Source organism: Noviherbaspirillum saxi (assembly GCF_003591035.1).
Taxonomy (GTDB): domain Bacteria; phylum Pseudomonadota; class Gammaproteobacteria; order Burkholderiales; family Burkholderiaceae_D; genus Noviherbaspirillum; species Noviherbaspirillum saxi.
On sequence record NZ_QYUO01000001.1, the window covers coordinates 1599333 to 1714675 of the forward strand.

At 56.6% G+C, this 115343-nt stretch carries 104 protein-coding genes, 7 tRNA genes and 1 pseudogene (2 of these 112 cut by a window edge); 83 read left to right on the forward strand and 29 right to left on the reverse strand.

Annotated elements, in window-relative coordinates; translation table 11 throughout:
• Together D3871_RS07530 and D3871_RS07535 are read left to right on the forward strand one after the other, a co-directional pair.
• Positions 1-1010, forward strand: partial view of a DNA recombination protein RmuC gene (locus tag D3871_RS07530; protein ID WP_119768328.1) — the 3' portion only. It extends 445 nt beyond the left edge of the window; 1010 of the gene's 1455 nt are visible here — the last part of the coding sequence; its start codon lies beyond the left edge, outside the window; the stop codon is at positions 1008-1010.
• A gap of 153 nt (positions 1011-1163) precedes the next feature.
• Positions 1164-2474 carry a hemolysin family protein gene (locus D3871_RS07535; RefSeq protein WP_119768329.1) on the forward strand — a complete coding sequence of 437 codons (1311 nt, stop codon included), beginning with the start codon at positions 1164-1166 and terminating at the stop codon, positions 2472-2474.
• Between the two features lie 162 nt (positions 2475-2636).
• Here the strand turns inward: D3871_RS07535 and D3871_RS30170 are convergent, their stop codons facing one another.
• Complete coding sequence (locus tag D3871_RS30170; RefSeq protein WP_158597884.1) at positions 2637-2804, reverse strand: hypothetical protein; 168 nt, start codon at positions 2802-2804, stop codon at positions 2637-2639.
• Between D3871_RS30170 and D3871_RS07540 the strand changes: the two genes are divergently transcribed.
• The gene (locus D3871_RS07540; protein WP_119768330.1) at positions 2796-4799 is read left to right on the forward strand and encodes an acyl CoA:acetate/3-ketoacid CoA transferase; all 2004 of its coding nucleotides are present in this window, start codon (positions 2796-2798) and stop codon (positions 4797-4799) included. The genes D3871_RS30170 and D3871_RS07540 overlap by 9 nt on opposite strands.
• Before the next feature lie 12 nt (positions 4800-4811).
• On the opposite strand, the gene moaA is transcribed toward D3871_RS07540, so the two are convergent.
• The 3 genes from moaA to D3871_RS07555 all read right to left on the reverse strand — a co-directional run bounded on the left by moaA (position 4812) and on the right by D3871_RS07555 (position 10421).
• Positions 4812-5924 (reverse strand): GTP 3',8-cyclase MoaA, encoded by a 1113-nt coding sequence (moaA, locus tag D3871_RS07545; protein ID WP_119768331.1) that lies wholly within the window; start codon positions 5922-5924, stop codon positions 4812-4814.
• A 23-nt stretch (positions 5925-5947) separates the two neighbouring features.
• The gene (chrA, locus tag D3871_RS07550; protein WP_119768332.1) at positions 5948-7291 is read right to left on the reverse strand and encodes a chromate efflux transporter; all 1344 of its coding nucleotides are present in this window, start codon (positions 7289-7291) and stop codon (positions 5948-5950) included.
• A 220-nt stretch (positions 7292-7511) separates the two neighbouring features.
• The gene (locus tag D3871_RS07555) at positions 7512-10421 is read right to left on the reverse strand and encodes an Rne/Rng family ribonuclease (protein WP_119768333.1); all 2910 of its coding nucleotides are present in this window, start codon (positions 10419-10421) and stop codon (positions 7512-7514) included.
• Between the two features lie 697 nt (positions 10422-11118).
• Between D3871_RS07555 and D3871_RS07560 the strand changes: the two genes are divergently transcribed.
• The 4 genes from D3871_RS07560 to D3871_RS07575 are packed head-to-tail and all read left to right on the forward strand — an operon-like array spanning position 11119 to position 14236.
• Positions 11119-12126 carry an RluA family pseudouridine synthase gene (locus D3871_RS07560; RefSeq protein ID WP_119768334.1) on the forward strand — a complete coding sequence of 336 codons (1008 nt, stop codon included), beginning with the start codon at positions 11119-11121 and terminating at the stop codon, positions 12124-12126.
• A gap of 52 nt (positions 12127-12178) precedes the next feature.
• The gene (locus tag D3871_RS07565) at positions 12179-12838 is read left to right on the forward strand and encodes an HAD-IIIA family hydrolase (RefSeq protein WP_119768335.1); all 660 of its coding nucleotides are present in this window, start codon (positions 12179-12181) and stop codon (positions 12836-12838) included.
• Positions 12839-12845: 7 nt separating this feature from the next.
• The gene (locus D3871_RS07570; protein WP_119768336.1) at positions 12846-13217 is read left to right on the forward strand and encodes a Rieske (2Fe-2S) protein; all 372 of its coding nucleotides are present in this window, start codon (positions 12846-12848) and stop codon (positions 13215-13217) included.
• Between the two features lie 20 nt (positions 13218-13237).
• A complete protein-coding gene (locus D3871_RS07575; protein ID WP_119768337.1) occupies positions 13238-14236 on the forward strand; it encodes a S49 family peptidase in 999 nt (332 codons plus the stop codon).
• A 305-nt stretch (positions 14237-14541) separates the two neighbouring features.
• On the opposite strand, the gene D3871_RS07580 is transcribed toward D3871_RS07575, so the two are convergent.
• Together D3871_RS07580 and D3871_RS07585 are read right to left on the reverse strand one after the other, a co-directional pair.
• Positions 14542-15294, reverse strand: a complete 753-nt coding sequence (locus D3871_RS07580; RefSeq protein ID WP_119768338.1) for an SAM-dependent methyltransferase — start codon at positions 15292-15294, stop codon at positions 14542-14544.
• A 3-nt stretch (positions 15295-15297) separates the two neighbouring features.
• Positions 15298-15909, reverse strand: coding sequence for a Maf-like protein (locus D3871_RS07585; protein WP_119768339.1), 612 nt, complete (start codon positions 15907-15909; stop codon positions 15298-15300).
• Between the two features lie 111 nt (positions 15910-16020).
• Between D3871_RS07585 and D3871_RS07590 the strand changes: the two genes are divergently transcribed.
• From D3871_RS07590 to D3871_RS07730, 29 genes are all read left to right on the forward strand, one after another.
• Complete coding sequence (locus D3871_RS07590) at positions 16021-16524, forward strand: YceD family protein (protein ID WP_119768340.1); 504 nt, start codon at positions 16021-16023, stop codon at positions 16522-16524.
• A 117-nt stretch (positions 16525-16641) separates the two neighbouring features.
• The gene (rpmF, locus tag D3871_RS07595) at positions 16642-16824 is read left to right on the forward strand and encodes a 50S ribosomal protein L32 (RefSeq protein ID WP_057293158.1); all 183 of its coding nucleotides are present in this window, start codon (positions 16642-16644) and stop codon (positions 16822-16824) included.
• A gap of 145 nt (positions 16825-16969) precedes the next feature.
• Positions 16970-18058: a phosphate acyltransferase PlsX gene (gene plsX / locus D3871_RS07600; RefSeq protein ID WP_119768341.1), complete on the forward strand. Its 1089-nt coding sequence runs from the start codon at positions 16970-16972 to the stop codon at positions 18056-18058.
• Complete coding sequence (locus tag D3871_RS07605; protein ID WP_119768342.1) at positions 18055-19041, forward strand: beta-ketoacyl-ACP synthase III; 987 nt, start codon at positions 18055-18057, stop codon at positions 19039-19041. Before plsX ends, D3871_RS07605 begins: the two co-directional genes overlap by 4 nt.
• Before the next feature lie 20 nt (positions 19042-19061).
• Positions 19062-19994 carry an ACP S-malonyltransferase gene (fabD, locus tag D3871_RS07610; protein WP_119768343.1) on the forward strand — a complete coding sequence of 311 codons (933 nt, stop codon included), beginning with the start codon at positions 19062-19064 and terminating at the stop codon, positions 19992-19994.
• The gene (fabG, locus tag D3871_RS07615; protein WP_119768344.1) at positions 19991-20737 is read left to right on the forward strand and encodes a 3-oxoacyl-ACP reductase FabG; all 747 of its coding nucleotides are present in this window, start codon (positions 19991-19993) and stop codon (positions 20735-20737) included. Before fabD ends, fabG begins: the two co-directional genes overlap by 4 nt.
• 122 nt (positions 20738-20859) lie before the next feature.
• The gene (acpP, locus tag D3871_RS07620) at positions 20860-21099 is read left to right on the forward strand and encodes an acyl carrier protein (RefSeq protein ID WP_040041346.1); all 240 of its coding nucleotides are present in this window, start codon (positions 20860-20862) and stop codon (positions 21097-21099) included.
• 30 nt (positions 21100-21129) lie between these two features.
• Positions 21130-22377 carry a beta-ketoacyl-ACP synthase II gene (fabF, locus tag D3871_RS07625; protein WP_119768345.1) on the forward strand — a complete coding sequence of 416 codons (1248 nt, stop codon included), beginning with the start codon at positions 21130-21132 and terminating at the stop codon, positions 22375-22377.
• Between the two features lie 106 nt (positions 22378-22483).
• On the forward strand, positions 22484-22939 hold the full coding sequence (locus D3871_RS07630) for a protein YgfX (RefSeq protein WP_420799658.1): 456 nt from the start codon (positions 22484-22486) through the stop codon (positions 22937-22939).
• Positions 22940-23030: 91 nt separating this feature from the next.
• The gene (gene rpoE, locus D3871_RS07635; protein ID WP_119768347.1) at positions 23031-23633 is read left to right on the forward strand and encodes an RNA polymerase sigma factor RpoE; all 603 of its coding nucleotides are present in this window, start codon (positions 23031-23033) and stop codon (positions 23631-23633) included.
• Between the two features lie 85 nt (positions 23634-23718).
• Positions 23719-24354: a sigma-E factor negative regulatory protein gene (locus tag D3871_RS07640; RefSeq protein WP_274381748.1), complete on the forward strand. Its 636-nt coding sequence runs from the start codon at positions 23719-23721 to the stop codon at positions 24352-24354.
• Positions 24355-24359: 5 nt separating this feature from the next.
• Positions 24360-25364, forward strand: a complete 1005-nt coding sequence (locus D3871_RS07645) for a MucB/RseB C-terminal domain-containing protein (protein WP_119769962.1) — start codon at positions 24360-24362, stop codon at positions 25362-25364.
• Between the two features lie 20 nt (positions 25365-25384).
• On the forward strand, positions 25385-26863 hold the full coding sequence (locus D3871_RS07650; protein WP_119768349.1) for a DegQ family serine endoprotease: 1479 nt from the start codon (positions 25385-25387) through the stop codon (positions 26861-26863).
• Positions 26864-27030: 167 nt separating this feature from the next.
• Complete coding sequence (locus D3871_RS07655; RefSeq protein ID WP_119768350.1) at positions 27031-27291, forward strand: glutaredoxin family protein; 261 nt, start codon at positions 27031-27033, stop codon at positions 27289-27291.
• Between the two features lie 169 nt (positions 27292-27460).
• Positions 27461-29254, forward strand: a complete 1794-nt coding sequence (lepA, locus tag D3871_RS07660) for a translation elongation factor 4 (protein WP_119768351.1) — start codon at positions 27461-27463, stop codon at positions 29252-29254.
• Positions 29251-30162 (forward strand): signal peptidase I, encoded by a 912-nt coding sequence (gene lepB / locus D3871_RS07665; RefSeq protein ID WP_119768352.1) that lies wholly within the window; start codon positions 29251-29253, stop codon positions 30160-30162. The genes lepA and lepB overlap by 4 nt, the downstream gene beginning before the upstream one ends.
• 25 nt (positions 30163-30187) lie before the next feature.
• Entirely contained in the window at positions 30188-30565 is a 378-nt protein-coding gene (locus D3871_RS07670) for a DUF4845 domain-containing protein (protein WP_119768353.1), read from the forward strand.
• 23 nt (positions 30566-30588) lie between these two features.
• Positions 30589-31581 (forward strand): ribonuclease III, encoded by a 993-nt coding sequence (rnc, locus tag D3871_RS07675; protein WP_119768354.1) that lies wholly within the window; start codon positions 30589-30591, stop codon positions 31579-31581.
• Positions 31578-32480 carry a GTPase Era gene (era, locus tag D3871_RS07680; RefSeq protein WP_119768355.1) on the forward strand — a complete coding sequence of 301 codons (903 nt, stop codon included), beginning with the start codon at positions 31578-31580 and terminating at the stop codon, positions 32478-32480. The genes rnc and era overlap by 4 nt, the downstream gene beginning before the upstream one ends.
• Positions 32481-32593: 113 nt before the next feature.
• Entirely contained in the window at positions 32594-33394 is an 801-nt protein-coding gene (recO, locus tag D3871_RS07685) for a DNA repair protein RecO (RefSeq protein WP_233575551.1), read from the forward strand.
• A gap of 14 nt (positions 33395-33408) precedes the next feature.
• Positions 33409-34176: a pyridoxine 5'-phosphate synthase gene (gene pdxJ, locus D3871_RS07690; RefSeq protein ID WP_119768357.1), complete on the forward strand. Its 768-nt coding sequence runs from the start codon at positions 33409-33411 to the stop codon at positions 34174-34176.
• Positions 34173-34565, forward strand: a complete 393-nt coding sequence (gene acpS / locus D3871_RS07695) for a holo-ACP synthase (protein ID WP_119768358.1) — start codon at positions 34173-34175, stop codon at positions 34563-34565. The genes pdxJ and acpS overlap by 4 nt, the downstream gene beginning before the upstream one ends.
• Positions 34562-35614 (forward strand): beta-N-acetylhexosaminidase, encoded by a 1053-nt coding sequence (nagZ, locus tag D3871_RS07700; RefSeq protein ID WP_233575552.1) that lies wholly within the window; start codon positions 34562-34564, stop codon positions 35612-35614. The genes acpS and nagZ overlap by 4 nt, the downstream gene beginning before the upstream one ends.
• Before the next feature lie 15 nt (positions 35615-35629).
• Complete coding sequence (uvrC, locus tag D3871_RS07705; RefSeq protein WP_119768359.1) at positions 35630-37486, forward strand: excinuclease ABC subunit UvrC; 1857 nt, start codon at positions 35630-35632, stop codon at positions 37484-37486.
• Between the two features lie 92 nt (positions 37487-37578).
• Entirely contained in the window at positions 37579-38163 is a 585-nt protein-coding gene (gene pgsA, locus D3871_RS07710) for a CDP-diacylglycerol--glycerol-3-phosphate 3-phosphatidyltransferase (RefSeq protein WP_119769964.1), read from the forward strand.
• A gap of 107 nt (positions 38164-38270) precedes the next feature.
• A tRNA-Gly gene (locus D3871_RS07715) sits at positions 38271-38346 on the forward strand.
• 92 nt (positions 38347-38438) lie between these two features.
• A tRNA-Gly gene (locus D3871_RS07720) sits at positions 38439-38514 on the forward strand.
• Positions 38515-38625: 111 nt separating this feature from the next.
• A tRNA-Cys gene (locus D3871_RS07725) sits at positions 38626-38699 on the forward strand.
• A gap of 60 nt (positions 38700-38759) precedes the next feature.
• A tRNA-Leu gene (locus tag D3871_RS07730) sits at positions 38760-38852 on the forward strand.
• A 65-nt stretch (positions 38853-38917) separates the two neighbouring features.
• On the opposite strand, the pseudogene D3871_RS07735 reads toward D3871_RS07730, so the two are convergent.
• Positions 38918-39867 (reverse strand): annotated as a pseudogene (locus D3871_RS07735) (transposase).
• 465 nt (positions 39868-40332) lie between these two features.
• Complete coding sequence (locus D3871_RS07740; protein WP_119768360.1) at positions 40333-40629, reverse strand: hypothetical protein; 297 nt, start codon at positions 40627-40629, stop codon at positions 40333-40335.
• A gap of 785 nt (positions 40630-41414) precedes the next feature.
• Between D3871_RS07740 and gcvH the strand changes: the two genes are divergently transcribed.
• The 11 genes from gcvH to D3871_RS07795 all read left to right on the forward strand — a co-directional run bounded on the left by gcvH (position 41415) and on the right by D3871_RS07795 (position 53299).
• Entirely contained in the window at positions 41415-41795 is a 381-nt protein-coding gene (gcvH, locus tag D3871_RS07745) for a glycine cleavage system protein GcvH (RefSeq protein WP_119768361.1), read from the forward strand.
• A gap of 106 nt (positions 41796-41901) precedes the next feature.
• On the forward strand, positions 41902-44763 hold the full coding sequence (gene gcvP, locus D3871_RS07750; protein ID WP_119768362.1) for an aminomethyl-transferring glycine dehydrogenase: 2862 nt from the start codon (positions 41902-41904) through the stop codon (positions 44761-44763).
• 61 nt (positions 44764-44824) lie between these two features.
• Entirely contained in the window at positions 44825-46204 is a 1380-nt protein-coding gene (locus tag D3871_RS07755; RefSeq protein WP_119768363.1) for an L-serine ammonia-lyase, read from the forward strand.
• Positions 46205-46236: 32 nt separating this feature from the next.
• Positions 46237-47361 carry a glycine cleavage system aminomethyltransferase GcvT gene (gene gcvT / locus D3871_RS07760; RefSeq protein WP_119769965.1) on the forward strand — a complete coding sequence of 375 codons (1125 nt, stop codon included), beginning with the start codon at positions 46237-46239 and terminating at the stop codon, positions 47359-47361.
• Between the two features lie 9 nt (positions 47362-47370).
• Positions 47371-48390, forward strand: coding sequence for a lipoyl synthase (lipA, locus tag D3871_RS07765; RefSeq protein WP_119768364.1), 1020 nt, complete (start codon positions 47371-47373; stop codon positions 48388-48390).
• Between the two features lie 330 nt (positions 48391-48720).
• Positions 48721-49005 (forward strand): hypothetical protein, encoded by a 285-nt coding sequence (locus tag D3871_RS07770; RefSeq protein ID WP_119768365.1) that lies wholly within the window; start codon positions 48721-48723, stop codon positions 49003-49005.
• A 114-nt stretch (positions 49006-49119) separates the two neighbouring features.
• The gene (locus tag D3871_RS07775) at positions 49120-49545 is read left to right on the forward strand and encodes a DUF1178 family protein (protein WP_119769966.1); all 426 of its coding nucleotides are present in this window, start codon (positions 49120-49122) and stop codon (positions 49543-49545) included.
• A gap of 407 nt (positions 49546-49952) precedes the next feature.
• Complete coding sequence (locus D3871_RS07780; RefSeq protein WP_119768366.1) at positions 49953-51149, forward strand: acyl-CoA dehydrogenase family protein; 1197 nt, start codon at positions 49953-49955, stop codon at positions 51147-51149.
• 7 nt (positions 51150-51156) lie between these two features.
• Positions 51157-52296: an acyl-CoA dehydrogenase family protein gene (locus tag D3871_RS07785; protein WP_119768367.1), complete on the forward strand. Its 1140-nt coding sequence runs from the start codon at positions 51157-51159 to the stop codon at positions 52294-52296.
• 34 nt (positions 52297-52330) lie between these two features.
• Positions 52331-52786 (forward strand): MaoC family dehydratase, encoded by a 456-nt coding sequence (locus D3871_RS07790; RefSeq protein ID WP_119768368.1) that lies wholly within the window; start codon positions 52331-52333, stop codon positions 52784-52786.
• 57 nt (positions 52787-52843) lie between these two features.
• Positions 52844-53299 carry a MaoC family dehydratase gene (locus D3871_RS07795; protein ID WP_119768369.1) on the forward strand — a complete coding sequence of 152 codons (456 nt, stop codon included), beginning with the start codon at positions 52844-52846 and terminating at the stop codon, positions 53297-53299.
• A 53-nt stretch (positions 53300-53352) separates the two neighbouring features.
• Here the strand turns inward: D3871_RS07795 and D3871_RS07800 are convergent, their stop codons facing one another.
• Positions 53353-55746: a bifunctional diguanylate cyclase/phosphodiesterase gene (locus D3871_RS07800; protein WP_119768370.1), complete on the reverse strand. Its 2394-nt coding sequence runs from the start codon at positions 55744-55746 to the stop codon at positions 53353-53355.
• A 306-nt stretch (positions 55747-56052) separates the two neighbouring features.
• Here D3871_RS07800 and D3871_RS31850 point away from each other — a divergent pair, with 306 nt between their 5' ends.
• From D3871_RS31850 to D3871_RS07840, 8 genes are all read left to right on the forward strand, one after another.
• Positions 56053-57471 carry a sigma-54-dependent transcriptional regulator gene (locus D3871_RS31850; protein WP_476638920.1) on the forward strand — a complete coding sequence of 473 codons (1419 nt, stop codon included), beginning with the start codon at positions 56053-56055 and terminating at the stop codon, positions 57469-57471.
• Positions 57472-57856: 385 nt separating this feature from the next.
• Positions 57857-58543, forward strand: a complete 687-nt coding sequence (locus tag D3871_RS07810; RefSeq protein ID WP_119768371.1) for an energy transducer TonB — start codon at positions 57857-57859, stop codon at positions 58541-58543.
• 21 nt (positions 58544-58564) lie between these two features.
• Complete coding sequence (locus tag D3871_RS07815; RefSeq protein WP_119768372.1) at positions 58565-59284, forward strand: MotA/TolQ/ExbB proton channel family protein; 720 nt, start codon at positions 58565-58567, stop codon at positions 59282-59284.
• A 2-nt stretch (positions 59285-59286) separates the two neighbouring features.
• Entirely contained in the window at positions 59287-59703 is a 417-nt protein-coding gene (locus D3871_RS07820) for an ExbD/TolR family protein (protein WP_119768373.1), read from the forward strand.
• Positions 59704-59780: 77 nt separating this feature from the next.
• Positions 59781-60824 (forward strand): extracellular solute-binding protein, encoded by a 1044-nt coding sequence (locus D3871_RS07825; RefSeq protein WP_119768374.1) that lies wholly within the window; start codon positions 59781-59783, stop codon positions 60822-60824.
• A gap of 98 nt (positions 60825-60922) precedes the next feature.
• A complete protein-coding gene (locus D3871_RS07830) occupies positions 60923-63169 on the forward strand; it encodes a TonB-dependent receptor (RefSeq protein WP_420799630.1) in 2247 nt (748 codons plus the stop codon).
• A gap of 8 nt (positions 63170-63177) precedes the next feature.
• Positions 63178-63867, forward strand: coding sequence for a Fe2+-dependent dioxygenase (locus tag D3871_RS07835; protein WP_119768375.1), 690 nt, complete (start codon positions 63178-63180; stop codon positions 63865-63867).
• The gene (locus tag D3871_RS07840; protein ID WP_119768376.1) at positions 63864-64979 is read left to right on the forward strand and encodes an alpha-hydroxy acid oxidase; all 1116 of its coding nucleotides are present in this window, start codon (positions 63864-63866) and stop codon (positions 64977-64979) included. The genes D3871_RS07835 and D3871_RS07840 overlap by 4 nt, the downstream gene beginning before the upstream one ends.
• Positions 64980-65175: 196 nt before the next feature.
• Here D3871_RS07840 and D3871_RS07850 read toward each other — a convergent pair whose 3' ends face one another.
• From D3871_RS07850 to imuA, 4 genes are all read right to left on the reverse strand, one after another.
• Positions 65176-65826: a HugZ family pyridoxamine 5'-phosphate oxidase gene (locus tag D3871_RS07850; RefSeq protein WP_119768378.1), complete on the reverse strand. Its 651-nt coding sequence runs from the start codon at positions 65824-65826 to the stop codon at positions 65176-65178.
• A gap of 111 nt (positions 65827-65937) precedes the next feature.
• Positions 65938-69090 carry an error-prone DNA polymerase gene (locus tag D3871_RS07855; protein WP_119768379.1) on the reverse strand — a complete coding sequence of 1051 codons (3153 nt, stop codon included), beginning with the start codon at positions 69088-69090 and terminating at the stop codon, positions 65938-65940.
• Between the two features lie 202 nt (positions 69091-69292).
• Positions 69293-70762, reverse strand: a complete 1470-nt coding sequence (locus tag D3871_RS07860; RefSeq protein WP_119768380.1) for a Y-family DNA polymerase — start codon at positions 70760-70762, stop codon at positions 69293-69295.
• Between the two features lie 18 nt (positions 70763-70780).
• The gene (imuA, locus tag D3871_RS07865) at positions 70781-71560 is read right to left on the reverse strand and encodes a translesion DNA synthesis-associated protein ImuA (protein ID WP_119768381.1); all 780 of its coding nucleotides are present in this window, start codon (positions 71558-71560) and stop codon (positions 70781-70783) included.
• Between the two features lie 143 nt (positions 71561-71703).
• Here imuA and D3871_RS07870 point away from each other — a divergent pair, with 143 nt between their 5' ends.
• The 4 genes from D3871_RS07870 to D3871_RS31620 all read left to right on the forward strand — a co-directional run bounded on the left by D3871_RS07870 (position 71704) and on the right by D3871_RS31620 (position 73967).
• Positions 71704-72588 (forward strand): endonuclease, encoded by an 885-nt coding sequence (locus D3871_RS07870; protein WP_119768382.1) that lies wholly within the window; start codon positions 71704-71706, stop codon positions 72586-72588.
• Between the two features lie 87 nt (positions 72589-72675).
• Positions 72676-73206 carry a hypothetical protein gene (locus D3871_RS07875; protein WP_119768383.1) on the forward strand — a complete coding sequence of 177 codons (531 nt, stop codon included), beginning with the start codon at positions 72676-72678 and terminating at the stop codon, positions 73204-73206.
• A 232-nt stretch (positions 73207-73438) separates the two neighbouring features.
• Complete coding sequence (locus D3871_RS07880; RefSeq protein ID WP_158597885.1) at positions 73439-73741, forward strand: HAMP domain-containing protein; 303 nt, start codon at positions 73439-73441, stop codon at positions 73739-73741.
• Positions 73713-73967, forward strand: a complete 255-nt coding sequence (locus D3871_RS31620) for a GGDEF domain-containing protein (protein WP_420799631.1) — start codon at positions 73713-73715, stop codon at positions 73965-73967. The genes D3871_RS07880 and D3871_RS31620 overlap by 29 nt, the downstream gene beginning before the upstream one ends.
• On the opposite strand, the gene D3871_RS07890 is transcribed toward D3871_RS31620, so the two are convergent.
• On the reverse strand, positions 73906-75642 hold the full coding sequence (locus tag D3871_RS07890) for a RecQ family ATP-dependent DNA helicase (protein WP_119769968.1): 1737 nt from the start codon (positions 75640-75642) through the stop codon (positions 73906-73908). The two genes, D3871_RS31620 and D3871_RS07890, sit on opposite strands and share 62 nt — an antisense overlap.
• Positions 75643-75940: 298 nt before the next feature.
• On the opposite strand from D3871_RS07890, the gene D3871_RS07895 reads away from it, so the two are divergent.
• Positions 75941-76144 (forward strand): cold-shock protein, encoded by a 204-nt coding sequence (locus D3871_RS07895; protein WP_119768386.1) that lies wholly within the window; start codon positions 75941-75943, stop codon positions 76142-76144.
• A gap of 83 nt (positions 76145-76227) precedes the next feature.
• On the opposite strand, the gene D3871_RS07900 is transcribed toward D3871_RS07895, so the two are convergent.
• Positions 76228-77133: a LysR family transcriptional regulator gene (locus D3871_RS07900; protein ID WP_119768387.1), complete on the reverse strand. Its 906-nt coding sequence runs from the start codon at positions 77131-77133 to the stop codon at positions 76228-76230.
• Between the two features lie 109 nt (positions 77134-77242).
• On the opposite strand from D3871_RS07900, the gene D3871_RS07905 reads away from it, so the two are divergent.
• Genes D3871_RS07905 through D3871_RS07915 form a run of 3 tightly spaced genes read left to right on the forward strand, consistent with a single transcriptional unit; the run spans position 77243 to position 79076 of the window.
• Positions 77243-77932: a haloacid dehalogenase type II gene (locus D3871_RS07905; RefSeq protein WP_119768388.1), complete on the forward strand. Its 690-nt coding sequence runs from the start codon at positions 77243-77245 to the stop codon at positions 77930-77932.
• Positions 77929-78687: a sulfite exporter TauE/SafE family protein gene (locus tag D3871_RS07910; RefSeq protein ID WP_119768389.1), complete on the forward strand. Its 759-nt coding sequence runs from the start codon at positions 77929-77931 to the stop codon at positions 78685-78687. Before D3871_RS07905 ends, D3871_RS07910 begins: the two co-directional genes overlap by 4 nt.
• 26 nt (positions 78688-78713) lie before the next feature.
• Complete coding sequence (locus D3871_RS07915) at positions 78714-79076, forward strand: hypothetical protein (protein ID WP_119768390.1); 363 nt, start codon at positions 78714-78716, stop codon at positions 79074-79076.
• A gap of 76 nt (positions 79077-79152) precedes the next feature.
• On the opposite strand, the gene D3871_RS07920 is transcribed toward D3871_RS07915, so the two are convergent.
• Positions 79153-79752 carry a MarC family protein gene (locus D3871_RS07920; protein ID WP_119768391.1) on the reverse strand — a complete coding sequence of 200 codons (600 nt, stop codon included), beginning with the start codon at positions 79750-79752 and terminating at the stop codon, positions 79153-79155.
• Between the two features lie 103 nt (positions 79753-79855).
• On the opposite strand from D3871_RS07920, the gene D3871_RS07925 reads away from it, so the two are divergent.
• A complete protein-coding gene (locus D3871_RS07925) occupies positions 79856-82111 on the forward strand; it encodes a xanthine dehydrogenase family protein molybdopterin-binding subunit (protein ID WP_119768392.1) in 2256 nt (751 codons plus the stop codon).
• Here D3871_RS07925 and D3871_RS07930 read toward each other — a convergent pair whose 3' ends face one another.
• Together D3871_RS07930 and D3871_RS07935 are read right to left on the reverse strand one after the other, a co-directional pair.
• The gene (locus D3871_RS07930) at positions 82112-82546 is read right to left on the reverse strand and encodes a thioredoxin family protein (RefSeq protein ID WP_119768393.1); all 435 of its coding nucleotides are present in this window, start codon (positions 82544-82546) and stop codon (positions 82112-82114) included.
• An 86-nt stretch (positions 82547-82632) separates the two neighbouring features.
• Entirely contained in the window at positions 82633-82830 is a 198-nt protein-coding gene (locus D3871_RS07935) for a YjfB family protein (RefSeq protein ID WP_119769969.1), read from the reverse strand.
• 79 nt (positions 82831-82909) lie between these two features.
• Between D3871_RS07935 and tsaB the strand changes: the two genes are divergently transcribed.
• From tsaB to D3871_RS07955, 4 genes are read left to right on the forward strand one after another with little or no spacing between them, the layout of a single operon-like run.
• The gene (tsaB, locus tag D3871_RS07940; RefSeq protein ID WP_119768394.1) at positions 82910-83599 is read left to right on the forward strand and encodes a tRNA (adenosine(37)-N6)-threonylcarbamoyltransferase complex dimerization subunit type 1 TsaB; all 690 of its coding nucleotides are present in this window, start codon (positions 82910-82912) and stop codon (positions 83597-83599) included.
• The gene (gene rimI / locus D3871_RS07945; RefSeq protein WP_233575553.1) at positions 83596-84087 is read left to right on the forward strand and encodes a ribosomal protein S18-alanine N-acetyltransferase; all 492 of its coding nucleotides are present in this window, start codon (positions 83596-83598) and stop codon (positions 84085-84087) included. Before tsaB ends, rimI begins: the two co-directional genes overlap by 4 nt.
• Positions 84084-84902: a uracil-DNA glycosylase gene (locus D3871_RS07950; protein WP_119768395.1), complete on the forward strand. Its 819-nt coding sequence runs from the start codon at positions 84084-84086 to the stop codon at positions 84900-84902. The genes rimI and D3871_RS07950 overlap by 4 nt, the downstream gene beginning before the upstream one ends.
• Positions 84886-85860, forward strand: coding sequence for a DUF1853 family protein (locus tag D3871_RS07955; protein ID WP_119768396.1), 975 nt, complete (start codon positions 84886-84888; stop codon positions 85858-85860). Before D3871_RS07950 ends, D3871_RS07955 begins: the two co-directional genes overlap by 17 nt.
• Before the next feature lie 15 nt (positions 85861-85875).
• Here D3871_RS07955 and lplT read toward each other — a convergent pair whose 3' ends face one another.
• Positions 85876-87138 (reverse strand): lysophospholipid transporter LplT, encoded by a 1263-nt coding sequence (gene lplT / locus D3871_RS07960; protein ID WP_119768397.1) that lies wholly within the window; start codon positions 87136-87138, stop codon positions 85876-85878.
• A 156-nt stretch (positions 87139-87294) separates the two neighbouring features.
• On the opposite strand from lplT, the gene alr reads away from it, so the two are divergent.
• Complete coding sequence (alr, locus tag D3871_RS07965; protein WP_119768398.1) at positions 87295-88374, forward strand: alanine racemase; 1080 nt, start codon at positions 87295-87297, stop codon at positions 88372-88374.
• Positions 88375-88391: 17 nt separating this feature from the next.
• The gene (gene radA / locus D3871_RS07970; protein WP_119768399.1) at positions 88392-89762 is read left to right on the forward strand and encodes a DNA repair protein RadA; all 1371 of its coding nucleotides are present in this window, start codon (positions 88392-88394) and stop codon (positions 89760-89762) included.
• Between the two features lie 21 nt (positions 89763-89783).
• Here the strand turns inward: radA and hpnE are convergent, their stop codons facing one another.
• Genes hpnE through hpnC form a run of 3 tightly spaced genes read right to left on the reverse strand, consistent with a single transcriptional unit; the run spans position 89784 to position 92797 of the window.
• Positions 89784-91085 carry a hydroxysqualene dehydroxylase HpnE gene (hpnE, locus tag D3871_RS07975; RefSeq protein WP_119768400.1) on the reverse strand — a complete coding sequence of 434 codons (1302 nt, stop codon included), beginning with the start codon at positions 91083-91085 and terminating at the stop codon, positions 89784-89786.
• Entirely contained in the window at positions 91085-91918 is an 834-nt protein-coding gene (hpnD, locus tag D3871_RS07980) for a presqualene diphosphate synthase HpnD (protein ID WP_119768401.1), read from the reverse strand. Before hpnD ends, hpnE begins: the two co-directional genes overlap by 1 nt.
• 36 nt (positions 91919-91954) lie before the next feature.
• On the reverse strand, positions 91955-92797 hold the full coding sequence (hpnC, locus tag D3871_RS07985; protein ID WP_119768402.1) for a squalene synthase HpnC: 843 nt from the start codon (positions 92795-92797) through the stop codon (positions 91955-91957).
• A 139-nt stretch (positions 92798-92936) separates the two neighbouring features.
• On the opposite strand from hpnC, the gene D3871_RS07990 reads away from it, so the two are divergent.
• The 11 genes from D3871_RS07990 to D3871_RS08040 all read left to right on the forward strand — a co-directional run bounded on the left by D3871_RS07990 (position 92937) and on the right by D3871_RS08040 (position 106823).
• Positions 92937-94142, forward strand: coding sequence for an efflux RND transporter periplasmic adaptor subunit (locus tag D3871_RS07990; RefSeq protein WP_233575554.1), 1206 nt, complete (start codon positions 92937-92939; stop codon positions 94140-94142).
• Positions 94139-97243 carry an efflux RND transporter permease subunit gene (locus tag D3871_RS07995; RefSeq protein ID WP_119768404.1) on the forward strand — a complete coding sequence of 1035 codons (3105 nt, stop codon included), beginning with the start codon at positions 94139-94141 and terminating at the stop codon, positions 97241-97243. The genes D3871_RS07990 and D3871_RS07995 overlap by 4 nt, the downstream gene beginning before the upstream one ends.
• Positions 97244-97449: 206 nt before the next feature.
• Positions 97450-97536 (forward strand) — tRNA-Leu (locus D3871_RS08000).
• A 29-nt stretch (positions 97537-97565) separates the two neighbouring features.
• Entirely contained in the window at positions 97566-98915 is a 1350-nt protein-coding gene (gene tig, locus D3871_RS08005; protein WP_119768405.1) for a trigger factor, read from the forward strand.
• 76 nt (positions 98916-98991) lie between these two features.
• Entirely contained in the window at positions 98992-99618 is a 627-nt protein-coding gene (gene clpP, locus D3871_RS08010) for an ATP-dependent Clp endopeptidase proteolytic subunit ClpP (RefSeq protein WP_119768406.1), read from the forward strand.
• Between the two features lie 163 nt (positions 99619-99781).
• Positions 99782-101050 (forward strand): ATP-dependent Clp protease ATP-binding subunit ClpX, encoded by a 1269-nt coding sequence (gene clpX, locus D3871_RS08015; RefSeq protein ID WP_119768407.1) that lies wholly within the window; start codon positions 99782-99784, stop codon positions 101048-101050.
• Between the two features lie 245 nt (positions 101051-101295).
• Positions 101296-103710, forward strand: coding sequence for an endopeptidase La (gene lon / locus D3871_RS08020; protein WP_119768408.1), 2415 nt, complete (start codon positions 101296-101298; stop codon positions 103708-103710).
• 441 nt (positions 103711-104151) lie between these two features.
• Positions 104152-104424, forward strand: coding sequence for an HU family DNA-binding protein (locus D3871_RS08025; RefSeq protein ID WP_119769971.1), 273 nt, complete (start codon positions 104152-104154; stop codon positions 104422-104424).
• Positions 104425-104569: 145 nt separating this feature from the next.
• Positions 104570-104645 (forward strand) — tRNA-Val (locus D3871_RS08030).
• A 26-nt stretch (positions 104646-104671) separates the two neighbouring features.
• Positions 104672-104748 (forward strand) — tRNA-Asp (locus D3871_RS08035).
• Positions 104749-104891: 143 nt separating this feature from the next.
• Complete coding sequence (locus D3871_RS08040; RefSeq protein WP_119768409.1) at positions 104892-106823, forward strand: SurA N-terminal domain-containing protein; 1932 nt, start codon at positions 104892-104894, stop codon at positions 106821-106823.
• A gap of 89 nt (positions 106824-106912) precedes the next feature.
• On the opposite strand, the gene D3871_RS08045 is transcribed toward D3871_RS08040, so the two are convergent.
• Complete coding sequence (locus D3871_RS08045; protein ID WP_119768410.1) at positions 106913-107563, reverse strand: arylesterase; 651 nt, start codon at positions 107561-107563, stop codon at positions 106913-106915.
• On the opposite strand from D3871_RS08045, the gene D3871_RS08050 reads away from it, so the two are divergent.
• Positions 107562-108242, forward strand: a complete 681-nt coding sequence (locus tag D3871_RS08050) for an ABC transporter ATP-binding protein (RefSeq protein WP_119768411.1) — start codon at positions 107562-107564, stop codon at positions 108240-108242. The two genes, D3871_RS08045 and D3871_RS08050, sit on opposite strands and share 2 nt — an antisense overlap.
• 25 nt (positions 108243-108267) lie before the next feature.
• Here the strand turns inward: D3871_RS08050 and D3871_RS08055 are convergent, their stop codons facing one another.
• From D3871_RS08055 to D3871_RS08075, 5 genes are all read right to left on the reverse strand, one after another.
• Entirely contained in the window at positions 108268-109179 is a 912-nt protein-coding gene (locus tag D3871_RS08055) for a DMT family transporter (protein ID WP_119768412.1), read from the reverse strand.
• Positions 109154-110689, reverse strand: a complete 1536-nt coding sequence (locus D3871_RS08060; protein WP_119768413.1) for an NAD(P)H-hydrate dehydratase — start codon at positions 110687-110689, stop codon at positions 109154-109156. Before D3871_RS08060 ends, D3871_RS08055 begins: the two co-directional genes overlap by 26 nt.
• An 89-nt stretch (positions 110690-110778) precedes the next feature.
• Complete coding sequence (locus tag D3871_RS08065; protein ID WP_119768414.1) at positions 110779-111912, reverse strand: NAD(P)/FAD-dependent oxidoreductase; 1134 nt, start codon at positions 111910-111912, stop codon at positions 110779-110781.
• Positions 111905-113158 carry a D-amino acid dehydrogenase gene (locus D3871_RS08070; RefSeq protein ID WP_119768415.1) on the reverse strand — a complete coding sequence of 418 codons (1254 nt, stop codon included), beginning with the start codon at positions 113156-113158 and terminating at the stop codon, positions 111905-111907. Before D3871_RS08070 ends, D3871_RS08065 begins: the two co-directional genes overlap by 8 nt.
• A 176-nt stretch (positions 113159-113334) precedes the next feature.
• Positions 113335-113940: a ParB-like protein gene (locus D3871_RS08075; RefSeq protein WP_233575648.1), complete on the reverse strand. Its 606-nt coding sequence runs from the start codon at positions 113938-113940 to the stop codon at positions 113335-113337.
• Here D3871_RS08075 and D3871_RS30760 point away from each other — a divergent pair.
• Complete coding sequence (locus D3871_RS30760; protein ID WP_233575673.1) at positions 113837-114304, forward strand: hypothetical protein; 468 nt, start codon at positions 113837-113839, stop codon at positions 114302-114304. The genes D3871_RS08075 and D3871_RS30760 overlap by 104 nt on opposite strands.
• Here the strand turns inward: D3871_RS30760 and D3871_RS08080 are convergent.
• Positions 114298-115343, reverse strand: the 3' portion of a protein-coding gene (locus D3871_RS08080; RefSeq protein ID WP_119768417.1) for an amidase. The gene runs 277 nt beyond the window's last position; the window shows 1046 of its 1323 coding nt (coding positions 278-1323); the start codon falls outside the window, past its right edge; the stop codon is at positions 114298-114300. The two genes, D3871_RS30760 and D3871_RS08080, sit on opposite strands and share 7 nt — an antisense overlap.

Here is a 115343-nt window from a genome sequence, read left to right on the forward strand (position 1 = left end):
TGGCTCAACTGACCGAATCGAATGCGCAGCGCATGGCCGAGGTGCGTGCAACTCTAGAAGCCAAAATGCGCGAGCTGCAAACGGACAACGGCGCGCGCCTTGAAGAAATGCGCAGGACAGTGGACGAGAAATTGCACGCCACGCTGGAACAACGGCTCGGCGACTCGTTCAAGATCGTGTCGGACCGGCTCGAAAAAGTGCATCAGGGCCTGGGCGAAATGCAGCAGCTTGCCATTGGCGTCGGCGACCTGAAACGCGTGCTGACCAATGTAAAGACGCGCGGCACCTGGGGTGAAGTGCAGCTTGAAATGCTGCTGGAACAGGTGCTCACTCCTGACCAGTATGGAAAGAACGTGGAAACCATCCCCGGCACAGGAGAGCGGGTGGAGTTTGCGATTCGCCTTCCAGGGCAGCAAGACGCGGCGCATCCGGTATGGATGCCGATCGATGCCAAATTTCCCAAGGAGCAGTACGAACGCCTGGCCGAAGCAGCCGAGCATGCCGATGCCGAAGGCGTGGCCATCGCCGGGCGCGAACTGGAGCGCACGATCCGGGTCGAGGCAAAAACCATTGCCGAGAAATACCTGTCGCCGCCGCTGACGACGGATTTTGCGATTCTTTTCCTGCCGACCGAAGGTCTGTATGCCGAAGTGATGCGCCGTCCCGGTCTGGCCGATGAGTTGCAGCGTGTGTGCCGGATCACGATTGCCGGGCCATCCACGCTGTCGGCTTTGCTGAACAGCCTGCAGATGGGATTCAGGACGCTGGCGCTGGAAAAACGGTCGTCCGAAGTGTGGCAGGTACTGGGCGCGGTCAAGACCGAATTCGGCAAGTTCGGCGATGTGCTGGCAGCGACCAAGACAACGCTGGAGCGAGCCGCCAAAAACATCGAGCAGGCAGAAACCCGGACCCGCCAGATGTCGCGCAAGCTCAAATCCGTCGAAGCGCTGCCTTCCGACGCCGCGCATATACTGCTCGGCACAACGGCACACGACTTGGCGGAAGAATAGATATCCAAAGCCTGGCAGAGGAGCGCTTTCGCGAAGGCAGCGCTAAACAGCAAGATTGCGGAACAATCTGTATTTTGTGATAAGTTCTTTGCAATGCGCGATTTCGCCCACGGCGCCTTGCACCCTCACTCTTGTGTTTCATCTACCGCATCCATGGAAATTGCACTCTTATTTGGGCTCATCCTTATCAACGGCATCTTTGCGATGTCCGAAATTGCGCTGGTGACGGCAAGAAGGACCAGACTGCAACGCCTCGCCGAAGCGGGCGATACTTCTGCCGCTGCGGCAATCCGTCTGGGTGACGATCCGAATCGTTTCCTGTCCACGGTACAGATCGGGATTACCTCGATCGGCGTGTTGAACGGTATCGTTGGCGAGGCAACCCTCGCGCAACCTTTCAGCATTTGGTTAAGCAGAATGGGGGTGGAAGCGCCGCTCTCGGGATATCTGGCCACGGGACTGGTGGTGGTCAGCATTACCTACTTTTCCATCGTGCTGGGCGAACTGGTGCCCAAGCGCCTGGGACAGATGAGCCCGGAACCGATCGCGCGCCTGGTAGCGCGTCCGATGCTGTGGCTTGCGGCAATCACCAAACCTTTCGTCAAGCTGCTTTCCGGCTCGACGCAGCTGGTGCTGCGTTTCGTCGGCGTACGTGAAAGCAGCGAACCCAGCGTGACCCAGGAAGAGATCAATCTGATGCTGGCGGAAGGCTCCAGCGCCGGTGTGATCGAACATCATGAACATCAGATGGTGCGCAACGTATTCCGTCTCGACGACAGGCAGATTGCCTCACTCATGGTACCGCGCAGCGATATCGTGTATTTCGACGTGAACGAGCCGCTGGAAGAAAACCTGAAGCGTTTCGAACGTAGCGATCACTCCCGTTATCCGGTGGTACGCGGCGGCTGGAATGAAGTCCTGGGTGTGGCTAATGCCCGCCAGCTGCTCGCGCAAACCCTGCGCGGCGAACAGCCCAGCCTGATGACCAGCCTGCAACCTGCTGTCTTCGTACCCGAATCGCTGACTGGGATGGAATTGCTGGAAAACTTCAAGAACTCCGGCGTGCAGCTTGCGTTCATTGTCGATGAATATGGCGAAGTGCAAGGCATCGTGACCTTGCAGGACGTGATGGAAGCCATTACCGGCGAGTTCAAGACGCATCGCGCCGAAGATGCCTGGGCCGTCCAGCGCGAAGATGGGTCCTGGCTGCTCGATGGACTAATTCCCGTGCCGGAACTCAAGGACAGGCTCAGTCTGAAAGGTGTACCGGAAGAAGAACGGGGGCGTTATAACACCTTGAGCGGCATGATGATGCTGCTGCTGGGTCGCATACCGCAGACCGCCGACCGCTGCGAGTGGGAAGAGTGGACATTCGAAATCATGGACCTCGACGGCAAGCGAATCGATAAGGTGCTGGCGGTTCCGAAACCATCTGAAGGAACGATGGCAGTGCCATCGATGTGATCCGCGTCGGCTGAAGTTGTCAAAAGCATAATCGTCCGATGCTGTCAACCGTCTTGATTGCTATCGTAGTCGTTCCGGGCTGAAAAAGCGCCTGATTGCGGCATAATCCTCCGCATATCTATAGAGCGTTCTCAGCCTGACCGTACCGTCGATCCCGGCCGATTAGCCTACGGTACGGCGTTGCAGGGGGCCGCCGAGGCATCCTTGCCATGGCGTGGCCATGTCGCGTCGCCGCGCCTTGTTCCGCAGGCTAATCGCCTCGGCCTCGTCCGATACAGTCAGGCTGAAAACGCTCTTGCAGTCCGCCACAAAGGAAGACTCATGGTTCATCGCATCTCCGACCCGATGTCGGGAGGTTCCCGGCCATCCAACCGACACAAGATTGTCAGCGCCGCCGAAGCGGTGCGACTGATCCACGACGGCGATACCATAGCAACCGGAGGCTTCGTTGGTATCGGATTTGCGGAAAACATCGCCGTGGCGCTGGAAAAGCGCTTCCTGGAAAGCGAGGAAGAGTTGCTCGGCAAAGGCACTCCTTCCAACCTGACCCTGGTCTACGCCGCCGGGCAGGGCGATGGAAAGGATCGCGGCCTGAACCATCTGGGGCATGAAGGCTTGCTCAAGCGGGTCATCGGAGGCCATTGGGGATTGGTGCCCAAGCTGCAGCAGCTGGCGATCGCCAACAAGATCGAAGCCTACAACCTTCCGCAAGGCGTCATTAGCCATCTGTTCCGCGATATTGCGGCCGGCAAGCCCGGCCTGCTTTCCTCCGTTGGCCTGGGAACCTTCGTCGATCCGCGTCATGGCGGCGGCAAGATCAATGAATCGACGAGCGAAGAACTGGTCGAGCTGATGACCGTAGGCGGAAAGGAATACCTGTTCTACAAAGCGATGCCGATCAATGTCGGCATCATTCGCGGAACAACGGCTGATCCCGACGGTAACGTCACGATGGAAAAGGAGGCGTTGACCCTGGAAGCGCTGGCAATTGCCATGGCCGCGCACAACTCCGGCGGCATCGTCATCGTGCAGGTCGAACGCATCGCCGAGAGCGGCTCGCTCAATCCGCGGCAGGTGAAGATTCCCGGCATCCTGGTCGACTGCGTGGTGGTCGCCGAGAAGCCGGAATACCAGATGCAGACTTTCGTCGAGCCTTATAGCGCGGCTTTCGCCGGCGAACTGCGCGTGCCGATGTCGTCGATACAGCCTATGGACATGAGCGAGCGCAAGATCATTGCGCGCCGGGCGCTCTTGGAAATCAAGCCGAATAATGTGGTCAATCTCGGGATCGGGATGCCGGAAGGGGTCGCCAGTGTTGCGGCCGAAGAAAAGGTGCTGGACCTGGTGACGCTGACGGCCGAGCCTGGCGTGATCGGCGGCATTCCCGCAGGCGGGCTCAATTTTGGTGCGGCAACCAATGCCGAGGCGATCATCGACCAGCCTTACCAGTTCGATTTCTATGATGGCGGAGGGCTGGACGTGGCGTTTCTGGGCCTGGCGCAAGCCGACCGTCACGGCAACCTGAACGTCAGCAAGTTTGGCCCGCGTCTGGCCGGAGCCGGCGGCTTCATCAATATCAGCCAGAATGCCAAGAAAGTCGTTTTCGTCGGTACCTTTACCGCCGGCGGACTCGATATCGCAATCGCGGATGGACAACTGAGTATCCGGCACGAGGGGGCAGCGCAGAAGTTTGTGGATGAAGTGGAACATCGCACCTTCAGCGGCGACTACGCGATGCAGCGCGGGCAATCGGTTCTGTACATCACCGAACGCTGCGTGTTCAGGCTGGTGCACGCCGGACTTGAAGTCATCGAGATCGCTCCCGGGATCGACCTGGAGCGCGACGTGCTGGCCCATATGAAGTTCCGGCCGGTGGTCAGTCCCGACCTTAAACTGATGGATGCGCGGATTTTCCGCGCTATGCCGATGGGGCTGCGCAATGACATCCTCTATCTGCCGCTTGCGCAGCGCCTGGAATACAACCAGAAGCGCAATCTCTTCTTTGTCAATTTCGAGGGATTCGAAGTGCGTAATGTCGCCGACATCGAGGCGATCCGCGAACAGGTGAAAGACTTGCTCGCCCCGCTAGGCAGGAAAGTGCCGGCAGTCATCAATTACGACAATTTTTCGATTACGCCGGAACTGCTCGATGCTTATATCGATATGGTGCAAGACTTGACTGAGCATTTCTACAGTCGCGTCACGCGCTATACCAGCAGTGCCTTCATGCGGAGTTATTTCGGCAGTGCATTCCGGCGGCATGATGCCGAATCCTCGCTTTACGCCAGCCGTGAAGAGGCGTTCTCGCAGTTGTCCAGAGAATAGCGTCGTAACGGCTCAGCCGCCGATATAGGACATTTCGACTTTACGTACGGCCGTCAGCCCCTTCGTATTGGCTGTGCGCAACTCGGAATAGCGGTCCGAACGGGCACGCCACAAATGGGCGACGGCGGTCGATATTTCTTCGTCGTTACGGCCGGTGCGTAGCAGGGCGCGCAGGTCGTGGCCGCTGGTAGCGAACAGGCATGTATAGAGCTTTCCTTCGGTAGAAAGACGGGCGCGGGTGCAATCGTGGCAAAACGCATGCGTGACGCTCGATATCACGCCGATCTCGCCGCCGCCATCCTTGTACTGCCAGCGCTCGGCCGTTTCGCCGGTGTAGTTGGGCTCAATTTCTTCCAGCGGCATTTCCGCGCTGATGCGCCGCACCACCTCGGCCGATGGCACGACTTCATCCATCTTCCAGCCATTGCTGGCGCCGACGTCCATATACTCGATAAAGCGCAGGATGAATGGCGAGCCTTTGAAATGCCGCGCCATGGGAAGGATTTCCTGATCGTTCATGCCGCCTTTGACCACCATGTTGATCTTGATCGGTCCGAGTCCCACCTTGTGCGCGGTTTCTATGCCGTGCAGGACCTCGGCAACCGCGAAGTCGACATCGTTCATGCGGCGGAACGTTGCTTCGTCAAGGGCGTCGAGCGACACGGTGACGCGTTGCAATCCCGCGTCCTTCAGCGCCTGCGCCTTGCGGGCCAGCAGCGAGGCGTTGGTCGTCAGCGTCAGGTCGAGCGGCGCGCCATCCGGCGTCTTCAGCTCGCTGAGCATTGCAATCAGCTTTTCCAGATTCTTGCGCAGCAACGGCTCGCCGCCGGTCAGGCGGATCTTGCGCACGCCATGCGCGACAAAGAGCTTAGCAATGCGCGTGATCTCTTCAAACGACAGCAGGGCTGAATGGGGCAGGAAGGCATAGTCCTTGTCGAATACCTCTTTCGGCATGCAATACACGCAGCGGAAATTGCAGCGGTCGGTGACTGAAATGCGAAGATCCTGCAGCGGACGCGCAAGCGTATCCGACAGCAACCCGGTTGGCGCTTCAAGCGGTGATGGAATGGCCGGCGCTGTATTGAGAAGGCGGTGGTCGGCTAATGGAATGATGCGTTCTGCCATGCTGGCGGCTCTCGACGTTGAGGCTAGTGCAGATAAGATACCACGAGGCCGGCCAGCGCACAGGCACCAATAAGTTTGATCGTGCCTGTCTTGTAACGAAAAAGGGCCACGCCGGCGGCCAAGGCGATTGCCATTGCCGAAAAGTCCCAGGCCTGCAGCGGCTGGTCCAACCGGAATACATGCTCGCCGAAAAATACCGCCAGACTGACGATGACGCCGACCACTGCCGCCGATATCGCCGTCAGCGGCGCGGTCAGCCTGATATTGTCGCGCGTCGCCTCCACCAGCGGACCTCCGGCGAGAATGAAAATGAAAGAGGGCAGAAAGGTGAAGAAACTGGCGACGCAGGCCCCTGCGACTGCGCCGAGCAAGATGCCGTCCGGGCCAAACACTTCCTTGGTCCAGCCACCGACAAAACCGACGAAGGCGGCGATCATGATCAGCGGTCCCGGCGTGGTTTCTCCCAGCGCCAGGCCATCAATCATCTGGGCCGGCGTCACCCATTGAAAGGTCGATACCGCTCCCTGATAGACATAGGGCAGCACGGCATAGGCGCCACCAAACGTCAGCATGGCCGCTTTGGTGAAAAACCATCCCATTTGAGGCAATACGCCGTGGCTGCCATGACGTGCGGCGAGCACGCCCCAAGCCAGCGCACCGAGCGCCAGGCCAAAGGCTGACACGAGGCCTAGCTTCATCCATGAAAAGCGGGCATGCGCCGGTGTAGGTGTGGCATCGTCGATCAGTGCCGGTCCATAGGACGATGGCGCGGACGCTGCATGGCCGCCGCCGGCACGAAACCGGTCCGGACTCCAGCGTCCGCCCGCAAAGCCGATGACGGCCGCACATAAGACAATCGCCGGAAAAGGCAGATGAAAGACAGCAATTGCCAGAAAGGCAGCAACCGCAATGGCGATCAGCAAACCGTTTTTGAGCGACCGTGACCCGATCCGCCATGCCGCCGCCAGTACAATCGCGACGACTGCCGGTTTTATGCCGTAAAGAATGCCGGCAATCACCGGCAAGTCGCCAAAAGCGAGATAGATCCAGGACAGTACGCCGAGCAAGATCAGAGAAGGGAGGATGAACAGAACACCGGCCATTACGCCACCCCAGGTACGGTGCAACAGCCACCCGATATAGATCGCCAGCTGAGTCGCTTCCGGCCCGGGAAGCAGCATGCAATAGTTCAGTGCATGCAGGAATCGCTGTTCGGAGATCCAGCGTTTTTTCTCGACCAGGTCGGTATGCATGATCGCGATTTGTCCGGCTGGGCCGCCAAAGCTGATGAAACCCAGCTTGAGCCAATACCAGAACGCTTCGTTGAGGGAAACGGATGAGGGTTTATCGAGGCCGGCTTGAGTCATGTCGTTATGTTGTCAGCGAATCGGTTCGTCAGGTGCTCCGGGGTGTCCGAGGCTGAATTCTCGGAAATATCTTTGGCAAATGACGTATGGATATGCTTATGCATACGCCGGCACCTGCCTAGGCAACTATCTTTTTTAATGTTGTGACCAAGAAAAAAGGGAGCAACGCTCCCTTTTTTCTTGGAAAGCCTTGCTCCGGCGATATGCGGGAGCAAGTCGATCAACGACGTGTTTCTACCTGAACCAGCGGCTCTGTCGGCAAAGGAGGCAATGGCTTGCGCTCACGCGGTGTGCGCGGTGCCGGAACGATTGCTGCGGCCGCTTCCTGTGCTGCCCGAAGCTTGTCCGGATCGGTCACTGCCTGTGTCAGACCGGCCTGGGCCAATACTTCATGCAACTGGTCGAACTGCATAGCGGCAACGGGGACCGGTGCCGGCGCTGGCGTCTGAACCGGTGTAGGCATGGTCGGTGCGACCGACGCGATCGGCTCCGGTACGACAGGCGCAATCGCTGTATCGGCTGTCGCAGCCGGCGTATCGATTGCGTTGACCGACGGCGTGCTTTGAGCGGAGACGGTATTGTCCGTCGCTACCGTCGTTGATTCCGGTACAGCCGCCTCGCTGTACTCAGGAGCTGGCGACTGGACAACCACTGGAGCCGGGGGAGCCGATTCTTCCTGGATCTGTGGAGTAACGAACATGGTCGTTGCCGGGACTTCCGGCCTCGCCTCGGCCACTTCACTGATTTCCAGCTGAACTGGCTGTGCCGCTGCTGGCGATACCGGTACCACGTCAATAGTTGATGACGTTTCGATATTTTCGCCTTCAGTCGCCGCGCCCAGTTCGCTACCTTCGCGATCACGACGGTTGCGATTGCGGCCACCGCGGCGGCGGCGGCGGCGGCGTTCTTCGCCTTGTTCTCCGGCACCGTCTTCGCCTTCAGGACCGGCAAATGTATCGACATCGGCCGATGCAAGTTCGGCGGATGCCAGCGGAAGCGCCGATGCCACTGAAGGTACAGCTTGCGCCGCGACATTGAGCTGTTCTTCGGTCGTTGCTTCCTTGCGTTCTTCGCGCTGTTTTTGCTGACGCTCGCCGCGTTCACGCTTGCCTTCGCCTTCGCGGGCCTCGCGTGGCTCACGTGGCTCTTTCGGCTCACGTGGCTCCTTCGGCTCCCGTGGTTCGCGCTGTTCACGCGGTTGGCGTGGCGGGCGCGGTTCGCGCTGCGCCGGCTGGGCATCGCCCGCGACCGGAGCGACGGGCTTTGTTGCCTGCTCTTCACGTTCCTCGTTGCGGTCGCGTCCGCGTCCGCGGCCACGGTTGCGGCTACGGCCGTTCCGTTCATTTCGCTCACGGCTTTGCTGGGGCTTTTCCTCGACTACAGGGGCCGGTACGGCGACCGGGACCACCGTTTTTTTACGGAAGAACCCGAACATGCGGCTGAAGAAACCTTCCTCGGCCGGCGGCATCACCGGGGCAGGTGCCTGAACTGGTTCGATCGGCTTGCGTTCGACGATCGGGGCCGGCTGGTCGGGCGTGATGCCCTTGACCACGGCTTCCTGACGCGGACGGACTTCTTCCTTCTGGCGCTTGCCGTAACTGATGTCGGTATCGGCTTCTTCGGCCATGTCGTAGCTGGCCTGAGCTTCTTCCAGGCGCGGATCGTCGTGCTTGATGCGTTCCAGCTTGTAATGCGGAGTTTCGAGATGCTTGTTTGGAATCAGGACGACCGTGACCCGGTGGCGGGTTTCGATCTTCAGGATTTCGCCGCGCTTTTCATTCAGCAGGAAAGCGGCCACATCGACCGGTGCCTGTACATGGATCGCGGCGGAATTTTCCTTCATTGATTCTTCCTGGATGATACGCAGGACTTGCAATGCGGAGGATTCGGTATCGCGGATGTGACCTGTGCCATTGCAGCGCGGGCAGGTAACGTGGCTGCCTTCGGACAGGGACGGGCGCAGGCGCTGGCGGGAAAGCTCCATCAGGCCGAAACGGGAAATCTTGCCCATCTGAACGCGAGCGCGGTCGTAGCGCAGTGCATCCTTGAGACGGGTCTCGACCTCGCGCTGGTTTTTCGCATTCTCCATGTCGATGAAGTCGATCACAATCAAGCCGCCCAGATCGCGCAGGCGCAGCTGGCGCGCAACTTCGTCGGCGGCTTCAAGATTGGTATGGAGGGCGGTGGTTTCGATGTCACTGCCGCGCGTGGCGCGTGCCGAGTTGACGTCGATGGAAACCAGGGCTTCGGTGTGGTCGATGACGATGGCGCCACCGGAAGGCAGGGGAACGGTGCGGGAGTAAGCGGTTTCGATCTGATGTTCGATCTGGAAACGCGAGAACAGGGGAACGTCGTCGCGGTAGCGCTTGACCCGGTGCACCATGTCCGGCATCACGTGGCTCATGAACTGCTGGGCCTGTTCGTAGATGTCGTCGGTATCGATCAGGATTTCGCCGATATCGGGCTGGAAATAGTCGCGGATTGCCCGGATCACCAATGAAGATTCCTGATAAATCAGGAATGCGCCCGGTGCCGACTGGCCGGCGCCTTCAATCGCCCGCCACAGCTGCATCAGGTAATTCAGGTCCCACTGCAGTTCTTCGACATTGCGGCCGATGCCTGCGGTGCGGGCAATGACGGACATGCCGGTAGGCAGGTCCAGCTTGTCCATGGTTTCGCGCAATTCCTGGCGGTCTTCGCCTTCCACCCGGCGGGAAACGCCACCGCCACGGGGATTGTTCGGCATCAGGACCAGGTAGCGGCCGGCCAGCGAAATGAACGAGGTCAGGGCAGCGCCCTTGTTGCCGCGCTCTTCCTTTTCGACCTGGACCATGATTTCCTGGCCTTCGCGCAGCGCTTCCTTGATGGAGGCATTGCGTACATCCACGCCTTCCTTGAAGTAGCTGCGGGCGACTTCCTTGAAAGGAAGGAAACCATGGCGTTCTTCGCCGTAATTGACAAAGCAGGCTTCCAGGGAAGGTTCGATGCGGGTAATCACGCCCTTGTAGATATTCGATTTGCGTTGCTCGCGCCCCGTCGTCTCGATATCGATATCGATGAGCTTTTGCCCATCGACGATCGCCACGCGCAATTCTTCCTGCTGCGTGGCGTTAAACAACATACGTTTCATTTTTTATGCTCCGTGACTCTGAGGTCATTTTCAGTGCTGCATGCGGCAAGGCTTGCCTATGCAGCGAGGTACCGGGATGTACGCGAGAACGGAGTGCTTGAGGGAGGGAACTGCCTTAGTGTGCGGGGGCGCGATATACATACGACAGCGCTGGACCCGCAACGGGGCGCGGATACGGTTGAACAATTTGCCGGGAGCATGCTTCATCCCCGCAGCGCCTATCGAATGAATCGGGCGCAACGTCGGGCAGCAAGCAATTAATTTGAGCCAAACACATCATGGGTCAATCAGAATCGGCAAACAGTGGGCAACCGCATCGACCAGCAAGCATCCCGTTAAATGACGGCACTCGCACTGCGTTCCGGGCCAGTTCTGAAGTAACTCCCGCCATGCCTTGCATGGCAGCGTGTCTCCTCCGACCTTGGACCCGCCACATACGCAACCAAATGCCATCCTACAGGCGTGCTTGCCGGATTTATCCTTTAAATTTCAAGCATTCTTGTCCAACATCGATGCGCGGTATCCGATTGCAACAGCGGTGCAACCCTGATTCGCACAAGGATGATGCATACACATCTTTTCCATCGATTTTGCAACTCGGCGAGGCCGATGGAGACGCCCCTGTGTAGAATGTGCTTTTTATTCTTACACCTGCACCGGTTTTGTAACCGATGCGAAACAAAGTATATCATTCAAAATGAAGGACTTAGCGAGATTTTCTGGTGAACGGACTGAATCTTCGACGCCTGACCAGTCCACCCGTGCTCCCGCTCAGGTCCGACTGTTAACTATTTCAGACGAAGAAGCCGACCAGCGTATTGATAATTTTCTATTGCGCGTCTGCAAAGGCGTGCCGAAGAGCCATATTTATCGTGTTCTGCGCTCCGGTGAGGTACGCGTCAACAAGGGGCGTATCGATCAAACTTATCGTTTGAAGCAGGGCGACGTCGTTCGCATTCCTCCGATCCGCATGGCGGAAAAGCCTGTGAATACGGTGCCTGGAGCCGAATTCCGTATCCTGCTTGAAGATACCCACCTTCTGGTGATCGACAAACCGGCCGGCGTCGCCGTGCACGGCGGATCCGGTGTCAGTTATGGCGTCATCGAGCAATTGCGCGCGTCCAGGCCGGATGCCAAATTTCTTGAGCTGGTACATCGACTTGATCGGGAAACTTCCGGTATTTTGTTGTTAGCCAAGAAACGTTCTGCCCTGACTAACCTGCACGAGCAGATTCGCGAAGGTGAAATAGACAAGCGTTATCTGGCATTGGTCCATGGCGACTGGCAGAATGCGCGTCAACATATCAAGCTGCCCTTGTTCAAGTACAACACACCGGACGGAGAGCGACGTGTGCGCGTTCAGGCGGATGGGCTGCCTTCTCATACCGTGTTTAATCTGATCAGGCGATTCGGCGAATATGCACTGCTTGAAGCTGAACTGAAAACCGGACGCACTCACCAGATTCGTGTCCATCTGGCGTCCAGCGGTTTTCCGATCGTCGGAGATGACAAGTACGGCGATTTCGGCTTGAACCGGGTTTTGCAAAAAGCCGATGGCGCTCGTATTGCGCTCAAGCGCATGTTCCTGCATGCGCACCAGATTACTTTTCGGCATCCGGACAGCGGTAATCCGGTGACTCTTCGCGCTCCGCTTGCGGCGGATTGCAACGAGTTTCTGAAAAGCCTTGAAATTTCAAACGCCTGAGGGCGCCTCCAACTCACTAAATAGAATCTAGCGGCTATTGCTGCGAAAAATCATGACAAGAAAGAAATTTGATCTGATCGTGTTTGACTGGGACGGCACCCTGATGGATAGTACGGCCACTATCGTGACATGTATCCAGGCAGCGGCGAAAGATCTCGGCTTGCCCGTGCCGGGTAACAAGCAAGCGGCTTATGTGATCGGTCTCGGCTTGCACGAAGCCATGCAGACAGTTTTGCCCGGACTCGATGCCAAGCAGTATCCGCACATGGTCGAGCGGTATCGGTTTCATTATCTGACCAAGGACAAGGGACTCACTTTGTTTGACGGCGTGCATGAAATGCTGGCCGACCTGTCGCAACAGGGTTATTTTCTTGCAGTCGCTACCGGCAAGAGCCGGGTCGGACTCAATCGTGCGCTCGACGCGGCCAATCTGTTATCGCTATTCGATGCCACGCGTTGTGCCGACGAAACCTTTTCCAAGCCGCATCCGGCGATGCTTCAGGAACTGACCCGTGAACTTGGGCAGGACATGTCTCGCACCGTCATGATCGGCGACACCACGCACGACCTTCAGATGGCGGTCAACGCCGGCGCGTCCGGGATTGCGGTCCATTATGGCGCGCATGCTGCGCCTGAATTGCAGGAACTGAATCCGATCTATGCTGCAAGTTCGGTTTCCGAGCTGCACGCCTGGCTCAATGAAAATGCGTAAATGATCCATGGGTAATATTGCTATTCCCGTGTGCGAGTCGAACAGCCTGGCGGAGGGCGGCAAAGGCGTGCGCTTTCCCGTCACTGCAGGCGGCGACGACAGTACCGGCTTCGTTGTGCGCTACGATGGCACGGTACGCGGATATCTCAATCGCTGCGCTCATGTGCCTATCGAGCTTGACTGGAATGAAGGGGACTTCTTCGAATCCGGCGGCCTGTACCTGATGTGTTCCACGCATGGCGCGCTCTATACGCCGGAAGATGGACGCTGTGCGGGTGGCCCTTGCCGGGGCGGTCGTTTGCGACCGATCACGGTATTCGAGCGCGACGGGCAGGTATTCTGGGAACCAGACGAATACATCAGGCCGGCGAGAGCCTGATTCACCTTCTAAAGTCATTCATGATGAACGAAAACAATTACGAACAAAATACCGCATCCGCTCCCGCCAATCCGCCGCGCAGGGAAGGGTGGGAACGCGATGTCCTTGAAAAGCTTGCTTTTGCCACCTTGGCGGAACAGCGAGCACGCAGGCGCTGGAACATGCTTTTCAGGTTTCTGACGTTGGCTGTCATTGCCTTCGGACTCTGGATGGCATTTGGAATGACGAACAAGGAAGATGAGATCGTCGGCCCGCACACTGCGCTGATCGAAATCGATGGCACCATCGAATCCGGTACGCCGGGCGCTGCGGACGCTGTGATTCCCGCGCTTAACCGAGCCTATTCGGATGACAGCGCCGTCGGTATTGTCCTGCGCATCAACAGCCCTGGCGGTAGCCCCGTGCAAGCAGGCATCATCAATGATGAAATCTATCGCTTGCGCAAGGCGTTTCCGAAAAAACCGCTTTACGTGGTAGTGGATGAAATTTGTGCATCGGGAGGCTATTACATCGCTGCCGCAGCCGACAAGATTTTCGTCAACAAGGCAAGTATTGTCGGATCTATCGGAGTCTTGATGGAAGGCTTCGGATTTACCGAATTGATGGGAAAGGTCGGCGTCGAACGGCGACTGATGACGGCAGGCGAGAACAAGGGTTTCATGGATCCATTCAGTCCGCAATCGTCCAAGCAGAACGGCTATGCTCAGGATATGTTGAATGAAGTGCATCAGCAATTCATCGATGTGGTCAGGCAAGGCCGGGGAAAGCGCTTGAAGGAAACTCCCGAGACTTTCTCCGGCCTCTTCTGGAGCGGTTCGAAGGCCGTGGAAATAGGTCTCGCCGATGGCTTTGGAACAGTCGATTCCGTCGCACGCGACGAGCTTAAAGCACAGGATATCGTGGACTATACCCAGCACGAAGGATTGTCGGAAAGACTGCTGAAAAAATTTGGCGGCGCGGTAGGTACAGCCGCCATGGCGTCGCTGCGCAGCAGCGTGGAAAGGCCTTCACTGCGCTAACAGTTTCTTCTGCATCGATGCCGTTCCAGAATCTTTGCAGCGCCGATCGAAACTGTCACAAATATGTCTTGAATCTGCCGGCATGCGCTTTATACTGCACTTGTCCGGCTTCAGTTTCGATCCTTTCAGCATAAGAATGTGCAACTAGGAAAAACTCATGATCCGGGCGTAAAGTGCCACGTCTCGGACGCGGCTTTGAGAAGCTTCGGCTTTCTCATGAACTGCCCAATGGGCATGCAAAACGGCGACGCAATGTCGCCGTTTTGCGCATCTGCAGCTTGGAAAATTCGAAGTTTAAAAATTCCTCAGGCTGCAAGGAAAAGGAAGACTGTCGGTTTTTTATGAAAGTCCGGCGTCTTTCCGGCAGCCAATTCGGACTTCCATTTTGCAGCTGGCTGAGTCTTGATTGCTTCCGAGGCAAGGCTTAAGTCGGTGGCAATACAAATCAGCGTGGCAGGGTTACACCCGGACGCCATCGCTTCCAGCAATGCGCCGTTGCGATAAGGCGTCTCAATAAACAGTTGGGTCTGTTTCTCACTGCGCGAACGGTCTTCCAATGTCTTTATCCGCTTGAGCCTTTGTGCGGCGTCAGTCGGCAGATAACCGTTGAAGGCAAAGCTTTGCCCGTTCAAGCCACTGGCCATCACCGCAAGCAGCAATGAAGACGGCCCGACCAGCGGTCGAACGGTAATTCCTTTGGTATGCGCCAGCCTGACAAGATTTGCACCCGGATCAGCAACAGCAGGTACACCCGCCTCGGAAATAAGACCGCCATCTTGTCCGGCCAGCAGTGGCTCTAGCAGTGCCGGCAAGGCATCGGCGCTCGTGTTGACGTTTAGTTCACTGATACGGATTTCCTGTATGGTGCGTGCTAAGGGTACGCTTTGACTGACAAGCTTGAGATAGGCTCGTGTCGTTTTCGGGTTTTCCGCAATGAAATAGCCCAGTCTTGCGGTAAGGGCTTTTACTTCTGTTGGAATGACAGCTGCAAGCGGGTCGTTTGTTGAACCGTCATGTGTGCCGAGCATGTTGGGGACGAGATAGAGAATACCGGGCATAAGTCAGGAAGTAAAAAACGGCACGCCGGCATGACGAAGCATGGAGCAGAGTGCGATAAGAGGTAATCCGGTCAGCGCGGTCGGATCTGTGCTTTCGATCTTTTCGATCAAGGCAATACCAAGCCCTTCGTTCTTGGCGCTGCCGGCGCAGTCATAAGGTTGTTCGATACGCAAATATGCATCGAGATCGTGATCCGGCAGGTCGCGAAAGGTCACGTAAGTCTGGATGTTTTCGCATTGGGCGGCGCCGCTTTGCGTCTTGCGTCCGTCCCATAGGCAAAGCGCGGTGTGAAAGACGACTTGGCGTCCGCGCATCAGCTGCAACTGCCGCAAAGCGTTTTCATGCGTGCCGGGTTTTCCTATTTGCATGCCATCGAGCGTTGCGACCTGGTCCGAGCCTATGACGAGGGCACCTGGCATCTGTCGGGCGATTGTCGCCGCTTTTTCACGAGCCAGGCGTAGCGCGGTTTGCTCCGGAAGTTCGTGCGGCAGCGAAGCCTCATCGATATCGGGCGACACTGCTTCGAAGCGTAGATGTAATCGGGAAAGCAATTCCTGGCGATATCGCGAACTTGACGCCAAAATGAGCTGCGGAGTGGTTGATTGAACTGTCATCTCTTGCACAGCGTATGCATGGTGGCTTAAGAAAAGAAAAGCGTCCTAACGCTTTGACGAATAAGGGAAAAGCCTGTTATTATCGCAGGTTTTCCGGGTTCGGCCTGATCTATGAATGCTTTTGTGATCGACGCCTTCGAGTTCTGTCGCGTCAAGGACCATCGTGAAGGTGAGCTAAAAGTCGCTGAGCTTCCTCGTCTCGCGGAAGAGTCGGTCGACCAGGCAGGCAGTGTTCGCTGGGTGCTGGGCGGCGGCAGTAACAAATACGGGCATCCGCAATTGAGTCTGATAGTGTCTGGCTCGGTAAGGCTGATGTGCCAACGCTGCCTGACGCCATTCGACTATGCGGTCGATTCGGAGTCGGTTTTGATACTGGCGCCGGATGAAGGCAGTGCCGATGAAATCGATGCGTTGCTGGCAGATGAAGACGTGGAAGTCATTGTGGGTAGCCGGGCCTTCGATATCAGGCAGCTGATTGAAGACGATGCGCTGCTGACCATTCCGCTGTCGCCGAAACATGATGCATGCCCGGATCAGCTGGTTCAGGATCAGGAGCCGGCGAAGGATGCCGAAAAGGTATCGCCGTTCGCGGTGCTAAAGAATTTGAAGCAGTAGGTGGCAAACGGCCCATGATGCACGCCGATGAACAAGTGCAGCAGAGTTTCCCAGTCGCCAAGAAATTGGCGGGCTGGAATATGTTAAAATTTCAGATCTTAAGGTTTAGGAGTCATCATGGCCGTTCAACAGAACAAGAAATCCCCTTCGAAGCGTGGCATGCACCGTTCGCACGACCACCTGAGCGTTCCGCCGCTGGCTGTAGAGCCGACTACCGGTGAAACGCATCTGCGTCACCACATCAGCCCGAACGGCTACTATCGTGGCCGCAAGGTCCTGAAGACCAAGAACGACGAGTAATCTCGTTCATTATCCGAAGCTGAAAGCGGCGCAGGGAGTTTGACTTGGCGCCGTTTTTTCATATGCTGTACAGGCACTTCGTGTCATTTTGAATCACGCCAGATCTGGCCCGCTAGCGGTTAGAGCGAGGTACTGAATCAAAACAATGACAATAAAAATTTCCATTGACTGCATGGGTGGTGATCACGGCCCTTCAGTCACGATTCCTGCGGCCGTCTCTTTCGTTAATCACGAACCTGACGCTGAATTGATTTTGGTCGGTCTTGAAGCTGAGATCGGTGCCGAACTCAAAAAACTCAACGCCCACAACCATCCTCGCCTGTCCATTGTTCATGCAACGGAAGTTGTCACCATGGACGACCCTCTTGAAGTCGCCTTGCGCCGCAAGAAGGATTCATCAATGCGTGTCGCTGTTAGCCTGATTAAGGAAGGCAAGGCGCAAGCCTGTGTTTCCGCAGGCAATACCGGTGCATTGATGGCCGTGTCGCGTTATGTGCTCAAGACCATTCCAGGCGTGGACCGTCCGGCCATCTGTTTTCCGATGCCGAATCAGAAGGATTCGCCTACGTACATGCTAGACCTTGGTGCAAACGTAGACTGCGAACCTCAACACCTGCATCAGTTTGCGCTGATGGGATCGGCCCTCGTCTCTGCGCTGGAAGAAAAAACCAAGCCTACGGTCGGTCTGCTGAATATCGGCGAGGAAGATATCAAGGGAAACGAAGTCGTCAAGCAGACGGCTGCACTCTTGCGAGCCGACCATGAACGAGGCATTCTCAACTTCTATGGAAATGTCGAGGGCAATGACATTTTCGAGGGCACCACTGATATCGTCGTTTGCGACGGCTTTGTCGGCAATGTGGTGCTGAAGGCTTCGGAAGGATTGGGTCGCTTCCTCAAGAATATCGTCAAGAGCGAGTTCAAAAGCAATCCCATTAACATGCTGGGTGCGATAATCGCGCAAGGAGCACTCAAATCGATCTCGCAGCGGATGAATCCTTCCCGCTACAACGGCGCCAGTCTGCTCGGCTTACGTGGCCTGGTATTTAAAAGCCATGGCGGCGAAGATGCCTTTGGCTTTGAATGGGCCCTCAAGCGTGCATTTGATGCGGCAAAGCACGACGTCCTTGCCAAGATATCGACTACCATAGCAGCCCTGATGCCGGCGCAGGAAGGCACGGCTGGAGCGGAATCTACAGGCGTTACTGAACCAACTCAACAGAAATCGGCATGACTCTCTATAGCAAAATTGCAGGTACGGGAAGTTATCTGCCACCGAAACGAGTGACAAACAATGACCTCGCAGCCCAGTTGGCGGCCAAGGGCATTGAAACATCCGACGAATGGATTGTGTCGCGCAGCGGCATTTCTGTTCGTCATTATGCGGAGCCTGCGGTTCAAGCCAGCGATCTGGCGGTCGAAGCGTCGAAGCGCGCCCTCGAAATGGCCGGTCTTGCTCCGAACGAGGTTGACCTGATCATCGTCGCGACATCGACACCCGATCATTTCGGCGGATTTCCAAGTACCGCATGCGTGGTGCAGCGCAAGCTCGGTATCGATAATGGCTGTGCGGCGGTCGATGTCCAGGCTGTATGCAGCGGTTTTGTCTATGCAGTGTCGGTCGCCGACAGTTTCATCAAATCGGGCGCGCACAAAAATGCGCTCGTCATCGGCGCAGAAGTCTTTTCGCGCATCCTCAATTTTGAAGATCGCACGACATGCGTGCTCTTTGGTGACGGCGCAGGCGCCATTGTGCTAAAGGCATCCGATGAACCGGGCATTCTCGCGACAAAATTGCATGCGGACGGCAGTCATGGCGACATTCTCTGCGTACCTGGCAATGTCAGTGGTGGAGCGGTCGAAGGCAGTGCCTTTCTCTATATGGATGGCCAGGCTGTTTTCAAGCTGGCGGTTTCAGTACTGGAAAAGGTTGCGAACGAAGCCTTGCGCGCGGCTGACATGACTACATCGCAGATTGATTGGCTGATTCCTCATCAGGCCAATATCCGCATCATGCAGGGCACTGCAAAAAAACTTGGCTTGCCGGTTGAAAAGATGGTGGTCACGGTTGATCAGCATGGCAATACTTCCGCCGCATCTATACCTTTGGCGCTGGACGCTGCAGTCCGGGATGGCCGTGTCAAACCCGGTCACAACGTCATGATGGAAGGCGTGGGCGGCGGCTTCACTTGGGGTGCGGTTCTCGCACGAATGTAATCAAACTAAACCTAGCAAGCATGACCAAATTCGCATTTGTTTTTCCCGGGCAGGGATCGCAGGCCATCGGCATGTTGAATGGATTTGCCGGCAATCCCGTCGTTGCACAAACGATCGCAGAAGCGGCTGACGTGTTGCAATTCGACCTTGCCAAACTGATCGCCGAAGGACCGAAGGAAGAGCTCGATCTGACGACCAACACGCAACCTGTCATGCTTACCGCTGCGGTGGCAATGTACAGGGCATGGATCGCGGCAGGCGGAAAAATTCCCTCTCTGGTAGCCGGACATAGTCTGGGCGAGTACTCCGCCCTCGTTGCTGCAGGCGTCATTGCTTTCAAGGATGCAGTGCCCCTGGTTCGTTTCCGGGCGCAGGCGATGCAGGAAGCGGTGCCGGTCGGGCAGGGCGGAATGGCGGCAATCCTCGGCTTGTCCGATGATGATGTGCGCGCTGCGTGCATAGGAGCCGCTCAGGGCGAAGTTGTTGAAGCGGTCAATTTCAATGCGCCAGCCCAGGTGGTGATTGCCGGGCACAAGGCTGCAGTTGAGCGAGCCTGTGAAGCGGCCAAAGCCAAGGGTGCCAAGCGCGCTTTGCCTTTACCGGTATCGGCCCCGTTTCATTCGTCATTGCTCAAGTCTGCTTCGGATCGCCTGCGCGAATACATGGCGACACTTCATTTTGATGCAGCAAAGATTCCATTGATTAACAATGTCGACGTCGCAATTGCGGCTGATGGCGACGCGATCAAGGACGCGCTCGTGCGCCAGGCTGCCAGCCCGGTTCGCTGGGTCGAGACTGTGCAGAAAATGGCGTCTGAAGGCGTCACCCATGTGATCGAATGCGGGCCGGGCAAAGTTCTCGCGGGTCTTACAAAGCGCATTGATGGCGAGTTGACCGGCGATGCTATTACCGATCAGGCATCCCTGGAAAAAGTTCTGGAGCTCATCAAGTGAATCTGAACAATCAAGTCGCGCTGGTTACCGGCGCATCGCGTGGTATTGGACGAGCGATTGCCCAGGAACTGGCGCGGCAAGGCGCAAAGGTTATCGGCACGGCGACCACCGAGTCGGGTGCCGCAGCCATCACTGCCTACCTAGAAGCTGTTCAAGCCGGATGCGGTAAAGGTGTGGTTCTCAATGTCACCGATTCTGAAGGTTGCCAGGCCGTAGTCGAACAAGTCCAAAAGGAGTATGGCGGACTGTCCATCCTCGTCAACAATGCCGGCATCACGCAAGATCAGCTTGCCATGCGCATGAAAGACGAAGAATGGGATGCCGTCATAGCGACCAATCTTACCGCGGTCGGGCGGTTGTCCCGTGCAGTCCTGCGCGGGATGATGAAGGCCAAGTACGGTCGCATCATCAACATTACATCCGTGGTCGGCTCGGCCGGCAATCCGGGTCAGATGAACTATGCGGCTGCGAAGGCGGGCGTTGCCGGCATGAGCCGCGCACTTGCGCGCGAAATCGGCAGTCGCAACATTACCGTCAATTGTATTGCTCCCGGATTCATCGATACCGACATGACGCGCGAGCTCGGGGAGCAGCAGGTTGCTGCATTGATGCAGCAGATTCCGCTTGGCCGCTTTGGTCTCCCGGAGGATATCGCCACAGCGGCAGCGTTTCTTGCTTCCCCGCAAGCCGGTTACATCACGGGCACAACCCTGCATGTGAACGGCGGCATGTACATGAGTTAAATCTCACTTGAGCACTTTTGGCAGACGTTGGCCTATTAATCAAAACAAAAGCCAAAAGTGAATTTTCGTTGCGCAAACCTGATAAAATGCGCGCACTTTCTGAAACCCATTGGAGGGGTAATATGTCCGATATCGAACAACGCGTTAAGAAGATCGTCGCCGAACAGCTCGGCGTCGCCGAAGCCGACATCAAGAACGAGTCCTCGTTCGTTGACGATCTTGGCGCTGATTCGCTTGACACGGTTGAGCTGGTCATGGCGCTCGAAGACGAGTTCGAAATGGAGATTCCGGACGAGCAGGCCGAGAAGATCACAACAGTACAGCAGGCGATTGATTACGCCAAGGCGCACGTCAAGGCCTAATTTGTTTTTGACTGATTCCAGGAGAACCGCTTGAGCCGCTCACGTGAACGTCGTGTTGTAGTGACTGGCCTTGGTTGCGTATCCCCTGTCGGCAATACCATCGCCGACGCCTGGGCTACGCTGATCGAAGGCAAATCAGGCATTGCGACCATCACAAAATTCGACGCCACGCCTTTTTCGACGCGTTTCGCGGGTGAAGTAAAGGGCTTCAATATCGAGGATTACATTCCCGGCAAAGAGGCGCGCCATATGGACACGTTTATCCATTATGGAATGGCCGCCGGGATACAGGCATTTCAGGACAGCGGCCTGACCGTAACCGATGAGAATGCCGAAAAAATCGGTGTCATCGTCGGTTCGGGTATTGGTGGTCTGCCCATGATCGAAGAAACCCATGCGGAGCTGACCAATCGTGGTCCTCGTCGCATCAGCCCTTTCTTCGTCCCGGCGTCCATCATCAATATGATCTCTGGCCACTTGTCAATCAAGTATGGCTTCAAAGGTCCGAATCTCGCGATCGTCACCGCCTGTACCACGGGCCTGCATTGTATCGGCGCCGCAGCGCGCATGATCGAGTATGGCGATGCCGACGTGATGATAGCTGGCGGTGCGGAATCGACAGTCTCGCCACTCGGAGTGGGAGGTTTTGCGGCTGCGCGCGCACTGTCCGCTCGTAACGACGACCCGGCGACAGCGTCGCGCCCCTGGGATAAGGATCGCGATGGTTTCGTGCTCGGCGAAGGTGCCGGCGTAATGGTTCTCGAAGAATACGAACATGCGAAGGCGCGTGGCGCAAAGATTTATGCTGAAGTGCTCGGCTTTGGCATGAGCGCGGATGCCCATCACATGACGGCCCCCTTGGATGATGGCGACGGCGCGCGTCGTTGCATGGTCTCGGCCATGACAAACGCCGGCGTCAATGCCGATCAGGTCGACTATGTGAATGCCCATGGAACGTCGACGCCGCTCGGCGATATCGCCGAGACAGTGGCGATCAAGCGGGCGCTCGGTGATCATGCAGGAAAGGTCGTCGTCAATTCGACCAAGTCGATGACTGGTCATTTGCTGGGTGGTGCGGGCGGCCTGGAATCGGTATTCACGGTCCTTGCAATCCACAACCAGGTGTCGCCTCCGACCATCAATATCTTCAACCAGGATCCGGCCTGCGATCTGGATTATTGTGCCAACACCGCGCGCAATATGCCGATTAACATCGCAGTCAAAAACTCCTTTGGATTCGGCGGTACCAACGGTACGCTGATCTTCGGTAAAGCCTGATTCCTGAGCAGCCTCTCCCGAGACCGGGAGAGGTCTTCACACCCATTCCCCTGACATGTCTATCGCGGTATCCGCAATAGTGCAACCGTCTCGCCTTCTCGTGGTGATGATCGGTGCGATGTCACTCGTCGTCGCGTCCATTGGTATCGGGGTGGTCATCGGTCTGATTGGCGTGCTCCCCTTCATGCCGAAATGGATATCGGCGTCTGCAATTCTTTTCCTCTCGTTTTTTGGGTTTTATCATGGCACGAAAAGACGAAAACCCATACAACTGGATATCTCCGGCGCAGGTCAGTTTCGACTGACTGAAGTCGCCTCTTTTGCCCCTTGCAGCACCCGAAATCGACCGCATGTAATTACGAATGGCGAAGAATTCAAGCTGCTGGGTGATTCGACCTTGTCGCCGCATCTGATGGTGCTTCGACTTCAGGCAGAGGATAAGAGAATCATCACTGTACTGATTTTGCCTGATAGCGTTTCGCGGGACACTTTTAGGGCAGTGTCGGTGGCATGTCGATGGATTGCGATGAATGGTAAACCATTGAATGCAAACGGGGAGTAAATTTATACATGCAATACGTTGAACCAATTGCATTTCCACAAGTCAACTACATAAGCCGCGTAGATGTTGCAATGAAACAAGGGACCGGGGATTGACGACAGAACGCGATATCGATCAACTGCTTGTCGAGCGTGTACAACACGGCGATAAAAAGGCGTTTGAGCTGCTGGTAAGCAAATATCAGCGTAAGCTCATGCGACTGGTATCGCGGCTTGTACGCGACCAGGCAGAGGCTGAGGACGTTGTTCAGGAAGCCTTTATCAAGGCTTATCGGGCGCTGCCTCAGTTCAGGGGCGATTCTGCGTTTTATACATGGCTTTATCGGATCGGTATCAATACCGCGAAGAATTACCTTGTGACGCAGGGCCGACGTGCGCCGACTTCCACGGAAGCTGATGCTGAAGAAGCTGAGACATTTGATGATGGCGAACACCTCAGGGATATCAATACCCCCGAGTCTATGCTCGCCACAAAACAGATTGCCGAAACGGTGAATGTTGCAATGGATGCTCTTCCTGATGAGTTACGCATAGCAATTACATTGCGTGAAATCGAAGGGTTGAGCTACGATGAAATTGCGGAAGCAATGGGTTGCCCGATTGGAACCGTTCGCAGCCGGATTTTCCGTGCTCGCGAAGCTATCGCAGAAAAATTGAGACCGTTGCTCGGGACTGCGATCGACAAGCGCTGGTAGTGGCAGAGACAGGCAAGCAAAGGTTTTTTAGGCAGAAAACAGGGTTGGCGCAACCTGAACGGGGTAGGGTATGAATACAAAGGAAATGACTCGGGAGCATATCTCCGCATTGGCGGATGGCGAACTCGCGGATCAGCAACTGGATGCGGCACTGGCTGAGTTGCGGGATGACGATGCTCAGTCGGACTGGGCGATCTATCACCAGATCGGCGATCTGTTGCGCTCGGACGACATGGCCGTCAATATCAGTGCCGACTTCGGAGCTCGACTGGCTGCACGTCTGGACGCCGAACCGACAATCATTGCACCAGCTGCCTTGAACGCCCAAACCCAAGCCGATTCTGCGGAGAAGGCGGAAAACCTTTCCAATACAAGCCACGGCAACATGAAGTCGACGCGCAAACGCTGGGCACTTCCAGGCATGGTTGCCGCTGCGGCGATGGCAACTGTAGCGTTCGTTGCAACACCGCAATTGATGGTGGCTTTAAAGGGTTCATCAGGATCGGCAGAAGGCACCAACCTCGCTTCGAGGGATCCATCAATAAATGCTCAGGCAAATGGTGCCACAGCGGTCATGACATCTTCTGCCAATGGCGAAATCATCATGCGCGACGCGCGAATTGACGATTACCTGTTTGCTCACCAGCGTTTCTCTCCCTCAGTTTATAGCACCGCGCAATATGCGCGTTCGGCTACCTTTGCAACCGATTCGACTAAATGATTTGTATGCGGCAAACACACGCGTTGCTCAGGTTTGTCGTTGTCCTGTCAATATGCTTTACGTTTTCTGCTTTTGCTGAGAACGTGGACCCTGCGTCGGACCGCAGGGATGCACAGTCCCTGTTGAGGAAAATTCAGGCTGCGGCGCAAAAACTTAATTATTCCGGTACCTTTGTGTATCAACAGGCAAATCAGATGCGGACTTCACGCATTACACATTTGCTGGAAGGGAAAAATGAAGTTGAAAAACTGGAAATTCTTGATGGTAAGTCTCGTGAATATATTCGGAACAATGACGAAGTCATTTGCTATGTTCAGGACACAAAGACTCTACTGATCGAAAAGCGCGTAACGCATGATGTATTCCCTGCAATCTTTGCAGCCAGCCCGGCGGAGCTTGCTGAAGTCTATACCTTGCGCAAAGATGAATCCGGCCGGATTGCCGGGCACGAATGCCAGTCCATCGTACTCGAACCAAAAGACAATCTGAGGTACGGCTACAAATTATGGGCGGACAAGGAAAGCGGTCTCCTTTTGCGGGCGCAAACCCTCAACGAGAAAAACGAGGTCGTTGAACAAATTTCCTTTACCCAGATTTCCATAGGTAATATCGACCGCAGCAGGGCAAAGCCAAGTGTGACGAACACATCCGGCTGGCGTATTGAAAATGCAGTAATGAGCCAAGTCAATCTGGCCGGTTGGAGCGTAAAATCACTTCCCCCCGGCTTCAAGAAAATCCGCGAGGTTAAACGCATGGTGTCGGATGCCGCGACAACTGGCGGGCAGTCCGCTCAGCGCGAAGTCTCACAAATGGTCTTTTCCGATGGCCTTGCCGCAATTTCGGTATTTATTGAACCGGGTTCGCATAGCCGTACCGAGGGTTCGATGCAGCAAGGTGCGATGAACATTGTCGGAAAGCGACATGGGGATTTTTGGCTTACCATCGTTGGCGAAGTCCCCTCGGCAGCCGTCAGGCAAGTCGCCAATTCCATTGAATTCAAATCTAAATAGCTAACAATAAAAAGGATTCCATGAAAACCATATCTATCGCTCGAAACCTGCTGCTTGCGGTCATGATCGGGCCCTTGGGTAGCACGCTCTTGCCATCCTCGGCAGGCTTGGCATTTGCGCAAGCTGCGTCGGTTGCAGGCCTGCCCGATTTTGCCGACCTTGCAGAGAAAACCGGACCTGCGGTTGTGAACATACGGACAACAGAGCGTGTCAAGCCCGGCCAAGGCGGCGCGCCAAGTACCGAAGACGAAGAGATGCAGGAATTCTTCAGGCGGTTCTTCGGCGTCCCGATGCCTCGGCAGCCGGATCGCACCCCTCGTAACGGCCGCAAGCCGACGCCTCAGCAGGAAGAAGATGTGCCGCGCGGCGTAGGTTCCGGATTCATAATCTCGGCAGATGGCTTTGTGCTGACCAATGCACATGTGGTGGACGGTGCCGATGATGTCTACGTCACGCTGACTGATAAGCGCGAATTCAAGGCAAAAATCATTGGTGTCGACAAGCGCACCGATGTGGCGGTTGTCAGGATCGAAGGCAGCAATCTACCCCGTCTGACCATTGGCGATCCCAACAGATTGCGTGTGGGCGAATGGGTTATTGCTATTGGATCTCCGTTCGGCTTGGATAACACCGTGACAGCCGGCATCATTTCCGCCAAGGCACGCGATACTGGTGATTATCTGCCGTTAATCCAGACCGACGTTGCTGTGAATCCAGGTAACTCCGGCGGCCCCTTGATTAACATGCGAGGCGAAGTCATCGGCATCAATTCTCAGATATATAGCCGTTCGGGTGGATACATGGGGATTTCGTTTGCCGTGCCAATTGATGAGGCCATGCGCGTAGCGGAACAGCTGCGCCTGACCGGGCGTGTCACGCGCGGACGGATAGGGGTGCAGATCGGAGAGGTGACCAAGGATGTGGCCGAATCGCTGGGCATGCCGCGTGCGCAGGGTGCGTTGATTCAACGTGTCGAACCCGGCGGGCCTGCCGAAAAGGGCGGACTGGAAGCCGGCGATATCATTACCAAGTTTAATGGTACTCAAATCGAAAAATCGTCCGATCTGCCGCGTGTAGTTGGTGCGACCAAGCCAGGTACGCGATCCACGCTGACCGTATGGCGTAAGGGCGCCAGCAAGGAAGTGACCTTGTCTATCGCCGAACTCGAGCCGGAAAAAGTTGCAAAGAAGGAAGAGCGCAAGACTAAGCCTGAACAGGTTGCAAATGCTCTTGGACTGGTCGTCAGCGACTTGTCCGACGCGCAGAAGAAAGAGCTCAAGATCGATGGCGGCGCACTGGTTGACGCGGCGGAAGGCCCTGCAGCGCGCGCCGGCTTGCGTGGCGGAGACGTGATCCTTCGCTTGAATAATAGCGATGTGAAGGATGCAAAGCAGTTCAACGCTCTGGTTAGCAAGCTCGAGGCTAAAAAGACGGCGGTGGTACTGGTGCGCCGTGGCGAAGCTTCGCAATTCGTCCCTATCCGGCCAAACGGACAGTAATCCTTTCCAGATACTTCAAAGGCTGCCCTGATACGGGCAGCCGTTTGGCTTGGTTATCGTAGCGATATGCGAAACCGTTTCTCGCCCGGTCGGTGCGGCGCTATACTCATCAAGGAAGCGGCTGAAAAGCGCGATCGGAATGCATACACTTTCAAAAGGGTAAAGTCGTGGTCCAGTTCACCCTCTATTCCCGTTCATACTGCCATCTTTGTGACGACATGCTCGAAGCTTTGCAGACACTAAGCAGCGAGTACCCTTTTAAAATCGAAATCATCGACGTTGATTCCGATGAAACCCTTGTCGCGCAATTTGATGAACTGGTACCCGTCTTGTTTGGACAAAAATCCGGTAGCAGCGCGGCACTTGAGCTGTGTCATTATTTCCTTGATGAGCATAAGGCCCGTGATTTCCTGGCACAGGCCGCATGAAATCCGGTCAGGCTGGCTAATTACCTAGCATGAGGAAGGCGCTTTGTATGGGCTTTCCCTTTCGAAATCCGGTAGAATGCGCGGCATCGAACAACCTTCTGTCATAAGGCGCTCGCTTGGGGGAACTTCCCTCGCTCAGAGCGCCTTTTTTGTAGTTGTAACTTAGTTAATGAACAACATTCGTAATTTTTCCATCATCGCTCACATCGATCATGGCAAGTCGACTCTGGCAGACCGCATCATTCAGATCTGCGGCGGTTTGTCCGATCGCGAAATGGAAGCGCAAGTACTGGATTCGATGGACCTCGAGCGCGAACGCGGAATCACCATCAAGGCACAGACGGCGGCACTGTCGTACAAGGCGCGCGACGGAAAAATCTATAACCTGAACCTGATCGACACTCCGGGCCATGTGGACTTCAGCTATGAAGTGAGCCGCTCGCTGTCGGCTTGCGAGGGCGCGCTGCTCGTGGTCGATGCTTCTCAAGGTGTCGAGGCGCAGACGGTGGCGAACTGCTATACGGCCCTCGACCTGGATGTTGAAGTGGTGCCTGTGCTGAACAAGATCGACCTTCCGTCCGCCGACCCTGACAACGCGATAAGCGAGATTGAAGACGTCATCGGCATCGATGCCGGCGATGCGGTGCGTTGCTCGGCCAAAACGGGGCTCGGCGTGGAAGACGTGCTCGAATCACTTATTGCGAAAGTGCCGCCGCCCAAAGGCGATGCCTCCCAACCCTTGCAAGCGCTGATCATCGATTCCTGGTTCGATAACTACGTCGGTGTGGTCATGCTGGTGCGGATCGTCAATGGCACGCTTCGTCCCAAGGACAAGATCTCGCTAATGGCAACCGGTGCGCAATACCTGGCCGAAAGCGTTGGCGTCTTTACTCCAAAATCACTGGCAAAGGAGTCGCTGTCGGCTGGGCAGGTGGGTTTCGTCATCGCCGGCATCAAGGAGCTCAAGGCTGCGCGCGTGGGCGATACCATCACCCTTGCATCCAAGCCGGCGGCAGAACCGCTGCCAGGTTTCAAGGAAGTGCAACCGCAAGTATTTGCCGGCTTGTTTCCGGTCGAAGCCAACCAGTATGACGCGCTGCGCGATTCTCTCGAAAAGCTGAAGCTCAACGACGCTGCGCTCCAGTATGAACCCGAGGTATCGCAGGCCCTTGGCTTCGGTTTTCGCTGCGGCTTCCTCGGATTGCTCCATATGGAAATCGTCCAGGAACGCCTGGAGCGCGAGTTCGATATGGACCTCATCACCACCGCGCCAACGGTGATTTACGAAGTGGTCCAGCGCGATGGCAGCATCATCATGGTCGACAATCCATCCAAGATGCCGGAGCCGTCCAAGATCGAAGAGATTCGCGAACCTATCGTCACGGTCAACCTGTATATGCCGCAGGAATACGTCGGCTCCGTCATCACGCTATGTACCCAAAAACGGGGTATGCAGATCAACATGACCTATCATGGCAAGCAGGTAATGCTGACCTATGAAATGCCGATGGCGGAAATCGTCCTGGATTTCTTCGATAAGCTGAAGTCGACGTCGCGTGGCTACGCGTCCATGGACTACGAGTTCAAGGAATACCGCGCGGCCGACGTCGTCAAGGTCGATATGCTGATCAACAGCGAAAGAGTCGATGCTCTCGCGATCATCGTTCATCGTTCGAACAGCCAGTACCGCGGCCGTGCGGTGGCAGCAAAGATGCGTGAACTGATACCGCGCCAGATGTTCGATGTCGCCATCCAGGCGGCGATTGGCGCAAACATCATCGCTCGCGAAAACGTCAAGGCCATGCGCAAGAACGTGCTCGCGAAATGCTACGGCGGTGACATTTCGCGTAAGCGCAAACTGCTCGAAAAGCAAAAGGCCGGCAAGAAGCGTATGAAGCAGGTTGGCTCGGTTGAGGTGCCGCAAGAGGCATTCCTGGCGATTTTACAAGTGGAAGATAAATGAGTCTGCAAGCGATTCTCGGCAATTTCGCGTTAATCCTTTTCATCCTGACTATCGCTACCGGCATCATTTGGTTTCTGGATGTCTTTCATTTTTCCAGGCTTCGTCGTGTAAAGGCCGATCAGGCGCTTGCGGAATTCGATGCACGCCATGCTCGACTGCGCGCCGACGGGGTCAAGGCCGACGACAGCGGTCGATCCAGGCTGGAAGCTGAGATTCTCAGGCAGCCGACATGGATCGAATATTCGGGCAGCTTTTTCCCGGTGATTGCCCTGGTGTTTTTCCTGCGTTCCTTTCTGTACGAGCCGTTCAAGATTCCATCAAGCTCGATGGTCCCGACCCTTGTGATCGGCGATCTCATCTTGGTAAACAAGTTCACGTACGGGATCCGGCTGCCTGTTATTAACAAAAAAATCATAGACATCAATGACCCCCAGCGCGGAGACGTGATGGTGTTCAAATTTCCCAAGGACCCGTCGCTTGATTACATCAAACGCGTAGTAGGCGTGCCTGGTGATAAAATCACGTATAAAAACAAGCGGTTAACTGTGAATGGTAAAGAAATTTCTTATCAGTCACTATCGGACTATCTGGACGAAGAACATTTAAGTTACTCGAAGCAGTACGCGGAAAACTTAACTGGAATGCAACATAAGATACTTAATGACGAACGTGCTCCTGCTTATGTGCAAAATCCGGATCCATTTCCCATGCATGAACGTTGTACATATAACCTCGAAGGCTTTACCTGTACCGTACCTGCTGGACATTATTTCATGATGGGTGATAATCGGGATAACAGCCTCGATAGCCGTTATTGGGGTTTCGTTCCAGATGAAAATATTGTCGGAAAGGCATTTTTCGTTTGGATGAATTTCGGCAATATTCGTCGTATTGGCAGTTTTCAATAATTATTAGAACTCAGGGGGAGTTGGGATGAAGGTACGCGCGAAAGCGAGCGGCTTATCGTTGGTGGGATTTCTTTTCGTCATTGTTATTGTGGCTCTGCTCGCGGTACTCGGTTTGAAGCTTGTCCCGACTGTGATGGAGTACGTTGCGATCAAAAAAGCGATCGTCAACGCCAAGAATGCTGGAACAACCGCAAAAGAGATTCAGGATTCATTCGATAAGCAACGTACGACTAATTATGTCGAGTCGGTCAGCGGTAAGGATCTTGAAATCATCAAGACCGGTGAAGGTTTAGAAGTAAGTGTTGCGTATGAAAAGCGCATCCCGCTGGTTGGCCCGGCAAGTTTGGTCCTCGATTATGTAGCGACAACCGGCAAGACAGCGGCTATAAAACCTGCGCAGTAAAAGGAACTAGGCGACGAAGCGAGATGGATTTTAAGTTATTGCAAGACCGGCTGGGCCATTTGTTCAAGGATGCTGCACTCTTGCAGCAAGCCTTGACCCATCGCAGCCACAGCAGCGTGCATAACGAGCGGCTTGAGTTCCTTGGGGACTCGGTCCTGAACTGTGTCGTGGCTTCGTTGTTGTTCGAACGTTATAACAAGATCGACGAGGGTGATTTATCACGCTTGCGCGCCAACCTGGTCAAGCAACAGTCGTTATACGAGATTGCCCAGCGTCTTGAATTGTCGCAGTTCCTGCGGCTCGGCGAAGGTGAGCTGAAATCGGGAGGCTTTCGCCGTCCATCGATTCTGGCGGATACGCTTGAAGCCCTGTTTGGGGCGATATTCCTGGACGCCGGCTTCAATGCAGCGCGCGATGTCATACGCTCGCTCTACATTCCCATACTCGATACAGTAGATCCAAAGACCCTGGGCAAGGATGCAAAGACTCTGTTGCAGGAATACCTGCAGGGTAAAAAGCTGGCCTTGCCTCAATACAATGTTGTCGCTACTCACGGTGCCGCGCATAACCAGGAATTCGAAATTGAATGTCTGGTACCGAAACTGGATATTCAGGTATTTGGTACCGGAGGCAGCCGCAGGGCCGGCGAACAGGCTGCTGCCAAACTGGCGCTGGAAGCCGTACAGAATGCGCTGGTAAAAACGACTGCGTCGGGTCGCAAGACCCGCCCGCGCGCCTCGCAGCTGAAACTGGCCGGAATCGCCACGATCCAACCTGATGCGCCCATTGGAGAAGAGGTAAAAAAGCCGGCGAAAACCTCGGCCAAGGCGGATGGCAAGGCTGACTCTGTACCGGATTCAAAGCCGGACGCAAGACAGACCCGGCTGGACCTCAAAACCGATGCAAAGGCGGACGCAAAAGCGGGCGCGGCTTCACCCGAGAGCGAATCCGTACAACCGCAAGGTGGCGCCAAACTCGCATCAAACACGGCATCGCCTGAAACGAAAACTGCATGACACCTCCTGACGCTTCTCCTGATTTCCGCTGCGGGTATATCGCGATTGTCGGTCGCCCCAACGTCGGTAAATCGACCTTGATGAATGCGCTTATCGGCGCCAAGGTCAGTATTACCTCGCGCAAGGCGCAAACCACACGTCATCGCATCACAGGCATACAGACTAGGGAATCCGCGCAATTCGTGTATGTCGACACGCCCGGCTTTCAGACACGTCACGCAAATGCCCTGAATAAAACCCTTAACAGGACAGTCACCAATACACTGACTGCCGCTGACGTCATCCTTTTCATCATCGAGGCTGGCATCTTTGGACAGCCTGACAAACAGGTACTTGGCCTAATCCCGAAAAATGTCCCGTGCATACTTGTCATCAACAAGTCGGATCGGATCAAGGACAAGGCAGTGATGATGCCGTTCGCGCAGCAGGTTGCCAGCGAGCGCGATTTCACTGCAATTGTCCCGGTATCGGCAAAGCAGCGGTTCCAGCTCGACGCGCTGGAAAAGGAAATCGAAAAATACCTTCCTGTAAACCCTCCGATGTTCGGCGAGGATGACATTACAGATCGTAGTGAAAAATTCCTGGCCGCCGAAATCATTCGCGAAAAAGTCTTTCGCTTCGTTGGCGAGGAATTGCCCTATACCAGCACGGTTGTCATCGAGAAATTCGAAGAAGAAGGCAACCTGCGCCGCGTATTTGCAGCGATCCTTGTCGAACGCGATGGGCACAAGGCAATGGTCATCGGTCAAAAGGGAGCGAAACTGAAGGAAATCTCCACGCAAGCACGGCTCGATATGGAAAAGCTGTTCGGTGGGCCCGTGTATCTGGAAATCTGGGTCAAGGTCAAATCCGGCTGGGCAGATAATGAAGCCGGATTGCGCGCCTACGGCTACGAGTAGTACGCGTTCAGATTGTTGTCTTTCGACTGAGTCGCTCCCGACTGCCAATGTCCTTCCCCCTTGCCAACGACGACACACAATCTGACGCAGACCCTGCTGCGTTGGAAAGATCATTGGGCCAGGAAAATACCCCTAAATCTCAGGCGTCCGGCGATGGCCGCCGACGCGGCGCTACCGATCGGCGCGCTAAAAGTCCGGAGAGGGAAACAAGAATCAGTGCGCAGCCGGCCTTCGTCCTTCACAGTTATCCCTACAAGGAAACCAGTCTGATCGTCGACGTGTTTTCTCGCGATTACGGTCGTGTTGCCCTGGTCGCCAAAGGTGCCAAGCGGCCGCATTCCAAACTGCGCGGAGTGCTTCAGACTTTTCAGCCATTGTCGGTCGGCTGGACCGGCAAGGCGGAAATCAGAACCTTGACCGATGCGGAATGGATAGGAGGCCTGTTGCCTTTGGAAAAGGCCGCATTGCTTTGCGGCTTTTATCTGAACGAATTACTGGTCAAGCTGCTCGCCCGCGACGATCCTCATCCCGGATTGTTTGACCATTACGTGGCAACGCTCAATCAGCTTGCCCATGATGAGCCCGCGCCCATCGTACTGCGCAAATTCGAACGCGCACTATTGAAGGAAACCGGCGTTGCCGGCACACTGAGTATGGATTCGGTATCGGGCCAGCCGGTTATTTCCGATGAAACCTATGTTGTCGATCCGGAGCGCGGTCCGCGTCCTGCACATGCATCGGACAATTCGCCGCGCGTTTCGGGCAAGACGCTCCTTGATATGGAGCGGGAAGACTATACCGACGCGACGACACAATTGCAGAGCAAGTTCCTGATGCGTTTCCTGCTTGCGCATCACCTTGGCGGCACGCCGCTCAACACACGCCAAATTCTGATAGATTTGACGCAGTTATAGCCCCATCTTCTGCCATGAGCCTCTTACATCCCCACAAGCCGGTCATTGACCTTGGTGTCAATATCGACCATGTCGCCACCCTTCGGAATGCGCGAGGGACGGTTTATCCAGACCCGGTACAGGCGGCGCTGCTCGCCGAGGAATCGGGAGCGGACTGCATTACCTTGCACCTGCGCGAAGACCGCCGGCATATCCGCGATGCAGACGTGGAAGCGATCCGCCCGCAGTTGCGGACACGCATGAATCTCGAATCGGCGGTGACTGCCGAAATGCTCGACTTCGCGTGCCGCATCAAGCCGCAGGACGCCTGTCTGGTGCCGGAGCGCCGCAACGAAGTCACCACCGAAGGCGGGCTCGATGTCGCAAAGTATTTTGCCGAAGTCCAGGCTGCGGTTCGTCAGTTGCAGCGCGAAGGCATCCGTGTCAGCCTGTTTATCGACCCGGACCCGGTGCAGATCAAGGCAGCCTCCGAGTGCGGCGCTCCGGTCATTGAAATTCATACCGGCCGCTACGCCGAAGCGGATACCGAGGCGGAAATCCAGCGTGAACTTGAACGCGTACAGCAAGCCGTGTTGGAGGGCGTACGTCATGGGCTGAAGGTTAACGCCGGGCACGGACTTCACTATACCAATGTGCAGCCCATTGCCGCGATTCCCGAGATTGTCGAGCTCAATATCGGGCATGCGATCGTGGCACAAGCCGTGTTTATCGGCTGGCAAAACGCGATCAAGGAAATGAAGGCGGTCATGACGGCGGCTCGCCTCGGCATTCATAAAAAATGATTTACGGCGTCGGCACCGATATCATCCAGATCTCGCGCATCGAGGCGGCGTTGCAGCGCAACGGCGAGCGCTTCGCGGAAAAGATTCTAGGTGTCGAAGAACTGGAAAAATATCATCGGCGCAAGGCAAAAGTCGAGGCAAGAGGGCTTCGATTTCTGGCAACCCGGTTTGCGGCCAAGGAAGCGTTTTCCAAGGCAATCGGACTGGGCATGCGCATGCCCATGACCTGGCGTTCCATGCAGACATTGAACGACCCCAGTGGAAAACCAGTTGCAGTATTGCATGGTGCATTGAAGGATTTTATGGAACGAAACGGGCTCACGGCGCAGGTTTCGATTACCGATGAAGCCGACTATGCGGTCGCCTTCGTCATCGTGGAGAAGACATGAGTGTGATGGCAGCAAACGGTGCGCTTGGTCCAGTGATGCTGGACGTTGTCGGCAAGACCCTGACGGAAGAAGATATCCGTCGTATCAGGCATCCACTGACCGGAGGGGTAATCCTGTTTGCGCGAAACTATGAGGACCGCAAGCAGCTCACCGCCTTGACCGAAGCAATCCATGCCGCCCGTCCCGGAGTCCTGATCGCGGTCGATCATGAAGGCGGCCGCGTACAGCGCTTCCGTACCGACGGCTTCACCCGGCTGCCTGCTATGCGCCGGCTGGGTGAACTGTGGGACAGGAACGTCCTTGAAGCGCTTCGCGCTGCTACCGATATCGGCTTTGTGCTTGCGAGCGAACTGCGCGCCTGCGGCGTAGATCTGTCCTTTACCCCGGTACTGGATTTGGATTATGGCGAGTCGGGAGTCATCGGCGACCGTTCTTTTCATCGCGATCCGCGTGTTGTTACCGTTCTGGCAAAAAGTTTGAACCACGGGCTTGCGCTTGCCGGCATGGCCAATTGCGGAAAGCATTTCCCAGGACACGGCTTCGTCAAGGCGGATTCACATATCGATATTCCGGTCGACGAGCGGAATCTGAAGGAAATACTCGGTGACGATGCCGCGCCTTACGACTGGATCGGGCTCGGGTTAGCGGCGGTCATGCCGGCCCACGTGATCTATCCAAAGGTCGACAAGAATCCGGCAGGCTTCTCGAAAAAATGGCTGTCGATCCTGCGTAAAGATATGGGATTTCAGGGGGTTATTTTCAGCGATGATCTCAGCATGGAAGGCGCGAGCGTCGCCGGAACCGTGACTGATGCGGCCAGGGCGGCTCTCGGTGCCGGCTGCGACATGGTCCTGATCTGTAACTCGCCGGAAAAAGCCGATCAACTGCTTGCCGAGCTCAAATCGAAAACGGGCGCTGCAGCGAGCGCATCGTCTGCCCGTATAGCATCGCTTGTTCCCCAATCCGCTCCTTTGAATTGGGATATGCTCCAGACGAACGTACGTTATCTCGCCGCGCGCCACACGGCACAGTCACTGGCGAGTGCATAAGGAAGAGTCTCACCGATGTCCGAGCCTGTCGCACCCGATCCGCGCGCTATCGTTCTTGAAACCGTTGCCAAGCTGCCGCACCTGCCGGGCGTATATCGCTATTTTGATGCCGACGACAAGCTGCTGTATGTCGGCAAGGCGCGCGACCTGAAGAAACGGGTTTCCAGTTATTTTCAGAAGAACCTTGCGAGTCCGCGTACCGCAATGATGGTCGAGCGCATTGCGCGGCTTGAAACGACGGTCACGCGTAGCGAAGCGGAAGCATTACTTCTTGAAAACAATCTGATCAAGACGCTGCAGCCGCGTTTCAATATCCTGTTCCGGGACGACAAGTCTTATCCCTACCTGAAGATCACAGCGCAGGAAACGCCGCGCATGGCGTATTACCGAGGTTCGGTCGATAAAAAGCACCAGTATTTCGGCCCATTCCCCAGTGCCTGGGCTGTGAAGGAATCGATGCAGATTCTGCAAAAGGTGTTTCGGATCCGGACTTGCGAAGATACGGTATTTGCTAACCGTACAAGACCCTGTCTGTTACATCAGATCCAGCGCTGCAGCGGCCCCTGTGTGAACGCAATCAGTAAAGAGGATTACGCTTCCGATGTGGATAATGCCGCGAAGTTTCTGCGCGGCCGGCAGAGCGAAGTGCTTGAAACGCTGGAAAAGAAAATGCATGCGTTCGCCGGGGAGTTGAAGTTCGAGCAGGCCGCCGCCGTGCGCAACCAGATCACTGCATTGTCACGCGTGCTGCATCAGCAAACGATGGAAACGGTGGGGGATGCGGACATCGACATCATTGCTGTTGTGGTGCAGGGCGGACGCGCCTGCGTCAATCTGGCGATGGTGCGAGGAGGGCGCCATCTTGGCGACCGCGCGTATTTCCCGACACATGTCGACGATGCAATAGCGACGGCGGAAGATACTGTCGAAATCGCCGTGCTCAAGGCATTCCTGGCGCAGCATTACATCGATACGTTTATTCCTTCGACACTTATTTTGAGCCTGGAATTTGACGAGCCGGCTTTGATGATGGCGCTGATGGAACAATGCGGTCACAGGATTACGCTGGTGTTTCAGCCACAAGGCCAGCGCAGGCAATGGCTGGAGATGGCGCAGAAGGGTGCCGAGATCGCGCTTGCGCGACTGCTATCGGAGCAGGGATCGCAGCAGGCGCGCACGCGCGCCCTGGTTGACGCGCTGGGTATCGACGCGACGGACATGGAAACCTTGCGCGTCGAGTGTTTCGATATCAGCCATACGCAAGGCGAGGCGACCCAGGCGTCCTGTGTGGTGTTTCATCATCATGCAATGCAAAATGGCGAATACCGCCGCTATAACATCAATGACATCACACCGGGCGACGACTATGCAGCCATGCGTCAGGTGCTGATGCGACGTTATGAAAAGGTGGCCAATGGCGACGGCGTGATGCCGGACATCGTTCTTATCGACGGCGGCAAGGGGCAGGTTGAAATGGCGCGTCAAGTCTTCAGCGAACTCGGTCTGGACATAGGCCTGATCGTAGGTGTGGCGAAAGGCGAAGGTCGCAAGGTCGGCCTTGAAACGCTTATCTTCGCCGATGAGAGAGCGCCGCAGGAATTGGGCAAGGAATCGGCGGCCCTCATGCTTGTCGCGCAGATTCGTGATGAAGCGCATCGCTTTGCGATAACCGGCATGCGTGCCAAACGTGCGAAAGCCAGGCAGACTTCACGTCTCGAAGAAATCGAAGGAATCGGCGCCAAGCGCAGGCAGAAGTTGCTCGCCCGTTTCGGCGGCCTGCGAGGTGTCGCGGATGCCAGCGTTGAAGATCTTGCATCGGTGGACGGCATTTCACGTCAACTTGCCGAAGAGATTTATAAACAATTGCATTGATCGATGACGACGTGCAGGGTGCATCGATCGGTATTTCATTGCAGCCAACGCAAGTTCCACGCGATAATCGCGATAAATTACCGGCGCTGATTATGCCTCTCAATATTCCTATTCTGCTTACCTGGCTGCGCGTAGCGCTCATTCCCCTTGTAGTGGGGGTCTTCTATCTGCCTGACGACTGGCTATCACCCTACGCAAAAGGCGTCGCCTCCACCGCGATATTCATCGTCGCGGCCGTGACCGACTGGTTCGATGGTTTTCTGGCACGGCGCTGGAACGAAACCTCTGCTTTCGGCGCGTTCCTGGATCCGGTCGCGGACAAGCTGATGGTGGCCGGTGCGCTGCTGGTACTCGTCGAGTTCGACCGCGTCAACGCCGTCATTGCCTTTATCATCATTGGACGAGAAATTGCGATCTCCGCATTGCGTGAATGGATGGCGCAACTAGGTGCTTCGAAGTCGGTTGCCGTCAGTTCGATCGGTAAGATCAAGACGACGGCGCAAATGATCGCCATTCCAATGCTCCTGTACAGCGATACGCTTTTTGGTTTCATCGATACACGCTTGCTTGGCGCATGGCTGCTTGTCATTGCCGCAGTGCTGACCGTGTGGTCAATGTTTTACTACTTGCGCAAGGCTTGGCCGCTGATCAAAGAAAAGGCAGGCCGTCTGATCTAAGTCCGTCTATTTTGCCTGCCATGCGTATGCGCGTGCGTCGTCAATCAGAGCCAGGCAAAGGGTTGACAGGGATCCTTAATCCTCTATAATGCGTGTCTGTTGTGAACGCGGGAGTAGCTCAGTTGGTAGAGCGCAACCTTGCCAAGGTTGAGGTCGAGAGTTCGAGACTCTTCTCCCGCTCCAGAATCCGAAAGGAAGCTTCCTAGCTTCCTTTTTTATTTCGACAGATTTCGGTGTCCTTACGAAATCATTGGGCGAAGTAAAATGCAGTATATGCGGGAATAGCTCAGTTGGTAGAGCGCAACCTTGCCAAGGTTGAGGTCGAGAGTTCGAGACTCTTTTCCCGCTCCAGTTTTCTAGACGTCGATGCATCATCTGCTTCAATCGTGCCAAGCGGAGTCGAGTTTGCTTGCCGATACTTGAAAGCGCGATTTTGGTTTTGTAGTTAAAATGTCTTCCCATGGCGGGGTAGCAAAGTGGTTATGCAGCGGCCTGCAAAGCCGTTTACGCCGGTTCGATCCCGACCCCCGCCTCCAGTTCTCCAAAAAGCGCCGCGTGCGCTTTTTTTGTATGTGCGGCCAACTTGTTTGTATCGTGCCCGAGTGGTGAAATTGGTAGACACAGCGGACTTAAAATCCGCCGCTTACCCGAGAGGGGGCGTACCGGTTCGATTCCGGTCTCGGGCACCAATCATCTATATCATCCCGTCTCATATCCGAGGTATCGTCAAGTGTTGTGGATGGACGGTCAGTGTTCAGGCGGCAGCCAGCTGCTGTTGCTCACGAACTCCATCGATAAACTTCACTCCACGAATCACTTCTGCCAGCCAAGTAAATCCCTTCAAGCGCCGGAACGACTGTTCTGCGCAGATGGCCAGCTTGAACAGCATCGCCAACAACGATGTTCTTGAGCAGGCACCTTTGACACGTTCCGTGCGGTGACGAATGGTGGCAAACGTCGACGCGATGACATTCGATGTCCTCAGATGGACCCAGTGCTCAGCCGGGAAATCATAGAAAGCCAGTAACGCTTCCCGGTCCTTTGCCAGACATGCGGTCGCCTTCGGATACTTCGCCTCGTAGGTGCTCAGGAAAGCGTCGAATGCGCTGTCTGCCTGTGCCCGCGTCTCTGCCGTGTTTCAGCAAACACTTCATCGAGCGCCGCCCAGAATCCCAGCGCACCATCTTCAATCGCCAGGAACCGCTTCTGGCCACGCTCGTTGACGCTGACGACCACCAGGGCACATAACCGGTGATCTTCGGCACAGATGCCGGAGTACACGCCATCCGCCCACACCTACACCCAGCGCTCCTTCGACAAATCGCTCTTGTTCCAGGCCGCATACTCGGCAGCCCAGGTTTGCTTCAGAGGGCTGATCACGCCAGACGAAAGATTCCCGGTGCCCGGCCCCACCAACGCTTCCAATGCCGGCCCAATATCAGCCTGCGAAATGCCGCGTAAATACAGCCAGGGCAGAACTGCATCGACCGAGGCAGCATATCGGACATCGTCCGGTACCAGCTTCGATTCGAACCGGATACCTTCACCGGTACGGTCCTTCACCCTTGGCACCTTGACCGTGACTGGCCCGGGCCCTGTCAATATCGCCCGTTCGGGCAAATAGCCATTGCGCACGACTGCCGGCTTGCCGTTCAGATCGCGTACCTGCGCGTTACTGTGCCAACAGCTCGGCGCATTCGGCATGGATGGCCGCCTGCAGCAATTCCACCACCTTTTTCACCTACCCTTCATCCGCAAGATTCCGTTATACCTGCCGCGCACGCGCGTAACAAGGCAAAGGGCGAGCCGTAAAAAGTAACGTCACAAAGCCAGTGAGGTTGAACGCCGGGCCGATTATCGAGGCGCGGTCTGTGACGGTCTGTCATGGATTAGCTCGGACGTGTCGCAACATCCAATTTCCACGGCTCCGCAAATCGAGCACTGGTTTGCTGCAATATTTCATGTATGGGGGTGAATTGTGGGCAAAACCATCAATACCCGTTGAAACCCAGCATAGCTGCTGGCCTTTTAGTGGACACAATGCTCACAAACCGTGCCGCCTCCCGGAAGTCTCGCAATAGCTCATTAAATCGCCTTTGCTCTGCCAACCACTCAGCCGAGCGCATGCTGTGTTTTCGCGCATTCTGGGAGGCGCTCGCTCTGCCGGTTTCAGAATCCTAGATAATCGTTCAAGAAATTGTCCAAAAAAGAGCGCTCAGGATTGTAAAAACGCCCCGTAAAGCCAAACCACATCCATTGCTCTGCTGGAACTGCCGAGAAGGGAAGTGATTGCATAGCCTGCGTAGGAGTAGCGATTGTAGTGGAGGTGGTCGTCGACATAGCTGGAGCGGAGGTAGTAGTCGGCATAGTTGGAGCGGCACCGCCGTTTCCGCCATGTACGGTTGTCATGGCTTTGTTATCGAGTTCTACGGCGAGAGGGAGGTCGTTGACGATTAGGGCTTGCATTGGACTGTCTCCTTAACAGATCAGTGTTTCGGTTAATGAGCACTTGTTGCGCTCAGCGGACAATAGGCATAAGACATGCCAACCGCAGAAAACAGTCTGAAAGGCTTTCTAACTGTTTGAAAAAATGTGTTTTTTTCTTGTCATTGAGGATTCGTCAATGCGCGTGGCCATAGCGGCAAATCAACTGTCTAGCTACACCCAACAACTTTCGTGAGGGCTGTTCGCTAAAGGCCAACGGGCATCGCGAGTAAATGTTGGAGACGCATACATCTGCTCATCCGATTCGCCTATCAACATACTTGGCAACTTGAGCCTGATCGTTTCATGCTTCCATCGTACACACTGATTCAAATCGCAGAACGTTAAACCCACGTTTCGTGGATATTTGAAAGATGTGTTCTTTGAATCAGATCAAGTTGATACCTCGACGCGACTGTTGACTTGCTGCTTACCATTTCCATTAATCTTTCATTAGCGCAATGCTTTGGAGCTGGCTACTTTTTTGTCTTTTCTTGTCAAAATAAAATGCGTTCAAATTTTTAATTAATAAAAATATTTCGAAATAAAAGTTTGCTATTTAAATGTTTTGGCAAATCATTTGAATACAATAAAAACAAAGAAGGCTCTAAAATTTTCGCCATTGTTGATGTGGCGAAATGCCGCATTCAACCAGCATTTTTCAACGCAAAAAAGCTCGTTCTAGAGTAGCTTTTGAATTGCTTGCAGCAAGGGCCTTTTGTGCTTTGCACCAATAAATTTACTGACATCTTTCTGGAGATCATCAAATGAGCAAAACCCTTTTCACGCAGGAGCATGAGTGGTTGCGCGTCGACGATAACGGCGTTGTCACCGTAGGCATTACTGACTATGCCCAAGACCATCTGGGCGACCTTGTCTACATCCAGCTTCCCGAAGTCGGCAAGGAGTTCGCAAAAGGTGATGAGGCTGCGGTAATTGAGTCGGTCAAGACAGCAGGCGAAATCCTGATGCCTGGCGCAGGTGTTGTCACCGCAATCAACGAGGCACTTGCCGATGAACCGGGCAAGGTCAATGAAGATCCAATGGGAGAAGGCTGGTTCTTCGCATTCAAGGCTGCCGATGCTTCCGCACTCGAAGGCTTGATGGATGAGGCATCGTACAAGACTTATATCGAATCGCTCGGCTGATCTGCCGTAACAAGTTGTCTTGAGCCTTGCTCAAGAACGAACAGGTGCATGACTGGCTAATGGTCCATGCACACGCAATATTTCATTCTAGTTTTGAGAGGTAACCATGATTCAGAAACGGGCTGCGTTCGAAGAGTTGCAGCAGCACACGGACTTTATCGACAGGCATATTGGTCCGGCCCAGGCGGACCAGCAGGCGATGCTTGCGGAGCTCGGTTTTGATTCCATGGACGCGTTCATCAGCAAAGTCGTACCGAAAGCGATTCTGACCAATGAAGTGTTGAGCCTTGGTGATGCGCGCAGCGAACCTGAGGTGCTCGATGAGCTGCAAAAGATTGCAGCGCGTAACAAGGTGTACAAATCGTATATCGGCATGGGTTACTACAATACGCATACGCCCAATGTCATCCTGCGCAACCTGCTGGAAAACCCGGCCTGGTACACCGCTTACACTCCCTATCAGCCCGAGATTTCGCAGGGGCGGCTTGAAGCGCTGCTGAACTTCCAGACAATGGTGTCCGATCTGACGGGACTCGAAATCGCCAATGCGTCGCTGCTCGATGAAGCAACCGCAGCGGCGGAAGCGATGACGTTCTGCCAGCGTATCTCTAAGAGCAAGAGCAAAACCTTTTTTGTGTCGCGCGACTGCTTTCCGCAAACCATCGATGTGGTCCGTACCCGCGCCGAACCTATCGGTATCGAAGTAATCGTCGGCGACCACAGGACAGACCTTGAGCAGCTGGAGTGCTTTGGTGTACTTCTGCAGTATCCGGCAGTGGACGGCGAAGTACATGACTATGCGGCGACCGTAACGAAGGCGCATGCGAAGAATGCGCTGGTGGTGGTCGCGGCGGATCTGCTTGCTCTTACTCTTTTGACGCCGCCCGGAGAGTTCGGTGCGGATGTGGCTATCGGTTCGGCCCAGCGCTTCGGGGTTCCTCTCGGTTATGGCGGCCCGCATGCGGCGTATTTCGCAACGCGCGATGCAAACAAGCGTCTGATGCCGGGGCGTGTCGTCGGCGTGTCGATCGACAGCCATGGCGACAAGGCTTACCGCCTCGCGCTGCAGACGCGCGAGCAGCACATCCGCCGCGAGAAGGCGACGAGCAATGTATGCACGGCGCAGGTACTGCTCGCCAATATCGCCAGCATGTATGCGGTGTATCACGGACCGCAGGGATTGCAGACGATTGCGCAGCGTGTACATCGCCTGGCCGTGACCTTTGCGCACGGATTGCGGAAGGTGGATGTGGAAGTTCGCACGGCGGCATTCTTTGACACCATGACGATCCGTACCGGATCGCGGACCTTGGACATACATGCGGCCGCACGCAAGCGCGCGATCAATCTTCGCCAGATCGACAGCGAAACAATCGGGGTATCGTTCGACGAGACGACTACCCGCGAAGACATTGAAGATCTGTGGGCAGTTTTTGCAGAGGGCAAGCAGACACCGTCCTTTGTCGCGTGCGAGGCGGGTGCTGCCGACTGCATTCCCGCACCGCTTGAGCGCAAGAGCGAATACCTGACCCATCCCGTCTTCAACAGCCATCATTCCGAAACCCAGATGTTGCGCTATTTGCGCGCGCTGAGCGATAAGGATCTGGCGTTGGATCGCACCATGATTCCGCTCGGCTCTTGCACCATGAAGCTGAACGCAACGACGGAAATGATTCCGGTCACCTGGAAGGAATTTGGCAGCCTGCATCCCTTCGCACCGCTCGATCAGGCGCAGGGATATCAGCAACTGATCAGCGAACTGGAACAGATGCTGGTGGCCTGCACCGGCTACGACGCCGTATCGCTCCAGCCGAATGCCGGCTCACAGGGCGAATATGCGGGACTTCTCGCGATCCGGGCTTATCACAAGAGCCGCGGGGAAGGGCATCGCAACATCTGTCTGATTCCGAGCTCGGCGCACGGCACGAATCCGGCGACAGCGCATATGGTAGGCATGCAGGTCATTGTCGTCCAATGCGACGAGCGCGGGAACGTCGATGTGGCCGACCTCCGGACCAAGGCCGAAAAACACGCGGCGGACCTGGCTGCGATCATGATTACCTATCCGTCGACCCATGGCGTGTTCGAGGAAGCGGTAGGCGAAGTGTGCGACATCGTTCATTCTCATGGCGGACAGGTCTACATCGATGGCGCTAACATGAACGCCATGGTCGGACTGTGCGCACCAGGCAAGTTCGGTGGTGATGTGTCGCATCTGAACCTGCATAAAACCTTTTGCATACCACATGGCGGCGGCGGGCCCGGCGTAGGTCCGATCGGTGTGAAATCGCATCTTGCGCCATTTCTCCCCGGCCACGGCATGCTGGACAATCATGGTGGAGCGGTCTGCGCAGCGCCTTGGGGCAGTGCAAGCATCCTGCCCATCAGCTGGACCTATATCAAGCTCATGGGCAGGCAGGGCCTGAAACAGGCGAGCGAGGTCGCGATCCTGAATGCCAACTACATTGCCAAGCGGCTTGCGCCGCATTTTCCGATTCTGTACGCGGGCGAAAACGGCATTGTGGCGCACGAGTGTATCGTTGATCTGCGGCCGCTCAAGGATACGGGCATATCTGTCGATGACGTCGCCAAGCGCTTGATGGATTTCGGCTTCCACGCACCGACCATGTCTTTCCCGGTCGCCGGTACCTTGATGATCGAGCCGACGGAGAGCGAATCGAAAGATGAGCTCGATCGCTTTTGCGAAGCGATGATTGCCATTCGCGAAGAAATCCGTGCGATCGAAAATGGCAGTGTGAGTGCGGAGGAAAGCGCGCTGCGCCACGCGCCCCATACCGCGATGGATATCGCCGGCGAATGGAACCGCGTCTATTCGCGTGAGCAGGCGGTTTTTCCGGTGGCATCCCTGCGTGGCAATAAATACTGGCCGCCGGTTGGCCGGGTAGATAACGTCTATGGCGATCGTAATCTGGTGTGCGCTTGCCCGCCCATGTCCGATTACGAATAAGCGGTAACAAGTAATGGCGCGGCATTCAACATGCCGCGCCGATGACGGGACAGGCGACGATATGGCTATCAGCGTTTTTGAATTGTTCAAGATAGGGATAGGTCCCTCCAGTTCGCATACGGTCGGTCCCATGCGTGCGGCTCTGCAGTTCGTCAATGGCTTGAAGGATACCGGCCTGTTTGCGCAGACTGCAGCTGTCAAGGTGGAGTTGTATGGTTCGCTTGGTGCAACCGGCAAGGGACATGGCAGCGACAAGGCGGTGCTCCTCGGACTGCAAGGAGAAACGCCGGATATGGTCGATACCGACCGTGTTCCGGAAATACTGGGCGCTATCCGGAGTGCCGGCCGCATACGGCTGCTGGGCGAGAAGGAAATCGCGTTCAACGAAACCGAGCATTTGCTGATGTACCGGCGGCAGTCCTTGCCCTACCACCCGAACGGCATGCGCTTTACCGCTTTTGATTCCGGCGGTGCCGAACTGTCGAACAAGGTCTATTATTCGGTCGGCGGCGGTTTTGTGATCAATGAGGATGCGGCCGGTACGGATCGCATCGTTCCGGATACCACCGAACTGCGTTATCCCTTCAAGAGTGGGAACGAGCTCCTGGCCATGTGCCGCGAACATCGCTTGTCGGTCAGCCAGTTGATGCTGGAAAACGAGAAGGCATGGCGACCGGAAGAAGAAACGCGTGCCGGCTTGCTGCGCATCTGGCAAGTCATGCAGGAATGCGTCAAACGCGGTTGCGAGAAGGAAGGGACGCTGCCCGGTCCGCTCAAGGTGCAACGTCGCGCGGCAGAACTCTATCGCAGTCTTTCCAGTCAGCCGGAAGTCAGTCTGCGCGACCCGTTGACGACGCTGGACTGGGTCAATCTCTATGCGCTTGCGGTGAACGAAGAAAATGCGGCAGGCGGGCGGGTGGTGACTGCGCCTACCAATGGTGCCGCCGGCATCGTACCGGCGGTCCTTCATTACTATCATCGCTTCATTCCGGGAGCGAATGACGATGGCGTCGTCCGTTTCCTTCTTACTGCGGCGGCGATCGGCATTCTGTACAAGGAAAATGCTTCTATCTCGGGCGCGGAGGTCGGCTGCCAGGGCGAGGTCGGCGTGGCTTGTTCTATGGCGGCGGGCGCGCTGGCCGAAGCCATGGGCGGTAGCGTCGAGCAGGTTGAAAACGCCGCCGAGATAGGCATGGAACATAATCTCGGCCTCACCTGCGATCCGATCGGCGGACTGGTGCAGGTCCCATGCATAGAGCGCAATGCGATGGGCTCGATCAAGGCGATCAATGCCGCGCGCATGGCCTTGCGCGGAAATGGACATCATTTCGTGTCGCTCGACAATGTCATCAAAACCATGCGCGAAACTGGTGCCGACATGAAGATCAAGTATAAGGAAACGGCGCGTGGCGGCCTCGCGGTCAATGTCATCGAATGCTGAAGCAAGCGAATCAACAACAAGGAACGATTTTCATGGAAAAGACGACACAGTCTCTGGCGCAGACGCCGCTCTACAATTTGCACCTTGAACTTGGTGCCAAGATGGTACCGTTTGCCGGCTATGAAATGCCCGTGCAGTACCCGACCGGCGTACTCAAGGAGCATGCACATACTCGGCAGCAGGCCGGACTGTTCGATGTTTCGCACATGGGCCAGGTGCGCCTCGCCGGCTCGGGCGCGGCCGCAGCGCTTGAGTCGCTGGTGCCGGTGGACATCGTAGGGCTTCCCGCAAACATGCAGCGCTATGCGATGTTCACCAATGAGCGGGGTGGCATCCTCGACGACATCATGGTATCCAATGGTGGCGATCATCTGTTTGTTGTCGTCAACGCCGCATGCAAGGAACAGGATGTAGCTCACATGAAGCAGCATCTTGCCGGTAAATGCGAGGTGGAAGAGCTTTCCGACCGTGCATTGCTCGCCCTGCAGGGCCCTGCAGCGGCGGCAGTGATGGCGCGTCTCGTGCCGAAAACCTCATCCATGATCTTTATGAACACGGCGAAGATCACGCTTTGCGGCGCGGAATGTTTCGTCAGCCGTTCCGGTTATACCGGCGAAGACGGCTTCGAAATCTCGATGCCTGGCGATAAAGCTGAAGAGATCGCACGACAGTTGCTGGCACAGCCGGAAGTTGCTCCGATCGGACTCGGTGCGCGCGATTCGTTGCGGCTGGAAGCCGGCCTTTGCTTGTACGGCCATGACATGGATGGCGACACGACACCAGTCGAGGCTAGCCTGACGTGGGCGCTTTCCAAGGCGCGACGTGCAGATGGCGCTCGTCCTGGAGGTTATCCCGGCGCCGATATCATCCTGCGTCAGCTTGCCGACGGCGCGCAGCGCAAGCGGGTCGGGTTGCTGGTCAAAGACCGGATGCCGGTACGCGAAGGCGCTGAACTGGCCGATGGCACGGGTCGCATTGTCGGTAAGGTGACAAGCGGTGGCTTCGGCCCGACCGTGGGTGCGCCGGTCGCCATGGCTTATCTGGACTCCGCGCTTGCAACACCCGGCATGGCATTGAATGCCATTGTCCGTGGCAAGCCGGTTGCCGTGGAGGTCGCGAAAACCCCGTTTACCCCGCAGCGTTACTACCGCGGTTGAGGATAAGTCATGAGCGAATCCAAGATCGCGGAAAATTCCGCGCGTCGTTCGGTGCAGGCCGGAGAAAAACTTCGCGGCGCGGAAAAGATGGCACGCATTCCTGTCAAGGTCATTCCTACCGAGCCATCGCAGATATTGCGCAAGCCGAAATGGATACGCGCGGAATTTACCGGCACGCGGGAAGTACAGCGGCTCAAGACCATCCTGCGCGAGAACAAGCTGCATACCGTGTGCGAAGAAGCCAATTGCCCCAACCTGGGCGAGTGCTTCAAGAGCGGCACGGCCACCTTCATGATCATGGGTGACATCTGCACCCGGCGCTGTCCGTTTTGCGATGTGGGGCATGGCCGCCCGAATCCGCTCGATCCGGATGAACCCGCCAATCTTGCGCAAACCGTCCGCGCCATGGGACTGCGGTATGTGGTGATCACCTCGGTCGACCGCGACGATTTGCGCGATGGCGGAGCGGGGCATTTCGCCGCCTGCATCGAACAGACGCGGCAGCACAACCCGGGTATTACCGTGGAAGTGTTGACGCCGGATTTTCGGGGCAGGGTGGATACGGCGCTGGAAATTCTCGGCTCCGCACCGCCGGATGTGTTCAATCACAATCTGGAAACCATACCGCGCCTTTACCGCCAGGCGCGGCCAGGGGCTGATTACGAAGGATCCCTTCGTTTGCTGCAACGGTTCGGCGAACTGCACCCGACAGTGCCCACCAAATCCGGTCTGATGCTGGGGCTTGGCGAGGAACTGGATGAGGTGCATGCCGTCATGCGCGACATGCGCGCGCACGGCATTCAATTGCTCACGCTTGGACAATATCTGCAGCCCAGCATCCATCATTTACCCGTGAAGCGCTATGTGACACCGGAAGAGTTCGATGGCTTGCGGGTGCTGGGGGAGGAAATGGGCTTCACGCACGTCGCGTCGGGACCAATGGTGCGCTCGTCCTACCATGCGGACTTGCAGTCCAAATCTATCCTGCAAGGGGAAGAGCATGAAGTTGGCCAGAAAAAGGCGTGTTAGGGAGCGCGCACGTCGTCGGTTAATGGGAGCAATATTGGTTTGATCAATCTTGGGAACGTCGGCGACTTTGCTATGTCGTTTTCGCGATGCTTCCTTGCGGTAACGCAAATGGCTCAAAAGGGACCGATTTACCATGAAATCGGTCCCTTAACCCTCCCAGGAAGTTTGCCCGCCGGTTCGATAACCGCGCGGGCATTTTTTTGAGGAACAGTATTGGTTTAACCTTGCTTGGGAGTGACATTGCTTGACCTATCTCAAATAATGACATGAGGAAATTTGGCAAACTTGCAACTTGGAAATTTCCTTCACTCAACTACCTAGCGTAACTCCATGAAGAAAAAGCTTGATTCGGATGACGTCATAGAGCATTTGATCGCAGCGACCTTGGGCGAACACGCAAGTGCACGCGAGCGTTATCTGTACCGGGAAAGTCTGCGCAGTCTGGTCCGTATGGCCAAGGCTGAACAAGTAGTCGACATCAAGGCGAGCGTCAAACGCCTCACCGGCAATCTGGAAATGCAGAATGCCCGGCGGCGCGCAAAGGCAATCCTGCTTGCGCAGCAATTGCCGGGAATTCTGGAAAGCGCCCAGCAGCAATTCGAGTTCAAGCAGTAATGCGCTTGCGGGAAGCGGTAGAATAGGACGCTTGGCATAGCCGTTGCCAAGTACAGGTCATCGGTGATCAAAAGCGTGATTGCCGATGCTGAGTTTTCATTCTTCCGCGAACCCATGAAAGTCTATAACCTTTGCTGCGAATCCAATCACCGTTTTGAAGGCTGGTTTGCTTCAGAACAGGATTTTCATCAGCAGGTCGAAGATGGCTTTCTTGCCTGTCCGATCTGCGACAGCCATGCGATTTCGCGCATGCCATCCGCTCCGCGATTGAACATTTCCGGAGCACAGGCGCCTGCACAAACTCCTATCGATTCGGTATTGCAGACTCAGCTGATGGAGCTGGTCCGCAAGGTCGTGGAAAATACCGAAGACGTCGGAGAACGCTTTGCGGAAGAAGCGCGGCGTATTCACTATAACGAAACGCCTGAGCGGGCGATACGTGGCGTCGCTTCGGCGGATGAATTCAAGGCACTTAGTGAAGAAGGCATCGACGTGGTGCCGCTGCCTGTTCCGGTGTCGCCCAAGGAATCTGTTCATTAGTACTACTGCGTCACAAAATTTCGTCGTAAGGTTCCCTCCCCCATGCAGGGGGAGGGTTAGGGGCGCCCGGCGTAGGGTGGGGGTAGTACGGTTGAGTTATTGCAGTGATATCTCGAGCACCCTACCCCTGCGCGGGCCGCCCCATCCCAACCTTCCCCCTGCAAGGGGGAAGCCTGACAGCGATGGACTTATGACGCAGTAGTACTAGTCGGCCATACTGACAAATCTTTATCCGCGTGCAGTCGCGCACGTTTAATTTCTCCCTGTTGCGGCTGCATCTCCACCTTTTAATCCTCACGCAGAACGGCCTGCAAGGGCCGGAATATTTATTCGGCACGCCCGAAAAATCCGCTGTATAATCGTTTTAGAACGGTCGTGCTTTTTAGCCGGGACTACAAGGAGACAGCATGGATTTGAACTACCAGGCGGAGGATTTGGCCTTCCGCGATACCGTTCGCGCCTTTCTGGATGCGAACCTGCCAAAAGACCTGCAGCAAAAAGTCCTCAATCACAAGCGCCTTTCCAAAGAAGATTTCGTCCGCTGGCACAAGATCGTTGCCAAGCAGGGGTGGGTCGGCACCGGCTGGCCAACGCAGTATGGCGGCACCGGCTGGACGCCCGTGCAGCGGCATATCTGGGAAGAGGAATGCGCGACCTACGGCACGCCTCCCATCCTTCCGTTCGGCGTCAACATGGTGGCGCCTGTCATCATGGCCTTCGGTAACGAAGCGCAGAAAAGCTATTACCTTCCCCGCATCCTGAACTGCGAAGACTGGTGGTGCCAGGGTTACTCGGAGCCGGGCTCCGGTTCCGACCTCGCATCGCTGAAAACCCGCGCAGAGCGCCAGGGTGATCATTACATCGTCAACGGGCAAAAGACCTGGACCACGCTGGCCCAGCATGCCGACATGATTTTCTGCCTGGTGCGCACCGATTCGGGCGCCCGCAAGCAGGAAGGCATTTCCTTCCTGTTGATCGACATGCATACACCAGGCATTACCGTTCGCCCGATCATTATGCTCGACGAAGATCATGAAGTGAATGAGGTCTTCTTCGACAACGTCAAGGTCCCGGTGGAAAACCTGATCGGCGAAGAAAACAAGGGCTGGACCTATGCGAAATATCTGCTCGGCCATGAACGCACCAATATCGCTGCCGTCGGCCGCGCCAAGCGCGAACTGATGTTCCTTAAGCGTCTCGCCATCAAACAGCTGAAAAACGGTAAGCCGCTGCTCGACGATCCACTGTTCTCCGCCAAGGTCGCCAGCCTGGAAATCGAAATCATGGCGTTGGAAATGACGGTGTTGCGCGTCCTGTCGCAGGAGAGCGCGAAACGCGGCCCTGGTCCGGAAGCCTCCATGCTCAAGGTGAAAGGTACCGAAGTACAGCAGATGCTCACAGAACTGATGGTGGAAGCAGTCGGCCCGTATGCGATCCCGTTCGATCGCTCCTATCTCGAAGGCGAGCATGAGCATTCGGTTACGGAGGACGATGATGCGGCTCCGCTGGCGCCGTATTACTTCAACTACCGCAAGACCTCGATCTACGGTGGCTCCAACGAGATTCAGAAAAATATCATCACCCAGATGATTCTGGGACTGTGAGGCGGACATGGACTTCAATTACACACCCGAGCAGCAACAATTCAAGGATGCACTGCGCCGCTTCATCGACAAGGACTACACCTTCGAACACCGGAAGAAAATCATTCATTCCGCATCGGGCGTATCCGACCAGGCATGGGGCACCTTGGTTGAACTGGGCATGACCGCGTTGCCGGTACCGGAAGAGCAGGGCGGTTTCAACGGCTCCGCGGTCGACATGCTGGTCGTGATGCAGGAATTGGGACGCGGCATCGTCGTCGAGCCATATTTCGCGACCGTTCTCGGCGCACAGTTTCTGAAGCTGGCCGGCGGACAGGAAGGATTGCTGGAGCAGGTCGCCGCCGGCGAGCTGAAGCTTGCAGCGGCATTGGGCGAAAAGCAGGCACGCCATGACTTGTTCGACATTACGACGACCGCAAAGCAGGATGGCGACGGATTTGTATTGAATGGCACCAAGACTATCGTCATTCACGGCGGCCAGGCCGACAAGCTGATCGTGTCGGCACGCAGCGGCGGCGCACAACGGGATACCGATGGCATTTCGCTGTTCGTGGTTGCGGCTGATGTAGGCGGTGTAACGCGGCGCGATTACCGCACCATCGACGGTCAGCGCGCGGCTGACATCACATTCAGCAATGTGCATGTGCCGGCCAGTGCAGTGCTCGGCACGGCAGGCGCCGGCTGGGACTTGCTGGACGCAGCTGCCGACTATGGCGCGGCACTGCTGTGCGCGGAAGCGGTGGGGGCGATGGATGCCTTGAATGGCGCCACGCTGGAATACCTGAAGACGCGTCAGCAGTTTGGCGTGCCTATCGGTAAATTCCAGGCATTGCAACACCGGATGGCGGAAATGTTCATGCAGACGGAACAAGCGCGTTCGATGGCGACGCTGGCAGCAGTCAAGGTGGGTTCGACCGATGCAGGCGAACGCCGCCGTACGGTGTCCGCAGCCAAGGCGCGTATCGGCCAGGCATTGAAATACGTTGGCCAGCAAGCAGTGCAATTGCATGGCGGCATGGGTGTCACGGATGAGCTGCCTGCGGCGCACCACTTCAAGCGACTGACGATGATCGAAGTCACCCTGGGTGATACCGATCACCATCTGGCACGATTTGCATCGCAGCCGGAATTCAGGAATGCCGCGTAATCATCAGCACTGATACAAAGGAAAAGGGATCGATATGTCGCAAGTGAAGTGGTATTTCGAAGACTTCGAGGTAGGCAAGACCATTGAGGTAGGCACGCGTACCGTGACGGAAGAGGAAATCCTGGAATTTGCCACCAAATTCGATCCCCAGCCTTTTCATGTCGACAAGGACGCCGCCGGCAAATCGATCTATGGAAGCATCATCGCCAGCGGCTGGCATACCTGCAGCATGATGATGCGCATGATGGTGGATGGCTTTTTGCGTGAAGCCGCCAGCATGGGTTCGCCGGGCGTCGATGAAGTACGCTGGATCAAACCGGTTCGGCCCGGCGACACATTGAAGGTGTCGACCACGGTCCTCGATGTACGTCCATCGGGCAGCAAACCGGATCGTGGCATCGTAATGACCGAATGGCGTGCCATAAACCAGCACGGAGAACTGGTCGTCACAGTCAAAGGCATGGGAATGTACGGGCGCAGACCAAAGTAGTTTTCTGTCGCTCCGCCATCGCGCGGGGCATACAACATTGACGACAACGGAGACAGCATGCGCGAGATCGCATCAGTGGAAGAACTGAAAAGCCTGGTTGGACAGGAAGTCGCAGTAACCGAGTGGTTCGAGATTTCGCAGGAGCGGGTCAGAAAGTTTGCCGAAGCCACCGGCGACTTTCAATGGATTCATCTGGACGAAGAACGCTGCCGCAAGGAGTCGCCTTTCGGAACGACGATTGCGCATGGCTTTCTTACGCTGTCCTTGCTGCCCATGATCATGGAAAGCGCGATCTCGACGCCCGCTGCCAGGATGGGCGTGAACTATGGCTTGAACAAGGTGCGCTTTCCGGCGCCGGTTCCAAGCGGCAGCCGCCTGCGCGGCCGCATGGTCTTGAAGGAAGTGGAAGACATCGAGGGCGGCATGCAGAGCATCTGGACTGTGACCATCGAACGGGAAGGCGGCGAAAAGCCGGTGTGTATCGCCGAGTCTATTTCGCGGCGCTATTGGTAGATTGGCACGGCCGGTGCAAGGAGAAGCTTGCTTTCGTTGCATCGGCATGATGGTCATGATTCGCATGCGACAGATGTGCGCTCCCCGATAAGCAATTGCAGCAACTGTTCGGCCGGCACCGGTCGACTGAAATAGTAACCCTGCATGGCATCGCATCCATGCTCGCGCAGGAAGCCGAGTTGCTCGGCGTTCTCCACCCCTTCGGCAACGACTTGAAGGCCCAGGCTGTGCGCCAGCACAATGATGGCGGATACGATCGCCCGGTCGTCCTGGTCGGTCGCAATATCCCTGACAAAGGATTGATCAATCTTCAGGATCTGAATCGGCAAGCGCTTCAGGTAGGACAGGGAGGAGTATCCGGTTCCGAAATCGTCGATGGAAATCTGTACGCCGAGGCTATGCAGCTCGTTCAGTATGGCGGTTGCCTGCGCTGTATCTTCCATGACCATGCCTTCGGTGAGTTCAAGTTCCAGCAAGGGCGCCGGCAAGCCGCTATCGCGCAAGATGCATTCAACCATGTCGGCGAATGCAGTGTCATGAAACTGGCGCGCGGAAACATTGACGGCAATACGTGCCGGATGTCCTTGCAGCAGCCAGCGACGAGCCTCTGTACAGGCGGTACGCAGGATCCATTCCCCGATTGATACGATCAGACCGGTTTCTTCGGCAAGCGGGATGAAGAGCGCCGGCGACACCATGCCCAGTTCTGCGTGATGCCAGCGGACGAGGGCTTCGACCCCATGAATTTTTCCATTTGAGATGATTTGTTGCGGCTGGAATTGCAACAGCAATTCGTTGCGGGCGACCGCACCATAGAGACTGCTTTCGAGTTGCAGCCGGCCTTGCGTCAATTGGTCAAGGTGGTTGGCGTAGAACTCGTAGCGATGACGGCCTAGTGTTTTCGCATGGTAAAGCGCGATGTCGGCATGTTTGATCAGCGTATCGACATCGGTTCCATGATCGGGGTACAGAGCAAGGCCGATACTGGCGCCGATATGCAACTCGTGAGAATGCAAATGAAATGGCTCATGCAATGCCTTTATTAATTTTTGCGCTAGGCTGGCAAGATGATCCGCATCGCGTATATCAATGGCCAATAGGGCAAATTCGTCGCCGCCCATACGGGCCAGTGTGTCCGATTCGCGCAGGACGCGACGCAGCCTGTGCGAGACCTGCAGCAGCAGACTGTCTCCCGCCTCATGCCCGATACTGTCATTGATCAGCTTGAAGCGGTCGAGGTCGAGCAGCAGCACGCCAATGTTTTCCTGCACGTGCCGGCCGGCGGAGATCATTGCTTGCTGCAGGCGCTTCGCCAGCAGAGCACGGTTTGGCAGATCGGTGAGTGCGTCATAATTTGTCTGGTGCAGTAAGCGCTCTTCGGCCAATTTGGTTTCGGAGAGATCGCTGAACACACCCACGTAATTCGTGATCCGTCCGTTGCTGTCGCTCAGGCGACTGATGTTCAGCCATTGCGGATACACCGCGCCATCCTTGCGTTTGTTCCAGACTTCCCCTTGCCAGTTGCCGGTCGTGCGAACAGAGTCCCACATTTGCTGGTAAAACTCTCGCGTCTGCCGTCCGAAACTGAGAATGCGCGGATTGCGGCCAAACGCTTCTTCCGGGGTGTAACCCGTGATGACGGTGAACGCCCGGTTGACCGTCAGGATGTTGGCATGCTCGTCCGTGATAGCGACGCCTTCCCGTGAATTCTCGAACGCCTGATTCGCCAGGCGCATCGATTTTTCCGCCTGCGCTCGCAGGCTGATGTCGCGGATCGTTATTTGGGTCACCTCTTCGCCGCATACCGTTGCTGTATGTATGGCGACCTCCGCCGGGAAATGGCGGTGGTTCAGCGATTGAAATTGCCATTCGAACGCTTGAGGGCCGGTCCGTTCCGCTGCATTCAAATATGCGAGAAAACCCGCAACGGAATCGCTACCATCCGGTTGGCGTGGCGGCTGAAGCTGTGCTGGTCCAAGTGCACGCATCGTGTCGACGCCGGCAAGATCGAACAAGAGGAGCGCCGCCCGGTTGCAATCGGTGACTTTTCCCGCCGTGGTCAAGATGACGCCTTCGTTGGTGCCTTCGAACAGGGTGCGGAACAAGTTATGCTGGCGCTGGAGTTCGTCGGCTTGACGCCGCCGCGTCATCGATTCGCGGTAAGTCAGCCACGCGGTCAGGCAGAAGCATACCGTCGCGAATCCTGACATCGCAAGCAGCAGGCGACGCGCGGACAGGTTGTTATTTACGGCACGGAGCAAAGCTGCGTCCGCCGGAGCGCTAGCCATCCCGGGTCCGGCAATTCGAATGAAATGATCGCGCAGATTGTCCAGTTGAATAGAACCGTCATGCAGGCCCCACCATCCGGTGAGGCTGACAAAGAATCCGGACGCTGCGCCAACCAGAAACATGATGAGCAGGAGTCGGGAGTTGATGGCCTTGTGCATCAGGCGCCGCTTTCAAGAATGGATTATCGGACGGCTTCGATGCACATCCGGTGGGGTTGCTTACAATTATTTCCAATAAGCAATTGGTATGCCGGACACCAGAATCGGCAAGTATCCAAGCCATGGAGCAGTGACTATGCAACGGGGTATAAGGCTTTTCTCGTTTGCAAGAAAATGCGGTCGAATAATTTTCAATCCTGGGAAAGGCATCGGCAGCGCACTACAGCTTGCGGTATTGTTCTGGAATTGGCGGTATTTGAAACCGCGACCGGGAAACCCGGAATACCAACTCGAATTTGCTATTACATGAAACTGCAGGATGCAAAAACAATGAAGGCCTTGCATGTGCTGGTGGTCGACGACGAACCGGCGATTCGCCAGATTCTGGCCGTACGGCTGACTAAGGCGGGATGTACTGTCGTGCAGGCGTCTAACGGAAGCGAGGCGCTAGAGCGGCTGTGCGCTGGAGATTTCGACGTTGCGATCAGCGATATCCAGATGCCCGACTTTGATGGCATAGAGCTGCTAAAGCGTACAAGAGCTGCCGGGATCGATACCAGCTTCATCATGATGACGGCCTTTGCCTCGGTGGATACGGCAATCGATGCGATCAAGGCGGGTGCGTCGGATTACATGATCAAGCCGGTGCGTCATGATGAAGTGCTGCACCGGGTAACAAAGATCGCCGACTTGCAGCGCCTGAGCAGCGAGAACAAGGTATTGCGAAAAATGGTGATGGAAACGCGAAGCGAATTGTTCGGCTTCGTCTCGCCATCGATGCAGGCGCTTGAGCGGCTGATCGCCAAAGTCGCCCCGACGGATAGCACGGTGCTGGTCACCGGCGAAAGCGGCACCGGCAAAGGTGTCATCGCAAGACAAATTCACCAGCAGAGCAGCCGTTCCGAAGGTCCTTTCATTCCGGTCAATTGCGGCGCCATTCCGGGAAACCTGATGGAAAGCGAACTGTTCGGCCATGTCAAAGGCTCCTTCACCGGGGCCGACAAGGCGCGCAAGGGCCTGTTCCTGGAAGCGGACAAAGGCACGATCTTCCTCGATGAAATTGGCGAGTTGCCGCTTGCGCTGCAAGTCAAGCTGCTGCATGTCATCGAAGAAAAGACCGTGCGCGCGGTGGGTAGCGAGCAAACCAAGCGCGCCGATGTGCGTATCGTCGCTGCCACCAATCGTGATCTGGGTCAGATGGTCGCGGAAGGCAAATTTCGCGAAGACCTTTATTTCCGGCTGACCGTGTTCCATGTGCATATTCCGCCGTTGCGCGAACGGCGGCAGGATATTCCCGGATTGATCAGCTTTTTGATGAGGCGGCGTGCGGAGCGGCTGAATCTGGACGGCATTCTCGAGATCGATGCCGACGTTGCAGACGTCCTGTCGAAATATGAATGGCCAGGAAATGTACGCGAACTTGAAAACGTAGTGGATCGCGCACTGATCCTTGCTGAAGACGGACGAATCACCCACTCGGATTTGCCGCCGCAGATCGCGCGGATATCGCAGGCCTCACCAGGGGGCACCGAATACCGACGGCAAAAATTCATTGCGCGAACAGGTACGACGCTTCGAATGCATGGTGATCGACAAGGCGATTACCGAGGCCGGAGGAGACCGGCGGACTGCGGCCCAAAACCTGGAGGTCGGTCTTTCCAGCCTGTACCGCAAAATCGAAGAATACGAAACGCTCGGCTGGTTTCCATCGTCCTGAAATCCTGAATCGAACTGCACGCCGTCGCAATGACGGTGTGTGATACCGACCCTGCCGTGTTACGGAGCAGGGTCGATCAGGTCGCGTAGGCTAATCCTTCCTCAATTCCGGCGGCATTTCGGCAGCGGACGCGCTTGTCTTCTTGCACTCGAAAGCCTCATCTACTGGCTCGGCGATACCCTTGTCGGCCGCTGTAACTCTACGGATCCGGGTTTCCACGAAGATATTCCTAATATTTTGCAACAATAGGCTTCTCTATTTAAATGAGAATTGTTATCATTATCGTTAACGTTACAGTCGGAGCCAGCAGCATGAAGTACGGAATTGGGGTAGCACGACTTCACATACCCTTGAATACAAGGACAGTCATAGGGTGCGGCAAGAATTAGTTATATGAATCAATCTTTGAACTCACGCGCCGGTGCGCTGACGCTGATTACCGTTACTCACATAGCCGCAATTTGGCTAATGATGACTGGGTTGAGGCCGGACCTGACACCTCCGTCACCATTGCCGGCAGTCATGGTCGAGATGCTTCCGGCCGAAAGACCTGTTAATAAACAGGTTATCGAACCCAGGCCGCAACCACCGAAAGAAACGCCGCAGACACAACCCAAAAGGGAGCCGCCCAAGCCGCAGGTAAAAAAATCGGCCCCGAAAACGACCACAAGCGACACGGCATTGACGGCGCCGAAACCCGAGGCACAGCCGGCGCAGCAGGCACCTGTTGCGGCGCCGGAGTCGAGTTCGCCACCGGTTTCGCAGACTCTTGCCCCGGCACCGGCACAGCCCGCACCTGTTACCCCGCCGCGCTTCAATGCCGCCTATCTCAATAATCCGGCGCCGGTTTACCCGGCCATGCTAAGGCGTGCCGGGGAAGAGGGAAAGGTGGTATTGCGCGTATTCGTCACGGCAGAGGGTAATGCGGGGGAAGTACAGGTATTTCGCCCGAGCAGTTCGCCGTTGTTCGATGAAGCCGCACTGGCGGCTGTGCGGCGCTGGCGCTTCGTGCCGGCGCGTCGCGGCGATACGGCGATCTCGGAATGGGTACAAGTACCGATCGACTTTAAATTGAATTAAGACATTTGTGAGAAAGCATCCATGAACAATCCTTACGGCATTGCCAATCTCTGGCAGCAAGGCGATTCCATCACCCGCGCTGTCGCCATCCTCTTGTTGATCATGTCCATCCTGTCCTGGTATGTCATGGCTATCAAAACCTGGAGCCTGATTCGCCTGCGGCGGCAGGCAGCGGTCGCGACGGATAACTTCTGGCATACGAAAAGCCTGGAAGAAGGTATGAGCCTGCTGTCTCCGGACCGGCATGGAAATCCGTTTCGCGCGCTTGCGGAAGATGGCGCCAACGCGGCACTGCATCATGCAATGAGCAAAGAAGATCTGCATGGCGCATTGAATATCAGCGAGTGGGTAACCAGCTGCCTGCGCCGCTCCATCGAGAACATCACGGGGCGGCTGCAAAGCGGCCTTCAGGTGCTGGCGTCGGTTGGCAGCACGGCACCGTTTGTCGGCCTGTTCGGGACCGTGTGGGGTATTTATCATGCGCTCGTCGGCATCGGCGTGTCCGGCCAGGCGAGTATCGACCGGGTCGCCGGTCCGGTAGGCGAGGCGCTGATCATGACGGCGTTCGGCCTGGTGGTGGCGATTCCTGCGGTGCTCGGTTACAACGCGCTGACACGCAGCAACAAGGCGCTCCTCTCCCAGTTATCCAATTTCGCGCATGACCTGCATGCTTACCTGATCACCGGCGGCCGTGTCGGACAGGTGCAGAACGTCGTCAGTCTGCGTGCCAAGGGAGAATAAGGATGAGCTTCGGCAGTCCCGACAAGGACGATGACGTGATGTCGGAAATTAACATGACGCCGCTGGTGGACGTCATGCTGGTATTGCTCATCATTTTCATTATTACGGTCCCGGTAATCAATCACGCTGTAAAGCTTGACCTCCCCAGGGCCGTCAGCCAACCCAACGATGTCAAGCCGGCGCACATCAATGTGAGCATCGATGCCGGCGGTGTCATCAACTGGAACGGCACGACGGTGGACGAGCAGGCGCTCAAGGGAAATATCGCCGCAGCCGCGGCACAGTCGCCGCAACCGGAACTGCATTTGCGCGCCGATCGCAAGACACCCTATGAAAACGTCGCACGCCTGATGGCAGCCGCGCAGGCTGGCGGCCTGGCAAAGATCGGTTTCGTCACCGAGCCAGAGACATCGCGCTGATTGCAAACCGCATCGCAATGGCCGTTGCATTGCGATGCATTGCTATGAGATTCATCGCTATTCACCAAGGATTACCCATGAAATCGACTTTCGGACTTCGTATCGCTGCGGCGATTTTTGCACTTGCGGGCACGGCTTCGGTGTATGCACAGGAAAACGTTCTGAACCTGTACTCGGCGCGGCATTACCAGACCGACGAAGAGCTTTACGCCAATTTCACCAAGCAGACCGGCATCCGCATCAACCGCATCGAAGCCGATGACGCCGTGCTGATGGAGCGCCTGCGCACCGAAGGCAAGAACAGCCCGGCCGACGTGATCCTGCTGGTCGACGCCGCGCGCCTGTGGCGCGCCCAGGTCGAAGGTATGTTCCAGCCGGTGAAGTCCAAGGTGCTGGAAGAGCGGATTCCGGCCAACCTGCGCGGTGGCGACGAAGGACAGGGTGCGCAGTGGTTCGGCCTGTCCACCCGAGCGCGCGTCATCGTCTATAACAAGGTGAGCGTCAAGCGCGAGGAGGTTGCCACCTATGAATCGCTGGCCGATCCCGTCAACAAGGGCAAGGTCTGCACGCGCTCCGGCGCGCACCCGTACATGTTGTCGCTGATCGGTGCCATGATCGAACGTAACGGCGAGGCAGCGACCGAGAAATGGGCGCAGGGCATGGTCGTCAACTTCGCGCGGCCGCCGCGGGGTGGCGACACCGATCAGATCAAGGGCGTGGCCAGCGGCGAATGCGGCGTGGCGCTCGCCAATTCCTACTACTACGCGCGCCTGCTGCGTTCCACCAAGTCCGAAGACCGCGAGATGATGAACAAGGTCGGTTTCGTCTGGCCCAACCAGGAAAGTTCCGGCACCCACATGAACGTCGCTGGCGGCGCCGTCGCCAAGAATACCCGCCACCGCGACGCCGCCGTCAAGTTTCTCGAGTATCTGGCCAGCGACGAGGCCCAGGCCTACTTCGCCAATGGCAACAACGAATGGCCGGTGGTGAGTTCCTCGGTCATCAAGAACCCGGTGCTGCAACAAATGGGCAAGTTCAAGACCGAGAACGTCTCGATTACCGCCATCGGCAAGAACCAGGTTCCCGCGCAGAAGATACTCGACCGCGTCGGCTACAAATAATCTGTTTTTTTGTTTTTCGTGCATTGAAGTCGCAGCCAGCCATTCCCTGAAGATAGCCAGCCTGACAATACAAATAACTCTATCTACAGGGATACACAATGAAGAAGAAATTGGCGACGCGCCGGTTGAAGGATGTTAAAGCATGCGCGCAGCAGGCCACGACGCCGTCGCAACCTGAAATCCGCCGCCCGTCCAGCCTGCCGCTCGGCGCGCTGATGCTGGCTGCATCGTTCTCCACGGTGGCGCAAACCACCGCGCGGGCACCCGCCTCCTCCGACCAGGTGATGCCCGCCGTGGAAGTGAAGGGCCAGCGCGAAACGCTGAGCAAGGAGTCGTTCCGCACGACGACGACTGGCATCGGCAAGGGTAACCAGGAACTGCGTGACATCCCGCAGTCGGTCACCGTGATGACCGAGCGGCTGATGGATGACCGCAACCTTGACGACTTCCGCGAAGTGCTGCGCACCACCGCCGGTGTTACCTTCCAGGCCGGCGAGACGGGCGAGGAAGACGTGCGCCTGCGCGGCTTCTCCCTCGGGCAGGCCGGTGACATCTACAGCGATGGCATGCGTGACGGCGCTCTGTACGAGCGCGATACCTTCAACAACGACCGGGTGGAAGTTCTGAAGGGTTCTGCCTCGATGTTGTTTGGCAAGGGCTCCACCGGCGGCGTGGTCAACCAGGTCAGCAAGACGCCGTTCCTGTTCAACCAGAACGAGGTGACCTATACGTTGGGCAGCGGCGATTTGCACCGCCTGACAGGCGACTTCAACATCAAGACCGGCGAGGATGCTGCACTGCGCCTGAACGCAATGGTGCACGACGCCAATAACTGGGGCGCCAAGCAGAAGAAGTACGGCATTGCGCCGACCTACAGCTGGGGCATCGGTACCCGTGATGAATTCACCGTCGGCCTGTTCCATCTTGAGATCGACGGCCGACCGCTCTACAACCATCCTTGGATACTCGCTAACAACCGCATCGTCGAAACGGCGCCGGCCAAGAACTATTACGGCCTGGCGAGCGACTATCTCGACACCAAGGCAACTTACGGCACCTTCGCGCACGTGCACCGCTTCGATGACGGCTCGCAGCTGAACACGCGCGTGCGCCACGGCCGTTACGAGCGTGACCTGTGGGCCAGCGCCGTCGGGTTCAATACTCCCACCACGCTTGCCACCTTGAGCGACAGCACCGTGCTGCGCCGCACGCCTAAAGGCCGTATCGGCATTTCCGATACCACCCAGGTTTCCAGCGACTACACGGGGGCCTTCAACTGGGGCGGCCGCCAGCACCAGATCGTCGCCGGCGTCGACCTGTACGACGAAGATGCCAAGCGCGCCAACAGTTTCGCCGGTCCCAACAGTGGCCTGCTTACCACCATCGGCACCCCGAACGACGGCGATTCGCGCCCAGATACCCGCGGGGCAGCCCCGTTCAACACCTTCGACGCCCGCAACATCGGCCTGTACTTGCAGGACATGGTCAGCCTGACCTCGACCTTCAAGCTGCTGGGCGGCCTGCGCTTCGACCACTTCAAGGCCTCCTACACAGACGTCGCCGGTGTCAACTTCGAGCGTACCGACAATCTGTGGTCGCCGCGCGTCGGCGCGCTGTATCAGCCGAATGACACGGCATCCTACTACGCATCGTTTGGCACCTCGTTCAACACTTCAGGCGATACCTACCAGTTCGCAGTAGGCGCACCGAACGTCAGGGACGCACGGACGCCGGCCGAGAAGAGCCGCAATCTGGAAATCGGCGGCAAGTGGGAATTGTTCGAGAAGCGCACCTCACTGGGCGTGGCCGCGTTCTACAGCGAGAAGTACAACGAGCGCAACACCGACCCGGATACAGCGTCCCTGCAGCAGCTGCTGTCGGGCAAGCGTCATGCCGCCGGCATGGAGTTCAATGTCGCCGGTCGCATCACGCCGAAGTGGGAAGTGTTCTTCAATCACACCTGGATTCCGAGCGCGAAGATCGACGAGAGCAACGTGGTACGCAACGCAGCCGGTACCGGCGCTCAGGTTGAAGGCGACCGTCCCGGCCTGACGCCCAAGCACAGCAGCAGCCTCTGGACCACCTACCGCATGTTGCCCGAACTGCGCCTCGGCGCCGGTCTCACCTATCGCGGCAAACAGAACCCGGAAGGCAATCGTATTGTGGTGGCCGACAGCTTCGCCGTGTTGGATGCCATGGCCGAGTACACGATCAACAATACCTGGTCGGCCAAGCTCAACATCACCAACCTGACCGACAGACTGTACGCGGATTCGCTGTACCGTGGTTTCTACGCGCCGGGCGCCCCGCGTCGTGTCGAGCTGACGCTGAAGGCGATGTTCTAAGGCGAAGCATGCTTCTGCACCTGAAAAACGTACTTACCCGCGACGAACTCGCCACTGCCCGGACCCTGCTCGGGCCGAGTGCGCCGTGGGTGGACGGGCGCAGCAGTGCGGGCGGCCAGGCGGTCGCCCGCAAGAACAACGAGCAATTGGCGCAGGACAGCGATGTCTCGCACCGGTTGCAGGCGCTGATACTCAGCGCCGTGCAGCGCGACCCGCTGTTTTTTTCCGCGGCGCTGCCGCGCAAGATCTTCAACCCGCTGTTCAACCGCTACAGCGGCGACAGCAACCATTACGGCGCCCATATCGACGGCGCCGTGCTGCACTCGCGCAATCCTGCGCAATGGGTGCGCACCGACCTGTCCTGCACAGTGTTTCTGGCCGAGCCGGAGGAATACGACGGCGGCGAACTGCTGATCCAGGATGTGCAGGGCGAGCGGCGCATCAAGCTGCCCGCCGGCGATCTCGTGCTGTATCCCGGTACCTCGCTGCACCAGGTCACGCCGGTGACGCGCGGCGCACGGCTGGCGAGTTTCTTCTGGATAGAGAGCATGGTGCGTGGCGGCGAGCAGCGCCGGCTGCTGTTCGACATGGACATGGCGCTGCTCAGGCTGCGCGAGTCCCTCGGCGAGCAGGAAGCTTCGGTCGTGCAGCTTACCGGTACCTATCACAACCTCCTGCGCATGTGGGCCGACACATGAGTCCGGTTCCCGTCGTCGAAGCCATCCCGTCCGGGATCGTCTCACTGGCCGACCATGAGCAGCATGCGCGCGGGCGGCTGGACGACAATGCATGGGCCTATTTTGCCGGCGGTGCGGGAGATGAAATCACGATGCGCGCCAACCGCGCCGCCTGGGACGGCATCCGGCTATCCACCCGCGTATTGCGCAGGCTGACCGGCGGTCACACCCGCGTGCAGCTGTTGGGACGCACGCTCGCCCACCCGGTGCTGCTGGCACCGATCGCCTTCCAGTGCATGGCGCATCGCGACGGCGAAATCGCCACGGCCTATGCCGCGGCCATTCAGGGCGCTGGCCTGGTGCTGAGCAGCCAGGCCAGCATCGCTATGGAACAGGTGGCGCATGCGGTGCTGGGCGAGGCGACGCGCGGCCCGCTCTGGTTTCAACTGTATTTTCAGCATGACCGTGGTTTTACCCGCTCGCTCGTGGAGCGCGCCGAGCGTGCCGGCTATGAAGCGCTGGTGGTGACGGTGGATGCGCCGAGCAGCGGCGCACGCGACCGCGAACGGCGCGCGGCTTTCCGCCTGCCTGCAGGGATCTCGGCAGTCAATCTGGAAGGTCTGCCGGCGGCCCAGCCGGTGGCGCTGGAGGCGCACCAGAGCCGCATGTTCGATGGCTTGCTCGCCAGTGCACCGAGCTGGGACGACATCGCCTGGCTGCGCTCCATCAGTCGGCTGCCGGTAATTCTGAAGGGCATCATGCACCCGCAGGATGCGCAACTGGCGATGGAAGCCGGTGCTGCCGCCGTCATCGCCTCCAATCACGGCGGCCGTACCCTGGACACCATGCCGGCCACGGCCGTGGTACTGCCGCGCATCCGTGCTGCGGTCGGTGCGGACTATCCGATCCTGGTCGATGGCGGGATACGCCGCGGCACCGACGTCCTCAAGGCGATTGCGCTCGGGGCGAATGCGGTGCTGGTCGGCCGGCCGTATGTATTCGGCCTGGCCAATGCCGGCGCCATGGGCGTATCTCATGTGCTGCGTCTTCTGCGGGACGAGCTTGAAATCAGTATGGCCTTGTGTGGATGCGCGACGCTGGCAGAAGTGAATGCCGATACCTTGTTTGGCTAGAGCAGTTTCACCCTGACTGTACCGTCGATGCCGGACGCTTTGCCTGCGGCACCGCGTTGTCGGGGGGCCGCCGAGGCCTCCTTGCCATGGCTCACCATGTCGCGTCGCCGCGCCTTGTTCCGCGGGCAAACCGCCTCGGCCTCGTCTGGCACGTCAGGGTGAAACTGCCCTAGCATTTGCCCTGGCCAGTTTGGCATCACAATGCCGCCAGCAGTCTTCTGGTTGTGGCGGCTATCTGATCGGTGGAGTGCAATATGGCTGGAAAGCGTTGTCTCTCCCGCCGGCCATGCCGCTCCATATCCATGCCGTAGCGATCCAGGCCCAGTAAGCGTACGCCCGGTGGCAGATCGCCAAGCAAGTCTTGTATCAAGTCGGCTTCTTCCTGAAGTGGCAAGACTTCGATTTCCTCCCAATCTGCCTGTTCCAGCCACCCCATCTGCGCAAAACCGCCGATGTAGCGCAGTTTTTCTGGCACCAGCCGGTAAAAGGCAAAGTCGGGCAGTGCCATGTATTGTTCCGCTTCGGGCAGGTAGCGCAGAAAACGCGATTGCAGTTCGTGCGTTGCCTCGGCATAGGCAATATTGCCGGTAATGGTCATGCGGGGATTTTCGAGCACGTGCTTTTCCGAAGCGTCGGCCACAAGAAAGCCGGCACGCTGGTCGGCGAGAAGATTTTTTGTGTGCTCAGCAAGGCTGCTCAGCAAAAAGACCGGGCAATGCCGTTCATCCGGTGCAAAAGGCAGGGCGGAAGGAAACGGATATCCTGGCAACTGCAGGGAGTGGGTCGCCAGAGTGCCGGATGGCAAACTGTGCATCAGGTGAAGCGCGGTTTCCAGGTCAGGTTTCATGGACGCGTGTTACCGGTTTGAGTGAAGCAAGTTTTGCCAAGGGTGCAACAACCAGTGTAAAGACTGCGACAGCAACGCATCATGAGAATCTTCAAGCTGCATCAGCAAGACTCATGAGAAATCGCGACTATGCGTGCTCAGCCGTCCCAGCATGTGGGAGAGATCGACCAGTCGGCTGGCAACCAGATGATGCACATTGCTTTCGGATTGCCATATTCCATATACTCCCAATAATTGCGAGGCGAGTAGTTCCTTCCGGTACCGTTCGATCAGGCCTGGCCAGACAATGACATTGATCAGACCGGTTTCATCCTCGATGGTGACGAACATGGTGCCGTTGGCTGTCTGCGGGCGCTGCCTTACGGTCACGATGCCGCATCCGCGCGCAAGCTGTCGATCGGCAAACGTATGCAATACCTCGGCCGGCAAAAAGCGCTTTGCCGTCAACGCGGGACGCAACAAGGCTAACGGATGGCGGCCGAGGGTAAGGCCAAGAGAATAATAGTCGGCCACAATATTGTCACCTTCCGATGGTGCGACAAGTTCAACGGGCTCTTCCTGCATGCTGGTTTCCCTGAGTAAGTCCTTGTCGGGTTCGCTGGCGACTGCTTGCCAGAGTGCATTGCGACGATGCCCGACGAGCGGTTCCAGTACATTCGCCTTGGCCAGCAATTGCAAATCCCGGCGCGTAAGCTCAGCGCGCGCTGCCAGATCCGCCATGTTGTCAAACGGTTTGAGCGCACGCGCCTTTTCGATGCGGTTTCCGGTTTCTTGCGACAAGCCTCTTACCATGTTGAATCCGAGCCGGACGGCAGGTTGTTTACCGTCTGATTCCTGCACTGCAGGCTCCAGCGTAGCTTCCCAGTTGCTGTGATGGATATCCACTGCCCGGACATCGATCTTGTGTCTTCGTGCATCCTGCACCAGTTGCGATGGCGAATAAAAGCCCATCGGCTGGCTATTGAGCAGCGCAGCAAGAAAAGCCGCCGGTTCGTGGCATTTGATCCATGAACTCGCATAGGCGAGCAGAGCGAAACTGGCGGCATGGCTCTCGGGAAAACCATATTCTGCGAAGCCATGGATTTGCCGCACGATAGCGTCAATAAATTCAGGCTTGTAGCCATTCTTTGTCATGCCGTCGATGAGCTTTTGCTTGAATTTTCCGATGTCGCCCTTGCGCCGCCATGCCGCCATTGCCCGACGCAGCTGATCGGCTTCGCCAGGTGTAAATTCTGCAGCCAGTATCGCGATCTGCATCACCTGCTCCTGGAAAATCGCCACGCCAAGCGTACGCTCAAGCGCATGGCGGATTTTTTCGCTAGGGTAGGTTACCGGCTCCAGGCCTTGTCTACGCCGTAGGTAAGGGTGAACCATGCCACCCTGGATGGGTCCGGGACGGACAATCGCTACCTGGATAACGAGGTCATAAAATTCTTTAGGGCGCAATCGGGGAAGCATGGTCATTTGCGCTCGGCTTTCGATCTGAAAAACGCCCACCGTATCTGCTTTGCAGATCATGTCGTAGGTGGCCGGATCTTCCTTGGGTATGTGCTGCAACTCGAAGGCCCTGCCACGCAGTTCGCCGATCAGCCTGAGGGCGCGGCGAATCATGCTCAGCATGCCAAGTGCAAGGACATCTACCTTCAGCAAGCCGAGTGCATCGATATCGTCCTTGTCCCACTGGACGACGCTGCGGTTTTTCATGGCTGCGTTTTCGATCGGCACCAGGCGAGATAGCTTGCCGCGCGAGATGACAAAACCTCCCGGATGTTGTGATAAATGGCGAGGAAAGCGCATCAGTTTTTCAGCGATCTCTCCCCATTGCAGGGCCAGCGGCGAATCCGGGGGCATGCCGCATTCGGCAAAGCGATCGGCCAAGCCGGTTTTGCCATCCCACCAGCGATGGGATTTTGCTACCCGGTCGACAATGCCGGGGTCGACACCAAGCGCCTTGCCGACATCGCGCAAGACACTGCGCGGTTTGTAGCTGATCACGACCGCAGTGAGCGCGGCGCGCAGCCTGCCGTACTTGCTGTAAATGTACTGCATGACTTCTTCGCGCCGCTGATGTTCGAAATCGACGTCGATATCCGGCGGTTCGTTTCGTTCGCGGGAAATGAAACGTTCGAACAACAAAGTGCTGCGAGATGGGTCGACTTCGGTAATCCCCAGGCAGTAACAAACCACGGAATTGGCGGCGGAACCTCGCCCCTGGCACAGAATGTGGACGCTGCGAGCATAGCGCACGATGTCGTACACGGTCAGGAAATACGCTTCGTAACGCATTTCGGAGATCAGTTGCAGTTCGTGGTCGAGCTGTTTTTTCACGCTGGCCGGCATCCCTTCGGGAAAACGAACCCGTGCCCCGCTATACGCTTCGCTACTCAGGTAGGCTGCTGGCGTTACCCCGTGCGGCACCAGTTCATCCGGGTATTCGTAGCGCAACTCGTCGAGAGAGAATTTGCATTTGCCCGCTATGTCCAGCGTGGCGGCCAATGCGGCTTCCGGATAAATGTTCGCCAGCCTTAGCCGCGAGCGCAAATGCTGTTCGGCGTTCGGTGCCAGGTCGTAGCCGCATTGATGGATAGGCTTGCCGATGCGTGTGGCGGTCAGCGTGTCCTGCAAAGGTTTGCGGGATCTGACATGCATGCAGACATCGCCGGTCGCAACGATGGGCAAGCTGTACTGACGGGCGGTTTCCATGACAAGAGCGCCATGCTGGTCGTCGCGAGGATGGTGCAGCAGAGTCAATGCGATCCAGGCGCGGGCGGAAAACACATCCCGCATCCATTTGACTTGGGTGGCAAGCAGCTCCGGCGCAATTCCGTATGCAGGGACAAGAATCGCAAGACAATCCGGCATGCCGCGCAGATGGACATAGTTCTGTTCCGGCGTCACGAAATCGGATGGCGTAAGTCGATAAGTGCCCTTTTCGGCACGGGTACGCGCAAGGGTAATCAGCTCGGCCAGATTGCCATAGCCTTCGCGATTCTGCGCCAGGAGAATGAGAGAAAATGCCGGACTGCCGTCTTCATTCACCAGCCGGAGCTGGCTTCCGATGATCAAATGCAGGCCGCATTGTTTTGCCTCGGTATGCGCACGCACAACGCCGGCCACCGAACATTCATCCGTCAATGCCAGTGCCGCATAACCAAGCTTTGCTGCGCGTATGACCAGCTCTTCCGGATGTGAAGCGCCGCGCAGGAAAGTAAAGTTGGAAACGCACTGTAATTCGGCGTAGGCAGGCAGATCGGGCAAGGACATGTTATCTGAATGAAACACTGTATGTAAAAACAGTATAAATCAGAAAAATGTCTTTTTGTTAATGAAATTTGAAGGCTTGAAAATTTTTTAAGCTGCACGACAAGCTCAGTCCGACTATGGGTTTCATAATTATTCCTGTGATCATAGGAATAATGGTTCAGTTAAGTTTGTATTCTGTGAATGTCCTTCGATCGAAGGATATTCAAGCAAACAAGCCTTGCAAGTACCAGCAGATTTCGTCCCCATGACGCTCCTGATAAATCCAGTAAAGGGTGGACGTCTCGCCTTGCGCAATAAAGTAGTCTCGCATGATCAACCCGCCATCCCACCATCCGCATTCGATCCTTTCCGGTCCTTTGACGAGACGCAATGGCGAACCGTAGAACGGGCGGTCTTCGCGGACCATCAGTTCGACCGGCTGCAACAGCAGCCAGAACGGCCTGTCGGCAAGATGGGTGACGGCTGTCGATGGCGGACTTGGCGCGGCGGTCGGAACCCATCCGTTGCAGATTTCCGGTCTGTGGTCCGCGCGCGGGGCAGGGGCCAATACATTCTGCTCACCCAGGCGCGCCGTCAACAATTCAAGCAAGCGGTGATAATCCATCGGGATGCTGCCCGGTTCAGGAAACAGCGACTCGGTGGGCGGCAGCATTGCGGTAACCCGGGCGATTTCCAGGCGCACTGCGATGACCGGGGCTGCCAGTTCGATACGACCGAGCCGCTCTTTCAGCAGGCGCGTCAGATGCTCTTCATGCCAGGCAGGTTCAGCTAGTGCAATCTCGATCGGCGTGGGAGGAATCGCCGCGCGGCCGCGTTCATGCTCCAGCTGCAGGACAAAGCGGGACACGGCAAGCTGCTGAGTCACCAGCCAGCCTGTCAGTTGCAGCAGCAGGCGATGCGCGGCGAACAATACGGCTTCCGCATGTTCGATCCGATCGGGTAGCTCGAGTTTTGCGGAAAAGCTTTTCGGCGCCTGTATCCAGTCAAACAGTTCCGGCGCCTGTCCGTAGGCACGGTCGAGCGCATCCAGCACGCTCTTGTCGCAACGCCGTTGCAGTCCTGCGCGCGGCAGCTTGCGCAAATCGGCGAAGCTGCGGCAGCCGATGCCATCCAGCCACTCGAGATAAGGCCATGTCTGCGGCAGCAGGGTGCAGGGCAGGGTATCGAGGCGGCGCGTCATGCTTTCCATGCATACCACACGGCGATGTGCGGGAAGCTCTTTCCGCTCCCGGCAGGCCAGCAGCCAGGCGCCTTGCGCGGTTGGCGCCATGCCCAGTTGCGGCGTCAAGCCAAGTATGCCAACGCTATGGCGCACCAGCCGGCATAGCGCCCGTCTTCCTCCGAATGCGCGCAGACTGGCTGTCACATCGAGCAGCAAACTGCCTCGTTCTCCCAGGGCCACTTCCGGCGTGTATTGCAGCAGGGCGAGAGTAATGCCGTCGAGTACTTCCCGCTCCCGCAAGTGATCGCGTTCATGCAGAGTCGCACTAGGGCACATGGCCTGCGCACCCGCGCGCCGCATGCCGATGCATATTCCGCCGCGGTGAGCTTGCGGACTAGCAGCGATGACACGCTCCCGCTCCACGATCACATGTTCTCCGGGAAGGCTCCAGCGCGGCCTGATGGCTTCGAGCGGTAATAGCGGCAGATGCAGGGCTATCCATGAGCGCATTGGAGGATCCGCCACCGTTCAATTGACGGAACAGGCTTGCGGCCCGGTCATGGCGGTATTGATGCTTTGGTCGCTGATGTGCGCAACAGCCTCCCTTGTCGGTACGGGGTTGGAGATTGGTGCTGCGGACCGCGAAGCTGGCAGGAAAACGGAGGATGGCATGTCATCCATCGGCACATGGAGCGGGTCGTCGCGCCGCGGACCGCGCCGTTTCACGATATCGACCTGGATGCCGCCGTACGTCGGTCGCAGCGCCAGCCGTAATGATGCAGGCGAGGCATCCTGGGTGCAGGCCAAGGGGCGCATCATCCAGAACAGGGTTTCGGTTCCTTGGGCCGCAAGATGCAGGCGACGCAGGGATTCGGTGCGGACGTGCGACTGCCATAACAGCAATGCGCCGCAACTTCCATTGCGCAAAACTTGTTCTGCGCTCCACAAGGCATCGGCGCTACGTGTGGTTTTTATCCATACGAGACTGTCGACCGGCAGACCCCATGCGGTCCATGCCGCAATCTGCGGCATGTAAGGCGGCTGTACCAGCGCAATGCGGCGCTTGCGGGCGATGGCCTGGAAAGCGGGACGCAGCAGGCGCATTTCGCCTATGCCCGGTTGCTGCATCAGCAATTCAATCAATGTCGCACTTGGCCAGCCGCCGTTCGGCAGTTCTTGATCCAGTAGCGGATGACCGGTGGAGATGACTGCCGCCTGATAAGAACCCATCTGGTCGGCTCGCCATACGGCAGGGGGCAGGGCAGAGGATTCATTTGAATTGGGTATGGCGGAAACTAATGCGGACATCCGGACCTCCTAATATTCTTTTCTGTGATGCTGGACATCAATTTGTACTGTATAAATATACAGTACATTCAAACGAATGCTTAGTCAGATTCGTCATGTGATGGATCTGTCTTTATAATTTTTAAAAGCTTTATTTGCCTTTCATGCAAGCTCGTGTCACTTCAGTCGGCCTGTTGATCAAACCCAATCCCGCCGACACGTTCGAATATCCGCATCACATTGACCGCGCCAGTCTGGATGCCTTGCCATCGAAGCCAGGCATTTACATTTTTCGCGACACGCAGAATCGTCCTCTCTATATCGGCAAGAGCGTCAATATCCGGGCCAGGGTGTTATCCCATCTGCGCACCCCGGAAGAGGCACGCATGCTTCAGCAGAGCAGTCATGTCGAATTCCGGCGTACGGCCGGCGATATCGGCGCGCTTTTGCTGGAGTCTCGCCTGATCAAGGAATTGCAGCCGCTGCATAACAAGAAACTGCGCCGCACGCGCGAGATGTGCACTTTACGGCTGGGACCTGGCGTGAAATCGGCGCCGGAGATTGTCTATGCGCGTGACCATGACTTTGCCCGTACGGCGGGCCTGTACGGTTTGTTCGCCACTCGCAAGGCGGCGCAGGAAAAACTGCGCGAGATCGTGGAAATGCAGATGCTGTGCCCGGCCCTGACCGGGCTGGAAAGCACCATCCGGGGACGTGCCTGTTTCGCCCGGCAGATTTCGCGTTGCCTGGGTGCCTGCATCGGTGCAGAACCCATGCAGGAACATTACCGCAGGCTCAAGGCCGCGTTGAACGACATGCGCATCATGGTCTGGCCGTATGAGGGAGCAATGGGCATTGTTGAAGAATGCGACGGCTGGAAGCAGACCCATGTTATCGATCACTGGTTTTATCTTGGATCGATTGATCATGTCGCCGGCTCACCGCCTATCAAGCGGGCGGCAAGGAAGGACTTTGATGTGGATACCTACAAGATTCTGGTAAAGCCGATACTGCGCGGAGAATTGCGAATCGAGGCAGTGGAAATCTGAATTTGTAAAACCTGAAGCCGCAAAATAAATTCAATGCATGGCCTTTAAAACAACAAGCCGTGTTCCGGCATTTAACCGGAACACGGCTTGTTCATGTTGAAAGCCGCTTGTGCTGAAGCTTATTTCGAACCGCTGGCAGAGCCGCCTGCCCCTCCCGAAGGCGTAGTTGCGCTGCCGGTGGCGCCAGTCGTGTCGGTGGAACCTGCGCTGCCGGTAGTGCCTGTGCCTCCGCTGCTGCCAGGGGTGCTGGCGCTGGGTGTGCTGCCTGTTGCGCCTGTAGCGCCGGTACTGCCGCCGGCTGATGAGGTATCACCTGTGGTTCCTGCAGCGCTGCCACTGGCACTCGGTGTACTTCCTGTGGTACCAGCCGCACCAGCATCCGTACCGCTACTGCTGCTGGAGGTGCTGCCCGTGCCGCCAGTGGTGCCGGTTGTTCCACCAGCTGTGCTACCGGTGGTTCCGGTACTGGCAGGAGCTCCAGCGCTGCTGGTGCTGCTGCTGCCACCGGTGCCAGCTGTGCCGGCGTCTTTTTTGTCGCAGGCGCCCAAAGTCAACGTGGCGACAAGCGCCGCGAGCAATACTGAATATTTCATGCTGGTTCCTCTCAAGAAAATATAGTTGTAGATCAGTACACAGCCTTTTGGAGAAATTTGTCTGGCTTAAGTGCCAGCCATGGTTTTGATAAATATCAATCGAGATATGTTTTATTCAATAAGCATGAGGCAATTTTTGAGATGGGAACACCTTAAAACAGGATAATGTATTGCCCTAAAACAATTATTTTTCCGTACGAATATAATCCGCCGCTTGCGCTCGTTATTGTTGCATTGGACATCTTTCGATATATGCCTTGCTGATTCAAGAAAAAGAATGTTCGATTCTCTGCGTCGTCATTACGCTGGTGCTTGGTCTGGTGCTGCTCAACCGCGTCGTGCGCGACCTGCGCCAGCTCACGATGGCGGCAAAAAAGGTCGGCGATGGCGAGCCTCTGCCATCGCTCAATATCCAACGTCGCGATGAGATCGGTCAGCTTGCCATATCGTTCAGCGAGATGGAACATAACCTGCGCATCGACAAGCTCACCGCAGTCTTCAATCGCGCCTCGCTGAGCGCAAATCGGCGCATTGCGCCGGCAGCTCGCACAGCGCCATAGCGAGCGTCCCCGCTTCGCGCTGCTGTTTATCGACCTGGACCATTTCAAGTCAATCAACGATCGGTATGGTCATGGCGCCGGAGACAAGGTGCTGACGGCCGTCGCCTCACGGCTGAAAGAATCCGTGCGCATCACCGACGTGGTAGCGACGCGCTCCCAGCCACTCAAACCAGTGTCACATAGTCCCGCAGGAAGGTCTTGGTCTGTTTGTCCGGGAAGACGATGATCACTTTGTCGCCATTGGCAGATACGACACGTCCCTCCCCATATTTCGGTACCTTGACCGTTGAACCTGCGTCCGGCGCAGGCGCCTTGTCGTTGCGCACCACAGGCGGTGCGTGGTCGCGCACATGCGCGGGCGTCAGGGCGTGCTCCGGCGGAGCAAGACAATTGTCGCAGCCCTTGCAATGCGACCACTCCACCTGTTCTTGGAAATAGTCGAGCAATACCTTCCACCGGCAAAAGCCGGTCTGAGCGTAGAACACCATGCGCTCCAGCGCCTCGTAATCACGTGCACTCTTGACGCGGTAGGTATCCACCAGTTGCATCAGATCCTTTGGCCGGACGCGTACATTCGTCCGACGGTATTCGAGGCTGTCGTTTTGCTCTATCAGCTTGCCATCCTTGAGCAGTTTGAGCGATACCTGCAAGCGTGTCTCGGACACTTCGTCCAGAGCGTCGCGCAGACGGCCAAAAGAAATCCAAGACGTCGCCGTTGCAAGATCTTGTACGCCAGCATAGACCGCGCTCAGATCGTCGACTCCCGGATAACGCCGTGCCAGGAAAAATTGCTGAACCTGCCGGTCTTTTGCATGGTAGAGAAGCACACAATCCGATGGCTTTCCGTCTCGTCCCGCACGCCCGGACTCTTGGTAATAAGCCTCCAGATTGCCCGGGACCTGATAGTGAATGACGAAACGGATATCGGCCTTGTCTATCCCCATGCCGAAGGCATTGGTGGCGACCATGATGCGGCTTTCTCCACTCATGAAGGCGTCCTGGTTTTGCGACCGTATTTTGCCGGACAGTTGCCCGTGATAATACGTGACGCTTTCGCCAGCCTCATGCAGCGCCTCGTACACTTCTTCAACCGCCTTGATGGTCGCGGCATAAATGATGCCGGACCCGACATCTTCTTTTGCCAGACGCATCGTCTGCATCAACTTTTCGGATTCGTCCGTGACCGCAATGGCGCGATAGTGAAGATTTGACCGGTAGATGCCGGTATTAATGACATGCATGTGATTCAAGCCAAGCTGCTTGCCTATATCTTCGATCACATTCTCAGTTGCCGTGGCGGTCAATGCCAGAACAGTTGGATGACCGAGCGCGGCAATCGCAGCTTCCAGATGAAGATACGCAGGACGAAAATCATGTCCCCATTGCGAGATGCAATGCGCTTCGTCGATCACGAACAGGCTTATCTTGTTTTGTTTCAGTGTGTCCAGAAATTCCGGGTCGGAAAGCCGTTCAGGCGTGGCGAACACGAACTCGTGATCCGCCTGCTTGATGCTCTCCAGAACGAACGCTTCTTCACGCGTACTCAAGGTACTGTTGACTTCGGCTGCGCCCATGCCCGCGCTTTCAAGCTTGGATGCCTGATCTTTCATCAGCGATATCAGCGGCGATACCACAACGGTCACGCCGGGCATTTTCAATGCCGGCAACTGATAACAGAGCGATTTGCCGGCGCCGGTCGGCATGATCGCCAAGGTATGGTTTCTGTGCAGAACGCTATCGATTACTTCATGCTGTCCCGGGCGAAGACGCTCAAGTCCGAACGTCTCATTCAAGGTTTCATGCAGTTCGACTTTCGACACATTGTGACGCCGTTTCCGTGGCAAAGGGCGTGGATGCTTGCCGCTCTTGAAGTAAGAGGGCAACGAAGTAGGAATAGACATGAATAAATAATATGGATAAACGGTGAATCCATGGAGATGCACCATTCATGCCAAGGGAATACCATGTTTTCAAGCAAGGAATTGGCTGTAAATAATTCCCTTATGAATCATCCATTTCGCCCAGAGTGAAAAGACGGGGGATTTGTCCGAAAATATATTCAACTCGATGATCTACATAGGTTACAATGCGCCACCGATTGAAGTTTGAGCTAGTAGTGCAGTATTTGTCTGTCATTTCTTTCTTGCTTCAAAGGTTCTACCGGGCACAAGCCCAATTCACTGATAGGAAATGTAAGTAATGGCAACAGGTATTGTTAAGTGGTTCAATGACGCCAAAGGTTTTGGTTTTATCACTCCGGACGAAGGTGGCGAAGATCTGTTCGCGCACTTCTCCGCGATCCAATCCAATGGCTTCAAGTCGCTCAAAGAAAATCAGCGCGTATCTTTTGAAGTCACGACTGGCCCGAAGGGCAAGCAGGCTTCCGCGATTCAGCCGCTGTAAGCTGAATCCAGCGCTATAAAAAATCCCCGGTATGCCGGGGATTTTTTTCGTCCTTCGCAGGCTGTTCAAGCCAGTTTCTGTTTCTATCCTTTGCGCCAGTAATCGGATTGCGCATATGCATGCCGCAGAAAATCGACAAAGGCACGGATCCGCAAGGGCAGATGGCGCCGTTGGGCAAACACTGCATAGATGTCATTGCCAGGCGCGGCAAACTCATCCAGGACAGTTACTAATGTGCCCGACTCGATCGCAGCGCCGACTTCCCACATCGAGCGCCACGCAAGCCCTTTACCTGACAATGCCCATTCATGCAGGACTGCCCCATCGTTGCACACCATGTTGCCAGTCACTTTCAAGGTAACGTTCTTGCCGTTCTGGCGAAAAGTCCAGCCACGCTGACTGCCCTCGCTGCTCATGGCCAGGCAGTTATGCCGAGCAAGATCGTCCAGCGATGCCGGCGCACCATGGCGTTTCAGATAAGCGGGCGAGGCGACCACCACACGTTTATTGTCCGCCAGCTTGACGCCGATCAGGCTTGAATCCGACAGGGCGGCAATACGGATCGCGACATCGATCCCTTCGCCTATCAGATCTACCACCCGGTCATTGAGGTTCAGCGTTACGGCAACATCGCGATGCTCCGCTAAAAAAGAGGGAATCAGCGGTGCGACATGCTGACGACCAAATCCCGCCGGCGCCGAGATCAGCAAATGTCCGCTCGCGCGCGCGCTACGTTCCGATACGGCCGACTCTGCATTTTCCAGATCGGCCAGGATCTTTTGGCAATCCTCCAGAAAGGCAATGCCCTCATTGGTCAGTGCGATCTTGCGCGTGCTTCTCTGCAGCAGTTTGACGCCCAGCCTTTCTTCAAGCGCATCCAGTCTCCGGCCTATCATGGCAGGTGCAATGCCTTCGGCTCGCGCAGCTGCGGAAAGACTGCCTTTTGCCGCCACGTCAACAAAAGTGGAAATCTGTTTGAATTGATCCATGCATCAACCGTAGTGCCTAATACTAAAACGCAATAATAAAGTGATTTTTCGTTTAGCTTATGAGTATTTATATTGAATATACTCAAAGTCCATTACAAGGCGTTTAACCATGACCATACAAGCCATTGCTTTTGATGCGTACGGGACACTTTTCGATGTGTATTCCATCGGCGCGCTTGCCGAACGGCTGTTTCCCGGTAACGGAGCACAACTGGCAGAATTGTGGCGCGACAAGCAGATTGAATATACGCGGCTGCGAACCATGTGCTCGACTTACAAACCGTTTTGGGAAGTTACGCAGGATGCCCTTGTCTTTTCATGCCGAAAACTTGGGCTCGATCTGACTTTGGATGCGCAGAACAGCCTGATGGGTCAGTATGCAAAGCTACAATCTTTCCCGGAAAATCTTGGCGTGCTGCGCAAGTTGAAAGATATGGGATTGAAGCTTGCTATCCTGTCCAATGGCAATCCGCAGATGCTGGATTCCGCTGTCGAAGCGGCCGGCATGCGCAGCATTTTTCACCACATACTGTCGGTCGACACGGTAAAAAAATTCAAGACTGCGCCGGAAGCATACCAACTGGCGCCCGACGTCTTCGGTCTATCGGCAAGAAATATTCTCTTCGTCTCCAGCAATTGCTGGGACGCCTGCGGGGCAAGCTGGTTCGGTTACACCACCTTCTGGGTCAATCGCGCCAATGCGCCTCTGGAGGAATTGGGAGTGACACCGGATGCCACCGGGTCCGACATGACTTCATTGCTGCAATTTGTAAAAAAACATATTGGTGAACCGAAATGAGTGCCTGGCAAATTGCCTTGGTTGGCATTGCCGCCTTTTGCGCAGGTGCGATGAACTCGGTCGCCGGCGGAGGAACCTTTTTCTCTTTTCCCGCACTGCTTGCCGCCGGTGTACCGCCGGTTGCAGCGAATGCCAGCAATTCCGTCGCGTTGTGGCCAGCCAGTCTTTCCGGTGCCTGGGCTTACCGCAGGGAACTCGCACGCTATAAACGCTACCTGATTCCAATGGGAATCGTGTCCTTCATCGGGGGAATTGGCGGCAGCCTGTTGTTGCTGGCAACGCAGGATGCCACTTTTTCCAGGCTTATCCCCTGGCTGCTATTGTTCGCCACCGTGCTGTTTGCGTTTTCTGGAAAGATATCCGCATGGCTGCGCGGCGCCGATGCAGGCAAGCCGAACAACAGCCCAACAGCACTTGCCGGGCAGATGGTCGTTTCGGTGTATGGCGGCTTCTTCGGTGCCGGCATGGGTATCCTGATGCTCGCAAGCCTGGCGATGGCGGGACACGACGATGTTCATGAAATCAACGCGATCAAGAATCTGCTGTCGGCCATCATCTATAGCGTTACTGTGCTGACCTTTGTCATCGCGGGCGCTGTCAGCTGGCCTTACACTCTCATCATGCTCGCCACGGCGACCTTGGGCGGCTATTGGGGCGCAAGCATTGCACGCAAGATCCCGGCAGTGTGGCTACGCCGCTTCATCATTACGATCGGCTTCATGCTTACCGTGTTTTACTTTTACAAGACGCTGTAACAATCCGGAACGCACGAAAGGGAGGAATGAATCTGCAGTCAATTGATGCCGACGCTGTAGTCACCATGCATGCAGGCGAAAGCAATACAACTCCCGAATACGACCGCAACCGGCTCGAAGCTGCGCTGCTGCATCCGCTTCGTGTCGCGACAACAGGTTCGGCCGATGTGGCAAGCATCGCTGTCGCCTATGCCACTGGCATGCTCGAACAGGTGCCGTTCGCAAACGATAATGCGCGTGCCGCGAGGCTCGCCATGGAACTGTTCCTTGCCCGGAACGGTTGGAGCGTGACTGCGCCACGTGATGCATGGGAACACATCGCGACCCGCCTGGCCGAAGGGCAGTGCAGTGAACAAGAGTTTGCCAACTGGTTGCGACTGAATCTATAGTTTCCACTCTCTTCGATTCAGCATGCATCCATCGCCGCAGGTGAGCGTCAATCGCCTGCGGCAGCTGATGGCCTCGTTACAGCGACTTCACATAAGCACGAATTCCCGCCAACAACATTTCTACCGCCATTGCGGTCAGGATCAAGCCCATCAGGCGCTCGAACGCCGTCATCACGCGCGGCCCGAGCGCACGCTGCATTCTTTCTGCTCCAAGCAGCACCACCAGCCATACCATCGCCACCGCCGACAGGACTGCGACGTGCAGCATGGTTTCCGTTGTTCCCTGTGAGGAGAACAGCAATACCGTCACCAAGGCCGACGGGCCGGCGAGGGCGGGAATGGCCAGTGGCACGATGAAGGGCTCGCCCGATTCATCGCCATCGCCGAAAACGCCACCCGGCTGCGGGAATACCATGCGCAAGGCGATCAGAAACAGGATCACGCCGCCGCCGATACGCAATGCAATATCGCTCAGTTGCAGCGCACTCAGGAAATGCCGGCCAAAGAACATGAACAGCAGCAGAAGCAGGAAGGCGATCGCGCATTCCCGCACGATCACCCGGCCGCGCCGCTCGGGCGGCACATTCGCCAATGCACTTGCAAAAAGAGGGACATTGCCAAATGGATCGGTAACCAGCAAAAGAATGATGAAAGATTGAAAAAAGTTCTGTGTCATTGGCGTATTTTTATAGAGGATATGCTCAAGAACCCGGTGCTACCGGCGCCCGGCAATTGGCGTAGCATGCCACAAAGGCAGCAAAACAAAATATGGAAGAGACATGGGTGCTACCGAACCAAAAAAGAGATCGCGCCGCCGTTTCATTCTCGGCGGCCTGGGGATCACCGGCGCGTTGATCGTTGGATGGGGCTTTATGCCGCCGCGCCAGCGTTTGCATATGGCGAACCCCTTGCCGGCGAAAGAGGGGGAAGTCATGCTCAATGGCTGGATACGGATTGCGCAGGACGGCAGAGTGACCTTGGCAATGCCTCAATGCGAAATGGGGCAGGGTGTATTCACCGCATTGCCGATGCTGGCAGCGGAAGAACTCGATGTTCCGCTCGCGATGGTGAGGATCGAGCAGGCGCCGATCGACAAGATTTTCGGCAACATGGCGGTACTGACGGACGGTCTGCCGTTTCATCCCGATGGGGCCGGCACCCTGAAGGAAACCGCACGCTGGCTCACAGGCAAGGCCGCACGTGAACTCGGCTTGATGATCACTGGCGGATCGTCGTCGGTCAAGGATATGTGGATACCGATGCGCGAAGCAGGTGCCGCTGCGCGCGCCATGCTGATGAGCGCAGCGGCAAAGCAGTGGGGCGTCCCGGCGAGCGAATGTCATACCGAAAATGGTGCCGTCATTCATTCCAGCGGCAGGAAAGCCTTGTACTCGCAACTTGCGGCAAAGGCAGTCGATAGCGCGCCTACCCAGCTGCGCCTTAAGCACCCGAACGAATTCAAGCTGATCGGCACCTCGGCGCCCCGGCGCGACTCCATGGAAAAGGTCAACGGCCAGGCTGTATTCGGTCTCGATGCGCGACCTGCGGGTTTGCTGTATGCCGCGGTAAGAATGGCGCCCGCGATAGGCGGCACCATTCAAAACGTGGATAAGGATGCGGTGAAATCCATGCCGGGCGTGCTGTCCGTCGTCGACTTTACCGGCGCTTTTTCCGGTATGGCCGGATTGGCAGTCGTCGCCAGGAGCTATTGGCAGGCGAAGCAGGCGGCCGCTGCACTGCCGATTACATGGAATGACGGGCCCAACGCCAAACTGACTACGGAAGCGGTGTTCGAGGAATTGGCACGACGCATCGACGGTGAATCGGGATTCATGTATCACCAGGTCGGCACACCCGACGCGGCACGTGTCGTGAAGCGGATCACCGCCGAATACAAAGCGCCATTCCTCGCGCATGCGACGATGGAGCCGATGAACTGCACCGCACAGTTCAAGGATGGCAAGCTGGTACTGTGGGCGCCAACCCAGGTGCCGAGCATTGCCGTTAGTACTGCGGCCACCGTGGCGCAGATCGATACGGCAAACGTGACGCTCCATGTCACCTATATCGGCGGCGGATTCGGCCGCCGGCTTGAGGTCGACATGATTGCGCAGGCAGTCAGGATTGCCATGCAGACGGCAGGCGCACCGGTGCAGGTGATCTGGAGCCGCGAGGACGATACCACGCACGATGTGTATCGCCCGGCCGCGCTCGCCCGTTTTTCAGCAGCACTCGATGGTGACGGCAAGGTCGTAGCCTATGACAACAAACTGGCATCGGGAGCGATTACCCATCAGGTTCTGGCGCGCACCTTCGGCCTGATCGGCGCGGGGCCGGACAAGACGACTGCCGAAGGCGCATTCGATATGCCTTATGAATTTGCGCATCAAAGCATTGCCCATGTAACCGTGCCGACCCCGGTACCGATCGGATACTGGCGCTCGGTGGGCCATTCGCATAATGCGTTTTTCAAGGAAAGCTTCATCGACGAACTGGCGCATGAGACAGGCAAGGACCCGGTCGAATTCCGACTAAGTCTGTTGCAACGGCATCCGCGTCACGCGGCAGTGCTGGATGCTGCGGTCGCAAAGGCTGGCAAACTGACGGCCGGTCGCGCGCATGGCGTCGCATTGCATCACTCGTTCGGGTCCATCGTCGCACAAGTTGCAGAAGTATCAGTCGAGGGCAAGGAAATCAGAGTGCATCGGGTGACTTGTGCCATCGACTGCGGCGTTGCGGTCAACCCGAACATCATCGCCCAGCAAATGGAATCCGGCATCGTATTCGGCTTGAGCGCTGCCCTGTTCGGCGAAGTGACGATCAAGGACGGCAAGGTGCAGCAACAGAATTTTCACGATTATCCGGTATTGCGCATGGATCAAACACCCGAGGTGGAGACCATCATCGTCAAAAGCGCAGAGCCGCCTGAAGGCGTGGGAGAGCCGGGTACCCCGCCAATCGCACCGGCAGTGGCGAATGCGGTTTTCAAGTTGACCGGAAAGCGCTTGCGCAGCCTGCCGCTGAGGCTTGCCTGATCAGGCTGCCGCTTGTTGCAGCAGCACGCGCAGATTGCATATGCGCTGCCACTCGGACCGTTCCGAGGATGCTTGCGATTCCGACTGCAATTCGGCCGTCGTTTTTTCAGCCTGGGCATGGATCAGCCGGTCGGCCAGTTTGAGGTCCGGCAGCACAGTCCCGAAAAATGCGACAGTATCTCCATGCTGCATGAGCAGTGTTGGAAAATTTTCCACGTCGATATCGCCGATGAAATCGGACTGGTCTTCGATATCGATCCAGGCAAAGCGTTTGTCAGGATGCCGCGCCGCGAGTTTTTCAAAACTGGCGCGGTAGGACTGGCAGGTATCGCACCAGGCGGCGCAAAGGCAAACAATCACCCAGTCATCCTGATCCAGCCATTGAGCCAGTTGGGCGCGATTGTGATTGTCTAATATGAAGCCGGTCCAGGACATGGAAGCGAAAACAGATCGAAGTCGGCCCTTATTGTAAGGGAAGGACGCGCGTCCCGCTTGCCGCTGCGAATGCCCGGGCAAGGGCTTCAGGCAGTGGTATTGATGTTTTGGCCAAGATGGGGCGGCAGATTCGGCCCCTGGACCGGGGGCAATGCGGCCAGCAAGGTCGCGGCGTTGCTGGACTGGATATCCATTGCTTTTCTGAGAACGGCCACGCTGACCGCTTCCTTGGTGGAGGTTGTCGCCATTGTTGTGGCAAGACTGGCGATACTAGAGACATCCATAAAATTTTCCTCCTCGATTGCACTCATTAACGACACGAATGTCGCCATCTTTAGCCTTCGCGGCGCGGTAAAATAGGGCATGCGTACCATTCTCGCCATTGAAACATCATCCGAGCTTGCTTCCGTCGCCTTGTCGCATCAAGGTCGCGTGATCGCAAGGGATACCGCCGGGGTGCAAACCCATTCGCAATCGGTCCTGCCTATGGTGCAGGCCATTCTGTCTGAAGCCGGCCTTCCTTTATCCCGCTGCGATGCAATCGCGTTCGGGGCGGGGCCGGGTTCGTTTACCGGTGTCCGGACCGCATGCGGCGTCGCACAGGGACTGGCTTTCGGCGCCGATCTGCCGGTCGTGCCGGTAATTACGCTGCAAGCGATGGCGCAGGCATGCCGTGATGCCTGCGGCGCCTCTGATGTATTGGCGGTTCTGGATGCACGGATGGAAGAAGTTTATTGGGCTCAATACCACTTCGACAACGGATGGGTCACCGTAGTCGAACCCGGCCTGTCGCCTGCGTCGGCGGTCGTTGCCACAGGCAATGTTGTTGCCTGTGGCAATGGTCTCACGGCCTATGCGGCAGTGTTTTCCGCCCTGCCGTTCGCAGCAGACGCATGCATGAATATCATGCCGCACGCCACACAAGTGGTGGCATTGGCGCAACATGAACTGGCGGCAGGGCGCGCCGTCCATGCGCGCGATGCCCAGCCGGTCTACCTGCGCAACAAGGTAGCCCTGACCACGGCCGAGCGCAGTGCCCGGACGGCCGCATGAGCGCCGTATATCGTGTAACAGCAACATCGCCGGACCTGTCTACCCTGCGTTTTGCACCGATGCAAGTAGCGGATATGCCGGATGTGCTTGCCATCGAAAACGATGTCTATCCTCATCCGTGGACGCGAGGCAACTTTCTGGATTCGCTATACAACGGTTACGATACCTGGACCCTGCGCGAGGAGTCCGGCCAACTCGCAGGATATTTTCTGATGATGCCTATGGTCGATGAAGCGCACCTGCTCAATATCAGCGTGCGGCGCGACCTGCATGGCCGAGGCGTGGGACGCATGCAGCTGGACAAGGTGGTCGAGCGGGCACGCGAAAAGGCGATGCAATCGATACTATTGGAAGTGCGCCCGTCGAACCAGCGTGCGCTTGCGGTGTACCAGCGATACGGGTTCGTCGAGATCGGCCGGCGCAAAGGCTATTACCCGGCAGCGGATGGCACGCGAGAAGATGCAATCGTAATGAGGTTTCCCTTATGACGGCGAATGTACGACGCCGCGCGGCGTTTATCGATGAAATGGGCATTGGTCCGCTATGGTCCCGCCGCAATGCACCTGAAACTGCAGCTGAAACCGCCTTGCAACCGGATACCGCCGAGCCGGCAGTAGAAGTCACGAAGGCATTTGCACCGGTAATGGAAGCATGGCCTGAAGAGACAGCGACGCTGGAATTGCAAACCAAGGTGACGCCACAGGCACCGCCGGCGCGCGAGGTCGCTCACATGGACTGGGTCGAACTCAAGACCAGCGTTGCCGGTTGCGTCAAATGCGGGCTTTGCCAGGGGCGCACCAACACGGTATTCGGCGTGGGCGACGAAAAGGCAAAATGGCTCTTTATAGGCGAAGGCCCGGGCCGCAATGAAGACCTGCAGGGTGAACCTTTCGTCGGTCAGGCCGGCAAGCTGCTGGACAACATGCTGCGCGCCGTGGGCTTGCGTCGAGGAGAAAATGCCTATATCGCCAATATCGTGAAATGCCGGCCTACCGATGCGAATGGAAAAGACCGTCCGCCGACGGCTGCAGAAACTGCTGCCTGCCTGCCTTATCTGGAGCGTCAGATTGCGCTGATTCAGCCCAGCGTGCTGGTCGCGCTGGGCAAGACCGCTGCATTGTCGCTGCTGGCATTGGACCCAGATACGCCCGTGTCGCGGTTGCGCGGCAAAGTGCACCGATATGCGGATCGGCCCCTGATCGTGACCTATCACCCGGCCTACCTGTTGCGCAATATGATCGACAAGAGAAAAGCCTGGGAAGATCTGAGTCTTGCCATGACAACGTATGCCGGCCTCGACTGAGCCGCAATCTTTCCTGCATCCCAGCCATCAGGAACAGTTCCATCAACGCTGGAACCACCTGACTGACCGGCATGTACGCACGCTTGCCTGGCTGCTCGATGCGCCGGACCTGCTCGATGCAACGGCGCCGGAATGGAGCGGACGCGTAGCCAGCCTGGGCCCGGTCGACCAGCGCACAGCCGAATGGCTGGCGCAACTCGACAGCAGTCCGCAAGCCTTGCATGCCTATCTGGGGGTGCAAGCTTTCACACGGCTCGGTCGCTATGCGGAAAAGCTGATGGCTTACTTCCTGGAGTCGCGCAATGATCTGGTCGCCCATGGTGTGCAGGTGCGCATGGGCAAGAATGCAACGATAGGCGAGTTCGATTTTCTGCTGCGTCAGGGAGAAGACCTGGTGCATTGGGAATTTGCGACCAAGTTATATCTGCTTGAGTCCAGCGGCCGTGGACACAGGGCCGATTATTTTGTCGGGCCGAATCTCGCCGATACCCTGGGTGCGAAAGTGCGCAAGATCATGGATCAGCAATTGACCTTATCGCAGCATCCCGCTGCGCAAGCGCATCTGCCGGAACCGATCGCGCGTGCGCAGGCCTTGGTCAAGGGATGGCTTTTTTATCACGGACAAACGCCGCTGGCGGCACTGCCGGAGGGTATCTCACTTGCGCATTGCCGGGGCTTCTGGTGCCCGCTTGAAGAGACAGCAGGGCTAAAGTCCGAGCGCTATGTCGTGCTGCCGCGTCTCGACTGGCTGGCGCCCGCAAAAACGCGGCATGAGGATGCTGTCGATTATGCGGAGCTCCGTCTGATGCTGGAAACCCATTTTGCCGGCAATACGTCGCCGGTGCTGGTGGCTTTGTTGCAGCCGTGTGGCGACGTGCTGCTCGAAATCGATCGCGGTTTTATCGTGCCCGACGACTGGCAGCGTCGGGCGGCAATACGCATTGCTAAAGTTAGCTGACAGCGTCGGCTCAGTTCAATGCTTGTGTTCGCCGATCAGTGACAGCGAATCATGTTCGCGCTGGTTTGCCGCGTGCTTGCGCATGGCAAGCAGCATGGTGCCGGACACAAACAGCCCGAAGAGGACAATCACAATATTGATGTCCAGGTTAAGTTTCACCATCAGCGCATACAGCATCAGCATCGTCAGCACCGACAGGTTTTCATTGAAATTTTGTACAGCGATCGAGTGACCTGCGCTCAGCAGCACGTGGCCGCGGTGCTGGAGCAAGGCATTCATCGGCACCACAAAGTAGCCTGACAGGGCTCCGACCAGGATCAATAGCGGATAGGCAAGCCACACCGTATCGACCAGGGTCATGCCGATCACGATCACGCCCATGATCACGCCAAGCGGCATGACGCTCAGAGAGCGCTTGAGCGGCACGAAGCGTGCGGCGGCTGCGGCGCCGGCAGCGACACCGACTGCAAACACGCCCTGCAGAATTGCCGCTTTATCGAGCGGCATGTGCAGAGATTTTTCCGCCCACTTGAGAACAATGAACTGCAAGGTCGCGCCGGCGCCCCAGAACAAGGTGGTCACGGCCAGCGAAATCTGGCCGAGCTTGTCTCTCCATAGCGTAGTGAAACAGACGGCAAAATCAGCGATCAGTTTGATCGGATTGCGTTCCTGGTGCGGGTAGCGGGCGCCTGTATCGGGAATCTTCAGATTGAACAAGGCGGCCGCAACATAGGTGACCATGATGACCGACAAGGCAGCTTCGGCTGCGGTATCGATTTGCGTATTCAATATGGGGAAATCGAATGCAAGCAAGGCACTTGAAATGTGTGTATTGACGAGCGCACCGCCCATGACCGTTCCAAGGATAATGGAAATCACGGTCAATCCCTCGATCCAGCCATTCGCCGCGACCAGTTTTTCAGGCGGCAGCAATTCCGTCAGGATGCCGTACTTCGCAGGCGAATAGGCCGCCGCACCGAAGCCGACCACTGCGTAGGCAAACAGTGGGTGGACGTTGAAAAACATCAACCCGCAACCCGCTATCTTGATCAGGTTGGTGACAAACATCACCCGGCCCTTCGGCAGGGAGTCCGCGAATGCGCCGACGAAAGCGGCGAGCAGAACATACGACAGCACGAAAAACAACTTCAGGAGCGGCGTCATCCACGCCGGAGCCTTCATGGTTGTAAGCAGTGCAATAGCTGCGATAAGGAGAGCATTGTCGGCAAGCGATGAAAAAAACTGCGCCGCCATGATGGTGTAAAAACCGCGATTCATCCGCATATTGAGGTGTACCCGTGTTTCTGGACTGTCTCCGGCTTGCTTTATACCATGAAAATATGTGCCCGAAGCTGAATTGATGACGGGCGTCAAAGCCTCGTCCGGTAAAATGGAGCAGCGCAATAGAGCACAGCCCCTTCCATTTGACATCCCATGCCTAGACCCTTAGTCGCCACCATTCATTCCTCAGCTTTGCGACACAACCTACGCGTCGCCAGACAATCCGCGCCCCACGCAAAGATATGGGGAATAGTCAAGGCGAACGCCTACGGACACGGGCTGGAGCGAGGCATGCGCGCATTCGCGGAGGCTGATGGCCTCGGTTTGATCGAAATCGATGCTGCACTGCGATTGCGCGAACTTGGATGGAACAAGCCGGTTCTATTGCTGGAGGGGTTTTTTGATGAGTCCGACTTGCCGGAACTCGCGGCGCGCGACATACAGTTTGCCATTCACACGGATGAACAGATCGACATGCTTGGGCACGCGTCTTTGTCCTCGTCTGTCCATGTTCATTTGAAAATGAACACCGGCATGAACCGGCTGGGGTTCGCCCCCCATGCATTTCGCGCCGCCTATGAGCGGCTACGGACCATGCCGATCGTCCGCGGCATTACGCTGATGACGCATTTTGCCAATGCAGACGATAGCCAGAATGCATGCATGCCGCTTGCCGAACAGGTAAAACGATTCAAGAATGTTACCGACGGCCTGGATGGAGAGCGCAGTCTTGCCAATTCAGCCGCCGTGCTGAACCATCCTGAGGTTGCGGCTGACTGGGTCAGGCCGGGCATCATGCTGTACGGGGCGACGCCAGGCGGCCAGAGTGCCGCCGAATTCGGCTTGCAACCGGCGATGACGCTTGCCAGTCAAATTATAGGCATCCAACGAATAGAGCCCGGAGACCCGATTGGCTACGGCAGCCGATTCGTTGCCGAAAAAACCATGACCGTCGGCGTGGTCGCCTGCGGCTATGCCGACGGCTATCCGCGTCATGCGCCGGCCGGCACACCCGTTATTGTCGACGGAAAGCGAACTCGCATTGTCGGACGCGTATCAATGGATATGCTCAACGTCGACCTGACCGATGTGCCCGGCGCCCGGGTTGGCAGCAAGGTTGAATTATGGGGCCGGAATTTGCCTATCGATGAAGTGGCAAACGCGGCTGGCACGATCGGTTATGAATTGATGTGTGCGGTCGCGCCGCGCGTAGCCGTTATCGAAGAAGAATAGACTACCAGCAGACTGACATGGCTAAACAAAAAACCAACTACACCTGTACCGAATGCGGCGGTGTGACCAGCAAGTGGGCCGGGCAATGTCCGGCATGCGGTCAATGGAACACCCTGGTCGAGACCGTGGTGGAAACGGCGGGTAACCGGTTTTCGGGGCAGCATCAAGGACTTGCGCAAACCTCGCCCGTACTCAGTCTTGCGGATATCGAAGCCATCGACGTGCCGCGTTTCGGGACCGGCATCGACGAATTCGATCGCGTGCTGGGCGGCGGCCTGGTGGCGGGCGGGGTGGTCCTGATCGGCGGCGATCCCGGCATCGGCAAATCGACCCTGCTGCTGCAGGCGCTTGCCAATATGTCAAAGATAAAAAAGACCTTGTATGTGAGCGGCGAAGAGTCCGGCGCGCAAATCGCCTTGCGCGCCAAGCGTCTTGCCGTCGATGCCAAAGACCTGCAATTGCAGGCCGAAATCCAGTTGGAGAAAATTCTCAATACGCTGGCCGAGCACAAGCCCCAGGTTGCCGTCATCGATTCGATCCAGACCATCTATTCCGACGCACTGACATCGGCGCCGGGATCGGTCGCCCAGGTACGTGAATGCGCCGCGCAATTGACGCGGGTCGCCAAGCAGTCCGGCATCACTATCATCATGGTGGGGCATGTGACCAAGGAAGGCGCGCTGGCAGGACCGCGCGTGCTGGAGCATATCGTGGATACGGTGCTGTATTTCGAAGGCGATACGCACTCGAGTTTCCGGCTGGTACGGGCATTCAAAAATCGCTTTGGCGCGGTCAATGAGCTCGGCGTGTTCGCGATGACCGAGAAGGGCCTGAAAGGCGTGTCCAATCCTTCCGCGCTGTTCCTTTCGCAGCACGACAATCAAGTGCCGGGCTCCTGCGTGATGGTGACCCAGGAAGGAACGCGTCCCTTGCTGGTGGAAATCCAGGCTCTGGTCGACACCTCGCATGTGCCTAATGCACGACGCCTTTCCGTCGGCCTTGAGCAGAACCGCCTCGCCATGTTGCTTGCAGTCCTGCATCGCCATGCCGCCATCGCCGCATTCGATCAGGACGTGTTCATCAATGCGGTGGGCGGCGTCAAGATTACCGAACCGGCGGCCGACCTGGCCGTGCTGCTGGCGATTCATTCATCGATGCGCAACAAGCCCTTGCCGCGCGGTCTTGTTGTATTTGGCGAAGTCGGCCTGGCCGGCGAAATCCGTCCCGCGCCGCGTGGCCAGGAGCGGCTGCGCGAGGCGGCAAAGCTGGGATTTTCGATTGCCTTGATCCCGAAAGCCAATGCGCCTAAGCATGCTATCGAAGGCTTGAAAGTCATTGCGGTCGAACGCATTGACGAAGCCCTCAACCGGGTGCGCGACGAAGCTTAAGGTTTGCTGCCGAGGATGCGTTTACTGGCGCAAAAAAGCTGCTGCCTGTACTCCGCTGCGTATGGCGGCCTCCAGCGTGGCAGGATAGTCGCCTGCGGTGTAGTCTCCGGCCAGTACGAGACCGCGTATGCCGGTGTCGTTCAGCGGGCGCGTCAGCCCCGGTCTGCAGGAAAACGTGGCGCGTTTTTCTGAAATGACCTTGACCCACTTCGGAGACATCAGTTCCTGCTTGCCAAAGACCGTCGCAAGCTGCGCGGTCACATCGCGTGCCAGTGCATCATTTCTCTCGGCGATTGCGGCCGACGATGCGCTGATTACCACGGCGAGGAGGCCGGCCTGAGTCGGGTCGAGCTGCCCGCGATCGAAAACGAACTGACCCCAGCAGCGGGACCGCTCGTCATCTGCCAGCGCAAAGAATGGATGCTCCAGCGATAATGCCGCGCCATACTGCAGATAGCATGTCGTGATCGGCTCATGTTCCAGGGAGTCAAGCAGTGAGGTATCCATCAGCGACGACAATAAACGTGCTGCCTGATGCGCCGAGGTTGCCACGACAATCGCATCAAATTCCTCGCCGCCGTCCTGATGACAGACCTTCCAGCACGACCCGTTCGCTTGCAAAGCCGATACCGTCGTGCCGTAAGCGACGCGCGCTCCGTGTCGCTCGATAAATTCAACAGCGCGCTTGGGAAAAAGAGTTCCGAGATCAACCCGGGGAATCAGCATGTCGGACGCGGCACGGCGCGCTCCCAGGCTGTCACGCAATACGTTGAGAAATACCTGGGCGGAAGCCCGTTCCGGCGGCGTGTTCAGCGCCGCAATGCATAAAGGCTGCCACATTAACCGGATCAGTGTCTCGGTCTGATCGAACCGGCGGAGCAGTTCATCGACGCTGCAATCGACGTTCAGACGCCAATCCATCCAGCGCGCCGTTGTCGAAAAACGCGCAAGCGCCAGCTTGTCGTCTCGGTCCAGGCCTTTGGCGCGAATCAGGCCCGCCAACATATGCAGCGGGGCAGGCAGACGCGGCGTCACGAAATCCATTCCGCTTCCGTTGGGATAGCGCATTTGCAGAGGAAGACGCAGCAGGGCATCTTCGGTACGTACCCCTACCACGCGCAGCAAACGCAGGCTTTCGCTGTAGGCGCCGAGAAGGATGTGCTGCCCATTGTCGAGACTGACGCCGTTGATCGAGACCGCTCGCGCACGGCCCCCGGGGCTACGGGCGGATTCATACAGCGTGACGGCGCTTCCCCTGCCTGCCAGTTCAACGGCGGCGGCACAGCCCGCCCAGCCGCCGCCAATGACCGCGACCTTACGCATCAGCCGCGGATATAGGTTTTCCACGCCAACCAAAGCTTGCGAATCGGCGTGAGGGAAATTTTCTGCTGCAAGACATGGAAGCCGTCGCGTTCTATCTCATTGAGCAGTGCACGGTATATCGCTGCCATCATCAGTCCCGGACGCTGGGCGCGGCGGTCTGCGGCTGGAAGCAGTGCAAAGGCTTCGTCATACATGGCCTGCGCACGATCAGCCTGGAAACGCATCAGTTTCTCGAAGTTTTCGCTGTGCCGCGCGTTCAGGATGTCGGCGGCGGTGACGTTGAATTGCTGAAGTTCGCTGACAGGCAGGTAGACGCGCCCCTTGCGCGCATCCTCGCCAACGTCCCTGATGATATTGGTCAGTTGAAATGCAAGTCCAAGCTTTTCCGCGTACTGCAGGGTTTCCGGACGCGTCACGCCGAAGATGCTGGCCGACAGGATGCCGACCACGCTTGCGACATGCCAGCAATATTGCTTCAGGCCGGCATAGTCCAGATAACGGGTCTGGTTGAGGTCCATCTCCATGCCATCGATGATGGCTTGCAAATGCTTGCCGTCGAGTGCATACGGCGCCATATGCGGTTGCAGCGCCTTGGTAACCGGATGGGTCGGCTTGTCATCCAGCATGGACTGGATTTCGCGACGCCACCATACAAGCTTGTTGCGTGCAATCGTCACGTCCGTACACTCATCGACGGTATCGTCCACTTCGCGACAGAACGCGTACAGCGCGGTAATGGCGCGGCGCCGTTCGGCAGGAAGAAACAGGAAGCTGTAATAAAAACTGGAGCCGCTTTGTACGGCTTTTTGTTGGCAGTATTCGTCGGGCGACATGAAAAACCGGGTCTAGGGTAGTCGGAAGCCGCTATGCTAGCCGACATGCGCCATGCGCGACAAACTGAATTTCATCCGACTCGCCCGCCAGAGCATCACCAGCCAGTCGGACGGTCCAAGCTTCGGCCGGTGGCGGAATACATCGTAGCCGTTGAGCTCGATTCGTTCGAGAATCCGCAGGCCTCCCTGGACGACGAGCCTCAGTTCCCAGCCGATGCGACCCGGCAGCCGCAATGCAAGCGGGGCGCCGGCCAGCATCATGGTGCGCGCGCGATCGACTTCGAAGCGCATCAATGCGCGCCAGGCATCATCTACCTGCGCATTTGCGATATGTGTCTCATCCACGCCAAAACGGCGCAAATCTTCCAAAGGCAAATAAATGCGGGCCTTGTTCCAGTCGATCGCGACGTCCTGCCAGAAATTGATCAATTGAAGTGACGAGCAAATGGCGTCGGAGTCGCGCAGGTTGGCGCTTGTGGCGGCACCGTATAGTTCCAGCATCAGGCATCCGACCGGATTGGCGGAACGACGGCAGTAGTCCAGCAGGGCGCCAAAACTCTCATAATGATCGGTAACAACATCCTGCCTGAATGCCGAAAGCAGATCGCGGAACGGCTGGATCGGCAGGCGATAGTCACGGATAACGGCAGCCAGAGAAAGAAATAGCGGCGCCAGATCGGTCCGCTGGTTTTCGATCCCGGTCAGCGCGTCTTCGTAGATAGCAAGGCCGCACAATCTCTCCTCGGCTGACGCTTCACCCTCGTCGGCAATATCGTCGGCGCTTCGTGCGAAAGCATAGATTGCCTGCACAGCGGGGCGTAAACGGCGAGGTAGCAATACCGAGGCTACAGGGAAATTTTCGTAGTGATCAATAGACATGAGTCTCTAAATGACTAAAAAGTCATATGCAACGACAATCGATCTGCTTATAATTACTAACTACCCGGTCAGTAATATATTGAAAGATTCGAAGTATCGAAAGCCGTTCAGTAATAGCCCGAATACTAAAGGAAAAATCGTGGCCGCTTTGACAAATGATCTCCAACTGAATTCAGCAAGAGTCACTTTCAGCCGCTTTGGCCGTTTGGCTGCCGGAACATGCACCGCGCTTGTATTGCTTGCAAGTTGTTCCAAGCCGGTCGAAAAAGTCGAAGAGGTTCGTCCGGTACGCGCAATGCGCGTGGCAGCCGATAACATGGACATGATCGCGGAGTTTTCCGGCGATGTCCGAGCCCGCTACGAATCGCGGCTCGGTTTCCGGGTGGGTGGAAAAATCATTTCCCGCAAGGTCGATATCGGCAGCACCGTCAAGCGCGGACAGGTATTGATGCAGCTCGATCCCCAGGATTTGAAACTTGCCCAGGCACAGGCCAATGCCGGTATGAAAGCAGCGGAAAGCAACCGGGATCTGGCAAAGGCAGAACTCAAGCGTTATCAAGACTTGCGCGAAAAGAATTTCGTCAGCCAGGCGGTACTTGACAGCAAGGAAACCGCCTTCAAGGCAGCGCAGGCCAGTTATGACCAGGCGCTCGCCGGGTATCGGAATCAATCCAATCAGGCAGGCTATACATCGCTGATCGCTGACGTGGATGGCGTCGTCACTGGTATTGATGCCGAAACCGGCCAGGTAGTCGCAGCAGGGGCGCCGGTCGTCCGCGTAGCGCAAATGGGCGAAAAGGAAATTGCCATCGGCATTCCTGAAGACAAGGTCGATACCCTAAGGAAGGTGAACGACGTAAGGGTGCGGGTATGGGCGCGGCCCGATCAGATCATTCCCGGTAAAGTACGCGAAATTTCGCCGGTGGCCGATCCAAGCACACGAACCTATACGGCCAAGGTATCCATTCCGAGCGATGCCGTCGGTGTAAAACTCGGCATGACCGCTTATGTCGCATTCGCCGAAAAAAGTGCGAACGCCGGCATCAAACTGCCGCTCACGGCGCTGCACCAGGACAAATCCGCCACCGCAGTGTGGGTGGTAGAAAATGGCACGGTCAAGCTGGTGCCTGTACAAGTTGCCGGAAACATCGGCAATGAGATCCTGGTGGCAGGAGGCGTCGCTCCTGGACAAACCATTGTCACGGCGGGCGTCAACCTGCTCCAGCCGGGGCAAAAAGTGAAAATACTCGGTGACGACCTCGCACTGGCGGAAAAGCCGAACACCAATCCTGCTTCCGCCACCGGTAATGGCGCAGGCCACGCTAACGGCGGAGTCGCCAAATGAAAGGCGGTTTCAATCTTTCCCGCTGGGCGCTTGAGCACATTCCACTGACGCGTTATCTGATCGTCGCCTTGCTTATAGGCGGGATTTTGAGTTACAGCAATCTCGGGCAGGATGAGGATCCGCCGTTCACCTTCCGCGCGATGGTGGTACGCGCAATCTGGCCGGGCGCTACGTCGCTGCAGATGGCGGAACAGGTAACGGACAAACTTGAAAAGAAGCTTCAGGAGACGCCGTATATCGACAAGATACGGAGTTATTCCAAGCCCGGCGAAACTCTCATCATCCTGCAATTGCGCGAGTCCACGCCGCCCAAGGATGTGCCCGGCGCGTGGTACCAGGTAAGAAAAAAGATCGGCGATATCCGCAATACCTTGCCTGCCGGAGTGCTCGGGCCATTCTTCAATGACGAATTCGGCGATACCTACGGGTCCATCTTTGCGATTTCCGGTGACGGCTTCAACTATGCGGAAGTCAAGGATTATGCGGATTTCGTCCGTCAGCAATTCCTGCAAGTCCCTTCGGTGTCGAAGGTCGAACTCTTCGGCGTGCAGGATGAAAAGATCAACATCGAGTTTTCGCACAAGAAGTTTGCGCAATTAGGCATCCCGTTCGACGCCATCGTCAGTCAACTCAATGCGCAGAACGTGGTCGAGGCCTCCGGCGTGCTGGTGACGCCGACCGACAACCTGCAGGTACGCGTCAGCGGCGCCATGAAGTCGCCCAAAGACCTGGAGATGCTGGAATTGCGTGCAAACGGCACGACATTCCGCCTCGGCGACTTTGCGACTGTCAAACGCGAATACAAGGACCCGCCGCAAGACAAGATGCGCTTTAACGGCAAGGAAGTCATCGGTCTGGGCATCTCGATGGAGAAGGGCGGCGACATCATCGCGCTTGGCAAGAATCTTGAAGCGACGGTTTCTCAGCTCAAAGACAAGCTGCCGGTGGGCATCGAACTCGAACGCGTATCGGACCAGCCGAAGGCAGTCGCATCTTCGGTCAGCGAATTCCTGCGCACACTGGCTGAAGCCGTCCTGATCGTGCTGGCCGTTAGTTTTATTGCGCTCGGCCTGCATACCAAACCTTTGCGGCTCGATGTGCGACCGGGCCTGGTTGTCGCATTGACCATCCCGCTGGTGCTGGCAGTGACCTTTCTGTTCATGCGGATATTCAGCATCGACCTGCACAAGATTTCGCTTGGCGCGCTCATCATTGCGCTGGGTCTGCTGGTGGACGATGCCATTATCGCCGTCGAAATGATGGTCAGGAAAATGGAAGAGGGGTTTTCCCGATTCGACGCGGCGACCTTTGCCTACACCTCGACCGCGATGCCGATGCTGACCGGTACGCTGATTACCGCAGCCGGCTTTCTTCCGATCGGCCTGGCCAAATCCGCGGCGGGTGAATACACCTTCTCGATGTTTTCCGTAAACGCGCTGGCCCTGATCATTTCATGGTTCGTCGCAGTCCTGTTCACGCCTTACATCGGCTACATACTGCTCAAGGTGAAACCGTCCACCAATGCAGACGGCCATCACGAATTGTTCGATAGCCCGTTCTACACGCGTTTCCGACGCGTGGTGCATTGGTGCGTCGAATGGCGCAAGACGACCATCGTCCTGACGCTCGGCGTGTTCATGCTCGGCATTGTCGGCTTCCGTTTCATCGAACAGCAATTTTTTCCGGATTCCAGCCGGCCTGAATTGATGGTTGAAATGTGGATGCCCGAAGGTGCGGCATTCCGTGCTACGGAGGCGCAGGCAAAGAAATTTGAAAGCTTTATCCGCAAGCACGACGGCGTCGAAAATGTGACCAGCTATGTCGGCACCGGCAGCCCGCGCTTCTACTTGCCGCTGGATCAGATTTTTCCGCAGACAAACGTAACGCAGGTTGTTGTGCTGGCAAAGGATCTGAAGGCACGGGAAGCGCTGCGCCTGAAAATCGTCGATGCATTCAAGAACGATTTCCCGGGTGTACGCGGTCGCGTCAAGTTGCTACCGAATGGTCCTCCGGTGCCATATCCGGTGCAATTTCGCGTAACCGGATATGAGGTGGACAAGGTGCGCGCGATTGCCGATCAGGTCAAGGATGTCATGCGCGCCAATCCCAATGCGGTGGGCGTGAACGACAACTGGAACGAATCGGTCAAGGTGCTTCGCCTCGATCTCGACCAGGATAAACTGCGTGCGCTCGGCATCAGCTCGCAGACCGTCATGCGTGCCGCGAATACGATCCTGACCGGGACGACCATCGGCCAGTATCGCGAAGAGAACAAGCTGATCGATATCGTGGTTCGCCAGCCTGTCGAAGAGCGTTCGACCATCACGGCCTTGAACGAAGCAAGCCTGCAAACGCCGAGCGGTCGACCCATCCCCTTGGCGCAGGTTGCACGTCCCCGCTTCGTGTGGGAGCCGGGGGTGGTTTGGCGCGAAGGCCGCGAATGGGCAATTACGGTGCAGTCGGATGTGGCCGACGGCATTCAGGGCCCGACGGTATCCAGCCAGATCAGCCCGCAGCTCGATCATTTGCGTGCCATGCTGCCGGCCGGTTATCGGATCGAACTCGCCGGGGCAGCCGCGGATAGCGGCAAGGCACAGCAATCGATCGCAGCCAATGTGCCATTGGTCATTTTCATTATCTTCACGCTGCTGATGTTGCAGTTGCATAGTTTCTCGCGTGCGCTGTTGGTGTTTCTGACCGGGCCGCTGGGTGTGGCGGGTGCTGCGATGGCGTTGTTGCTATTGCAGCGGCCTTTCGGCTTCGTTGCGCAGCTCGGCGTGATTGCATTGTTCGGCATGATTATTCGTAACTCTGTGATCCTGATCGACCAGATCGAGCACGATATCGCGGAAGGCGTCGCTCCATGGAACGCGATCGTCGAATCAGCCGTACGCCGCTTCCGGCCCATCATCCTTACTGCTGCTGCAGCGGTGCTAGCAATGATCCCGCTTTCGCGTTCGGTATTCTGGGGGCCGATGGCGATTGCAATCATGGGAGGCTTGATTATCGCCACGGCATTGACGCTATTGTTTCTGCCGGCCTTGTATGCAGCCTGGTTCCGCGTCAAGAAGCCTGCGCCGGACGTGGCCGTGATTCCATAAAATGCGACCGCCCCGAGCCGAGCCGTATATACGGCCAGCGTTTCCATTTCGTGAAAAAACGGGACAGCTGAAGAAAAAATCCAGTAAAATGCCGGGTTGAAGTTGAAGAGCTACTAACAATGGCATTGTGGGGGCGACCAGATATTCACTTCAGGTCGCCCTTTGCTTTTGTGCAAAATCAACGCAAATTAGCGATGCAAATTCCCGCGAGGATGGCGAAATTGGTAGACGCACCAGGTTTAGGTCCTGACGCCAGCAATGGTGTGGGGGTTCGAGTCCCCCTCCTCGCACCACAGAATATTTAATTTTTTGGACGATTCACATGGCAACTGCTGTCGAAACTTTGGAAAAACTCGAGCGCCGCATCACCATTACCGTGCCGCTGGCCGACGTACAGGCAGAAGTCGAAAAGCGCCTGAAAATCCGCGCTCGTACCGCAAAGGCTCCAGGCTTCCGTCCTGGCAAGGTGCCGATGAAGATGGTTGCGCAGCAGTACGGCTATCAGGTTGAGACCGAAGTGTTGAATGACAAGGTCGGCCGTGCATTCAGCGAAGCTGCCAGCGAAAACAATCTGCGCGTCGCGGGTTATCCGCGCATCGAGCCAAAGACCAGCGAAGGCGCCGCCGAAGGCACGGTCGCATTCGACGCGACATTCGAAATCTATCCCGATGTGAAAATCGGCGATCTGTCCGCAGCCGAAGTCGAAAAGGTCAAGAGCGAAGTTACCGACGCTGAAATCGACAAGACCATTGACATCCTGCGCAAGCAACGCGTGCACTACCACGTCAAGGGTGAGCAGGGCGATCACGGTGACGGCGGTGCCGATCAGTCCGCGCAAAATGGCGATCGCGTCACAGTGGACTTCGTCGGCAAGATCGACGGCGTCGAATTCCAGGGCGGCAAGGCTGAAGACTATCCCTTTGTACTGGGTGAAGGACGCATGCTGCCCGAGTTCGAAGCTGCAGCCATCGGCCTGAAGGTCGGCGAGTCCAAGACTTTCCCGCTCCCGTTCCCGGCCGACTATCATGGCAAGGACGTGGCCGGCAAGACTGCCGAATTCACGATCACCATGAAGAAGATCGAATGGGCGCACATGCCGGAAGTCGACACCGAATTCGCCAAGTCACTCGGTATCGAAGACGGCGATATGAACAAGATGCGCGAAGATATCAAGACCAATCTGGAACGCGAAGTCAACGGTCGTGCCAAGTCGCAGACCAAGGATAGCGTGATGAACGCTCTGATCGCCGCATCCGAGCTCGACGTGCCCAAGGCATTGGTCGACCAGGACGTCGAGCGTCTGATCGAAATGGCACGTCAGGATATGGCGCAGCGCGGCATGAACGTGAAGGATATGCCGTTCCCGCCAGAATTGTTCACCTCGCAAGCAGAGCGCCGCGTGCGTCTCGGCCTGATCCTCGCTGAAGTGGTAAAAGCCAACAAGCTTGAAGCGACGCAAGATCAGGTCAAGTCACAAGTGGAAGAATTTGCTCAGAGCTACGAAGATCCGCAGCAAGTATTGAAGTTCTATTTCAGCGATCGTCGCCGTCTCGCAGAAGTCGAAGCCCTTGTATTGGAAGAAAACGTCGTTAACTATGTTCTCGGTAAGGCGAAGGTTGCTGAAAAGGCAGTAGGCTTCGACGAATTGATGGGCAATAACGCGCAAGGCTGAAACGGGCAGGGAGCGGGTCAATCCCGCTCCGCTTGAAAACAAGTCCGCTCTCTTGCACCCTCCTTAAGGAAAGCACATGTCAGGCATGATTAGAAACTCGGCGCTGGATACTGAAATGCTCGGTATGGTGCCGATGGTGATTGAACAGAGCGGCCGCGGCGAGCGCGCATATGACATTTACTCCCGCCTGCTGAAGGAACGCGTGATTTTTCTGGTGGGTCCGGTCAACGACCAGTCCGCCAACCTGATCGTGGCACAACTTCTGTTCCTCGAGAGCGAAAATCCCGACAAGGATATTTCGCTGTATATCAATTCTCCCGGCGGTTCCGTATCGGCCGGCATGGCGATTTATGACACCATGCAATTCATCAAGCCCGACGTGTCGACTCTGTGTACCGGTCTGGCGGCTTCGATGGGAGCCTTCCTGCTGGCTGCTGGTGCGAAAGGCAAGCGCTTCTCGTTGCCAAATTCCCGGATCATGATCCACCAGCCGCTTGGCGGCGCACAGGGTCAGGCGAGCGATATCGAGATCCAGGCGCGCGAGATTCTCTACTTGCGTGAACGGCTCAATAATATTCTTGCGGAAAAAACCGGCCGCAGCGTGGAACAAATCAGCAAAGATACAGACAGAGATAACTTCATGTCTGCTGCTGATGCGGCTGAATATGGCATGATTGACAAGGTCCTGACGACTCGCGTCTAACTTGTTTCGTCCAAGCGAAAAACGCCCGGACGGCAGCTCGTCCGGGCGTTTTGTTCTTCTCACGACGAATTCAACCTGGAATCTTCAAATTGTTGAGCGGCGTCGTGACGAACCAGGAATTCGCAGGTAATATCGGATCAATTCTCCACCTACACTTTGCTCTATGTCTGACAAAAAATCCTCCAGCGGCGAAAAATTGCTTTACTGCTCATTCTGCGGTAAGAGCCAACACGAGGTGAAGAAACTAATCGCAGGTCCGTCGGTATTCATCTGCGACGAGTGTATTGACCTGTGCAACGATATCATTCGCGACGAGGCATCGAGCATCGAGTCCGTCGCCGGCCCCAAATCCGATCTGCCGACTCCGCAGGAAATTTTCGAGCTTCTTGGTCAGTATGTCATTGGACAGGAAACCGCAAAACGTATTCTCTCGGTAGCGGTATATAACCACTACAAACGCCTCAAGCATCTCGGCAAGAAAGACGACGTCGAGCTCGCCAAGAGCAACATTCTTCTGGTCGGTCCGACCGGTTCCGGTAAAACCCTGCTCGCTCAGACGCTTGCACGGATGCTGAATGTGCCGTTTGTGATTGCTGATGCAACGACATTGACCGAAGCCGGCTATGTCGGTGAAGACGTCGAAAACATCATTCAGAAATTGCTGCAGAACTGCAACTATGAAGTCGAGAAAGCGCAGAAGGGCATCGTCTACATCGACGAGATCGACAAGATTTCGCGCAAGTCGGACAATCCTTCGATAACACGCGATGTGTCTGGAGAAGGCGTGCAGCAGGCGCTTCTGAAGCTGATCGAGGGAACCATGGCTTCAGTGCCGCCGCAAGGCGGTCGCAAGCATCCGAACCAGGACTTCGTTCAGATCGACACGACGAACATCATGTTCATCTGCGGCGGTGCGTTTGATGGCCTTGCGAAGATCATTTCCAATCGCTCCGAGAAGAGCGGCATTGGATTTTCGGCCAGCGTAAAGAGTCAGAAGGAGCGTAATGCAAGCGAAGTATTGCTTGATGCAGAGCCTGAAGATTTGATCAAGTTTGGTCTCATTCCCGAACTCGTCGGCCGCCTGCCGGTTGTCGCGACACTGAGTGAACTAAACGAGGAAGCCTTAATCCAAATCTTGCTTGAACCCAAGAATGCATTGATCAAGCAGTACGCGAAGTTGCTGCAGATGGAAGGTGCAGAACTTGAGGTTAGGCCTGCAGCATTGCATGCGATTGCCAGGAAGGCGCTTGAGCGCAAGACGGGCGCACGTGGCTTGCGCTCCATTCTTGAACATGCGCTGCTTGAGGTGATGTTTGAATTGCCCAGTCAGCAGAATGTCGCGAAGGTGGTGATTGACGAGAATACGATCATCAATGGAGCGAAGCCTTTGTTGATCTACCATGAGCAGCCAAAAGTGTCGGGAGCAAAATAATTGCGCTTCCACGTTTGGTAACCATGGTTAAAAGCCCGTTCTTTCCTAAAAGCAGTACAATTTGAATTACAGGAATCACTTCAGGCTTCCATAGCAAAGCCACCCGAGGGCGACTTCGTGTGTGGCTTTTTTTATTGCGATTTTTTGATGACAGCAATATGACCAGTGATTTTTGTTGCCGCTTGGACTTGAGTTTTGGGCTGTTCGTGCCTACATCATTAACAAGCTTTTAAATAAGGTTCGCCATGACGACTTCCACAACATTAACTGAACACACCCAACTGCCGCTGTTGCCGTTGCGGGACGTTGTAGTTTTCCCGCATATGGTGATCCCGCTCTTCGTTGGCCGTCCCAAGTCGATCAAGGCTCTCGAAGCAGCAATGGAGCAGGGCAAGAGCATCATGCTTGCTGCTCAAAAGGCCGCCGCGAAGGACGAACCATCCGCCGATGACATCTACGAGATCGGCTGCGTCGCCAACATCCTGCAGATGCTCAAGCTTCCTGACGGTACCGTCAAAGTTCTGGTGGAAGGTGCCCAGCGCGCACGCATTCACAGCATCAGCGAACTCGATACGCATTTCATCGCCGAGCTGACTCCGGTCGAATCGGAGTCTGGCGACGAATCGGAAGTCGAAGCCATGCGTCGTGCGATCGTTCAACAATTCGATCAGTACGTCAAACTGAACAAAAAAATTCCTCCTGAAATTCTTACTTCTCTTGCGGGAATTGATGACGCAGGGCGCCTGGCGGACACCATAGCAGCGCATTTGCCGCTCAAGCTTGAGCAAAAACAGGTGATTCTGGAAATCTTCAACGTCGCCAAACGCCATGAGCACCTGCTCGGACAACTCGAGGGTGAACTTGACATTCTGCAAGTTGAAAAGCGCATCCGTGGCCGCGTCAAGCGTCAGATGGAAAAATCCCAGCGCGAGTATTACCTGAACGAACAGGTAAAGGCTATCCAGAAGGAACTGGGCGAAGGCGAAGAGGGCGCTGACCTCGAAGAGCTCGAAAAGAAAATCATCGCAGCCAAGATGCCGAAAGAGGCGCGTGAAAAGGCACAGGCCGAGTTGAAAAAACTTAAGCTGATGTCGCCGATGTCTGCAGAGGCAACAGTCGTTCGGAATTACATCGACACCATGCTCAGCCTGCCATGGCGCAAGAAGTCCAAGGTCAATAACGATCTTCCGAATGCCGAGAAAGTCTTGGAAGGCGAGCACTATGGCCTTGAGAAGGTCAAGGAACGCATTCTGGAATATCTCGCTGTGCAACAGCGTGTAGATAAGTTAAAGGCGCCGATCCTTTGCCTCGTCGGCCCCCCGGGCGTCGGCAAGACTTCGCTTGGGCAGTCTATCGCGCGTGCGACCAACCGCAAGTTTGTCCGCATGGCGCTGGGCGGTGTGCGCGATGAAGCCGAGATTCGTGGCCATCGTCGTACCTACATCGGTTCGATGCCGGGCAAGATTTTGCAAAGTCTGTCAAAGACAGGCGTACGCAACCCCTTGTTCCTGCTTGACGAAGTGGACAAGCTCGGACAGGACTTCCGTGGCGATCCATCATCGGCACTGCTCGAGGTTCTCGATCCCGAGCAGAACCACACGTTCTCCGACCATTACATCGAAGTCGATTTCGACCTGTCCGATGTGATGTTTGTTGCCACGTCGAATTCGCTGAATATTCCACCGGCGCTGCTCGACCGGATGGAAGTGATCCGCTTATCCGGCTATACCGAAGACGAGAAAACAAATATTGCGACGCGTTATCTTCTTCCAAAGCAGATTACCAATAACGGCTTGAAGGAAGATGAGATCAACGTCGCCGAATCGGCGATTCGCGACATCATTCGCTATTACACACGCGAAGCCGGCGTGCGCTCGCTTGAACGCGAAGTTTCCAAGATCTGCCGAAAAGTCGTGAAAATGCTTCTGCTGAAAAAGCAGGATCGCAAGGTCATCGTCACCTCGAAGAACCTCGACAAGTTCCTCGGTGTAAGGCGTTATGACTTTGGCATGGCCGAAAAGGAAAACCAGGTAGGTCAGGTCGTTGGTCTTGCGTGGACCGAAGTCGGTGGCGATCTCTTGACGATCGAAGCAATGACGATGCCTGGCAAAGGCGATGTCATTCGTACTGGTACCTTGGGCGATGTCATGAAAGAGTCGATCGAGGCTGCTCGTACGGTCGTTCGTAGTCGAGCGAAACGTCTGGGTATCCAAAGCGACCTGTTCAGCAAGAGCGACATCCATATTCACGTGCCGGAGGGGGCGACTCCGAAAGATGGACCATCCGCCGGTATCGCGATGACTACGGCGCTAGTGTCGGTCTTGACTGGTATTCCGGTGCGCGCGGATGTGGCCATGACGGGTGAAATTACTCTCCGTGGAGAAGTCCTTCCCATTGGTGGCCTGAAGGAAAAGCTGCTGGCGGCACATCGTGGCGGAATCAAGACTGCCCTGATTCCGGAACAGAATGTCAAAGACCTCGCCGATATTCCGGACAACGTCAAAAACAAACTGGAAATCATTCCGGTGCGCTGGATTGACAAGGTCCTCGAAGTTGCCTTGGAGCGTCAACCGACTGCGTTGAGCGATGTCGATGCACCGGTAGATACTGCGGTGACAGCAAGTACCGGGCAAACCGACCCAAATGTTGTCAAGCACTAAGCGGTTCCGGTTCTTGCAAGACAACACCAAAAAACGCGCCAGCAATGGCGCGTTTTTTATTGCCGGCACGCCGCTATCAGCCAAATTAACTTAATCGAAAATGGCGTTCGATAAACGCGCAGATTCGTATGATGACTGCTTGACACAAGACTTTGTGACTTGTTAAATAACCCATGCAGAAATTTCTCTTCTGCATGTCTTATACCAATTCCGACCAGTAGCGTAACGTAATATATGACATCGATGGGTTTGTTTGACTGGCAAGGCGCAGAAGGAATCAATAACATTGCTATTGACGACGAGTGCAACGCAGCCATGCCGACAAATCCATCGATGTCATGCCGCGTTATGGCTACGGATTGGTATTAACTAACATTGCACCGGCACGATAAAACAAGATAAATGCACGGTGCAAATTCCAACTTCAAAGAGGGGACCTTAGTGAATAAAACAGAATTGATTGACCATATTGCAGGTACAGCCGACATTTCGAAAGCAGCGGCAACGCGCGCACTCGACGCAATGATAGGTGCCGTCAAAACCACACTGAAGAAAAATGGTTCCGTCACCCTGGTCGGCTTCGGTACGTTCATGGTTGGCAAACGCGCAGCGCGCACTGGGCGCAACCCGCGCACTGGTGACGCAATCAAGATCAAGGCGGCCAAAGTGCCGAAGTTCCGTCCTGGCAAAGGACTGAAGGATGCGCTCAATTGATTGATCTGATCTGATCACGTAATCGCATGCCTGACTGCACAATCTAACATTTAGTAGTGCAACAAAATAAAAGATCCTATATAATCTTGTTTTTCTCGACGTGGTGACAAACGTCCAGGAAGTTTGGCTGACTAAGTGTGGATCCGGGTGCTTAGCTCAGTTGGTAGAGCGGCGCCCTTACAAGGCGTAGGTCGGGAGTTCGAGCCTCTCAGCACCCACCAAGCAGCCAAGCATGCAGCAAAAATTAGGAGTGGTAGTTCAGTCGGTTAGAATACCGGCCTGTCACGCCGGGGGTCGCGGGTTCGAGTCCCGTCCACTCCGCCAAAAACCGAAAAAAGGCGAACGTAAGTTCGCCTTTTTTCATATGCGGCAATGCTTTTGCTTAGACGGCGTTCTATGCTGTAAAGGGCCATGCAAGCCGGTCCGCGCAAACAGTGTTATCGCAATCCGTATCTTATGGACTGAACATGTTTGAATTCATTCGTACCCATCGGCGCCTCATGCAGTTTGCGCTGCTGCTGTTTATATTCCCTTCCTTTGCATTTTTCGGACTTGAAGGCTACACCCAGTTCCGCGAAGGTGGCGACGCAGTCGCCAAGGTGGCGGGGCAATCCATTACCCAACAGGAATTCGACAATGCCCAACGCGAACAGATGGAACGCCTTCGGCAAATGTTCGGTGGTCAGTTCGACCCCAAGTTGCTGGACACGCCGGAGGCGCGGCAAAACGTTCTCGATGGCCTGATCGCACAGCGCGTAATGGCATCCGAGGCTGCAAAGAATCACCTGTCGGTCAGCGATCAGGCATTGCAGCAGACAATCCTTGCCATTCCGGGTATGACTGGTCCCGACGGAAAATTCGATGTGGAACGCTACAAGTCCTTGCTTGCCGCTCAGGGGATGACCCCGACCATGTATGAAGCACGGTTGCGGCAGGATCTGACGCTTCAACAAGTCAACGCGGGTGTGCAAGCAAGCGCGTTTGCGCCGAAGACCGTTGCCGGCCGTTTATCGGACCTGAACGATCAGGAACGTGAGGTTCAGGAAGTATTGTTCAAGGCGTCTGATTTCGTGTCTCAGGTCAAGGTAACGGATGACATGCTGAAAGCGTATTACGAGAAAAATGCGAAGCAGTTTGAAATTCCGGAACTGGTAAAAGCAGAATACGCCGTTCTCAATAGCGATGCTGTCGCCGCGCAAATTACCGTCAGTGACGCAGACATCAAATCCTATTACGACCAGAATGCTTCACGGTATACCGAAGAAGAACAGCGCCGCGCAAGCCATATCCTCATCAAGGCCGACAAGGGTGCATCGGCGGCAGACAAGAGCGCTGCAAAGGAAAAAGCGGAAAAGCTGCTGGTTCAGGCACGCAAGAATCCGGCTGACTTCGCAAAACTTGCAAAGGAACATTCGCAAGATCCGGGTTCGGCAGAGCGTGGCGGCGATCTCGATTTCTTTGGCAAGGGCATGATGGTCAAGCCCTTCGAAGACACAGTGTTCAAACTCAAGCAGGGCGAGATCAGCGATGTTGTCGAGTCCGATTTTGGCTATCACATCATTCAGTTGACCGGAGTAAAAGCTGCAACAGCGAAATCCCTGGACGAAGTAAAAAGCCAGATTGCCGCAGATATCAAGAAACAGCTTGCCGCCAAAAGATTTACCGAACTGGCCGAGCAGTTCACCAACACTGTCTATGAGCAATCTGAAAGCCTGAAGCCTGTTACCGACAAGCTGAAACTGAAGATAGAAAACGTCGATGGCTTGACCCGCGTGCCGAATCCAACCGCGGCGCCGACAGCTCCATATAACAATCCGAAATTCCTCGCTGCGCTGTTTTCCGATGAGGCGGTGAAGAATAAGCGCAATACCGAAGCCGTAGAGGTGTCACCCAATACCTTGATCGCAGGGCGAGTCCTCGAATACAAACCGGTCAGTAAACGTCCGTTTGAAGAGGTCCAGGCAATCGTGCGAGAGCGTGTGGTCCAGGAGGAGGCGGCGGCTTTGGCGAAAAAAGCTGGCGAGGCGAAACTCGCTGCGGTGAAAGCCGGTAGCGACACCGCTGGCTTCGGCCAGGCGAAGACCGTGTCCCGCGCCAAGGCGGAAGGCATGAACGGTGCGGCACTGTCGGCAGTAATGAAAGCCGATACGAGTAAGCTTCCTGCCTATGTGGGCGTTGATCTGGGCGCGCAAGGATACGGCGTTTACCGCATCAACAAGGTGGCGCAGCCGGCAAATCCGGACGTGGCACGCCGCCAGGCAGAACAGCAACAGATTGCAGGCGCATTGGCCCAACAGGAAGCCCTGGCCTATCTGGAGGCGTTAAAGAAGAAAGCAAAGGTCGAAATACTGAAGCCGGTGGCTTCGTCCAACAACGCAGAAACTGCTGATACGAAATAATTGCAGGCTGCATGCCTTGAAAAAAACCGCTCGTTATCACGAGCGGTTTTTTATGTTCAAAGCAACTCTGCAGCAGAAAGAAATTCCATTTACTTGCCCAGCAACGGCTTCAGATAAGGCCAGATATTTTCCAGAATGATTGGCTGCGCCTCAGCCAGTGGATGTATGCGGTCGGACTGGAACAGCTTGGGCTGATTGGCGACACCTTGCAGTAAAAATGGTGCGAACGAAATCTTTGTTTCCTTCGAAAGTTTTTCATACATGCCCGAGAATTTTTGTGTGTATTCACGGCCGTAGTTGGGGGGGATCTGCATCCCTACAAGAAGCACGTTGGCTTTCGCCTTGCGCGAGGCATTGATCATGTCACGCAGATTCCCCTCCGCCGATGCAACCGGTAGTCCACGCAAACCATCATTGGCACCCAGTTCGACGATCACGATATCCGGTCGATGCTGACCGAGGAGGGCGGGTAGCCGCGCCTTGCCTCCGCTAGTGGTTTCGCCGCTGATGCTTGCATTGACAATGACCGCGTCGATTTTCGATTGCTTGAGGCGTTGTTCAAGCAAACTTACCCAGCCGCTGCCGCGTGCGAGGCCGTACTCCGCCGACAGGCTATCACCGAGCACAAGCACGGTTTTTGATGCAGAATAGGCGCACGTTGCAAAGAAGAAGAACGACAGCGCCGCCAGCCATCTTAAGTTATTAATCCCGGATTTATATTTCTTACCATTATCACGCATGCCTGGACCTTCCTTAACACCTGCAATTGAAGTCGTTCGATTGAGCAAGCGCGTCACCGATGCAACGGGCGAGCTAACCATCTTGAGTGGTATCGATTTTACCGTCCGTCCAGGAGAGACGCTCGCAATCGTAGGCGCGTCCGGATCCGGCAAGTCCACCTTGCTTGGTTTGCTTGCCGGCCTCGACATGCCTACCGAAGGAACGGTAAAGCTGGACGGCGTCGATATTTTTGCATTGGATGAAGACGGACGTGCCGGCTTGCGTCAAGCCAAGCTGGGATTTGTATTCCAGTCTTTCCAGTTGCTTGCCCATCTCACCGCCCTTGAAAACGTCATGCTCCCGCTGGAGCTCAGGCGCGATGACGAGGCCAGATCGAAGGCGGAAGCAATGCTCGGCCGGGTTGGGCTTTCCAGCCGATTACGGCACTATCCAAAATTCCTGTCGGGCGGCGAACAGCAACGTGTCGCGCTCGCACGCGCATTTGTGACAACTCCGCCTCTCTTGTTCGCGGATGAGCCCACAGGAAGTCTGGATGCCGCTACTGGCGACTCCGTTATCAAGTTGATGTTCGAGCTCAATGAAGAACGCGGCTCGACCCTTGTGCTGGTCACGCACGATCCGTCGATCGCCGCGCGGTGCAAGCGAACCATCACCATTTCCGCCGGTCGCCTTACCTGAAAAGTCGGTTGCGAAAAGCTGCGCACTACAAGGCGGCCTGCCTGTGCATGCGGCGATGCTCGACGTAGGCGATTCCCATTCCGCTTGCGCAGATAATACCGATGCCAAGGGCGGTCAAGGTATCGGGCAATTGATTGAACACCAGCCAGCCCATTCCCGTCGCTGAAATAATCTGCAGATAGAAGAACGGCGTCAGCAGCGAGGCTTCCGCATGCTTGTAGGCGCTGTTGACGAAATAATGTCCGACCGTGCTGGTGATGCCGGTCGACGCAAGGATCAGCCATTCGCGTGTGGTCGGCATATGGGATGACCAGAAAAATGGAACGATCAGCGTGCTGGCAATCATGCCGACCAAGCCTCCGTAGAATAACGTCACTAATGGATGGTCGGTCTGGTTGGTCTTGCGGGTCAGTACCGATACGCCGGCGAAGATGATGGCGGATGCGGCGCCAAGCAGTACACCTGCCGGCACGATCCCTCCGCCCGGACGCATCACGATCAGCATGCCGATAAAGCCGATGCCGACGGCAACCCAGCGCGACGGATAGCTCTTTTCCTTGAGCAGCCATGGCGATACCGCCAGCACGATCAGCGGCGCGCAGAAATTCATTGCGGTGCCTTCGGAAAGCGGCACGATCTTCAGTACCGAGAAGAACACGATGGTTGAAAAAAGCAGCATCGCGGCGCGAAATATCTGTAGGCCGGGGCGTTGGGTTGCCAGGATACTGCGTCCGGTTTTTCGGTAGTACAGCGGCGCAAGGGTGGCCGCCATGAAGACGGTATTAATCGTGTAGCGCATCCATGCAATCATCACTACATGGTAGCCGGCCTGAGTCAGCAGTTTTCCGGCGGTATCGAGCAGCGTAAGAGTCCACTGGCCAGCGACCAGGCAGGCAATGCCAAGCCATAGGTTAGCGCGGGACGTGGCGTTGTGCATGCTGCTCCGTCAATTGATTGAGAATGCGCCGAGCGGCAGGAATCAATTCGCTCGCCGTCAGTCCAATCGGTCCGACGCCATCGCGCACGAGCGCATCGGCGGCCGCGCCGTGGACCCAGACTGCAGCAAGCGCCGCTTCCCAGCAGGGAAACGTCTGGGCCAGAAGCGCTCCGCAGATGCCGGCCAATACGTCTCCGCTGCCGGCCGTGGCCAGCGCCGGGTTCCCGGTTGGATTGATGACCAGCGCCCCGTCAGCGCGCGCCACGATGCTACCCGAACCTTTCAGCACAACCACCGCATTGGTCTGCTGGGCCAATCGGCGAGCTGAGTTCATCCGGTCTGCCTGGACGCTGCGCGTATCGGTCTGCAGCAAGCGCGCCGCCTCCAGCGGGTGCGGTGTCAACATGGATGGCGCGCTGCGCTTTCTTAGCGCTTGCTGCAAGGTCTCGTCGACAGAAAGCAGGTTCAGCGCATCCGCATCCAGCACAAGAGGACAGTCGCTGAGCAGCGCCTTTTCCAGCACTTCCTTTGCTTGCTGCGATGTGCCGAGGCCGGGCCCCACCACAAGCACGCCGGTGAAGGTTTCGATTTCCACGACGTGGCGGCACATCAGTTCGGGTTGCAGGAAATCATAGGCCGGAGTCTGATCGACAAACGCAGTGAACACCCGGCCTGCGCCGCACTTTGCCGCAGCATGCGACGACAGGACAGGGGCGCCCGCCATGCCGCGACCGCCTCCGATCACGGTCACGTCACCATAGCTTCCCTTATGCGAGCTGTGACGACGCTTCCTAAGGTTCGTGGAAAACAGGTGAATGCCGCCAAGACGCGCAGTCGATGGGCCGAACGGCATGAGATCGATATCAAGGCCGGCGACACGTACTTCGCCGGCATGATCGCGGCCTTCGCTGGTATGCAGACCGGCCTTGTTGCCGATAAAAGTCAGGGTATGTGTCGCCACTATCGCAATGCCGTCCGCGCCGCCCACTACGGTCCCGGTATCGGCATCGAGGCCGCTGGGAACATCGAGCGCAAGCACCGGGCAGGGCAAGGCGTTGATGGCTTCCACCAGCGTACGCAAGGAATCCGTGATCGGCCGTGCCAGACCAATTCCGAATAGTCCATCAACCACAAGGTCCCAATCGACTGGGTGGCGGATAGCATCGGCATTAGGCGCAATCAACCTTATGCCCACTGCCTGCGCGCGTTCCAGCGCACGCTGCGCATCCTCCGGCTGCCTGGAAGGATCGGCGCATACCATGACGGTCGGATGCAAGCCGGCATCGGCAAGCAGGCACGCCATCACGAGCGCATCGCCGCCGTTATTGCCCGGACCGGCGACAAGCAATACCTTGGCCGCGGCAGGCTGCAGCTGAAGCAGGCTAAGTGCCAGCGTCGTGGCCGCTTTGGCGGCGCGTTGCATGAGCGTGCCAGGCGGCAGCGCGGACATCGTATCGCGCTCGATGTTACGCACTTCGTCAACGGTGTAGAGCGCCGTTGGATCATGCATGAAGGAATTGCCGGTTCCGTTGGGAATGCGAGTACTAGGCAAATGTTCTGTCATGCGAGCTGGTCGAATGGATAAGAAAGCGGACAGGCTTACTCCGGCAAGGCACGGTTCACGTCGCCGGCAACGGTCATTATATGCTTTGCAATAGAAAGCGATGCGGTAAGGCCTGGTGATTCGATGCCGTACAAGCCCAGGTAATGCGGGCTGCCATGCGTCGCAAACAGAAAGTCGGCAGTCGGCGAATCCGGCCCGCTGATTTTCGGTCTTACTCCGGAATACGCGGGTTGCAGTGCGGCCTCGGGAAGGTCTGGCCAGTAACTCCGGATCTCACGATAAAACTTGTCCGCCCGCCGGGGATCGACGCGGTAATCGATGCCGCCATCCTGATCGCTTAGCCATTCCACATCCGGCCCGAAGCGCACCTGACCCCCAAGGTCCAGCGTCAAATGGACGCCCAGTCCGCCAGGTTCCGGCACCGGATAGATCAGATGGGTAAAAGGCGCTTTTCCGGCCAGCGAATAATAGTTCCCCTTGGCAAACCATGCGGTCGGGGTAATGCCCTGGTCGAGGCCTTTGATGCGGTGCGCAAGCCGGGGCGCCCATAAGCCCGCACAATTGACCAGAAGATCCGTGCTCAATTCGATTTCAGTACCGTCGCTGCTGCATGCCTGCACCACGCAGCCGTCGCCTGTCAATCCGGCGCCGGTCACCTTGCTGTCGAACGCGAAGAGCGCGCCTGCGTTTTCGGCATCACCCTGCAGCGACAGCATGTACGCATGGCTGTCGATGATGCCGGTGTTTGGCGACGAAAGGGCTGCAACGCAATGGAGTGCCGGTTCAAGGGCCTTGGCTTCAGCGGCATCGAGCTGCGCCACTTCGTGACAGCCGTTCGCATGCGCCTGTGCATGAATCAGCGCGAGCTTTGCTGCCTGGGCATCATTGCCGGCAACGATGAGCTTGCCGCAGCGACGGTGAGGTATCGCGCGTTCAAGGCAGTAGGCATACAAGGCGTGGCGTCCAAGGACGCACAGGTGCGCCTTCAGACTGCCGGTCGGGTAATACAAGCCGGCATGAATCACTTCGCTGTTGCGTGAGCTGGTCTCCATTCCGATGGCCGCATGCTGTTCGATGACCAGCACTTCGCGCCCCGCAAGCGCGAGTTCGCGAGCCACCGCCAGTCCAACCACGCCGGCACCGATAACAATACATTCGACTCTATCCATAGCGCGCCAATGTCAATCCATCCAGGTCGATTTCCGGCACACGTCCCGAGACGAGGTCGGCGACGACCTTGCCCGATCCGGCAGCCATGGTCCAGCCATGGGCACCATGGCCGATGTTGATAAAAAGATTGCGCACAGGCGTGGCCCCCAGCAAAGGAGGGCCGTCCGGCAAGGAGGGCAGCGTCCCGCACCAGAAATTCGACTTTGCATAGCTGGCGGCATGCGGAAACCAGTCGCTGCCAACCTTCACCAGTGTCCGCAATGCCCGGTCCTGAAGCTCGTTGTTGCGCGTACCGATCTCTGCAATGCCGGCCAGGCGGATACGGCCTCCCATGCGCGCGAGGCTGACGTTATACGCTTCGTCCACCATCGCCGCTCGCGGCGCGTGGTCGAAGTTCTTGATCAATGCAGTCGCTGCATAACTCTTGACCGGATAAATCGGCACCCGGATGCCCAGCGGTTTTAGCAGGCGTGCGCTATCCGCACCGGCGGCGACCACGACCGCATCCGCAGAGAAGCGGTTGCCGTTTATGCGCAGCCCGATGCCGCCTGCCTCGGGTTCGAGGGCTTCGACAGTGCTGGTGAAATGGAACTGCACGCCGATGGAAGACGCGATGTACTTGAGCCGCTTGGCAAACAGGGGACAGTTGCCTGTTTCATCTTCCGGCAGATAAAGCGCGGCCGCCAGCGGTGTATGCGAGGCCAGCGTCGGCTCTACTGCGCGCGCGCCATCGGGGTCGAGCATCAGAAAGGGAATATCCTGTTCCGCCAGCATGTCGATCGCCGGGTGCACGAAAGCCAGGTCTTTTTCCGAACGAAACAGCTGTAGCAAGCCTTGGGTCTGTTCGTAATCGATCTGATAGTGCTCGCGCATCAGATGCAGCAGATTGCGGCTGTAAAACGCGATTCTCTGCATGCGCGACCGGTTGATGCGGTAACGGTCCAGCTCGCATTCGTCGAGCCAGCTGCGGGCCCAGCGCCACAGCGCGCGTTCGGTAGACGCCTTGAGCGTGACGGCGGATTCGCTGCGAAAGAGCGACGACAGGATCCTGCGCGGCATGCCTGGTGCCGCACTTGGCGCAACATAGCCGGGCGCCACCATCCCCGCATTGGTAAAGCTGGCTTCTTGCGCGACATTGTGATGACGTTCGATGACGACGACATCATGTCCCGCTTCGGCCAGAAAATAAGCGGTACAGACGCCGACGACGCCGCCTCCGATAACCGCAACCTGTTTTTGTGTCACGTATTTGCCTGGGAATGCTGAAATGTAAAGAGGGCTACGAATGGAATGATCCGTAGACCACGGGACACATTTCTAGTTCGAGAGCATGATTTTATTCCGTGTCGCGGTTTGGCGTGCGAACTGGCCATTGTGATTGCGCAAACTGTTCGCGTCATCGGCAAGCTGGTGTTGGAAGACTACTGAGAATTAGCCTTGCATGGACCGGCATAGCCCGGCAGATTCCGCGCTTCCGGTTGGCACGCAAATAGTTCCGCTTGCCGGATTGCCGCGAGCAGGTTCATGCGGTCTATCGATTGCCAATTCATGCGCTGGCCGAAATAGCGGGCCCAGTGGAATTCCATGAAATAGGCATCGGTCTTCTTGAAGTAGCCGGCATCCTGCGCATAGCTGGCAAGCGCCCGATATGGATCGTCCTGCAGATCCGTAATCCGGCGCGGCAAGGCGGCCGGCTTGATCGGATTGCCTTTCGGATCGAACAGCCAGACCCAGTGCCGCTTCTCCATTTCTTGCCAGAAGGTGCGCGGTTCGCTGAAACGGCCGATCACCTCCGCCGTTACCTTGCCCGCTCCGAGCCGGGACAATACGCTTGCGAGATGATGGCTGTCGGTCAGATAGAAACCGCCGTCCGGCGCTTGCACGACCGGGATCGGGCGCTTCGCTGTGTACTTCACGAAATCCATGTTCGCCGACATGCGCACTGCTCTTTCCTCTACCGTGATCTTTCCGACCGCCGTCTGGGTCGGGTGCAATGCAGACAAGGCGATTTCGCAGCTCGATTTCACCGGCGTCTGCTTGCTGCAGGGTGGGGCCGCTTCGGCAGCGCTTGTCACGACGCCGGACAATGTCATCAGAAGCGGCGCAATCCATGAACTTATTGGCGATCCAACCGATGATCGGAAAGAAAGCGGCTTGCGGCGACAAGCGGAAAAAACGAAAGACATAGTTGAAAACCGGCGACAGAGAAGCGGCAATGATACTCCGACCATTGCCATGACAAGCCTTACCAGAACGGCAGGGCCGCGAAAGGAATTTGCGGTTTGTTGCCTTACGGATGTATCGATACTTGGCGCGCCATATCAAAATAGTGACGAAATGACGACGGCAAGGCGTGATTCAATGCGGTTCACGCCTTTTTGTTTTTACTGATTTGATTGCAATGCGTTTTCTACTGCGCGCGCAACCGCAAGCACCTTGCGATCCGCCATCGCAGGTCCGGCGATCATCAGTCCCACGGGCAGACTGCCTTCTTCATGGCAAGGGAGCGAAACCGCGCAACCGTCCAGCAGATTGATTGCCGACGGGTTGCGCAGCAGGAGGCCATTGGCCTTGAAAAAAGCTTCTTCCGACGCTTCGAGTTCGGCAATGGGCGGCGCTACGATGGGTACCGTCGGCATGATCAACGAATCGAAGGGACCAAGCGCGTCCTCCATGCGGGTGATCCAGTCACGCCGCTTTTTGTGCAGGTCGATGTAGTCGGCCGCACTCATGGCGGCGCCGCTCTTGATGCGTTTGGCTACACGCGCATCGTATTCGCTTTCCCGTGCCGCAAGCAGGCCGCGATGCCAGGCGAATGATTCCGCACCGGAAAACTGGTTCAGGTCAGCCGCTTCGCCTAACAGGGTAAAGGACACATCAACGATCTTTGCGCCTGCTGCCGATAACAGGGCCAAGGCGCGGGAAAACGATGCCGCAACATGGGAATCGAGCGTGTCGAGCATCACCGTCGCCGGCACCGCAAGCCGTATGCCTGCCAGCGGCAGATCAGGAATGGACAAAGAGTTGTCTGCAATGATGCTGTCGACCAGAATGCAGTCATCGACCGAGCGCGCCATCGCACAGATCGTATCCAGGGTGGTGGACAGCGGAATGGTGCCCGCCGTGGGTACGCGTCGCGCGGTCGGCTTGAAACCGACGATGCCGCACAATGCGGCAGGAATGCGGATCGAACCGCCAGTGTCGGAACCGATTGCCGCAACGCATAGCCCGGTCGCGACCGATACCGCCGCGCCGGACGATGATCCGCCCGGGATACGTGCGATTTCGTCGTCGGCCGGATTGACCGGCGTACCGTAATGGGGATTCAGCCCCACCCCGGAAAATGCGAATTCCGTCATGTTGGTCTTACCCACGATCGCAGCGCCGGCAATGCGCAAACGCTTCACTACCGGGGCGTCGGACGTTGCCA

What these genes read in the sequence shown, in the direction of transcription:
- D3871_RS07870 (WP_119768382.1), top strand. Translation starts at nt 71,704, where the DNA reads ATGCAAGCTCGTGTCACTTCAGTCGGCCTGTTGATCAAACCCAATCCC.
- D3871_RS07900 (WP_119768387.1), bottom strand. Translation starts at nt 77,133, where the DNA reads ATGGATCAATTCAAACAGATTTCCACTTTTGTTGACGTGGCGGCAAAA.
- D3871_RS07935 (WP_119769969.1), bottom strand. Translation starts at nt 82,830, where the DNA reads ATGGATGTCTCTAGTATCGCCAGTCTTGCCACAACAATGGCGACAACC.
- D3871_RS07755 (WP_119768363.1), top strand. Translation starts at nt 44,825, where the DNA reads ATGGCTATCAGCGTTTTTGAATTGTTCAAGATAGGGATAGGTCCCTCC.
- D3871_RS07565 (WP_119768335.1), top strand. Translation starts at nt 12,179, where the DNA reads ATGACAAGAAAGAAATTTGATCTGATCGTGTTTGACTGGGACGGCACC.
- D3871_RS08065 (WP_119768414.1), bottom strand. Translation starts at nt 111,912, where the DNA reads ATGGATAGAGTCGAATGTATTGTTATCGGTGCCGGCGTGGTTGGACTG.
- pgsA (WP_119769964.1), top strand. Translation starts at nt 37,579, where the DNA reads ATGCCTCTCAATATTCCTATTCTGCTTACCTGGCTGCGCGTAGCGCTC.
- D3871_RS07570 (WP_119768336.1), top strand. Translation starts at nt 12,846, where the DNA reads ATGGGTAATATTGCTATTCCCGTGTGCGAGTCGAACAGCCTGGCGGAG.
- D3871_RS07585 (WP_119768339.1), bottom strand. Translation starts at nt 15,909, where the DNA reads ATGACAGTTCAATCAACCACTCCGCAGCTCATTTTGGCGTCAAGTTCG.
- pdxJ (WP_119768357.1), top strand. Translation starts at nt 33,409, where the DNA reads ATGAGCCTCTTACATCCCCACAAGCCGGTCATTGACCTTGGTGTCAAT.
- D3871_RS07840 (WP_119768376.1), top strand. Translation starts at nt 63,864, where the DNA reads ATGAGTCCGGTTCCCGTCGTCGAAGCCATCCCGTCCGGGATCGTCTCA.
- moaA (WP_119768331.1), bottom strand. Translation starts at nt 5,924, where the DNA reads ATGGCAGAACGCATCATTCCATTAGCCGACCACCGCCTTCTCAATACA.
- rpmF (WP_057293158.1), top strand. Translation starts at nt 16,642, where the DNA reads ATGGCCGTTCAACAGAACAAGAAATCCCCTTCGAAGCGTGGCATGCAC.
- plsX (WP_119768341.1), top strand. Translation starts at nt 16,970, where the DNA reads ATGACAATAAAAATTTCCATTGACTGCATGGGTGGTGATCACGGCCCT.
- D3871_RS07820 (WP_119768373.1), top strand. Translation starts at nt 59,287, where the DNA reads ATGAGCTTCGGCAGTCCCGACAAGGACGATGACGTGATGTCGGAAATT.
- D3871_RS07540 (WP_119768330.1), top strand. Translation starts at nt 2,796, where the DNA reads ATGGTTCATCGCATCTCCGACCCGATGTCGGGAGGTTCCCGGCCATCC.
- D3871_RS07795 (WP_119768369.1), top strand. Translation starts at nt 52,844, where the DNA reads ATGCGCGAGATCGCATCAGTGGAAGAACTGAAAAGCCTGGTTGGACAG.
- D3871_RS07915 (WP_119768390.1), top strand. Translation starts at nt 78,714, where the DNA reads ATGAATCTGCAGTCAATTGATGCCGACGCTGTAGTCACCATGCATGCA.
- gcvH (WP_119768361.1), top strand. Translation starts at nt 41,415, where the DNA reads ATGAGCAAAACCCTTTTCACGCAGGAGCATGAGTGGTTGCGCGTCGAC.
- D3871_RS07830 (WP_420799630.1), top strand. Translation starts at nt 60,923, where the DNA reads ATGAAGAAGAAATTGGCGACGCGCCGGTTGAAGGATGTTAAAGCATGC.
- D3871_RS07910 (WP_119768389.1), top strand. Translation starts at nt 77,929, where the DNA reads ATGAGTGCCTGGCAAATTGCCTTGGTTGGCATTGCCGCCTTTTGCGCA.
- fabD (WP_119768343.1), top strand. Translation starts at nt 19,062, where the DNA reads ATGACCAAATTCGCATTTGTTTTTCCCGGGCAGGGATCGCAGGCCATC.
- D3871_RS07925 (WP_119768392.1), top strand. Translation starts at nt 79,856, where the DNA reads ATGGGTGCTACCGAACCAAAAAAGAGATCGCGCCGCCGTTTCATTCTC.
- D3871_RS07770 (WP_119768365.1), top strand. Translation starts at nt 48,721, where the DNA reads ATGAAGAAAAAGCTTGATTCGGATGACGTCATAGAGCATTTGATCGCA.
- D3871_RS07780 (WP_119768366.1), top strand. Translation starts at nt 49,953, where the DNA reads ATGGATTTGAACTACCAGGCGGAGGATTTGGCCTTCCGCGATACCGTT.
- D3871_RS30760 (WP_233575673.1), top strand. Translation starts at nt 113,837, where the DNA reads ATGTTCGCCGACATGCGCACTGCTCTTTCCTCTACCGTGATCTTTCCG.
- D3871_RS07630 (WP_420799658.1), top strand. Translation starts at nt 22,484, where the DNA reads ATGATCGGTGCGATGTCACTCGTCGTCGCGTCCATTGGTATCGGGGTG.
- D3871_RS07555 (WP_119768333.1), bottom strand. Translation starts at nt 10,421, where the DNA reads ATGAAACGTATGTTGTTTAACGCCACGCAGCAGGAAGAATTGCGCGTG.
- alr (WP_119768398.1), top strand. Translation starts at nt 87,295, where the DNA reads ATGCCTAGACCCTTAGTCGCCACCATTCATTCCTCAGCTTTGCGACAC.
- D3871_RS07995 (WP_119768404.1), top strand. Translation starts at nt 94,139, where the DNA reads ATGAAAGGCGGTTTCAATCTTTCCCGCTGGGCGCTTGAGCACATTCCA.
- D3871_RS08045 (WP_119768410.1), bottom strand. Translation starts at nt 107,563, where the DNA reads ATGCGTGATAATGGTAAGAAATATAAATCCGGGATTAATAACTTAAGA.
- gcvP (WP_119768362.1), top strand. Translation starts at nt 41,902, where the DNA reads ATGATTCAGAAACGGGCTGCGTTCGAAGAGTTGCAGCAGCACACGGAC.
- tsaB (WP_119768394.1), top strand. Translation starts at nt 82,910, where the DNA reads ATGCGTACCATTCTCGCCATTGAAACATCATCCGAGCTTGCTTCCGTC.
- D3871_RS07645 (WP_119769962.1), top strand. Translation starts at nt 24,360, where the DNA reads ATGCGGCAAACACACGCGTTGCTCAGGTTTGTCGTTGTCCTGTCAATA.
- clpX (WP_119768407.1), top strand. Translation starts at nt 99,782, where the DNA reads ATGTCTGACAAAAAATCCTCCAGCGGCGAAAAATTGCTTTACTGCTCA.
- hpnE (WP_119768400.1), bottom strand. Translation starts at nt 91,085, where the DNA reads ATGCGTAAGGTCGCGGTCATTGGCGGCGGCTGGGCGGGCTGTGCCGCC.
- D3871_RS31850 (WP_476638920.1), top strand. Translation starts at nt 56,053, where the DNA reads ATGAAACTGCAGGATGCAAAAACAATGAAGGCCTTGCATGTGCTGGTG.
- D3871_RS07650 (WP_119768349.1), top strand. Translation starts at nt 25,385, where the DNA reads ATGAAAACCATATCTATCGCTCGAAACCTGCTGCTTGCGGTCATGATC.
- D3871_RS07890 (WP_119769968.1), bottom strand. Translation starts at nt 75,642, where the DNA reads ATGTCTATTCCTACTTCGTTGCCCTCTTACTTCAAGAGCGGCAAGCAT.
- D3871_RS30170 (WP_158597884.1), bottom strand. Translation starts at nt 2,804, where the DNA reads ATGAACCATGAGTCTTCCTTTGTGGCGGACTGCAAGAGCGTTTTCAGC.
- D3871_RS07560 (WP_119768334.1), top strand. Translation starts at nt 11,119, where the DNA reads ATGAAGGACTTAGCGAGATTTTCTGGTGAACGGACTGAATCTTCGACG.
- lon (WP_119768408.1), top strand. Translation starts at nt 101,296, where the DNA reads ATGACGACTTCCACAACATTAACTGAACACACCCAACTGCCGCTGTTG.
- tig (WP_119768405.1), top strand. Translation starts at nt 97,566, where the DNA reads ATGGCAACTGCTGTCGAAACTTTGGAAAAACTCGAGCGCCGCATCACC.
- D3871_RS07785 (WP_119768367.1), top strand. Translation starts at nt 51,157, where the DNA reads ATGGACTTCAATTACACACCCGAGCAGCAACAATTCAAGGATGCACTG.
- D3871_RS07810 (WP_119768371.1), top strand. Translation starts at nt 57,857, where the DNA reads ATGAATCAATCTTTGAACTCACGCGCCGGTGCGCTGACGCTGATTACC.
- chrA (WP_119768332.1), bottom strand. Translation starts at nt 7,291, where the DNA reads ATGACTCAAGCCGGCCTCGATAAACCCTCATCCGTTTCCCTCAACGAA.
- D3871_RS08050 (WP_119768411.1), top strand. Translation starts at nt 107,562, where the DNA reads ATGCCTGGACCTTCCTTAACACCTGCAATTGAAGTCGTTCGATTGAGC.
- D3871_RS07790 (WP_119768368.1), top strand. Translation starts at nt 52,331, where the DNA reads ATGTCGCAAGTGAAGTGGTATTTCGAAGACTTCGAGGTAGGCAAGACC.
- gcvT (WP_119769965.1), top strand. Translation starts at nt 46,237, where the DNA reads ATGGAAAAGACGACACAGTCTCTGGCGCAGACGCCGCTCTACAATTTG.
- D3871_RS08040 (WP_119768409.1), top strand. Translation starts at nt 104,892, where the DNA reads ATGTTTGAATTCATTCGTACCCATCGGCGCCTCATGCAGTTTGCGCTG.
- D3871_RS07640 (WP_274381748.1), top strand. Translation starts at nt 23,719, where the DNA reads ATGACTCGGGAGCATATCTCCGCATTGGCGGATGGCGAACTCGCGGAT.
- clpP (WP_119768406.1), top strand. Translation starts at nt 98,992, where the DNA reads ATGTCAGGCATGATTAGAAACTCGGCGCTGGATACTGAAATGCTCGGT.
- D3871_RS07825 (WP_119768374.1), top strand. Translation starts at nt 59,781, where the DNA reads ATGAAATCGACTTTCGGACTTCGTATCGCTGCGGCGATTTTTGCACTT.
- imuA (WP_119768381.1), bottom strand. Translation starts at nt 71,560, where the DNA reads ATGTCCGCATTAGTTTCCGCCATACCCAATTCAAATGAATCCTCTGCC.
- D3871_RS07580 (WP_119768338.1), bottom strand. Translation starts at nt 15,294, where the DNA reads ATGCCCGGTATTCTCTATCTCGTCCCCAACATGCTCGGCACACATGAC.
- nagZ (WP_233575552.1), top strand. Translation starts at nt 34,562, where the DNA reads ATGAGTGTGATGGCAGCAAACGGTGCGCTTGGTCCAGTGATGCTGGAC.
- D3871_RS07835 (WP_119768375.1), top strand. Translation starts at nt 63,178, where the DNA reads ATGCTTCTGCACCTGAAAAACGTACTTACCCGCGACGAACTCGCCACT.
- lepB (WP_119768352.1), top strand. Translation starts at nt 29,251, where the DNA reads ATGAGTCTGCAAGCGATTCTCGGCAATTTCGCGTTAATCCTTTTCATC.
- D3871_RS07815 (WP_119768372.1), top strand. Translation starts at nt 58,565, where the DNA reads ATGAACAATCCTTACGGCATTGCCAATCTCTGGCAGCAAGGCGATTCC.
- radA (WP_119768399.1), top strand. Translation starts at nt 88,392, where the DNA reads ATGGCTAAACAAAAAACCAACTACACCTGTACCGAATGCGGCGGTGTG.
- D3871_RS07895 (WP_119768386.1), top strand. Translation starts at nt 75,941, where the DNA reads ATGGCAACAGGTATTGTTAAGTGGTTCAATGACGCCAAAGGTTTTGGT.
- hpnC (WP_119768402.1), bottom strand. Translation starts at nt 92,797, where the DNA reads ATGTCTATTGATCACTACGAAAATTTCCCTGTAGCCTCGGTATTGCTA.
- uvrC (WP_119768359.1), top strand. Translation starts at nt 35,630, where the DNA reads ATGTCCGAGCCTGTCGCACCCGATCCGCGCGCTATCGTTCTTGAAACC.
- D3871_RS07950 (WP_119768395.1), top strand. Translation starts at nt 84,084, where the DNA reads ATGACGGCGAATGTACGACGCCGCGCGGCGTTTATCGATGAAATGGGC.
- D3871_RS07930 (WP_119768393.1), bottom strand. Translation starts at nt 82,546, where the DNA reads ATGTCCTGGACCGGCTTCATATTAGACAATCACAATCGCGCCCAACTG.
- D3871_RS07800 (WP_119768370.1), bottom strand. Translation starts at nt 55,746, where the DNA reads ATGCACAAGGCCATCAACTCCCGACTCCTGCTCATCATGTTTCTGGTT.
- era (WP_119768355.1), top strand. Translation starts at nt 31,578, where the DNA reads ATGACACCTCCTGACGCTTCTCCTGATTTCCGCTGCGGGTATATCGCG.
- acpP (WP_040041346.1), top strand. Translation starts at nt 20,860, where the DNA reads ATGTCCGATATCGAACAACGCGTTAAGAAGATCGTCGCCGAACAGCTC.
- D3871_RS07590 (WP_119768340.1), top strand. Translation starts at nt 16,021, where the DNA reads ATGAATGCTTTTGTGATCGACGCCTTCGAGTTCTGTCGCGTCAAGGAC.
- D3871_RS07920 (WP_119768391.1), bottom strand. Translation starts at nt 79,752, where the DNA reads ATGACACAGAACTTTTTTCAATCTTTCATCATTCTTTTGCTGGTTACC.
- D3871_RS07955 (WP_119768396.1), top strand. Translation starts at nt 84,886, where the DNA reads ATGCCGGCCTCGACTGAGCCGCAATCTTTCCTGCATCCCAGCCATCAG.
- lepA (WP_119768351.1), top strand. Translation starts at nt 27,461, where the DNA reads ATGAACAACATTCGTAATTTTTCCATCATCGCTCACATCGATCATGGC.
- D3871_RS07670 (WP_119768353.1), top strand. Translation starts at nt 30,188, where the DNA reads ATGAAGGTACGCGCGAAAGCGAGCGGCTTATCGTTGGTGGGATTTCTT.
- D3871_RS08055 (WP_119768412.1), bottom strand. Translation starts at nt 109,179, where the DNA reads ATGCACAACGCCACGTCCCGCGCTAACCTATGGCTTGGCATTGCCTGC.
- D3871_RS07855 (WP_119768379.1), bottom strand. Translation starts at nt 69,090, where the DNA reads ATGTCCTTGCCCGATCTGCCTGCCTACGCCGAATTACAGTGCGTTTCC.
- hpnD (WP_119768401.1), bottom strand. Translation starts at nt 91,918, where the DNA reads ATGTCGCCCGACGAATACTGCCAACAAAAAGCCGTACAAAGCGGCTCC.
- D3871_RS07605 (WP_119768342.1), top strand. Translation starts at nt 18,055, where the DNA reads ATGACTCTCTATAGCAAAATTGCAGGTACGGGAAGTTATCTGCCACCG.
- D3871_RS08060 (WP_119768413.1), bottom strand. Translation starts at nt 110,689, where the DNA reads ATGCATGATCCAACGGCGCTCTACACCGTTGACGAAGTGCGTAACATC.
- D3871_RS07740 (WP_119768360.1), bottom strand. Translation starts at nt 40,629, where the DNA reads ATGCAAGCCCTAATCGTCAACGACCTCCCTCTCGCCGTAGAACTCGAT.
- D3871_RS07535 (WP_119768329.1), top strand. Translation starts at nt 1,164, where the DNA reads ATGGAAATTGCACTCTTATTTGGGCTCATCCTTATCAACGGCATCTTT.
- D3871_RS07775 (WP_119769966.1), top strand. Translation starts at nt 49,120, where the DNA reads ATGAAAGTCTATAACCTTTGCTGCGAATCCAATCACCGTTTTGAAGGC.
- D3871_RS07850 (WP_119768378.1), bottom strand. Translation starts at nt 65,826, where the DNA reads ATGAAACCTGACCTGGAAACCGCGCTTCACCTGATGCACAGTTTGCCA.
- rnc (WP_119768354.1), top strand. Translation starts at nt 30,589, where the DNA reads ATGGATTTTAAGTTATTGCAAGACCGGCTGGGCCATTTGTTCAAGGAT.
- rimI (WP_233575553.1), top strand. Translation starts at nt 83,596, where the DNA reads ATGAGCGCCGTATATCGTGTAACAGCAACATCGCCGGACCTGTCTACC.
- acpS (WP_119768358.1), top strand. Translation starts at nt 34,173, where the DNA reads ATGATTTACGGCGTCGGCACCGATATCATCCAGATCTCGCGCATCGAG.
- D3871_RS07575 (WP_119768337.1), top strand. Translation starts at nt 13,238, where the DNA reads ATGATGAACGAAAACAATTACGAACAAAATACCGCATCCGCTCCCGCC.
- lipA (WP_119768364.1), top strand. Translation starts at nt 47,371, where the DNA reads ATGAGCGAATCCAAGATCGCGGAAAATTCCGCGCGTCGTTCGGTGCAG.
- D3871_RS07905 (WP_119768388.1), top strand. Translation starts at nt 77,243, where the DNA reads ATGACCATACAAGCCATTGCTTTTGATGCGTACGGGACACTTTTCGAT.
- D3871_RS07860 (WP_119768380.1), bottom strand. Translation starts at nt 70,762, where the DNA reads ATGCGCTCATGGATAGCCCTGCATCTGCCGCTATTACCGCTCGAAGCC.
- lplT (WP_119768397.1), bottom strand. Translation starts at nt 87,138, where the DNA reads ATGAATCGCGGTTTTTACACCATCATGGCGGCGCAGTTTTTTTCATCG.